Below are 115,343 nucleotides of genomic sequence, written 5' to 3'. Positions count from 1 at the left end.
GCGGACTCGTTAAGCCGACCGCTGGCCGGGTGCAGGTATTCGGCACCGACGTCCGCAAGCACGGCCGACGAGTCCGCCGACACATCGGCTATGTCCCGCAAGACAATACGGTCTACCTGGCCATGACGGTCTGGCAGAACCTGCGCTTCTCCGCGATCGTGCGCGGGATGCCGCGCGCCACCGCGCGGCGCAGGGCAGCCGAGGTGATGGAGCGACTCGGCCTCAGCCGGATCGCGGACCGGGGCGGAGCACACCTATCGGGCGGTGAACGCCGTCGACTGTCGATCGGCATGGGCATCGTGCATTCGCCACCCCTGATGGTCCTGGACGAACCGAGTACCGGCGTCGACATCGATTCCCGCCACGCCATCCACAACCTGCTCAGGGAAATGCGCGGCGAAGGTTCGACGATCCTCTACACCACGCACCACCTGGAGGAAGCCGAAATCCTTTGCGACAGAATCGGTGTGCTCGATGCGGGATCGATCATCGTCACGGCTGACGTGAAGAGCTTTGTGGCCGAATACGGTAGCCCGTATTGCGAGATCGTCAGCGACGAGGCGGCGGCCGTGACGACTCTGCTGCATGACGCGCTCCCCGACACCGGAATTACGTTGCACGGCAGGCAGATTCGGGTGGCGGCACAACAGGCGGAGATCCTTCCCACGGTTGTCCGGGTGCTCGACGAGAGCCACGTCCCCATCAAGGACGTGCGATTGGTCCCGATCTCCCTGGAAAACGCGTTCCTGCAAGCGATCGAGCAGGCGCGATGACGATCACCTGGGCATTCATCCGCAAAGAGTTGGCCACCTGGCGTCAGGACCCAACGCTTTTCGTCTTCCTCTTCGCCGCACCGCTGCTGATGCAAGCGCTGCTCAGCGACGCCTTCTCCGGAATCACCGGCAGCGCAGGCGCAAACCAGACCGTCCCGGGCTTCACGATCATGTTCGGCTTCTACACCATGATGTTCATGGGCACGTCGCACTATCGCGAACATGCCTCAGGCGCATGGAGTTTGGTGCGAACCAGCGGCCTGTCCAGGGGAATGATGGCGATCCAGCTCGCGATCCCGTACTTCCTTCTCTCGTCGCTGCAGATGGCACTGTTGATCGTCACCGGGCGGGTGCTGTTCGGCGGAACGATCAACGGATCGCTGATCGCGCTGACCGTCCTCATCCTGACCATCGCGTGGACCGCCATCGCCCTTGGGCTGGTGCTGATCTCACTCACTCGAAACGTCTCGGCCATGCAAAACCTGTGCCAGCTCGTGGTTCTCGGCATGGGCGCGGTCGGTGGCGCCGTCGTCCCGGTCCGGCTGCTGCCGAGCTGGAACCGCCCACTCGCCCCGCTGACCCCGCAGTACTGGGCGGTGGACGGCATGAAAAGCGTTCTCGCACAACGCGGGGGACTGGCAAGTATCGCGCCGAACCTCCTCGTGCTCGCCGGTTGGGCCTGCGTCCTGTCGATCATCGCGACCTTCGCCTTCGATCCAGGAACGCAGCGTCGCGTCGCCATTCGCTGAAGGCGGAATCGCCGCAAGGTAATCGGAGGTGTCTCAACAATGGGAGAGTCAAGGGGACGGGTCATCCAGTCATGGTCCAGACAAGGTGTGGAACCACCACCGAGAATCGTCGGCGGCGACGGTTGCCGATTCTTCGACGCCGCGGGACGGTCCTATCTCGACTTCGGCTCCCAGCTCGTCAACGCGAACCTGGGACACAGCCGCACCGAAGTCCAAGAGGCAGTGCAGAAGCAGGTGGCCACCATGGCAACACTGGGCCGCCCCTGGGACATCGAGATCGTCGAGGAGTTGGCGGATCGACTCGCCGAAGTCACGCCGGGTGACCTCAACTCATTCTTCTTCGCCTGCAGCGGAACCGAGGCGAACGAGGCCGCGATCCGCCTGGCCCGGGCATACACCGGCCGCAGCAAAGTGATCGCGCGCTACCGCTCGTACCACGGCAGCACGGCAGGCGCCCTCACACTGACCGGCGAGCCACGCCGTTGGGTCGGCGAACCGGGAATGCCAGGCGTGGTACGGATGCTCGACCCCTACACCTACCGATGCCCAGCCGGACATCCCACGCCGTGCCCGGTGTGCACGGGCGCACCGCATCTGAGGGAACTGCTCCAGTACGAGGGCGCCGAAAACGTGGCAGCGGTGATCATCGAACCCATCACCGGCATCAACGGCGTGATCGTCCCGCCCGACGGCTACCTACAGTCGATCCGCGATGTATGCACCGAACACGGGATCATGCTGATCTTCGACGAGGTGATGACCGGCTTCGGCCGCACCGGAAGCTGGTTCGCCTGCGACCGCTGGGGTGTGGTCCCCGACATCATCACTTGCGCAAAGGGTCTCACCGCCGGGTACGTGCCGCTGGCGGCCGTCGCCGTGAGCGACCGGCTCTCCGGCTGGCTCCAGGACTCGGTCTTCCCGTACGGATTGACCCACAGTGCCCATCCCGTCGGCTGTGCGGCGGCAGTAGCCGTATTGGGCGTCTATCAGAAGGAACGCCTCATCGAACGCGCGGAACGGCTCGGCTCGCTGATCGAGACAGAACTGCGCGAACTGGCAGAACGACATCCGTCGATCGGGGACATCCGAGGATGCGGATGCTTCTGGGGCATCGAACTGGTCACCAACCGCGAGACCAAGGAACCACTCGTCCCGTTCAACCCGAATGCCGCTGCCGCCGAGCCGATGACGAGGCTGACCGCCGAGGCCTTCCGCAAGGGCTTGTACCTGCTCACCCACTGGAACCTCATCCTGGTATGCCCGCCGCTGATCATCGAAGAGGCCGAGATACGCGAAGGAATGGCCATGCTGGACGAAACCTTGTCCATCGCTGACGAATACGTCGTCGGCAACGACTGATGACAGCCAAAGTCTCGATCTGTGAGCTCGTCGCGAAGACAGCGGCGGAGCGGCCGCTGGAATGCGCCGTCAAAGTTCGCGGTTTCACCGCGGCCACCAGCGATGAGATCAACTGGCGGGATCTCGTGGCCAAGTCGCACGAGCGGGCAGAAGCCCACCGAAAGAACGGTTTACATGCGGGCGATGTCGCCGCCGTCGCACTTTCGTCGGGAATCGGCCACGTCGTGGCAACCCTGGCGCTGTGGGAGGTCGGCGCCGCAGTCATCCCGGTGGACCACCGGTGGTCCGACGCAACGAAATCCGACATCGTCGACCGATATCCCCGTGGCTGGGTCGTCGAAGGAAGCGACCTGGAGCTGATTTCCTATCACCGTCGGGACGCGCCGATTCCGGAACTACCGGACGGACTCCCGAGATCGGTGTCGCTATCCGGCGGAACCACCGGCGTCCCCAAACTCATCATCAGAAACCGGCCCTGGGCGTACGCCGAGTCGGGACCACTCAGCAGCAAAGAACGCGAACGGGGACTGGCCTACGGCCAGACCCAAATCGTCGGACTTCCGCTGTACCACGCGGGTTTCGGAGCCCTCTACCACGGCCTCGCGCTAGGTCACCGCATTGTCATACCCGGGAACGCCTCGCCCAAGCTGTTCCTCGAACTGCTCAAATCCGAACGGGTGCAGGTACTTCGGACCGTGCCCGCGCAGATGGGCACGCTGATCGATGCGAGTGGCATGGACAGCCGCTGGTTCTCCTCGCTCCAACTGGTCGTCCACACCGCCGCGAGGTGCCCCGATTCGGTGAAACGCCGTTGGCTGGAACTGATCGACGCGACCAAGGTGTACGAGGAATACGGCAGCGTCGAACGAATCGGTGTCCTCAGCATCCGCGGCGACGAGTGGCTCCAGCATCCCGGCTCTGTCGGCCGTCCGGTCCACTGTTCGATTCGAATCCTGGACGAATTCCACCAGGAGGTCGCCGCCGGGACAACCGGCGAACTGTTCATGACCGACGAAAATGCCGGACAGCCAACCTATCTCGGCACCGGCGTGAAACTGGCAGAGGTAGCCGGACACTTCAGCGTCGGCGACCTCGCGTGGATGGACACCAACGGCTACGTGACGTTGGTGGGCCGCAAGGACGACGCCATCAACGTCGGCGGCGTGAAGGTCTTCCCGCGAGACATCGAGCGAATCCTGGAACGCCACAACGCCGTACGTGACGTCCGTGTCTGCGCAATGCCCGATCCCGCACTCGGGGAGGTCGTGCACGCCGAGGTCAGCTTGAATAGCGTTGACCCAGAACAGGTCTCAGCCGAGCTATGGCGCAGCTGCCGCGACGAGCTGACCAGGGCCCAGACGCCCCGAGCGATCGAAATCGTGGACAACGTGCACCGGACCGCGTCCGGCAAGCTGCGGCGAAAGGACTGACGACCGTGCAGAAACGGATATGGACCGTCGTCGGGCGGGTATGCGGCACCGGCTACACCGAACCAACCGCGAACTTCTACGAACTCGGCGGTGACTCACTACTCGCGGGCGAACTGATGTCCGCGTTACGAGCGGAATTCGCCGTCGACCTCCCGATGAACCTCCTGTTCGAGGCGAATGACATGGGAACATTCGTCGAAGACGCTGTGCTACTAGTCGATTCGTAGAGTTCAGCGCGGCGGATCGTAACGCCCATCGATGGCAGTCCATCCACCATCGACATACAACATCGTCCCGGTCACGAAACTGGATGCATCAGCCGCCAAAAAGGCCACCGCACCGGCGATTTCGCTCGGCTGCGCCCACCGACCGAGCGCACTCTTGGACGCATACGCCTGCTGCCACTCCGGCACCGCGAAGATCGGATCGGTCAACGGGGTCCGCACCACCCCCGGCGCGACCGCGTTCACCCGAACACCAGCCGGACCGAACTCCGCGGCAGCCCCGCGAATCAACTGGAGCAACGCCGCCTTCGTCGCCGCGTAAACGGCCTGCCCGGGCTCCACGGTGACCGCCCGGATCGACGACATCCCCACAATCGAACCACCCCCTCGAGCGACCATGCCCCTACCGAACGCCCGAAGAATATGGAAGGCACCCCGCAGGTTCAGATCGACGACGGAATCGAATTCATCCACCGCGTAGTCGAGAAGCCGCTTACGGACGTTCCGCCCGGTGGTGAAGATGAGAACGTCCAGCTCCGGCATGGTCGCCGCAGCCGCCTCGACGGCATCCGCATCCCGCACATCCAACTGGATGGCCGCGGCGAGACCGCCCAGCTTCGCGGTCTCCTCGGCCCGCTCGAGGTCGATATCGGCACACACCACCTCCGCGCCGAGCGCCCCGAGCGCGATCGCCGATTCGCGCCCGATACCGCTGCCCGCGCCGATCACGAGAGCCCGTTTCCCGTCGAGCCGAAACAGCGCCTGATAGTCGGGAGAAGCGGGATTCGCGGTCATCGATTCGTCCTAACCTTGATGTAGTGGGTAGGGGAGCGTGACGGTTTTGATGGTGCTCATCTCCCGAATCGAATAGGGGATGCCTTCGCGACCTATACCACTGGACTTTACGCCGCCGAAGGGGATGTGCGGTGAATCGAAATGCGGTCCCGCATTGAGGTTTACGGCACCGACCCGGAGCGCTGCGGCGATCTTGGAGAACTCGCCCACATTCGATGTGACGACGCCTGCCTGCAACCCGTATCGCGTCCCGTTGGCGACCCTGATCGCTTCCGCTGTGTCGGCCACCCGGATAACCGGCGCCACCGGGCCGAACGTCTCCTCGACCACCAGCTCGGCGTCGGCAGGCACATGATCGAGGACAGCGGGTGTGATGAGCGAACCTCGCCGGTCCCCGCCGTGCAGCAGTTTCGCGTTCGCGGCGACCGCGTCAGCGATCCGTCGCTCCACGACGACTGCCGCCTCCTCACTGATGAGCGGCCCGACATCGGTCGCCGGATCGAGCGGATCTCCGGCCTGTTTGCGCCGTGCCTGCTCGACCAGCCCGGCGACCAGATCGTCGGCCACCTCGCCCACGACGATCACCCGCTTGATCCCCCGACAGGACTGCCCGGCAGTCGCGAACGCCCCCTGGCCCGCCAACTGCACCGCAAGCCCGAGATCGGCATCCGGCAGGACGATAAGCGGATCGTTGCCACCCAACTCCAGCAAGACCTGCTTGCCCGCAGCCGCTCTGGACACCGCCACCCCAGTGCTCACCGAACCGGTGAAAGTGACCATGTCGATGTCCGGGTGACCGGCCAGCGCTGGACCGATCACGCCAGGCTCTCCCGTTGTCACGACCAGGTTTTCGGGCGGGAACCCCGCCGCCAACATGATCTCGGCGAAGGCCAGCGCCGTAAGAGGCGTCTTCTCAGAGGGTTTCAGCACGACGGCACAACCAGCGGCCACGGCGGGCGCCACCTTCACGACCACCTGGTTGAGTGGCCGGTTGAACGGCGTGATCGCCGCAACGACCCCGATCGGCTCGAATACGGTGAGCGCCAACCGATCATGACCCGGCACCGGGATACTTTCACCACGCAGCCGCTCGGCTTCGGTCGCCGCGACGACGAGGTTGGCCGCGGCTCGCTCGGTCTCCTTGCGGGTCTCGGCGATACACACGCCGGATTCCCGCGAGATCAATTCGGCCAGCTCCCCGGATCTTTCGCGAATCAGTTCGGCGGCCGCACCCAGGATCGCCGCCCGCTGTTCCGGTCGCAGCGGTCGCCAGGCGGCTCGAAGCCCCCGCACCGCCTCGTCCATCTGGGTAACGGTGTCGCGCGCAACCGAGCCGACGCTCTCGCCGGTCCAGGGATTACGCACATCGAGTTGATCGGATGCGGGTTGTAGTGCGCCGTCACGAAACATCAGGTCCTCCTTGGCTTTCCGGGCAGACAAAGGCCCTGAACCGCCGTGCCACTTCCGACGAAGTAACCGCAGGCCGCCCCAGCTCGGCGATCGAGCCCGGCCGGATCTTCAGGTAGATGAACGTCGGACCGGCCTCGACCTGCGCGACTTTGACGGCGTCGGTGAACTCGGCAAGGTCGGCACAGTTGATCAACGGGACGGGTATGCGACTGGGATAGGTGAGCGACGTCAGCGGGTTGACCATGTTGCCGAGCCCCGAGTTCTGCGCGACGACGCAGGCGGTGGCACCGGCAAGCCAGCAACCGGCGGCGATCGCGACGGCCTCACCCTCGTGTGTCACCGGCAGATACCCCGCGGCAGAGGCCGATGCCACTCGATTGATCAGTGGCGTCAGGTAGGAGCACGGCACGGCGACGAAGTCGACCACGCCGCGGTCGACGAGCCCACCGACCAGCTCGTCAGCCTCGATCACGACTCCACCCACTTCTTCGCCAACGCCATGTAGTGCGCCTCATCGACCTCCAGATCCTGATAACCCATGAGCGCGAACAACTCCGAGAGTGCGGCGATGCTCGGCTCCACCGCGGCCGCGCCGTCGACGAGCAGCGACCGGCAGACCTGCCGCATCGCCGCCATCGACGCCCGCATGGCCTGGTTGGCCCAGATCACCGCGGCGATGCCGAGTTCGGCGAACACTTCCTTGGGAACCGTGTGATAGGTCGTCGGCGCAATCACCAACGGCAGCCGAGCTTCCCATTCCTTGGTGAACTCGGCGATCTCATCGATGGTTCGTTGCCGCGAGTGAATGAAGATGGCGTCGGCACCGGCTTGCCGATACGCCTCGGCCCGGCGCAGCGCCTCGGCCAAACCGGCACCGGCGATCAGCGCTTCGGTCCGTGCCACGAGCACGAACTCGGCGCTGATCTTGTCGCGGCAGGCCGCGATCTTGGTGCACATCTCACCGATCGGCGCCAACGGGTGGCTGTCGCCGAAGAAGGAGTTCATCTTGGGGAAGACCTTGTCCTCCATGCAGATTCCCGCCGCCCCGATCTGCTGGGCCCGTGCGGCGACCCGGCGTGCGGTGTTGAAGTTGCCGTAGCCGGTGTCGGCATCGACGAGGACGGGGATGCCGCCGCCCTCGACCACCCGAGCGGCGAGGTCCAGCAGTTCGCCCCAGGACACCTCGTCGCTGTCCCGCGCGCCCAGCACGGTCGACATGCACAGGCCGGACGCCCATAGGCCGGTGAATCCGGCCTCCGCCGCGATGCGGGCGCTGAGCCCGTCGTGTGCCCCCATGAGGTAGGACGGCGCGGGGTCGGCGAGTAGCTTGCGCAACTGAAGACCGGCGCCGAATCGGGCCGGTGTTCCTGTGTGCACAGGGAGGTTCTCTATCACGCGCACTGCCTCTCGGATCAGGTCACTCTGCCTTCGGCGGGCGGTGGCCCACCGGCCAGAACGGTGGCGACTCCCTCGGCGATCCGGCGTCGGCAACTGCGCTCGGATTCCACCGAGAGAAACGCGCGGTGCGCCGAAACGACCACGTCGTCCCGGGTCAGCAGCTTTCGGGCGGTCGGATCGTCATTGGGGTCTTCGGGCGTGAAGACGTCCGAGGCGAAACCGCCGAGTCGGCCCGCGTCGAGCGCGTCGAGGACGGCGGCCGGGTCGACCAGCCGACCCCTGGCGGTGTTGACCAGCAGCGCGCCCGGCCGGACAGCGGCCAGTGCGGAGGCGTCGACGAGCCGGTCGGTCTCACCGGTCAGTGCCGCGTGGATCACGACCGCGTCTGCGGCACTGAACAATTCGGCCAGATCCGTCGCGGCGGTGACACCGTAACCGGCCATGAGGTCGGCCGATACATAGGGGTCGTAGGCGATGATGTTCTTGTAGAACGCCTGGAGTTTCCGAGCGGTCGCCCGGCCGATGCGGCCGAATCCGATGATGCCCGCGGTACACGTCCCCACACGCCGTGGCACTCCGCCTGCGTGGATGTTCCACTGACCGGCCTTGACGAGGCGGTCCTGGGTGCAGACCTTGCGTTCCAGCGCGAGCAGCAGGGCGAGTGTGTGGGTGCTGACCTCGTCGACGCAGTAGTCGGGGATGTTGAAGGAAACGATGCCGGTGCCGGCCAGCAACGGGGCGTTCAGGTTGTCGATGCCGACACCGCTGCGGGCGATCACCCGACAGGTCGGTCTGATCGCATCGAGGAGCTCAGGGGTGACCTGGCAGCGGTAGATCACCAGGGCGTCGGCACCGCGCACATGGTCGTGAAAATCGGGGCCTGCCAACATATATCGGTTGTCGAACAGTCCTAAGCGGAGCTCGATCTCGCTGCCGAATGCCGTGCGTTCGATATCGGCCCGAGCGAGATCCGGCTGTCCCAGTTCGTTCAGAGCCCAGGCGGGATCGGTGTAGACGATGCGCAACGTTTTCTCCCCTGACGCACGGTGGTTCTCAAGAGTCGTAACCCCAGCCCCGGTTATCTCGGCGGCCACGCCGCAAGGTGGACACCGCGGCATAGGTATTGGTCAGCTCGTACAGGTCGAGGTATCCGAGATGTCGTCCGGAACCCAGCTTGATCACCGCACCGTCACCGGACCATCGATGCGTCACGAACGGCGCCACCCAGGCCGAAGCATCGACTTCCAGCGCTGCGTGCTCGTCCTGCCCGTCGGCACCGGTCCAGTGCAGCGTGGGCGATCCGGCGGTCACGAGGTAGTGGGACTCGGCCGGTTCGCACAGGTCTGCGCCGGTATCGCCGGTTACGAGCATGAAGAGTCCGGTGAGATCTGGTAGGTGTGGCGCGGAGGCCATCGAGGTGACCTGGTAGCCCTGGAAATTCCTTGTCTCCCGGCGACATTCGTCGATGTCCTGGAATGTCTTGCCTACTTTGTCGTGCCTTGCCGCGGGTCGGATCAGCAGTCGGTAATCGAACCCGAGCGTCGTTCCCAGTTTACGCAGCAGTTCGACGGAGCCCTTGTCGATCGCCGCGATCAGATCGTCTTGGTGCACACCAAGACTCGCCGCCGCCGACTCGGTGGTGTGTCCGCGGCGGGCGAGCAGCAGGGTGGCGACCTTCTGTGGGGTCAGGCTTTCGTCGAGCCAGCCGAGCATTGCTTCCGCGGCAGGATCCGACCAGTCGTTGACGTCTTCCATGAGTCCGGCGAGTGCGGATTGTCCTGTGTAGGAAACGATTCGGGCCGGAACGTCGGTGGCCAGCGAGTAGCTGTGCGGACAGTAGGACGGCTCGACGTAGGAGTCGCCGACGATCCAGTCGTCCGCGTCGGCGTTCGACTTGATCACCTGCCAGGTTGCCTCGCCGAGTTCCTCGCCCCAGCGCCCGTGAATATCGCCGGGGCCGAGATTGATGGTGATAGCGGGTTCCAGATGCCCATTGTTCAAAGCGGGCACTCGATCGGCGGGGCACAGAATGTCGAGAATGACCGGCGCGACCGCGCCTTGCGGTGCCGCCATTGTGTAGTAGTTGTAGAAATGAATGCCGTCGCGCTGAATGGGACGTCGGGTGTCGCGCAGTTCCTGAGCGGCGCGGATCAGCACGGTCAGGTCGGATCGACCGCTGGCGACAAGCTGTTCGGCAGTGATCTGTAGCGCTCGGGCCAGCGCGTCGGCGATCTCGTCCGGCCATTCGTCCGACGACATCAACTTCTCGAGTTGCGCGAGGTCCATGTCGATAGCCGCTGCTATCTGTCCGGTCGTCATTTTCCTGGTGTTCAGCCAGTGCATGACCTTGTAGTTGTCAACGCGCATAATCCCTCTCCGCTGTCCCGGCCAATAGCCGCGTCAGGGCCGCCACATTCACCCGGCGGGGGTTGTTGCCCGCGCGATCGTAAGCGAGTGCGTCGGTGGCGATCCGAGTCGCGTCGGGCCGAATATCGGGGGCGGGCGGTAGCGCGGGTGACCACGCGAGCGCCTCGATCTTTCGGGCCAGCGCCTCGACGCTGTCCACGCCTGCGGCCTGCACCACCCGCGTGATGGCGCTGCGCACCCGGAGGGCCCCGCGCGGGTCGGTGCAGTCGTCGTCGACGAGCGCGTTGTACCGCAGCACCGAGGCCAGCGTGAGCCCGCAGGCATGGCCATGGCTGAGCCCGTGGCGCAGGGTCAGCGAGTACGACATCGCATGGCACACAGTGGTTCCCGCGATGGCGATGGCCCGTCCGGCGAGGTGTCCGGCGAGTAGCGCAGCATGGCGTTCCGCCGATCCCAAGCCGTCGTGCCGCTGATCCAGCAGCTCGGCCAGCAGGGCCCACGCGGTTGCGCCGAGCCATTCGGACTGCTCGTCGGCCCGGATCGACCAGGCGCCCTCCAAGCCCTGCGCGAGGGTGTCGAGCAGGCAACTGACGAGGTGGGCCTCCGGCAGCCCGATCAGTAGATCTGGGTCGAGAACCGCGGTCACCGGCAGCAGCGCGGACCCGCGAAGGGAGAGTTTGCGCCCCTGATCCCGATGCCAGATGGTGGCGAACGGCGTCGCTTCAGCACCCGTCCCCGGCGTCGTCGGCAGCGCGATGATCGGCGGAACACCTTCGGTGCCAGCGCTTTCTTCGCACGTGCGTACCACCGACTCAGGCGAGGGATCGGAGCTGATCGATAGCGCCGCAGCGGCTTTGCCCGCATCCATGACGCTGCCACCGCCGACCGTGACGACCACATCGGCCCGATGCGCCCGTACCTCGCGCGCCAGCAGCGCCACGGACTCCGGTGTCGGCAGGCCCGACTGGATCACGATGTGCAGCGGAAACGACCGCAGTGCCGCCAAAAGCGGCTCGGCCCAGCTACGGAGCGCGAAGCCACTGCCTGCGATCACGATCACCCGCGGGGCCACCGTGCCCGCGGCGGCGGCCACCACCTCGGCGGCGACTTCGGCGGCGCGCACTCCGACAATCGTGCGAGGCGAGTCCAGCAGCACGGAGCTGCGCCGAAAATCGGCGGCGTCCATCGACCACCTGCCTCCATCGAAAGACGAGATCTACCGCAGGGCACCTCGGTACGAACGCCGGCAACATGTCGGGCACTGTCCACGGGTCGACGAATCGACCACCAACCGGGCAGTGCCGATGATGTCCCCCCGGTGTACGGACGCGGCTTTTTGCGTGAATACACGGTACCGTAGGGCCGTTGCATATCGGCGAATATCAGAGTTCGTCGATCCCCTTGTTCCACGGGGTTGCACGCACACGCACGGCGCCGAGGTGTGACAGATGACCGATGGGTACCGCGAGCAGGTTTCGCGAAACCAGTTGAGGTTCGCGACGATTGCGCAGTCATACGCCGGGGGACAGGCGCGGCGTCTCGACGTGGACCTGTTGGCCGAAATCATCCGACCATTGGATTTCGACCGTGCCCTCGATGTAGCAACGGGGACCGCCGCCGCGGCAGCCGTCGCGGCGAAGGTAGGTGTGCGGTCGAAGATTGTCGGCGTCGACTCGTCGATCGAGATGCTCCGACAGGCGCGCGCCAACAGTGATTTGCGCGCTGTGCAGCTGATCGTCGCACTCGTCGAGGAATTGCCCTTCCCGGACGGCACATTCGACCTCGTCATGTGCACGCGAGCGCTGCACCATGTCAAGAGACCCGACATCGTCGTTGCCGAAATGGCACGCGTAGTCAGGCCTTTCGGTCATGTCATTGTCGCGGACAACGTCACCGGACTTTCGGGTGCGGCGCACGACCGGTTCGAGGAGATCCAGCGTCTCAGAGACCCCGGGCACAATTCGACTCTCTCGGAAAGCCAGATCATCGAGCTTTTGCGGTCCAACTCCTTGGACGTGGTCGAGTGCCACCGGACCACCAGTTTCCGGCCGCTTGACGAATGGCTCGGTGACGGCGGTACGGGTGCGCGGGAAGCCGCAGAGGTGCGGCGACAGCTGCTGCCACTGGGGCAGATCGACGACGGCGTCTTCGGGACCAGCGTCGTTACGCAGGGGGGCGAGGTCCGCGGAATACAGCAGGCGATGTCGTGGATCAGAGCGGACCGATCTAGCGCGGGGAAACAGACAGCGTCGTAGCATGGACAGACTTGACGCCTGGGGGTCACCGTGGACATCGCTTCGCTGGATGCCGGAATAGACGAGCAGGAACTCATCGAGTTCACGCAGCACCTCGTGCGGACCCACACCCTGCGGGAAGAGGGCCGAGGCGAGCGCGCCGTAGCGGCTTTCCTGCTCGACAAGATCAGGGATTGGGGCTGGACGGCCGAAGTTTTCGATGCCGATGGCCGCCCGAACATCGTGGTCACCCTGGTCGGCGGCGGTGGGGCCGGCCCGACGCTGGCGTTCGAAGGCCATATGGACGTGGTGGCCGAGGGCGATCTCGACCAGTGGACCGTCGATCCGTTCGGCGGTGAGATCCGCGACGGGAAGCTCTACGGACGTGGCTCCGCGGATATGAAGTCGGGCGTCGCGGCAATGCTTTATGGGACAAGGGCTTTGCAACTGTCCGGTCCCTTTCCCGGCCGGATCAGGCTGCTTCTGCTGGCCGATGAAGAGGGGATGATGACCGGCGCCAAGGCGGCGGTCGCCAATGGATTCGTCCGGGACGTCGACGGGGTGATCTGCTGCGAGCCGGAAGGCGACGAGGTGTGCCCGATATCGAAGGGCGCGATCCGGCTCAGGGCGGATTTCACGGGGGTGATGAGCCACGGCGCAATGCCGTGGCAAGGCCGGAACACGTTGCCCGCCATGGCGCGTGCGTTACTGAGCCTGGAAGCGCTCGAAATCACCTTGATACGGGAAGTGGGTAATCGGCCGCCGCTCGGTGCTCCGTCCATCACTCCCACGGTGGTGCGGGCAGGAACCGCGGATCAGATGAATACGATTCCCGGAACGAGCTCGCTCTACCTGGATGTTCGTACCGTTCCCGGAGTGGACCACGGGACGCTGCTGAAGCGGATCGGCGAATGCGTCGACACCGCGGCACTGGAGTGTGGGATCGGCTCGACCGTCACTGTGATCGACGATCGCCCCTGGGTCGAAACAGGCTCGGACACAACACTTGTCACCGCCTTGCTCAGAGCGCACGAGACCGTCAACGGGGTGCGACCCAACCTCGGCGGCGTCCCCGGCACCACCGACGGCACCATCCTGACGCACTACGGAGAAGTCCCGAGCGTGGTGTACGGACCGGGCGGCAAGTGGATCGCGCACATGGCCGACGAGTACGTGGCGGTGCGCGATCTCGAGCGGTACGCGTTGACGTATGCCGTTGCGGCACATGATTTTCTGCACCGAGGCTCGTGATGGTGAGCCGGCCGGGGGAGACCAGGCTGCCCTTGACTCCGGGGCAGCATCTGCTGGACTTCCTGGAATCGATTCGGCCCGGTGGTGCGGCGGAGGCGTTCAACATCTCCTTTCGACTAGCCGTCGACGGGCCGCTCGACCGGGGTCGGCTGTTCGACGCCATCGCGCAGAGCGTCGAACGGCATGAGGCGCTGCGCACCGCAATCGTCCGTGGTCGCGGCATGGCCGAGCAGGTCATCGGTTCCGACATCGAACCCGAAACGACGGTGCAGCGTGTGTCATCGGCGGCCTGGGGCGCGCCGGACATCGAAGAGCTGCTGGTCAAGTACAACAACGCGCCCTTCGATCTGACCCGGCCGCCGTTGGTGCGGGTGCTGCTGCTCGAGCGCGCCTCGGACGAGCGGCGGCTGCTCCAGGTGACGGTGCACCACAGTGCGGCCGACGCATGGTCGCTGGAGGTGCTGAAACGCGACATCGGGCGGCTCTATCGCGCGACCGCCGGGCTGGAACCGAAACCTGAACCACTCGCGGTGGGCTACCGGCAGATCGTCCTCGACGAACTGGCCGCACTGGAGTCGGCGGAGGCGGCTGCGGCGCGCGCATTCTGGCCGGAATACGTTGGCTCCCTGGAGGTATTGCAAATAGCCGGGAAGCAGGCGACGGCGGATCACCAGGCGATCACTTGCCGGGGTGATCGTGGATTCGCGCCCCGGGAAACCGCTGCGGTGCGCGCCTTGGCGGGCACGCTCCGTGCGACGCCGTTCACGGTGCTGGCCGCGGCCTATGGCCTCATCTTGGGGCACCTCAGTGGATCCGATGCCTACCTCATGCCGACCTTCAGCCATGGCCGCCGGGATCCGCGGTTCCATCAGTCGGTGGCGATGCTCTTCAATCCCTTTGTGCTGGAGTTCCGTTGGTCGCGGCGGCTGTCGTTCGCGGATCTCGTCGCCTCGTTCAAGACGAGCTGCCTGCGGGCCTACCGGTTCCAGTGGTATCCCTTCATCGAGGTGCTCGAGATCTGTCCGGAGCTGTCCGTCGCGCTGATCGACCCGAACAGCGCCCTGTTCCCGGTGCAGATGCTCAATGTTCCGAAGTCGCCGGACACCGCGGCGCTCTTCGGCCCTGATTGTGTCGCAACGGATTACGCCCTGCATCGGACGTCGGTGGGGAATGTGTTGCCGATCGACGGCCTGCTCACGATCAAGGGAACGCAGGAGGCGATGTCGATGACTTTCAATGCGGCACAACGGTTGTGGAACGACGAACTGGCCGCCGCCATGTGCGCGACGGTCGTCGACATCTGTCTCGAGGCCGCGCGGCATCCTGACGTCGCGCTGCGGCAACTGGTCGGCACCATCGATCGCCGCTTCCCCGGCAACATGTGGAGCATCTGATGGGGCACTCGAAAGTAGCGGTCGTCGACGGCGCGAACGGATACGTCGCCAGCAACGCGATCTCCGAGATGCTCAGACGTGGCATCCGGGTGAAAGCCCTTGCCAGAGGGGCACGGACCCGAGTCTTCGAAGCGCTCGAATCGGCCACCGTCAACTACGGGGAAACGCCACCCGACATCACCGACCTCGAGACCTACGACTGTGAATTGGCCCAGGAGTATCTGGGAATCGGTGACTTCGAAGCGGCCACCATCTTCTCGGAGCCGTGCGACTTCTGGCATTTCGCCGCCGCGGTAGATCTCTCGCCCAACCGGCCCGCCCTGCTTCAGGATGTGAATACCAAAGGCACCGAGCGGGCGCTGCGGCTCTTCACCAAACACAGCCGACCGGGTTCTCGTTTCTTTCTGATCAGCACGGCCTACGTCGGCGGTATATCGGACACACCTACCGAAGAGAACTGGCTGCCGCTTACCGACGACACCGAGTTCCGGACGGTTTACGAGGCCACTAAACGCGGCGGTGAACTGGTCTTCCGCGATTTCGTGCGGGAACACGGCATCGAAGGCGCGGTATTCCGGCTCGGACAGGTGGTCGGCTCGTCCAAAACCGCCCACACCACATCGGATTTCGGCATCTACAACTTCATGTCGAACATGCGGCGTATCGCGCGTCGCTTCCCCGGCGGGGCCGCGGCGGTTCAAATAGCCGACGACGCGACACTCAACCTCGTTCCGATCGATACGTGCGTGGAATGGCTGCTGGGGCTGTCCGAGGTCGATGATCTGCCGCGGATCGTCAACCTGACCGACCGTGTCGGTGTCTCGGCGCGGGAAACGATCGGACTGATCGGTGCGGGCCTAGGGATGGAGCTGCGGCCCATTCGCCCACAAGACTGGGACGACGGCACGCTCACGACACTCGACAGGGCAGTGGCGACCCGCATGGCGTACACCGGAAAGTACCTGCTGGAGCGCATCGAATTCGACCGGCGCAACCTGGAATCGGCGCTGCACGTCCCCGACACCGCCTGCGACCTGGGTCTCGTCGAACGACTGGTCACCTGGTACCTGAAGTAGGTCCTGTACGCGGTCTGCCCGGCTCGCACAGGTTGTCGGTCGATTCACCGCTCGTGCATACTGTGCCCATGACGACAAGTGGAAAGGGCGTCCTGCGCCCGGGCTGTTGAGCCTCACGCCGGTCCTCGAACCGGCTTCCGTCCTGTTGAATCGCGTGGAATCCCTGCCTTATTCGCAGCGCATGCGTGCGCTGGCGCAGCACGCCCGCGCACACGCCGAACATCACGGCTTCGCCGCATTCCTCACCGATATGGCCGGTCGAGGTCGCTACGGTCGTCGCATCGCGCTGCATCTGGCGATGGCCGCGCGCGACCTGACCTACATCACCCGGGTCCTCGCCGGACCTGATCCCGAACTGCGCCGGGCGGCGCTGCGTGCCGTTCGCACCCTGCCCGTCCTCGATGAAGCCATCCCGCCCGCACTGCACGAGGCGTCGACTGAATTGCGGATAGCGTTCTACCGCAGCATCATTCACGCCCGTCGGACCGAACTCGCCGACATGCTGCTGCCCGAGGTCAACGAGCGCTGGGGTGCGAAAGAGGCCGCCGCGCTGCTCCCGGCGTGCTCGCCATCGATCGTCGCCGAGTGGCTGCCGTCGCTCGCGCACGCCGTGACCGCGTGGAAGACATTGACTCGGCGGTACCCGAAACTCGTATTGCGCTGTGTCGACGATGAATTCACGACGACGCGGCGAGTTGCTCTGCGGCAGTGGCGGGCCGTCGCCCTGCGCGAAGCCGCGCGGGTGGAACCCGCGCTGGTCCTCGATCTGCTCGAACGGCACGACCTCGGGCGCTGGGCCGAATACCTGCCCGGCGGCGTACTCGGCCCGATGTTCCGCGCCGACCTGCACCGCACGGCGCGCCTGCTGCCCCGGCGCGGGTGGTCTTCGTTCGGGTCCAAGGCCGCATTGCTGAAGCGCTGCAACGAGTTCACCAACGACGAACTACTGACGTTGGTGTCGACCCGCAGCCTGGAGGAACTCCTCCAGGCACTGCCGATACCGCGACGCGCCGCCATCTACACCCGGCTGGCACACCGCGACGTCGACGCACTGCACCTGCTGCACCTGCTCCCGCGTGAACTGGCGGTCAGCGAGGCCCGGCGGCTGCGCGCGTGGCATTCCTCGGTCTGGCATTCGACGCGGGCGCACCTGGACGATCCGAAGATCACGCTCCGGATCACGGCTTTCCTCCCGTTCGAGGAGGCCGAATCCGACTTGCGTGCAGCGGCTTTTACCGGTGACCCACGCCGCCGCGACATCGCGCGCACGCTGCTGCTCGGTGCCGCTCAGCGCAGCGGCGACCGAGCCAGGGCCGCGGCCGTGTTCGGCGAAGTCGTCGACCGAATTCGCAACGAGCGCGACCCAGCTCGCGCCGCCCTCCTGGAAGGCATTGCCGGACTACGCCTCGACCCACGCTGGGCCGAACATCTCGACCGGCTCGCCGATGCCGCCATCCACGCCCGCGACACCTCGGAACGCACTCGCGAGGCCATACGCAAGCTCGCCGACCGCGCCTTGAATACCGAACCGGCGCTTGCTACTTGGGCGCTGACGAGCTACGTTCGGCTGATCGACCGCTTCGGCGCCGAAGCGCTGACTTGCCCCGAACCGGTCGGCCGCAGGTATCGCCGACCGACCGCCCGAGTGCAGAGCAGGCCCACGCTCGGCCGGGTGCTGCGCCGAGGCCAGGAACACGAACTGCTCGCCATGCTGACGCGTCGTCGCGATCACGAACTGACCGTCGCACTGGCCCGATCCCTCGGCTCCCGGCTGCACGGCTTGCCCGAACTGCTACAGGACCTGCGGCAGACGGTCTTGAACGGTCCCGACGATGTGGCGGCCGAGGCGGCGGAGTTGCTGCTGCGCCGCATTCGGGACAAGGACACCCAGGTCGCGGCGTTGCTGGCCGACGATCCCCGCACGATCCGTTTCGCGCCGGTCTGGCACAACGTCGCCACCCGTCGCACCGACCTGCTACCCGCCGATTCGCGGGAAGTGCTGGCCGAGCACAACATCGAGCCGAGCATGCCCGGACGCTGGACGGATCGTCAGCGCGACACCATCGGCGCGACCCTGGCGGCGATCGCCGACGACCGGGATGGGCCCGTCGAGGACCGAGTCCGGGCATTGCGTGGCCTCGGCCGGATTCCCTTGCCCACCAAGCTGATCGAGCACGCGCTCGGCGGCGAACCCGTAATCGCCGAGGCCGCGATCGAAGCGTGCGGCGGCTACCCACCAGCCCTGCCTCAGCTGCTCCTGCGGATTCCGGGCCCGGTCGCCCTCGCCACCGCGGCGAAACTGTGCCGGGTCGGCGCGCCCTCGCGGCTGCGCGACGACTTGGCGAAGGCGCTGCTCGAGGGCCGGGTCGGCGCCAGGAAGCTGGCCGCCCGCCACCTGGTCAGCCAGCGAGTGCCCGGTGCGGCCGACCTGTTACTGCGGGTATGGGCCGATCCGGAACTCCATCCGGATGTGCGGATCGCGGTGGCCGTGGCACTGCAGCGGCTGCCCGAGGACGAACGCGCGCACGCGGCGCTCGCCGAAGTACCGGGTCGATACGCGTCGGAGTTGATGATCCGGACCCTCCTGCAGGCGATACCGGAGGAGTACGCACCCGATCACCGTGCGGCCCTTGCCGATCTGGTGCGCGGCCTGATGACAGCGGCGCAGGGGCCGGGCGTCCAGTTCCGTGCCGCGAAGGCGTTCGCGATCTGGGTGCCCTGGTATCGGGGCGGCACCGACGAGATCATCGAGGCGGCGGTCACCGGCGACGACACCGATATGACGGTGTTCCTCTCGTTGGTGCGCAGTAGCGTGCTCCGCGCGGAGGCACTGACGGTGCTGCGCCGCCTGCTCGCTGTGGAAGACCATGCCAGAGTCCGGGAAGTGGTCAAGGCGCTCAACGCCACCGACCGCGATGAGGAATGGAAACAAGACCGGGCACGGGCGACCGCCGAGTTGCTGTTCGAGCATCCGCTGCATCTGCTCGACGCGGCAGGCATGGTGATTCACCTGCTACCGCTCTACCCATCGCCGACCGACGACCTCGCCCCACAGGCATGGGTGCGCGAGTTGAACTTCCTCGCCGACCGGCTCACCCCGCTGTCTGCCACCCGGATCATCTCGACCCACACCATGCATTTCGGGTGGAACAGGTCGATCGAACTGATGCTGCCCGCGGTCGAGGCGCTGATCGCATGCGGTGGCCTGACGGCAGGCGTGCTGGCCGTCGGCCTCCTCAACGGCAGCTCTCCGTCATCCGAGCGTCAGGAAGCGATCGAGCGACTACGGTCCTCGCCGCATCTCGATGTGCGCAGACTGGCCTGGGAGATTGCTCAGTGATCTGGATCACAATTCGGTGACGATGGGGCCGATTCCACCTGAAACCTTTCCATATGCTTTGCGAAGTCTTTACTATTAGCCAGACCTTCGCGTCACCCGGGTCGCCGCTCTCGAGCGGCTGAGTTACGCCCGCCGCTCGCTTTCGATGCCAGTACATGTTCCACCGATGAACCGGGACGGTCCACGTCCGCCCGGCGAAGGAGAAATATGTCCACCGACACCGATTCCGCACCACGGACGTCGTCGCGCAATCTGACCTTTCCGGAACGTCTGGCCAGTATCGGCCGTCACGATCTGCCCGCCTCGATCGTGGTTTTCCTTGTCGCACTGCCGCTTTCCCTCGGCGTCGCGGTCGCCTCCGGCGCGCCCGTCGCCGCGGGGCTGATCGCGGCGGTGGTCGGCGGGGTGGTCGCGGGGCTGGTCGGCGGATCGGGGGTGCAGGTGACCGGGCCGACCGCGAGCCTCACCGTGATAGTCGCCGCCAGCGTGCACCAATTCGGCTGGGCCGCCACGTGTTTCATCACCGTCGGGGCCGGGGCGTTGCAGATTCTGTTCGGGCTCAGCAGGATCGCGCGCGGTGCGCTGGCGATCGCGCCGGTGGTGGTGCACGCGATGCTGGCCGGCATCGGCGTGATCATCGCGCTGCAGCAGGTGCATGTGCTGCTCGGCGGCACATCGCTGAGCTCGTCGTTCGACAGCCTGGTCCAGTTGCCGCGTCAGCTGATGTCGGTACATCACGGCGACCTGCTGATCGGCGTTGTGGTGATCGTCATCCTGATCGCCTGGAAGTTCGTCCCGCGCCAGGTTCGGGTGGTGCCGGGACCGCTGGTCGCGGTGGTGCTCGCGACGCTGCTTTCGCTGGTGCTGCCGACCCACGTCGAGCGGCTGGTGCTGAACGGCTCGCTGCTCGATTCGATCGGACTCCCGGCCGTACCGTCGGGTAGCTGGACCGCGATCGCGCTGACCGTGGTGACCATCGCGCTCATCGGCAGCGTCGAGACCCTGCTCTCGGCGGTCGCGGTGGACAAGCTGCGCCCGGAGACGTCGACCGACCTCGATCGCGAGCTGATCGGGCAGGGCTCGGCCAACATGGTGTCCGGCCTGCTCGGCGGCCTGCCGGTCGCGGCGGTGATCGTGCGCAGCATTACCAACGCGCAGGCGGGCGCGCAGTCCAGGGCGGCGACCGTGCTGCACGGTGTCTGGGTGCTGCTGTTCGCGGTGGCGCTGGCCGGTCTGGTGCAGCAGATCCCGAAGGCGGCGCTGGCCGGGCTGCTCATTCTGATCGGTGTGCAACTGGTGAAGTTGGCGCACATCCGGCTCGCTCGGCGCACCGGCAATCTGTACGTGTATGTCGCGACGGTACTAAGTGTGGTGTTCCTGAACCTGTTGGTGGGCATGATGATCGGACTCGCGCTGTCGTTCGCGCTGCTGCTGTGGCGGGTGGTCCGGGTGACGATCATCGCGGAACCGGTGGCGAGCGCGCGGCGCTGGGTGGTCACCATCGACGGCACCTGTACCTTCCTCGCGCTGCCGAAGCTATCCGCGGAACTGGCCAAAGTGCCTGCGGGCGTTGAGGTGACGGTGGAGATGACGGTCGACTTCCTCGACCACGCCTCCTACGAGCGGATCACCGAGTGGGCCGCGCAACACGAATCCGACGGCGGCACAGTCGAATACGTGGAGATCGGCAGCGCGCGGATGGCGCGCGCGATGGCGGGCCCGCCCGAGCGCGGCAACTCCAGGCAGGTCATCGACCAGGCGATCAGCCCGTGGCGGCGCACCGGCATTCGCGAGGATCCGATCGTGGCGGGCATCGCGGCCTACCACCGCGGCCATGCGCACCTGATGCGCCCGCACCTGGACGGCCTGCGGCACCGCCCCGACGCCGATTCGTTCTTCCTCACCTGCGCCGACGCCCGCATCGTCCCGAACGTCATCACCAACAGCGGCCCCGGCGACCTGTTCACCGTCCGTAACGTGGGCAATCTGGTCCCCACCGCGGGCAGCGACGTTTCGGTCGAGGCCGCGCTGATCTACGCGCTGGAGAAGCTGGACGTGCGCGCGGTCGTCGTGTGCGGCCACTCCTGCTGCGGCGCGATGGAGGCGCTGTATCGCGAGGTGCAGACCGGTTCGGGACTCGGCGACTGGCTGGCCCACGCCCGCCCCAGCCTCGACCGCTTCCGCCTCGGGCACCCGGTCGCCGAGGCCGCCGCGCTGGCGGGATTCGGCGAGGTGGACCAGCTCGGCATGGTGAATGTGGCGCTGCAGTTGGAAACGCTGCACGCGCACCCGGCCGTGCGGCAGGGGATCGAGGAGCGTGGCGTCGCGGTGTCGGGATTGTTCTTCGATATCGCCACGGCCCGGGTAATCGAGGTGACCGTGGACGGAATAGCGGAATTCGACGATGAGGGGCGCCGTGTTGCCGCCGAGCCGGTTTAACCGCCGCGACGGCCCCGGTGCCGCCTCGGCGCCCATGTGAGGCAGCCATAACGCCGTGAGCGCGGAGTTTACGCGCTATTAGCACCATTCTCAGGCTTTGCTTAGCCTTTACTAATAGCCTTGCTTCGGTTTACCTCTCGACCCACTGGTGCGTCGAGAACTGCTTCACCGCGAGATGCCGGTTCGCGGTCGTGTGCCCTGCTGGACATGTTGATCGTCAACCGACCTCGGCCGTTGTGCCGGGTTCGGCGAAGGAGATAGTCATGGCTGTCGAGAACGATTTGGCCCCACCGATAACACAGAATGTCCCAGCGGACTCGGGTCGCGGTTCCGGACCCCTGTCCGATCGTCTTCAATCGATCCTCCGTCACGATGTGTCCGCTTCCATCGTGGTCTTCCTAGTCGCGTTGCCGCTGTCCATCGGCATCGCCGTCGCCTCCGGTGCGCCCGTCGCCGCCGGTCTCATCGCCGCCGTGATCGGCGGCATCGTCGCCGGTTTGTTAGGCGGCTCCATTCTTCAGGTGAGTGGCCCCGCCGCGGGCCTCACCGTCGTCGTTGCCGAGTCCATCAACCAATTCGGCTGGAAAACAACCTGTTTCATCGCCGCCGCGGCGGGTGTGCTGCAAATCCTGTTCGGGCTGAGCAGGATTGCGCGGGCCGCGCTCGCCGTCGCGCCGGTGGTCGTGCACGCGATGCTGGCCGGTATCGGTATCACCATTGCGCTGCAACAGATTCACGTGCTGCTCGGCGGTTCGTCGCACAGCTCGGCGTGGCGGAACATCACCCAGCTGCCCGAGCAGTTGATGTCGCTGCACGGCGGCGACGCGTTCATCGGCGCGGTGGTGATCGCCATCATGCTGGGCTGGAAGTACGTGCCCGCCAAGTTGCGCGCCGTGCCAGGTCCGTTGGTCGCCGTGGCCGCGGCCACCGGGCTCGCCATGGTGCTGCCGACCGGTGCCGAGCGAATTGTGTTGAACGGCTCGCTGTTCGACGCGATCGGCCTGCCCGAACTGCCGCGCGGTGACTGGTCGGCGATCGTCGTCATGATCATCACCATCGCGTTGATCGCCAGCGTGGAGAGCCTGCTGTCCGCGGTGGCGGTGGACAAGATGCACTCGGGTCAGCGCACCAATTTCGACCGCGAGCTGATCGGTCAGGGTTCGGCCAACGTGCTGTCCGGCCTGCTCGGTGGCCTGCCGGTGACCGGTGTGATCGTGCGCAGCGCCACCAACGTGCAGGCAGGCGCGCGCAGTCGGGCCTCGGCCGTGCTGCACGGCATCTGGATCCTGGTGTTCTCGGTGGCGTTGGCCGCTGTGGTGCAACAGATTCCGAAGGCGGCCCTGGCTGGTCTGTTGATCGTGATCGGCATCCAGCTGGTCAAGTTGGCGCACATCCGGATGGCTCGGCGCACCGGTGATCTGCTCGTCTACGCCGTCACTGTGGTGTCGGTGGTGTTCCTGAATCTGCTGGAGGGCGTGCTGATCGGCCTCGGGCTGGCCTTCGGCCTGCTGCTGTGGCGGGTGGTGCGAGTTGCCATCAGCGCCAGGCAGATTCCGGGTTCGCAGCGGTGGATGATCACCATCGACGGCTCCTGCACCTTCCTCGCGCTGCCGAAGCTGTCCGCGGAATTCGCGAAGGTGCCCAGCGACGCCGACGTCACCGTCGAGATGACCGTCGACTTCCTCGACCATGCCGCCTTCGAAGCCATCGAGGACTGGGTGCGGCAGCAGGAAAGCAACGGCGGCAGTGTCGATTTCGTGGAAATCGGCAGCGCGCGGATGGCGCACGCGACGGCAGGCCCGCCGTCGCGCAGCTTCGGGCGCGCGGTGTGGACCGACATCCTCGGTCCATGGCGACGCAACGAGCACGCCGACCCGATCGCGGCCGGTGTCGCCGCCTACCACCGCAGTCACGCACACGTCGTGCGTCCGCACCTGGACGAACTGCGGGACAGTCAGGATCCGGATTCGTTCTTCCTCACCTGCGCGGACTCCCGGATCGTGCCGAACATGATCACCAACAGCGGGCCGGGTGATCTGTTCACGGTGCGCAACGTGGGCAACCTGGTGCCCGCCGTCGGGGATCCGTCGGTGGACGCGGCGCTCGTCTTCGCGCTGGAGGAACTGAACGTCCGCTCCATCGTGGTCTGCGGGCACTCGTCCTGTGGCGCGATGAAGGCCCTGCACTCCGAGGCCAAGGCCGGTCCGGAGATCGACAAGTGGCTCGCGCACGCCCATCCGAGCCTGGACCGGGTCCGGCGCGGTCACCCGGTCGCGGTGGCCGCGGCCCGGGCCGGCTTCGGCGAGGTGGACCAGCTGAGCATGGTGAACGTGGCCGTGCAGCTGGAAAACCTGCAGCGCCACCCCGCGGTGCGCTCGGCTGTCGCCGAGCGTGGCGTGACGGTGTCGGGCCTGTTCTTCGATATCGCCAGCGCGCGCGTCATCGAGATCACCGAGAACGGGCTCGCTCACATCGAGGACGAGGCGGGTCATCGGGTCACTCCCGAACTCGTCTGATCAACCACCGTCGAGCCCGCCCGAACTGTCCGGTTCGGGCGGGCTCGACGCTACGACCTGGGCCGAACCGGTCGGTCTCGTACGCTGGGTAAGGTGACGGCTGAGCTGGAGACAAGATCGACGCAGACGGGCTGGCGCGCCTTCCGTGCCCGCATAGCCGCGCGACCTACGCTGAACCTCGCCTATCGGATCGGGGTCGCGTTGGTCGGCACCGCGGTGCTCGCCGTCGGAATCGTGACGATTCCCTACCCCGGACCCGGCTGGGCGATCGTATTCACCGGGCTGGGCATCCTGGCCACCGAATTCGCCTGGGCACAACGGGCGCTCGGCTGGCTGCGCGACAAGTACCGGCAGGGTATGGCGTGGTACACCGCTCGGAGCGCTTGCGAGGACGAATGTCCGAGGCCGCACGGGGTATCGCCATGCGCGTGTTCGCGGCGACCGCTACTTTTGCGTTGGTTGTCGCGACACTATGGATATTGGGCACGTTCGGGATGGTCGGCAGCTGGATCGGAGTCGAGTGGCAATGGTTACGCAGTCCCCTGAAGTGGTGAACACCGTTCCCGGGCGAACGTTGACGCAGCCGGACTGGCTGGCGGCGCGGATCGCCGAGATGGGTCACTCGTGGGGGACCACCTCACCGCGCATCGCGGGCACGCTGTGGTGGTGCATGGTGGCCTCCGCGCTGGTCGAGCAGATCGCGCGAGCGTACGCACACGACGAGCGGGCCGTCGAGCCGGTGCTCGACCACTTCGACTGCGAGGTCCGCCCGGACGGCGGCGTCGAGCGCATCCACGTGCTTGCCGAGCCGGATGAAGCCACCGAGCCGGGCGTGGCATTGCGGGAAACCCTTGCGGCCGTGATCGGTCCGGTCGCCGAGGTGTCCGGCGCCGGTGTGCCATCGCTGTGGGCGATCGTCGCCGACGCCGTCGGCAACCGCGCTCTCGACGCGGGTTCCCCAGACGCGGGCGCGCGACTGGCGACCCAGATCGGCGGCAAGCTCCCCATCCCGCGCTTCGTCGAGATCGGCGGCCGCACCTTCGTCAAACGCATCTCCTGCTGCCTGGTCTACGAGGTCCCCAGCTGCGAGATGTGCACCAGCTGCCCGAAACGCCCAGCTGCCGAACGCGAGGAAATGCTGGGGAAGCTGGCTGCGGACAGCTGATCGGCGGCCGTTTGTTCGTTACCCGACAACTGATTTCGCAAGGACATGGGTAACTCGCCGGGCACCGGCTGACTCATCCACCACGCCACCGTCAGTCGCCAACGTCACTCTGAACGCACCTGAATCTGGCCTGAATACGCGGAGAGGCGGGCTAGAGGCGGATGAGTGTGCGCGGTGGTGGGGGCATGCCGATAGCATGGTCGCGCCGGGGCAGATGCGTGCCTCGGCCATGATCCGCGGGGATATCCCCGCACCCGAGAACTTCCAAGGAGAGCACCGCCGTGACCACCTCAGCCCGCACCACCCCTGCCGCCCTCGTCCGGGTGCCGGCCGGGACGACGGCGGGTGCCGCGGTGCGCGAGGCCGGACTGCCGACCAAGGGACCGGACACCATCGTCGTCGTGCGTGACGCCGAGGGCCTCAAGGACCTGTCCTGGACCCCGGACACCGACGTCGAGGTGGAGGCGGTCGCTGCCGACACCGAGGACGGCCGCAGTGTCATCCGGCATTCCGCCGCGCACGTGCTGGCCCAGGCGGTGCAGCAGGAGTTCCCGGAGGCCAAGCTCGGCATCGGCCCGCCGATCAAGGACGGCTTCTACTACGACTTCCAGGTCGACAAGCCGTTCACCCCGGAGGATCTGGCCAAGCTGGAATCCAGGATGAAGAAGATCGTCAAAGGCGCGCAACGCTTTTCGCGCCGGGTGGTCGAGGTCGAGGAAGCCCGCGTCGAACTGGCCAAGGAGCCGTTCAAGCTGGAGCTGATCGGCGACAAGTCCGGCATCGACGATCCCGAGGTGATGGAGGTCGGCGGCAAAGAGCTGACCATCTACGACAACCTCGATCCCCGCACCGGCGAACGCCTCTGGGGTGATCTGTGTCGCGGCCCGCACATCCCGACCACCAAGTTCATCCCCGCGTTCAAGCTGACCCGCAGCTCGGCCGCCTACTGGCGCGGCGATCAGAACCGCGAGGACCTGCAGCGCATCTACGGCACCGCCTGGGAATCCACGGAGGCCCTGGAAGAGCACCTGCACCTGCTCGCCGAGGCCGAGCGCCGCGACCACCGCAAGCTCGGGCTGGAACTGGACCTGTTCAGTTTCCCCGACGAGCTCGGCTCCGGCCTGCCGGTGTTCCACCCCAAGGGCGGCATCATCCGCAAGGAGATGGAGGAGTACTCGCGGCGCAGGCATATCGCTGCGGGCTACGAGTTCGTCAACACCCCGCACATCACCAAGGGCCACCTGTTCGAGGTCTCCGGCCACCTGGACTGGTACCGCGACGGCATGTTCCCCGCGATGCACCTGGACGCCGAGCTGAACGAGGACGGCACCGTCCGCAAGCCCGGCCAGGACTACTACGTCAAGCCGATGAACTGCCCGATGCACAACCTGATCTTCCGGGCCCGCGGCCGGTCGTACCGGGAACTGCCGTTGCGGCTCTTCGAGTTCGGCTCGGTGTACCGCTACGAGAAGTCCGGCGTGATCCACGGCCTGACCCGGGTGCGCGGCATGACCCAGGACGACGCGCACATCTACTGCACCAAAGAGCAGATGCACGCCGAGCTCACCAGCACCCTGCAGTTCGTGCTCGCCCTGCTCAAGGACTACGGCCTCGACGACTTCTACCTCGAGCTGTCCACCAAGGACCCGGTCAAGTTCGTCGGCACCGACGACATGTGGGAAGAAGCCACCGAGACCCTGTCGAAGGTGGCCTCGGCCTCCGGGCTCGAGCTGGTCCCGGATCCGGGCGGCGCCGCGTTCTACGGTCCGAAGATCTCCGTGCAGGCCAAGGACGCGCTCGGTCGCACCTGGCAGATGTCGACCATCCAGCTGGACTTCAACCTGCCGGAACGGTTCAACCTGGAATACACCGCCAACGACGGCACCAAGCAGCGGCCGGTGATGATTCACCGCGCACTGTTCGGCTCTATCGAACGGTTCTTCGGCGTGCTCACCGAGCACTACGCCGGCGCCTTCCCGGCCTGGCTGTCGCCGGTGCAGGCGGTCGGCATCCCGGTCGCGGAAACCTTTGCGCCGCACCTGGATCGGGTGATCGAGCGGCTGCAGGACGCGGGCGTGCGCGCGCAGGTGGACCGCAGCGACGACCGGATGCAGAAGAAGATCTTCAACAACACCGCGCAGAAGGTGCCCTTCATGCTGCTGGCCGGCGAGCGGGACGTGGCCGCCGACGCGGTGAGCTTCCGGTTCCGCGACGGTACTCAGGTGAACGGCGTGCCGGTCGCCGATGCGGTGGCCACCATTGTGGAATGGATCGCGAATCGGGAGAACGCTTCGCCGACCGCGGAGGGCTTCGAGATCAAGGGTGCGGAATGACTGAACGCGCGGCGCCGGACGGGCTTACCGAGCTGAACGACGCCGAACAGGGCAGCATCGTGGACCGCGGCGCGGGCGAACCCGATCGGCTGCAACGACTGTGGACGCCGTACCGGATGTCCTACATCGCCGAGGCCGCGTCGACCGATCCCGCCTCGACCGGGCATCCGTTCACCGACATCCCGAAGATGTCCGACGAGGACGGCTTGGTCATCGCCCGCGGCGAGCTGGTGTACGCGGTGCTCAACCTGTATCCGTACAACCCCGGCCACATGATGGTGGTGCCGTACCGCAAGGTGGCCAACCTCGAAGATCTCACGGTCGCCGAGGGCGCCGAGCTGATGGCGTTCACCCAGCAGGCCATCCGGGTGATGAAGCAGGTGTCGCGGCCGCACGGGTTCAATGTCGGCCTGAATCTCGGTGGCGTGGCGGGTGGTTCGCTGGCGGACCACCTGCACCAGCACATCGTCCCGCGCTGGGGCGGCGACGCGAACTTCATCACCGTGGTGGGCGGCGCGAAGGTGATGCCGCAGTTGCTACGCGAGACGAGGGCGCTGCTGTCGGCAGCGTGGAAGGAGGCGTAGATGAGCCATACTTGCGCAGCCTTGCTTATCGAAGCCGACCGGGTGCTGTGAAGTGCTGAGCTTCTTCGGCCGCGATACGTTTGCCAAAGCGACTGCGCCGCTGGGCAAAGCGCTGGTGAGCACCGGGCTCACGCCGGATGCGGTGACGGTCATCGGCACCACCGCGTCGATCGCCGCCGCGGTCACCCTGTTCCCGACCGGACACCTGTTCTGGGGGACCATGGTGATCTGGTTGTTCGTCATGTTCGACATGCTCGACGGTGCGATGGCCAGGGCGCGCGGCGGCGGCACGAAATACGGTGCGGTGCTCGACGCCACCTGCGACCGGATGGCCGACGGCGCCATCTTCGCCGGTCTGGCGTGGTGGGCCGTCTATCACGAGCATCACAAGCCGCTGTTCGCGGCGACCCTGGTGGTACTGGTTACCTCGCAGGTGATTTCGTACGCCAAGGCGCGCGCCGAGGCCAGCGGGCTTTCCGCCGACGGCGGGATCATCGAGCGGCCGGATCGTCTCATCATCGTGCTGGTCGGTGCCGGGTTGACCGGGATCGGCGGGTACTGGGGCATCGACTGGCTCGCCTATGCTGTGCACGTCGCGATGTGGATCCTCGCGGTGCTCAGCATCGTCACGGTGCTCCAGCGAGTGCTCGCGGTGCGCAGTTCGCCGGGCGCGCGTGATGTGCTCACGCCCGCGCAGCCGAAGAACCCGGCGCAGCCCGAAAACCCCACGGCGGGAACGTCGAACGCGACGGAGCTGCCAACGTGAGACCGCCACATCGTGGCGGTGTGGTGCAGGAAACGGGGCAATGGTCATGAGTATCGGGGAGCGGTTGAGCGACGTCGGATACGCGGCGGGCTGGCGGCTGGTGCGGGCACTGCCCGAGCCGACGGCGCGGCGACTGTTCGACGCGGGCGCCGATCGCGTCGCGCGCAAAGCGAATCGTGCGTTCCGGGCCGGTGGCGAGCCGAATCAGTTGCGGCGCAACCTCGCCCGGGTGATCGGCGGGCCGCCCTCGGACGTGCCGGACGAGTTGATCCGGGCGAGCGTTCGCTCCTACGCGCGGTATTGGCGCGAGGCGTTCCGGCTGCCGTCGATGGATCACGCGGCGATCGGTAGTGAGCTTGTGCTGCAAGGGGAGTCGCACCTGGAAGCAGCACTGGCCGCCGGGCGCGGGGCGGTCCTGGTACTGCCGCATTCGGGGAACTGGGACATGGCCGGTGTGTGGCTGGTGCAGAACCACGGCACCTTCGCGACCGTCGCCGAACGCCTGAAGCCGGAGTCGCTGTTCAAGCGTTTCGTCGCCTTCCGGGAGAGTCTCGGGTTCGAGGTGTTCCCGCTGACCGGCGGCGAACAGCCCCCGTTCATCCAGCTCGCGAATCGGTTGCGGGAGAACAAGGCGATCTGTCTGATGGGGGAGCGCGACCTGACCGGTCGCGGTGTGCCCGTGACCTTCTTCGGTGAGCGCACCTGGCTGCCCGCCGGAGCCGCCAAGCTGGCCATCGAGACCGGGGCGCCGCTGCTGCCGGTACATACCTGGTTCACCGACGACGGTGCGGAGGGCTGGGGCATGAAGGTCTATCCGCCGGTGGATGTTTCGAGCGGTGTCGCGGCGGCGACCCAAGCCCTGGCGGATCGCTTCGCGGCCAACATCGCCGAGCACCCCGCGGATTGGCACATGCTGCAACCGATGTGGGAAAGCGATCTGTCCGAGGCGCGGCGGGGTCGCATCGCGGCGGCGCAGGTCGAGCACGGTGGTCCGGCGGCGAGCGCGGAAGGCGCCCCATGAAGATCGGCATGGTCTGTCCTTACTCGTTCGATGTTCCCGGCGGTGTGCAGGCCCACGTGGTCGAGCTGGCCCGGGTGTTCATCGAACGCGGGCATCGGGTGAGTGTGCTCGCGCCCGCCTCGGAGGAAACGCAGCTGCCCGATTTCGTGGTGTCGGCCGGGCGCGCGGTCGCGATTCCGTACAACGGCTCGGTGGCGCGGCTGTCCTTCGGGCCCATGGCCTACACCAGGATTCGCCGTTGGATCGACGGCAACGATTTCGACCTGCTGCACATCCACGAGCCGAACGCGCCGAGTCTGTCGATGCTCGCGTTGAAGATCGCCGAGGGGCCGATCGTCGCCACCTTCCACACCTCGACCACGAAGTCGTTGATACTCAGCACCTTTCAGGGCGTGCTGCGGCCGTACCACGAGAAGATCAGTGGCCGGATCGCCGTCTCGGAGCTGGCTCGGCGCTGGCAAGTGGAGGCGCTCGGGTCCGACGCGGTGGAGATTCCCAACGGTGTCGACGTGCCCGCGTTCGCGGGGGCGCCGATGCTGCCCGGCTATCCGCGCGCGGGCAAGACCGTGCTGTTCCTCGGCCGCTACGACGAACCGCGCAAGGGGATGGACGTACTACTCGGTGCGCTGCCCGAGCTGGCGCGCAAGCACAAGGACCTGGAGATCCTCATCGTCGGGCGCGGCGACGAGGAGCGGTTGCGCCGCGAGGCGGGGCCGCTCGCCGGGCATCTGCGCTTCCTCGGTCAGGTGTCGGATGCGGAGAAGGCCTCGGCGATGCGCAGCGCGGACGTGTACGTCGCGCCCAACCTCGGCGGTGAGAGTTTCGGCATCATCCTGATCGAGGCGATGGCCGCCGGAACCGCCGTGGTGGCAAGCGAATTGGATGCCTTCCGCCGGGTACTGCGCGACGGGGCCGCGGGTGCGCTTGTGCCGGTGGGTGATTCGGCGGCGCTCGCGAAAGCCATCGACAAGGTGCTCACCGATGACAAGCGCCGGGCGGCGTTGGTAGAAACCGCGACCCAAGTGGTCGGCGAATACGACTGGCCGGTGGTGGCCGAACAGATCCTGCGGGTGTACGAGACGGTCACCGTCGGCGACACCAGGGTGCGGGCCGCCGGATGATCACCTTCTCCGCGACAACGGTTCTCGTCCTCGCGCTGATCGCGGCGGTCATCGTCGCGATCGGCATCTGGGCCTACTCGACCGCCAACCGGCTCGACCGGCTGCACGTGCGCTCCGACCAGTCCTGGCAGGCCCTGGATGCGGCGCTGGCCCGGCGGGCGGTGGTGGCCAGATCGGTCGCGATGGCGATCGCCGACCCGGTGGCCGATCCGGCGCTGGCCGATCAGGGCAAAGTTCTTGCGCTGCTGGCCGATCGGGCCGAGCGCGTCTCGCGGGCCGACCGGGAGACCGTGGAAAACCAGCTCTCCGGGGCACTTTCGACGATCGACATCGAGAAGTTGCGTCCGCAGATGGTGGCCGAGCTGGCCGACGCGGAGGCGCGGGTGCTCATCGCGCGCCGCTTCCACAACGACGCCGTGCGCGACACCCTCGCGCTGCGCACCCGGCGGTCGGTGCGCATCCTGCACCTCGGCGGTACCGCGCCGCTGCCCACGTACTTCGAGATCACCGAGCGGGCGACCCCGGCCGCGTCCACCGGGCTCACGGTGGACACGAGCCGCACCACCGCGCGCATCGTGCTGTTCGATGAGCAGGACCGCACTCTCCTGATGCGTGGCAACGACCCGAAGACCCCCGACGTCTCGTTCTGGTTCACCGTCGGCGGCGGTGTCGACCCGGGGGAGACGCTGCGTGACGCCGCCGTCCGCGAGCTCTACGAGGAGACCGGACACAAGGCCGATCCCGACAGCCTGCGCGGACCGATCTGGCGCCGAGTCGCGGTGTTCCCCTTCGACGGCGACCTGATCCGGTCCGAAGAACTCTTCTTCGTCCTGCGCGTGCGCGGCTACGAACCACAAGCGACCAATCTGACCACCATCGAACGCCGCTCGATCTCCGGCAACAAGTGGTGCACCGTCGAAGACATTGTTCAATTGGATCGTTCCGGCGAAACGGTTTATCCGTACAACTTGGACCAACTGCTGCCCGAAGCCGCCGCTGCCGCCTCCGGCGTAGCCCACCCCGAGGTCCGCTCGATCCGCTGAAATCGGCTGCGGCCACTTATTTTCGGTAAACACATGCCCCGAATATCGATGGATTGCCGAGGTATCGGTTCCTCGATAGCTTCGATCTATGGGAACCGTGGGGGTTGAACCGGAGCAGCTTCGCGCTACTGCGGATTGGTTGGATCAGTCGGCGCACGAGTTCGCCGACGAGGTGGACCAGCACCTACGCAAGGTGCTCGGGTTCATCGGGGGTGACTGGCAGGGGACCGCGGCGAAATCCCACCAAGATCCGTGGGATGAGTGGGTAGACGGCGCGCGTCGTATCATCGGTTCGTTCGTCACCGACGCCGGTCTGCTCCGCGACGCGGCGGGCACGTACTGGCGCGGCTGATCGACAAGACCGCCGAGCTGGAGCAGAAGATCGAGGACCGGGTCGTGGCGATCGAGAAGCGCATCGCCGACCCGCACATCCAGTGGGCGCCTGCCGCAACTGATTTCGGCTGTGGCCGAATGACATTCGTATTGTAGAAGCATCCGGGCAGTCGGCTGAAAACCGAAAGCGACGGCTTGACATGAGGTGTCGCCAAGCGGCCCGAAGGTGCGCTCAGCGGCTGTGATGTGTTTCATATCGTGCTACGGTCGCGACTGGTTCGATGCGGGCTGGGTAGTGCTTTTCGCAAGGCACTCGAATCGGTGCCGCAGCCCCGCTGCCGGCGGGGGAAATGCACGGTATGCGGAGGTACGTAGTACATGTCCTACCTGTTGTTCGATTTCCTGCTGCCGCTCATCGGCCCGGGCGCGGCCGAGTACTGGGCGCAGTTGCTGGTTGTCGGCCCGCTCTGAGTCGCCGCCGGATGTTAGCGGGGGCGGGTGAAACCGCCCCGCTGCCCGGTGAATCCGTTTCCGTGGCCCTGCCGACCGGTCCAGTGTGCCCGGCCGACGGACAGAGCACCTGGTAGGTGACAAGGCCAGTCATCTCCGACTGGCTATCAAGTGGCCTGGGTGGCACGCCTAGAATTGGGTCGATTCAATCCCTTGCGACCCGATTGGCGCAGATGACCCAGGAGTTTGCCGTGACGACGCCCGACACCACCCAGACCATCGGCACCGCCCGCGTTAAGCGCGGTATGGCCGAGATGCTCAAGGGCGGGGTGATCATGGATGTCGTCACCCCCGACCAGGCCAAGATCGCCGAAGACGCCGGTGCCGTCGCGGTGATGGCGCTGGAGCGGGTGCCCGCCGACATCCGCGCGCAGGGCGGCGTGTCCCGGATGAGCGACCCGGACATGATCGACGGCATCATCGCCGCCGTCTCCATCCCGGTCATGGCGAAGGCCCGCATCGGCCACTTCGTGGAGGCGCAGATCCTGCAGAGCCTCGGCGTCGACTACATCGACGAGTCCGAGGTGCTCACCCCCGCCGACTACGCCAACCACATCGAGAAGTGGAACTTCACGGTGCCGTTCGTGTGTGGCGCGACCAACCTGGGTGAGGCACTGCGCCGAATCACCGAGGGCGCGGCCATGATTCGCTCGAAGGGCGAGGCGGGCACCGGCGACGTGTCCAACGCCACCACGCACATGCGCAAGATCCGCGGCGAGATCCGCAAGCTGACCTCGCTGCCCGCGGACGAGCTGTTCGTCGCCGCCAAGGAGCTGCAGGCCCCCTACGAGCTGGTCCGCGAGGTCGCCGAGACCGGCAAGCTGCCCGTCGTGCTGTTCACCGCGGGCGGCATCGCCACCCCCGCCGACGCCGCCATGATGATGCAGCTCGGCGCCGAAGGCGTCTTCGTCGGCTCCGGCATCTTCAAGTCCGGCAACCCGGCCGAGCGGGCCGCCGCCATCGTCAAGGCGACCACCTTCCACGACGACCCCGACGTGCTCGCCAAGATCTCCCGTGGCCTCGGCGAGGCCATGGTCGGCATCAACGTCGAGGAACTCCCCGTCGACCACCGGCTGGCCGAACGCGGCTGGTGATCCCGCGCCCTTAGTGGGCAGTGTGAGCTTTCGCAGGCAGGGACTCGGCCGAGTCCCTGCCTGTTTTGCGTCGAGGTGTGCCCTCCCGCGAGTGGAGTTTCATGATCATGGGGAACTGGTGCTGGCATCGTGCGAGGCCACCTGCATCAGTTCCCCATGATCTTGAACGTGGTCGCTTTCGGTGCGCTGTGTGCGACCCGAGTGGCTGTTGGGCCCAATTTCGAGTGGGGATCCCGCGGGAGGGACTTCAATGTGGTGGGGCGGTGTTGCCGCAGGTAGCGTCGGCGGAATGGCGGGAATTGGTCGGTTGATCGACGGTGGACGGGTGTAGGGGTCGTGGAGTTGCGGCAGTTGCGGTACTTCGTTGTGCTGGCGGAGGAGTTGCATTTTCGGCGGGCGGCGGAGCGGTTGTTCATTTCGACGCCGACGCTCAGTCAGCAGATCAAGGTGTTGGAGCGGGAGATGGGTGGGGCGCTGCTCAGTCGGGATCCGCGGGTCGAGTTGACCGCGGCGGGGGAGGTGTTGTTCCGGACCGGCAAGGAGGTGTTGCGGTCGGTGGATGCGGCGGTGCGGGAGACGCGGCGCGCGTCCGCCGCGGGTGCGCCGGTGCTGCGATTCGGGTTGCTCAACGGCGTACCTCCTTGGCTCCCTTCACGAATCGAGCAGCTGCTGTTGCCCGGCACCCGCATGGTGCTCACCGGCGGCACCACCGCCGACCAGGTTCGGTTGCTCGATGACGACGAGGTCGACCTCGCGCTCGTCCGCGCACCGGTCACCCTGCCCGACCGCTTCGCTCAGCAACCGGTCGCACGCGACGAACTCGGCGTTCTGATGTCCTCGGCGCATCCACTGGCGGATTCCGCGGAGATCGACCCCGCCGACCTCACCGACCAGGAACTCATCCTGTTCGCCAGAGAATCGGCCGCCGGACTCCACGACGAGCTGCTGCGCGCATTACGCGACCGCGGCGCCCACGTGCGACTCAGCGACAGCGCCATGGGCCACGCCCAGATGCTCGCGGTACTTCCCTTACGCCCGGACGTAGTCGGCCTCAGCTCGTCGCGAGTCGCCGACCGCCCCGGTCTCATCTGGCGCCCACTCCGCGGCGGTCCCTTGGTCGTCACCTACGCCGCCATCTGGCGCATGCCCATCCGCAATCCGGCCGTGCGCGCGCTGGTCGACGTGCTGGTCGCCGATACAGACTGGCGGGCGACCGCCGATCGGGCTTGACTGCCAACATGTTCAGGATCGAGATATCGCGGAAATTCGCTGCACGGCAGGGTCTTCCGTCTCCGGTGCGGCGAGCTCGCGACGTCCCGACCCGGTCTCCTGGCGAGCCGTTCGCGGTCGAGTTGCGGGTCGGTTTCGCCTTCGCGGACGATCAGCTCGGCGATCGCGGATGGTTCATCGACACCGATGAGCTCGACGGCGTGGTCGACGCACTCGTTGTCGAGCTGACGGCCGATTCATGGACCGAGAAGTTCCCGTTCCGTCCGACCTCCGAGCTGGTCAGTCGGTGGGCGTATGAGCAGCTGGTGAATTCGATACCGCAGCTGTCCTATGTGGAGCTGACGAACCTGTCCCTCGGCGTCTCGACCAGATACAGCCGCATTTGACCGACTCTTCTCCGTACCACACCATCGTCTTACTGTTCTCACAATTGTGCTGGGTAGCTTGACGTTTCGATGCCTGTCGACCATTGCGTCGGTAGTGGGCGCCGCATCACTGTCGATGTACCAGCCGAACGCAAAGGACGAGCAGTTGAAGCTTCGTAAGACCGGACGCATGGCGATTGCCGGCTTGGCCGTCGTGGCCGCATTGGGCCTGACGGCCTGCGGTAGCGATGACAAGACGGATCCGCCGAAGCCGTCCAGCGCCACGACCAGCACGACTGCCAATGCGAATCAGCCCGCTCCGCCGACCGTCGAGGAGCTGAACGCTCTGCTGCAGAAGGCGTTGGATCCGGCGGTGCCCAGTGCGGAGAAGTTGGACCTCGTGCAGGGGATCGAGGCCGACCCGGACCTGCCCAATCGCCTCGCCGGGGCGTACAAGCAGGCGAACGCCCAGGTCACGATCACCGGAGTCACCGTTTTCGGCGAATCCGTAAGCGCCCAAGGCAAATTCGTCATCAACGGCACTGAAAACACCGTCGACGTGCCCTTCGTCCTCGACGGCGGCAAGTGGAAGGTCCAGAAGTCCTGGGCCTGCGGTGCCCTCACCAACCTCAACATTCAGTCCCCAGCCTGCACCAGCTGACCGCCGAACAGGCATTCGGCCTAGCGGTTCGCCGCGCATCTTTTGGTGGGGCGCGCACTGATTTGCTAACGATTTCGTGCGCGCCAGCCCAGTCGGTGCGCGGCGTTCGGCGCAGCTCCGTCGAGGCGCTACAGAGCGCGCTGACCTGTGCTGTTAGTGGTGCGCTAACGCGAATTCGTTAGCGCGACATGGACACTCGACCGCAGCGATGGTCGGGTGGAGGCATGACAGTTAGTGCGACAACAGCAGAGCGGGTCGTCATCGTCGGCGGCAGCTCAGGTATGGGATTGGCCTTGGCGGCCGCGCTGGTGACGGGAGGTGCGGAGGTCATCATCGCCAGCCGCTCGGCCGGGCGGCTCGCCGCCGCGGAACGCACCTTGCCCGATGGGCCGGGCAAGGTGCGTTCGCTCGTCGTCGACATCACCCGTGAGACCGATATCGAGCGACTGTTCACCGAGGTGGGTCCGGTCGATCATGTGGTGACCACCGCGGTCGATGTCGAGGGCGTGTATCAGCCCATCGCATCGTTCGATGTCGAGATGGCACGAAAGACCTTGGATGCCAAGCTGATCGGGCCCGCTCTACTCGCGAAGCACGCCCGGATAACCCCCGGCGGCTCCCTCACCTTCACCTCCGGCATCGCCGCCTACCGCCCCGCCCCCGGCTCCTCGATCGTCGCCGCGGCCAACGGCGCCCTCGCGTCCCTCGCCTACGCCTTGGCCGTCGAACTCGGCCCCACCCGCGTCAACGTCGTCTCCCCGGGCTGGATCGACACCCCGATCTGGGACACCATCGCGGGCGACGCCAAAACCGAACGCCACCAACAACTTGCCGCCCGTCTCCCCGTCGGCCGCATCGGCCGGCCCGCCGAAATCGCCCAGGCCATGCTCGCCGTAATGCACAACCCCTTCATCACCGGCACCGTCCTACACGCCGACGGCGGCCACCGCCTGGTCTAGTCCCGCGAGTGGCACATGGTGGAGGCAAACGTCGAGAGCAGCCCTCCATGGTGTGCCACTCACGGAGGGGTGGGGGAGAAGTGGGTGGAGAGGCGGCGGGATAGGGCGATCAGCTCGGCGATGGTGATACGCGGGGATTCCGGCCAGGAGTCGACGTCGGTCCATGGAATCGTCGGCGGAGTGCCGAAGGGGCGGGCGAAGACTCGCTGGTGGAAGTGCGCGACCGTGCGTCCGGTGATCGAGGAGAACACGAATTCCGGTGCCAGCTCACGCTGTAATGCCCGCGCGGCTCGAGCGACCGCCCGCCCGACGGCCGATGCTTCGGCATCGGTGAGGGAGGACAGGTTCGGCGTGTGCCGCCGTGTCTCGACGAGTAGAAACCCTGGCACCGCAGCAGCTTTGGTGAGGGAGCGATGCGTCACCACGATCAACTCGTCCTCGAAGATCACCGGCCGTACCACAGGTCCGACACCTCGATGCTTAGCGCAGACGCCGCAGTCGCTCCCCATCTCATTGACCCTAGCGACGGACAACGAGGCATGGCGGCGGTAAATCGCTCTGTCATGTCCCTCTGATCGCGAAGACATCTGGTTACGTGGATATGCGCATCTAACGATTGGAAGCCTCGAATGGGTATCGAGCACTGCTTCAGGAACAGACAGCAAGGACAGGGCTAGTCGGTGAGGCGGAGGGCTGGGCGGTCGGGGTGATCCCAGCGTGCGAAGAATGTTGGGGTGGTGGGGGATTCATTGGCGAGTAGGGCGGGGATGGTCCAGTGATCTTCGGTCGGGGTTCTGCGACGCAGGGCTGGTTCCGACATGTCGAGGCGGACGGACAGGTCGAACTGGAGGGACCGGTCGAGCAGCATGGGGCCCGCGATGAGTAGGACGGTGTCGGCGGGGGCGGGTCGGATCGCGGCGCGGGCCGAGCGATCGGTGGCCTCGTCCCACAGGGCGGGGAGCCAGCGGCCTTCGGTGCGCAGGGCGTCGACGACTTCGCGTCGAAGCGCGTCGTAGTCGAACCAGGCGGTACGGTAGGAGATGTCGTCGCGGCCGAATTCCACGCGGAGGGAGGCCGGGCGGACGTAATCGTGCAGCGAGACCACGTCGGCAGGTCGGCCGGTGTCGCGCAATGCGGCGGCGACTCGGCGCGCGAGGTCGACGGGTCGGGCGGCATCGGCGCCATCGATCGCGATCACCCGACGGCCGGACAGAACACGGACGCGCTCGACGAGACGCTCGATGAGGGCGTCCTGGGTGATCGCAACGAACTGTGGCACCGGACCATCAGAGCAAACCGGGCGACCGCCCCTCGTCAGCGGCATGCGAGAACGTGCGTACGGACCGGAACCCCGTTGCCGGCCGATCACCGGACGGCCGAGGACGGGCCGGGCGGCGTGGCGCGTTAATCTCAGCCCATGGCGACAATCGAAGAGGCGCTGGAGATAGAGCGGCTCGAGCGCGACATCTTCCGTGGCGCGTCCACGAAGACTCAGCTTCCGCGCACGTTCGGCGGACAGGTTGCCGGCCAGGCGCTGGTTTCGGCGGTGCGTACGGTCGAAGAGCGGTATCAGGTGCATTCGCTGCACGGATACTTCCTGCGGCCGGGCAACCCGGATCAGCCGACGGTGTATCTCGTCGAGCGGATAAGGGACGGACGTTCGTTCTGCACCCGCCGGGTCACCGGTGTGCAGGACGGCCAGGCAATCTTCACGATGTCGGCCTCGTTCCACATCGGCGACGAGGGTCCGGAGCATCAGGATGAGATGCCCCCGGTGCAGGCGCCGGACGAACTCCCGGACGCCAGCACCTCGATGAGCCCGGAACGGCTGTGGGCGATGCGCGAGTGGGAGCACTGGGACATCCGGACGGTGCCGCAGGATCAGGTGACCCGCCGCGACGGCGTGGTCTCCCAGCAGCAGGTGTGGTTCCGCTACCGGCACCCGCTCCCCGACGACCCGCTGTTCCACGTCTGCACCCTGGCCTACATGAGCGACATGACGCTGCTCGGCTCGTCGAAGGTGACCCACCCCGGCGAGCAGACCCAGAACGCCTCCCTCGACCACACCATGTGGTTCCTGCGGCCGTTCCGCGCCGACGACTGGCTCCTCTACGACCAGGCATCCCCGTCCGCGGGCTTCGGCCGCGCCCTCACCGGCGGCAAGATCTTCAACCGCGAAGGCCAACTCGTCGCAGCGGTAGTCCAAGAAGGACTCATCCGCAACCTCCGCGACTGACGGTCACCCCGACGGCCGCCGCGCACATCGTGGTGCGTGGCGCACGAGTTCGTCAGCGAATTGGTGCGCGGGAAGGGGATTCGTGCGCGGGGCGGGAACGTTTGTCGACCGCAGTGGTGTGAGTGTGGCCGACTCACACCACCGCGGCCGCCTGAATTCGATCAGGCTTTATCCCACCTGGACGCGCAGGTGGCAGACCACTGTGTCGGTCATCCGGCGCAGGACGCGTTCGAGTTCGTCGCTGCGGTGGCTGGGCAGGACGCGGTTCCAGCCGACCGGCGGGTCGACCTCGGCGATGACGACGACCTTGCGGCGGCCCTCGAAGTTCTCCCGCACGTAACGCGCCACCGGGCCGCCGACGGTCGCGTCGCTGTCCTCGAGCAGCACCAGACGCACGTCAGGGTGCCAGGCTTCCCAGGCCTTGGTGAACGCCTTGACCGACTCGCCGGGCAGGCAAACATGCACCGCGACAACGTCTTTGCCGATCGACAGTGCCGCGGACAAAGCCTCGCAACTCAAGTCGGAAACCTCGGACACCGGCACCACGATGACCGCGTCACGCGCCTGCGGCGGCGGCGGTATCTCGTCGGACCGGCGGAACGCGCCGATCTTGCCGTAGGTGTCGCGAATTCGTTCCATGCCGACCACCAGCGCGGGCAGGATCAGCACGATCAACCAGGCGCCTTCGGTGAATTTCATTGCGGTAGTGACGATTGCGGCGACGAAGGTGAGCAGCGCACCGAATCCGTTGAGCGCCATCCGCCACCGCCAGCCCCCGGTCCTGGCCAGCAGCCAGTGCCGCACCATGCCGACCTGCGCGATGGTGAATCCGACGAACACCCCGATCGCGAACAGCGGGACCAGCGCGTTCATATTGCCGTTCGCGCCGATCAACAGTGCGCCGGCCGCGACGGCGAGGGTCAGCACACCGTATCGATAGACCTGCCGCGGCGAGCTGACCGCGAACCGGTGCGGCAGGCAGTTGTCGTCGGCGAGGATCTTGGTGAGCGTCGGCAGCCCGCCGTACGAGGTGTTGGCGGCCAGCGCCAGCAGCATCACTGTCGCGAATTGCACTACGTAGTAACCGATTCCGTGCCCCAGCGCCGCCTCGGTCAACTGCGAGAGCACCGTGGTGCCATCGATCGGGTGCACCTCGAACTTCTCGATCAGCAGCGCGAGCCCGATCAGCATGACGCCGAGCAGCGCACCCAGCGCGACCTCCGCCCGTTGCGCGCGAACCACTTTCGGCGCCTGGAAGCTCGGCACCGCGTTCGCGATCGCCTCCACACCGGTCAATGCGGCACACCCACTGGAGAAGGCCTTGAGCAGCAACAGAACTCCGACCGTGTGCATGTCGAGCACGGTCGCGGCGCCTTCGCTGACGCTCGCAGGCTCGGAACGCAGCAGCCCCGCGATGATCACCGTGAAGATGCCGACCACGAAGACCACGGTCGGCACCATGAACGCGCGGGCGCTCTCGGTGATGCCCAGCAGATTGAGTGCCGTGATGCCGATCAGGATCGCCACGCAGATCCACAGCGTGTACGGCAGCAACGCGGGAAACGCGGAGGTGAGTGCGGCGACACCGGCGGCGATCGACACCGCCACGTTCAACACGTAGTCGATGATCAGCGAGGCCGCCGCGGTCAGGCTCGTGCGATGCCCCAGATGCGCCTTGGCCACCGCGTACGCCCCACCACCGTTCGGGAACGCCGCGATCACCTGCCGGTAGGAGGCGACCAGCACGGCGAGCAGTGCCGCGATCGCCAGCGTCACCGGCAGCGTAAGGCCGAGTCCCGCGCCGCCCGCGCTGGCCAGCACCAGCACGATGGCTTCCGGACCGTAGGAGACCGACGCCATCGCATCGAGGGAAAGGCCGGCCAAACCGGTCGGGACGGTGAGTCCACGGCGGGGCCTGGCAGTATTCGCATCTCCGCCGGGTGCGGGCACCTTGCGCGACAACACAGCTATCACCTCGATAGTGTCGGCCCGCCGCGGCCGGATTACTCCGGCGTTGACGGAACCCTGACGCGGGCCGTGAGCAGGCCCACACCTGTACGCCTCGTAAACTTTCCGACGTGAACGCTTCCCCGGTCGCCGCACCCGCCGCCGACCTCGCCCCGACCGGCCCCACCATCGGCGTGCTGGCCCTGCAGGGCGACGTGCGGGAACACGTCGCGGCCCTCGCCCACTGCGGCGCCCAACCGGTCCTGGTGCGCCGCGAGTCCGAGCTGGCCGAGGTGGACGCGCTGATCCTGCCCGGCGGCGAATCGACCGCCATCAGCAAGCTGCTCGAGGTCTTCGAACTGCTCGAGCCGCTGCGCGCGCGACTGCGAGATGGCATGCCCGCCTTCGGTTCCTGCGCCGGGATGATCCTGCTCGCGAGCGAGGTGCTCGATACTCGGCCCGACGCACAGCACCTGTCCGGCATCGATATGACGGTGCGCCGCAACGCTTTCGGCCGTCAGGTCGACTCCTTCGAGGTCGACCTGGAATTCACCGGCCTCGACGACGGCCCGATGCGCGCAGTGTTCATCCGGGCGCCCTGGGTGGAGCGCGTCGGCGACGGTGTGGAGGTGCTCGCGACGGTGCCCGACGGACCGTTCGCCGGGCGCATTGTGGCAGTGCGGCAAGGGAACGTGCTCGCGACGTCGTTCCACCCGGAGGTCACCGGCGATCTGCGGGTGCACCGGATGTTCGTGGACCTGGTCCGGGACGCGTAGTTCACGCGCCGTTCCGGCCGCGATGACCGGCCGAGTAGGCTGGAGAAGTTGTCCGTCCGGCCGGGCCGGTACGGTACACAACACCAAACGTGCCATCGACCTGAAGGAAGTAGGGAATGAGCGGCCACTCCAAATGGGCCACCACCAAGCACAAGAAGGCGGGGATCGACGCGAAGCGCGGCAAGCTCTTCGCCAAGTTGATCAAGAACATCGAGGTGGCGGCCCGCACGGGTGGCAGTGACCCCGCAGGCAACCCGACGCTCTACGACGCCATCCAGAAGGCGAAGAAGTCGTCGGTGCCCAACGACAACATCGAACGTGCCCGCAAGCGCGGCGGCGGTGAAGAAGCCGGCGGCGCCGACTGGCAGACCATCATGTACGAGGGTTACGGCCCCAATGGTGTCGCGGTGCTGATCGAGTGCTTGACCGACAACCGCAACCGCGCCGCGGGCGAGGTGCGTGTCGCGATGACCCGCAACGGCGGCAACATGGCCGACCCGGGTTCGGTGTCCTACCTGTTCCACCGCAAGGGCGTCGTGACGCTGGAGAAGAACGGCCTGTCCGAGGACGACGTCCTGATGGCCGTGCTCGACGCGGGTGCCGAGGAGGTCAACGACCTCGGTGACTCCTTCGAGATCATCAGCGACCCGAGCGACCTGATCCCGGTGCGCAAGGCGCTGCAGGCCGCCGACATGGACTACGACTCCGCCGAATCCGGCTTCCAGCCGTCGGTCTCGGTCGAGGTCGATGCCGACGGTGCCCGCAAGGTGATCAAGTTGGTCGACGCACTCGAAGACAGCGACGACGTGCAGAACGTCTACACCAACGTCGACATCTCCGACGAGATCCTGGCCCAGCTGGACGACTAGTCCGGCAGGCTTTCGTAGTACTGCTTCATCGAGGGGTAGTAGTCCTCGAAATCGGGGTGGTCCGCACCAGTGCGGGCCGCCCCGAGTGCGTCCAGGTAGTACTCCCAGCCCGGGCCGACCTCGGCGATGGGTGCCTCGGGCTCCAGGTGGTGGGTGAAGACGAGTTCGGTGACGCCGTCGGTCTCGGTCAGCACCGCCTCCAGATGCCACGATCCGTAGCTGTCGTTGGTGGTGATCTCGAGCCGCCGCGGTGGTTCGCACGCGTCGATGTGCGCGTTGCACCACGGCTTGCCCTCTTCGTGCACCATCTGCACCTTGATGTTTCCGCCGGTGCCGGCCTCGCCCTCCCACGGCCCGAACCAGCGTGCGGTGCGGTCGGATTCGGTGACGCTGGCCCACACATCCTCGATCGGCGCGCGATAGGTCCTGGTCAGGATCAGGTCGCGGTTGCCGTCGGTGCGGTCGAGGCGGCCGATGGGTCGGAGGGTCATGCCGTGTTCTCCTTGGGGTTCCGGTCCGCCGATGTGGCGCGGTGTTCGCGACGCGTCCGGTAGACCTCGGTTTCGAGCGCGTCGAGCCGGTGCTCCCGACTGCGCCTCGCTGACGCTCGGCTCCGTCGTGCCCACGGGCGCTGTGTTGATGGGTCGCTCGCTCCCGGCGCTGTGGTGGTGTCGAAGCGGGCGATCCAGTCGGCGAGTTCGGTGAGCGGCGCCGGATCGAGCACGTAGTACCGCTGCCTGCCGATGAGTTCGTCACGGACCAGGCCGCTTTCGCGCAGCACCCGCAGGTGCCTGCTGATCGCGGGCCTGCTGATGTCGAACTGTCCCGCGATCTCGCCAGCGGTGAGCCGGGTCCCGCGCAGCAACGTCAGGATCTGCCGCCGTATCGGATCGGCGATCGCGCCCGCTACGTCATCCACCCGGAAAGCGTAACCAGCCGGTTACGCATCTGTCCATAGTTGCCCGGTGTTTCCCGGCCGAGCCATGGGAAGGCGGCCGGTCGATGATCCGACCGGCCGCACTGGACGGTTATGCGCGCGTCACTCCGGGACCTCGGTCCGGCTGGACCATTCGTAAACACGCAACCGCCCCTCCGGGGTGTCCTTCTCCTTGAGGGTCACCTTGAAGTGCTCGTAACCACCCTTGAACGGGACTTTCAACTCGATCCCCGGCGGGGTGATGGGAACGATTCGCGCGGGCATGTCTTTCGGCCCGCCCTCGAGGACAGCCTTCACAACAGTGCTCATCATCGGATGGTAGAAGCGTGACCGTCTCGATTTCGCGGATTCACCGAAGCGCCGCGCGGAAAAGTTTCGGTGTCAGGGCACAGTGACAACTAGTTTGCCGACGGTACGGCCGGTGTCGCCCAACGCATGCGCCTTCGCGGCGTCGGTCAGCGGGAAGGTTCCCGCGATCGTCGGACGCAACTTGCCGGAGTCGATGAGCCCGGCCAACGCGACCATGCCCGCGTGGTCGTCCTCCACCAGCATGCGCAGCGCGCGCACGCCCAGCTTGTTCGCCTCGGCCGCGAGATCGACCTCGCCGATCGGGCGGAGCGTGACCAGCAGACCACCCGGACGCAGCGTGCGCAGTGAGCGGATGCTGTTCTCGTCAGTGATCGAATCCAGCACCACGTCCACGTCCCGGACCGCCTCGGCGACATCGGTTGTGCGGTAGTCGATCACCTCGTCCGCGCCGATACTGCGCAGGAAATCGTGGTTGGGCGCGCTGGCCGTGCCGATGACGTACGCGCCGCGGGCCTTCGCGATCTGGACGGCGAAATGGCCGACTCCGCCTGCCGCCGCGTGGATCAGCACTCGCTGTCCGGCGTGCAGGTCGGCGGTATCGACCAGCGCCTGCCAGGCGGTGAGCGCCGCCAGCGGGATCGCAGCGGCCTGCACGTGATCCAGGTTCGCGGGTTTGCCGGCGAAGGCGCGGGCCGGGCCGACGACGTATTCGGCTAGTGCGCCATGGCCGTACGGGTAGGGCAGCATGCCGAAGACCTCGTCACCCGGTTGGAACAGGGTCACGCCGACGCCCGTCTCGGCGACCTCGCCGGACACGTCCCAGCCGAGGACGAACGGCGGCGTGCCGAGGAAGCCGCCGTTGGCCCGGTGCTTCCAGTCGGTCGGGTTGAGTCCGGCGGCACGCACCCGGACCAGGATCTCGCCTGGACCCGGGACCGGGCGGGGGAGTTGGACTTCGGTGAGGACCTCGGGGCCGCCGAGGATGTCCTGGCTGATCGCACGCATGTTTTCGCTCATTGCATCGAGTTTGCCGCCCGGGAAAGCGTCAGGAAATGGCACGATTGCCATTCTTCGATATGATCGTGCCATGAAGGCTCATCGCGTGGTGGTGCTGGCGTTGGACGGGGTCTACCCGTTCGAGCTCGGCATCCCGAATCGGGTGTTCGGCAGTGCGGGCGGACGCTACGAGATCCGCACCTGTTCGCTCGACGGCGAGCCGGTGCGCACCATCGCGGACTACTCGATCGCCGTCGCGCACGACAGCAGCATCATCGACACCGCCGATACCGTGATCCTGCCCGCCTGCGACATCTCGATGACCCTCGGCGGCGCCCTGCCCCAGCCGGTGCGCGACGCGCTCGCCCGGATCCGGCCCGATGCCCGGCTCGTCGCGATCTGCACCGGATCGTTCGTCGCGGCGGCCGCCGGTCTGCTCGATGGTCGCCCCGCGACGACTCATTGGCGCGAGGCCGACCTCTTCCGGCGCACGTTCCCGCGGGTTCGGCTCGATCCCGATGTGCTCTATGTAGACGACGATGACGTGCTCACCTCCGCGGGTGCGGCGGCGGGCATCGATGTGTGCCTGCACATCGTGCGCCGCGATCACGGCAGTGCGGTCGCCAACGCGGTCGCTCGGCGCTGTGTGATGCCGCCGTGGCGCGATGGTGGCCAAGCTCAGTACATCGAGCAGCCCGTCCCGCCTGCTACCTCGGCGGGCACGGCCGTCGCGCGGCAGTGGGCCCTCGAGAACCTCCACTTGCCGCTCACCGTCGACGAACTCGCACTTCAAGCCCGCATGAGCAAACGCACCTTCGCCCGCCGCTTCAGCGAGGAAGTCGGAATGAGCCCGGGCCGCTGGCTGATTCAGCAACGCCTGTTCCGTGCCCGCCACCTCCTCGAATCGACCGACATGACGGTCGACCGAATCGCAGGCGAAGTCGGCTTCGCCACGGGAACCTCGCTGCGCCAGCACCTGCACGAGGCGATCGGGGTATCGCCCCAGGCCTACCGCCGCACCTTCACCCGAACCCTCTCGCCCGCCTGAGCAGCCGATCATGAGGGGGTGTTGGGGATGGGGAGACCTAGGCGGGCGGATATCCAGGGGAGGGATGAGGTGAAGGCGGCGGCGGCGAATTGCCAGGTGTGGCCGCCCTGGGTGGTGTGGATGGTGCAGTCGATGCCGACTTCGTGGCCCTGGTTGCACAGCTTTTCTGCGGCGCCGACTTCGCCGGTGTCTTGGACGCCGTCGTGGCCGCCCATCCCGGCAGTGTCGTCGTCCGCCATCGCGGGGCGGTGTCCGCGTGGCGCGGCGTTGCCGGTGGGGTTGCGGTGCTGGGGTGGGGTGAGGTCGTCGAAAAGGCCTGCGGTGCCGGTGTATTGGCCGTGTTTCGCCATGACGGTGAGTGGGTCGAAGGCGGCCCACTGGTCGGCGTTGCCGCCGAAGAGGCGGGCGATGGTTTGGTCCTTGGTGCCGGAGACGGGGCCGATATCGCCCGCTATGTCGACGAAGGTGCGGATGAGTTCGGGGTGCATGACGGCCAGGTCGACGGCGCAGGTGCCGCCCATAGACCAGCCGACCACCGCCCATTGCGCGGGGTCGGCGGAGGCGGCGAAGCGGGATTCGAGGTAGCTCGGCACATCTCGGGTCAGGTGGTCGGCGGCGTCGCCGCGCGGGCCGTTCACGCATTCGGTGTCGTTGTTGAAACTGCCGCTGGAGTCGACGAAGACGAGGATCGGCGCGTGGCCACCGTTGGCCGCCGTGAACTGGTCGACGGCGGGCATGATCTGTCCGCTGCGGATCCAGTCGGCGGGCGTGTTGAATTCGCCGCCGATCATCATCACCACGGGCAGCGTGGGCGGAGTGGGCCCGGCGAACCAGGCGGGCGGCAGGTACACGTACTCGGTGCGATGCGGAAAGCTGCTGCCGGAGTCGGGGATTTGGACCGGCACGACCTTGCCCGCCGACACGTCGGTGTTGCGCAATCCGGCCAGCGCGTCGAGATCGGTCTGATGCGGCAGCGGGCCGGCGGTGAGCGCACCCCACGCCGATTGCACGGTGGGGTAGTAGCCGACCCACTGGTTCAGTACTAGCCCGGTACTGAGCAGCGCCAACGGAATGGCAAGCACCGCAACGCCACGTCGCCACCAACCCGCACCCCGCCAGCCGAGCACCGCGATGGCCAGCGCGCCCGCGGTTCCGCCGACACAGGCCCACAGCAGCAGAGGCGCGGGATCCGACGCCAACCCCTGATTCGACACATACCAGCGCGCGACCAGTGCACCGAGAACACCGATCAGCACGCACACCGGCACCTGAATCACCCACCACCGCCGCGTTCTTCGCGCGACCGCGACCAGTAGAAACACCACCGCGACGAGCTCCACGGTCAACGGCAGCCACCCGTGCAACAGGGAGATCCCGTGATGAAAGGTGTTCTGGTAGTTCGGATTCAGATTCGCCGACGGCAGCTGCGGGGCCGGTGGTGTCACCGGGGTCGCGGGCGCGGCGAACGGCACTCCAGGGGCAGACACCTACGGCATTGTCGACACCGTTCCTCGAGACACCCTGTGAATCTGCTCCAGCCAACCTGGGTGCTGTGCGCGGCCGAACTTGTCGGTGGGCGCTGGCATAGTCGGGGCCGTGCCGTTCAGTACTCGCTTAGAAGTCCGTGTGTCCGATCTGGATCCGCAGCTGCATGTCACCGGCGCTGCGTATCACCAGTACGCCGACCACTCGCGGTTCGCGTGCGTGCAGGCGGCGGGGATCTCCGTCGACGAGTTGATCGCCGACGGATTCGGGCCGGTCAATCTCGAGACGACGATCAAGTTCCATCGTGAGCTACGGGGCGGTGACACGGTCGACGTGTCCTGCGCGTGGTTGTGGGGGACCGGCAAGACGTACCGCGTCGAACAGATCCTGACCCGCGCGGACGGTGAGGTGGCCGCCACGGTGATCAATGTCAGCGGATTGCTCGACCTCAAAGCGCGTCGTCTCGTCACCGATCCGGCGCGTGAGTGGGCAGCTCGCGCTAGTAAACCGGAGCTACTAGGTTTCCCGGGTACCTCATAAGCGCTCGGCGCACCGACCATCGTGGGTGTGGCGCAGCGCTCGGTATGAGGGTCGCGCACCTCGTGTCGCTGGACCGGGAAAGCCCCACCCTCCGCTAAACTCTCGAACAGTTGTTCGTGTCTGCGAGAGGGGTTTTCGTGCGGGTGATGGGCGTCGACCCCGGGCTCACCCGGTGCGGCCTCAGCATCGTCGAGGGCGGGATCGGCCGCAAGGTCACCGCGATCGCGGTCGATGTGGTCCGTACGCCGCCCGACATGGATCTCGCGCACCGGCTACTCCAGGTCGCCGATGCCGCCGAGTTGTGGCTGGACACGCATAAACCCGGGGCCGTCGCGATCGAACGCGTCTTCGCCCAGCACAATGTGCGTACCGCGATGGGCACCGCGCAGGCGGGCGGCGTGATCGCACTCGTGGCCGCGCGCCGCGGCATACCGGTCGTGTTCCACACGCCCAGCGAGGTGAAGGCCGCGGTCACCGGCAACGGCACCGCGGACAAGGCACAGGTCACGGCCATGGTCACCCGGATACTCGGATTGCAGGTCGCGCCGAAACCGGCCGACGCGGCGGATGCGCTCGCGCTGGCCATCTGCCATTGTTGGCGGGCGCCGCTGATGGACCGAATGGCCAAGGCCGAAGCCCAAGCGGCCGCGGCGCAACGCAAGTACGCGGAACGGCTTGCCGAACAACGGAAGGCGGTACAGAGGTGATCGCGTCGGTACGCGGTGAGGTGCTGGAAATCGCCCTCGACCACACGGTGATCGAGGCGGCGGGCATCGGCTACCGGCTCAACGTCACCCCGGCCACGTTGTCCACGCTGACCCGCGGCGAGGAAACCCGGCTGTACACGGCGATGATCGTCCGCGAGGACTCGATGACGCTGTTCGGCTTCGCCGACACCGAGGCGCGCGACCTGTTCGGTCTGCTGCAAACGGTGTCCGGCGTCGGCCCCCGTCTCGCCATGGCGGTACTCGCGGTGCTCGAACCCGAGGCGCTGCGCAAGGCGCTCGCCGAAAGCAACGTCGCCGCACTCACCCGGGTCCCCGGCATCGGCAAGCGCGGCGCCGAACGCATGGTGGTCGAGCTGCGCGACAAGGTGAATCTCGTTCCGGTGCAAGCAGGTCCGCCCGGTGCCGCCACCCCGGTCATCACCCCGGTGCGCGACCAGGTGGTCGAGGCGCTCACCGGACTCGGCTTCCCGGCCAAACAGGCCGAACAGGCCATCGACTCCGTCCTCGCCGAACAGCCCGCCGCCGACACATCCATCGGGCTGCGCGCCGCGCTCAACCTGCTCGGCAAGAATCGGTAATACGGCATGGATTACGACGAAGAGCCGGACGAATCACAGGTCACGCCAAGCTATTTGAAGTCCGACGGCGAGATCGAGGCCAGTCTGCGCCCGAAGTCGCTCGATGACTTCATCGGCCAGCCTCGCGTACGCGAGCAGCTGGCGCTGGTGTTGCGCGGTGCTAAACAACGCGGCGGCACACCGGATCACGTGCTGCTGTCCGGCCCGCCCGGCCTCGGCAAGACCAGCATGGCGATGATCATCGCGACCGAACTCGGCACCGCACTGCGCATTACGTCCGGCCCGGCACTGGAACGCGCGGGCGATCTTGCGGCCATGCTGAGCAACCTGGTCGACGGCGACGTGTTGTTCATCGACGAGATCCATCGGATCGCCCGCCCCGCCGAGGAAATGCTCTACCTGGCGATGGAGGACTTCCGCGTCGACGTGGTCGTCGGCAAAGGCCCTGGCGCGACCTCGATTCCGCTCGATATCGCCCCGTTCACGCTGGTCGGCGCGACTACCCGATCCGGAGCACTGACCGGCCCGCTGCGCGACCGCTTCGGCTTCACCGGGCACATGGACTTCTACGACCCTGCCGAGCTGTTGCTGATCATTCTGCGTTCGGCACAGATCCTCGGCGTGCAGATCGATCGCGACGCCGCCGCGGAAATCGCCGGTCGATCTCGTGGCACGCCCCGCATCGCGAACCGCCTGCTCCGTCGAGTCCGCGACTACGCCGAGGTCCGTGCCGACGGCATGATCACCCTGCCCATCGCGCGCGCGGCACTGGAGGTGTACGACGTCGACGTGCTCGGCCTCGACCGCCTCGACCGCGCCGTACTCACCGCACTGGTCCGCAGTTTCGGCGGCGGCCCCGTCGGCGTCTCCACCCTCGCGGTAGCCGTAGGGGAGGAGGCCGCCACCGTCGAGGAGGTCTGCGAACCCTTCCTCGTCCGCGCAGGCATGATCGCCCGCACCCCCCGCGGCCGCGTCGCCACCGCCGCAGCCTGGGAACACCTCGGCCTCGTCCCACCCCCCGACCTGGTCTTCGGCTCCATCGAAGTCCGCGGCCGCGACCCCCAACCCACCCCCGACATCGTCGAGTGAGATAGCGCCACAGACCTTTCTCGCCACTCACCGGGATTACTGCGACACACACTGTGCACCGACACACGAGCAGCTCCCACTTCGCGCACCACCCACCTCGGCGGGCCCCGCTGCCGCGCACGTTTCGTGCTGCCGCGCACGAGACTGTTGGCAATCTCGTGCGCGGCGGGCGAATTCGTGCGCGGCGATGCCATCGGTGCGCAGCTGGACGGTGGCTCATCGAGTTGGTTTCCGAGGATCGCTTGCCGCGCACGTATTGTGCTGGCGCGCATGAAACTGCTAGCAATTTCGTGCGCGCCGGGCGAATCAGTGCGCGGCGACTAGCTCAGCTCGCCTGCCGCGCGCGAACGGTGCTGCTGCGCGCGAACGGTGCTGCTGCGCGCGAACGGTGCTGCCGCGCACGAACGGTGCTGACGCGCACGAAATTGCTAGCGATTTCGTGCGCGTGGGGCGAATTGGTGCGGGGCGACTGGCGCCGCGCGCTTACTCGCCGACGTCGCGGTGCAGGGTCCAGCGGTGGTGCTGGTGTTCGGCGTGTTGGAGGGCGGTGACCACCAGATCGAGGAATGCGTCGACCTCGTCGCGCTGGTATCCACGGGTTCCGAGTCGTGCTTCGGTGAATCGCACCGAACGCACATCTGCCACGGTCAGGCTGCCCGGCCCGCCGTGCGCGAGGGTCGCGGCGACCAGATCGAGGAATGCGTCGACCTCGTCTTCGTGGTACCCACGACGACCGACCGGCGACAGCGTGAATTGCATCCGCTGCACGTCATCCGGGCTGAGCATCGATTGCCCGTTGCCGGACGGTGCGGGCCGCACTCCGCGCTGGCGGATCTCGAGCTCGACGCGCACCTGATCCAGATACTCGTCGACCTGATCCGCGCGATATCCGCGCCCACCGGGCCGGGGTGCGTCGAAGGTGACGTGCCGCAGGTCATCCGCGGCGAGGGCGCCTCGTCCGGCCATGGTCGCCGCGACGAGGTCGAGGAAGGCGTCCACTTCGTCCGCGTGATAACCACGCTGCCCGAATGGTGGTGTCGCAAAACTGATCCGGCTCACATCCTCGGGGGTCACGGGCGACATTCTGTCAGGCCCGGTGCGCCGGTCCGTCGGAATGTGCGTTTTTCGTACTCCCTGGTCTCTTGCGACCACGAGCGCCCCCTGGCGGACACGTCGGAACTGTTCCCTCACCTTAACGCCGCCAGCGCCGTCAGGGGGCTTATCGATTTGCTCAGTCCTTGCGGACACCGTCGATCAGCAGCCGCCGGATGGCCTCGTTGAGCCCCTGGATGGCCCCCGCGTCGGTATCGCGCAGGCCGTGCACGATCCCGGCGAGCAGCATGCCGGTCACCGCCCGCGCGGTGTTGACGGTATCCAAATCCGCTCGCAGATAACCGAGTTCGACCCCGTGGTCGAGATATCCGGCGGTGAGCGCGTCGGCCATGTCGAGCAGGCCGTAGAGGCGCGCGGTCAGTTCCTCGTCGATGCCGGGCGCGTGCACGAGCAGCAGCTGGGCGACCCGGCGGTCATCCATCAGGATGTGCGTCAGCGCCTGGCCGATCCGGTCGGTCTGCGCGCGGTATTCGTCCAGCGTGGTGGCGGCGTCCGGGGCGTTCTCGGTGCCGAGGGTGTCGATGATCTTGGCCGACAGGTCATCGATGACGTGGTCGATGATGTCGCGCTTGTTGCTGAAGTACCGGTAGAAGGTGCCGTGCCCGATGCCCAGGTGACCGGCGATATCAGCGATCCCGGTGCCGTGATAGCCCTTCTCCGAGAAGCAGACGAAGGCGGTGTCGATGATTTCCTGGCGGAGCTCGGCTTTGCGCCGCTCGGCACGCGTCAATGGCTTCGTCACGCCACCGATGATACAGTCGTCACAAACGGAATGATGTGTCATTCTGTGATAAACGGTTCACATACCTGGAGGTTCGGAGTGGCGCCTCAGTACGACGCGGTCGTGGTCGGAGCGGGATTCGGTGGCATGGGGGCGGGCATCGAGCTCGATCGTCTCGGCCTGAGCAACTACGTCATCCTCGAACGCGAGGACGATCTCGGCGGCACCTGGCACGTCAACCATTACCCCGGCCTGGCGGTCGACATCGCCTCGGTCACCTACTCGTACTCCTTCGAGCCCAACCCGTATTGGACGCGGCTGTTCGCGCCGGGTGCGGAGCTGAAGAAGTACGCCGGGCACATCGCCGACAAGTACGGCCTGCGCCGCCGCATGCGCTTCGGCACCGTGGTCGACGGCGCCCGCTGGGACGAAGAGCACCAGCAGTGGGTGGTATCGGTCGCGGGCGGTGAAACCCTCACGGGCCGTTACCTGCTCACCGCGACGGGCTTCCTGTCCCAGCCCTACACCCCGCCGTTCCCCGGTATCGACTCGTTCGCGGGCAAGATCATCCACACCACCGCGTGGGAGGACGATTTCGACCTCACCGGTCGCAAGGCGGCGATCATCGGCACCGGCGCCACCGCCGTGCAGTTGGTGCCCGAGGTGGCCAAGAAGGCCGACGCGCTCACCGTCTTCCAGCGCACCCCGATCTGGGTGGTGCCGAAGATCGACACCGCCATCCCGAAGCCGGTGCAGAAGCTGTTCGACCGGGTGCCCGTCACCCAGAAGGCCGCGCGGCTGTTCAACACCAGCCTGCTCGAGGCGCTCATGGTGGTCGGCGTGCTGCACTACACGCAGGCCAAGCCGCTGAACAAGGCCGCGGGCATCCTCGCCAAGGCGCATCTGCGTACCTCGGTGAAGGACAAGGAAACTCGCAAGCAGCTCACGCCGCACTACGACTTCGGCTGCAAGCGACCCACCTTCTCCAACACCTACTTCCGCTCGTTCAACAAGCCGAACGTGCGCCTGGAGACCAACTCGATCGAGCGCATCGAGGCCGACGGCATCGTCACCGCCGACGGGCACAAGACCGAGATCGACACGCTGATCCTGGCCACCGGCTTCAACCTGTGGGACGTGAACTTCCCGGCCATCGAGATCATCGGCCGCGACGGGGTGAATCTCGGAAAGTTCTGGCGGGACAACCGTTTCCAGGCCTACGAGGGCATCACCGTGCCTAAGTTCCCGAACTTCCTCAGCCTCAACAGCCCGTACTCCTACAGCGGCCTGTCCTACTTCACCACCATCGAGGCGCAGATGAAGCACATGGGACGGCTCTTCGCCGAGCTGTTCCGCCGCGGTGAGCACACTTTCGAGGTGACCGGGCAGGCCAACGCGGGCTTCCTGGACCGCGTCACCGACAAGCTCAGCACCTCGGTCTTCTACGGCGGCAACTGCTCCACCGCGCGCAGCTACTACTTCAACCCGCACGGCGAGGCCGCCCTGCTGCGCCCGACCAGCACCCTCAATGCGCACCGCGAGGCGGTCAGCTTCCCGCTCGACGACTACGTCTACGGACAGTCCGCCTGAGCAAGGACGCCCCGTTGCGCAAGCCCCGCCGGATCCACTCCGGCGGGGCCAGCCGCGCTACTTGGCGATCTTGCGAAGCACCCACTCCGCGAGCGTCGGTGTCACCGCCGAATGCTCGGTATTGGTTGTGTTGCAACAGAATTCGGTGAGCGCCGTGTGCTCGGCGGTCACCTTGCGCAGGTCCTTGTCGAGCTCGACCTCCCAGGTCATCGGGTCGAAGTCCAACGCGATCGCGCTGACCGACGGGACGAAGCAACTCCAGCGCTTCGCCTCCTCCAGGTCGATCCCGAGCGTGGTGGCGACCTGGCCGAACGAATCCAGCATGCCGCCGGGTGCACCGTCGAACGGTGCGACCGCGCTGGTCGTCGAGCTGCGCGAGGTCAGACCGAGATGCATGCCGCCGACCGGCTGCTTGTCACCGAAAGCAGGCTGGTAGCGCGCGGTGGCGCTGCCGATCAGACCGCCGAGGAACTTCTTGTCGAAGACGATCTCCCCGGCGGGCAGGTCCGGTCCCTGCCCGTCGCCGCGCCCGTTCGCGACGCCCAGCCGGACCGGCCGCTGCGGGAAGCCACCCAAATCGGCCAGCTCCTGGACGAATTGGGCGCGCAGCGGCGACGCGGTGGCGACCGGACCCGAATACCGCGCGTCCTCCACCCAGGCCCACAGCAGCTGCTGCGCCGCAGGGCTGCGAATCAGACTGGCCTTGCTCGCTTTGCCCGGTGTGGCCGCCTCGAAGAACTCGAAGAAGTACGCCATCTGCTGCAGGATCAGCGGAATCCACGCGCCGTTGTGCGGGGTATCCCAGGACAGGTAGGTCCCGGTCTGGTGATCCTCGTCGGCGCTTTCCATCGCCGCGAGTGCGTGGCGGGTGATCATGCCGCCCATGCTCACGCCGCCGACGATCAGCGGCGCCTTGCCGTCCTGCTCGGCGATGACCCTCCCGATGCCTGCCCGCGCCACGCCCGAGTTGACCTGGATGTAGTCGTGCCGGGTGTCGAAGCCGAGTAACACGATGTCGATGCCCGCGGCGAGCAGCTGGTCGAACAGGCGCTCACCCGCGTCGGAGTACGGATGGTTGAACCACTGCCACAGTCCGTCGAGGTCGCTGGGGCCGTAGTTGAAGCCGTCGGCGAAGATCATCGGGTTGACCAGCCGCTCGTGCCCGTTCCCCAGATGCACCGCCGCCGTGCCCTTACCGTATTTCCCCAGGTAGGCATGCTCGGAAACGAGCGGCCACTCGTAGTCCGGGCGCCGCGCGGGCTCGCCGTTCCTGCGGTCCGGGCTGGCGAACCACGCTCCCGATTCGGCGGTGCGGGCCAGGTCGTAGAGCTCCGGCGCGGCCAGATCCCCTGCGGCTTTCTGCAGTAGCGTTTTTACGTCGATTCTGGCTTCGTTTGCCATCATCGTCCCCTTTGTGAAGGCACAGAAGGTCCCGAGACACGGCTCGAAGATCGATGAGTTCGTGCGTAGATCAGGCTCCCCGGCCACGCCGTCGGGACGTCCTGCGCTGATGAATTCCCTGCGATTTCTACTGTAGGCCAACGGAATTCGTTACGGATGTGTTTCGTGCCGGAGAATTTCCGGGCAAACCGACCGGGCCTTTCGGACTCCGGTGCCGAGCGCCGATTCGGCGTGCGATATGGCCACCGCGCGCATCGGCGCTCCCCAGCAGGTGTGCCGGTGTGGCGTCGGAGACACGAACTGGCAGACTGTCTGGGTACATACCCATCCCACCCACAAGACTAGGGACTGACTTCGACGATGGAACTTCTGTTTCCGCTGCTGCTGGTAGCCCTGCTCGTGCCGATGTTCCTCGGCGTCCGCCGCCAGAAGCGGGAAGCCGCCAAGGTCACGGAGATGCAGGACACCCTCAAGGCGGGCGACCAGGTCATCACCACGTCGGGGCTGTACGGCACGGTTGTCGATCTCGACGACACCACGGTTGATCTCGAGATCGCCGAGGAGGTCGTCACGACGTGGCTGCGCGCGGCCATCCGCGAGGTGCGCGTCGAGACCGAGCCGGTTGCCGACGAGACCGACGCCGACACGATCGAGGTCGGCCCGGCCGCCGCCGACAGCAACGGCGCGCACGTGGCCGACGCGGTCGAGGAATCGGCCGCGCAGACCGAGACCCGGCTGACCAAGGACTGATTGCCTTCGGCGTGCCCGCACGCCGGATGCTGCCGCGACGAAGCCGACTGGCCGAAGCCGCGACGGCGTCCGATCCGCGGGCCCCGTAGCTCACGCCACTACTGTCCGCACCCGGCGTCGCTGGTGTGTGCCTGCCTGTTCCATTCTCGACTTCCCGCCTAGGAGATGACGTACTGTGCCACCTTCCCAGGGATCGGCGCATCCGCTCCGGCTGCTCGGTGTCTACGCCGCGTTGCTGGCCGTGATCTATGCGCTGGTGTTCTTCACCGGTGACAAATCCTCGACCCCACGGCTCGGCATCGACCTCCAGGGTGGTACCCGGGTCACGCTGACCGCCCGAACGCCGGACGGCGGCAAGCCGAATCAGGACAGCCTGAAAAAGGCGCAGGACATCATCGAGAACCGGGTCAACGGTCTCGGTGTCGCCGGGTCCGAGGTCGTCATCGACGGCGACAACCTGGTGATCACGGTGCCCGGCGACGACGGGCAGCAGGCGCGCGCGCTGGCGACCACCGCCAAGCTGTACATCCGCCCCGTGCTGAATGCCGTGCCCGCCGCCCAGCGCGGCCAGGCCCAGCAACCGGCACCGGGTGCCACGCCACCGGGCGCGCCCGGCGAGCTGCCGCCACCCGCCTCGGGTGCGGTACCGCCCCCGCCCGCCGACACGCCTTCCGTCGGCTCGCCCGCTTCCGGCGGTGAGCCGGTAGACCCGGCACCGCAGCAGCGCGTGTTCCCGGCGCAGGGGCCGACCCAGCCGCCTGCCGATCCGAATCTCTCGCCGAAGGAACAGGCGGCCAAGGAGATTCAGGACGCCAAGGCCATCCGGCAGAGCGCCGACCCGACCATCCAGCAGGCCGCGATGGCCGCGCTGGATTGCAGTAAGCCGGACCCGTTGCAGGGCAACGACGATCCGAACCTGCCGCTGGTCGCCTGCTCCACCGACGGCCAGGAGATCCTGCTGCTCGACAAGAGCCGGATCGACGGCCAGGAGATCAAGAGCGCCAGCTCGGGCCTGAACACCCAGCAGGCACGGCACGAGGTGTACCTCGAGTTCAAGTCCGGCGGTAGCGACGCGTGGTCCACGCTCACCGGCGAGTACGTCTACAAGCGGGTCGCCTTCGTGCTCGACACCAAGGTGGTCAGCGCGCCGGTCGTGCAGCAGGGACCGCAGCAGGGTGGCCGCACCCAGATTTCCGGTAACTTCACCGCGGCGTCGGCGAAGGAACTGGCGAACACGCTGAAGTACGGTTCGCTGCCGCTGTCCTTCCAGACCTCCGAGGCCGAGACGGTGTCGGCGACACTGGGGCTCTCCTCGCTGAAGGCGGGCCTGCTCGCCGGTGCGATCGGTCTGGCCGTGGTGTTGCTCTACTGCCTGGCCTACTACCGGATGCTCGGGTTCGTCACCGGATTCTCTTTGGTGGCTTCGGGTCTCGCGGTCTACGGCATCATGGTGCTGCTCGGTAGATGGATCGGGTTCACCCTCGACCTCGCCGGTATCGCCGGTCTGATCATCGGTATCGGTATGACCGCCGACTCGTTCGTGGTGTTCTTCGAACGCATCAAGGACGAGATGCGCGAGGGCCGCAGCTTCCGTTCCGCCGCCCCGCGTGGCTGGCAGCGGGCCCGCCGGACCATTCTGTCCGGCAACGCGGTCAGCTTCATCGCCGCCGCGGTGCTCTACATCCTCGCGGTCGGACAGGTGAAGGGCTTCGCGTTCACCCTCGGTCTCACCACCATCCTCGACGTGGTCGTGGTGTTCCTGGTGACCTCGCCGCTGGTGTTGCTCGCCTCGCGCACGAACTACTGGGCCAAACCGTCCGTGAACGGGCTCGGTGCGATCCAGCAGGTCGCGCGCGAGCGGAAGGCGGCCGAGGCCGCACTCGGGAAGGCGTGAACGAGATGACCAATCACACGAGCACGTCACGCACCCCGAACCCGGCCGAGACCACGGACGTGTTCACCGCGGTGACCGATCAGCCCAAGCACGGCTTCTTCAACCGGCTCTACACCGGTACCGGCGCCATCGACGTCATCGGCAAGCGCCGGAACTGGTACCTGATCACCGCCGCCATCATCCTGATCTCGTTGGGCAGCATCATCTTCCGCGGCTTCAACTTCGGCATCGACTTCGAGGGCGGCTCGCGGGTCCAGTTCCCGGCCCAGGGTGCCAGCACCAGCCAGGTCGAGGAGGTCTACAAGACCGCGATCGGCACCGATCCGGTCTCGGTGCAGACCGTCGGCAGCGGCGGCAACGCCACCATCCTGATCCGCTCCGAGGCGCTGAACAAGGACCAGGTGGACGCGCTGAACGAGGCGCTGTTCACCAAGTTCCAGCCCAAGGGCAAGGACGGCCAACCGAGCCGCGGCGCGATCAGTGCCTCGGACGTCAGCGAGACCTGGGGTAGCCAGATCACCCGCAAGGCGCTCATCGCGCTTGCGGTGTTCCTGGTGTTGGTCGCCGCCTACATTGCCATCCGCTTCGAACCGCACATGGCGGTCGCGGCGCTGGCCGCCCTGGTCTTCGACGTCACCGTCACGGCGGGCGTGTACTCGCTCGTCGGCTTCGAGGTGAGCCCGGCGACCGTGATCGGCATCCTGACCATCCTCGGCTTCTCGCTGTACGACTCGGTGGTCGTCTTCGACAAGGTCGAGGAAAACACCAGGGGCATCCTGCATTTGAACCGCCGCACCTACGGCGAGCAGGCCAACCTCGCGGTGAACCAGACCCTGATGCGCTCCATCAACACCGCCCTGATCGGCATCCTGCCGATCGTCGGCCTGATGGTGATCGCGGTCTGGATGCTCGGCGTCGGCACGCTCAAGGACCTGGCGCTGGTGCAGCTGGTCGGCCTGCTGGTCGGCACCTACTCCTCGATCTTCTTCGCGACACCGCTGCTGGTGTCGATCAAGGAGCGGTGGGGCCCGGTGGCCAGGCACACCGAGAAGGTCATGTCCCGGCGCGCCGGGGTGGCCAGCGCGCGTGCGGGTGTCGAGGCGGAGCGGCGGGCGACCGCGGCGACCGGCCGCGGCTACGGTGACGACGAACCGCGTCGGTCGCGGGAACCGGGGCAGGCGCCCCGACCGGGCGCACGCCCGAGCGGCAAACGGCAGAAGCGGCGGCACTGACACAGGCAGGGGTTTCATGCGAAAGCCAGGTAGCCGAGCAGTACGCCTGATCGCGGTGTTGGCCGCGGGCACCCTGGCCGCCGGGTTGGCGGCCGGGTGCTCGAGCAAGAACCAGGTGCCGTCCATCGGCTATGCCGTCGACGCCACCGTCGCCAGCTACAACGGCGGCAGCACACTCGGCGCGAGCACCGGAGCGACCTCGGTGTTCGGCCGGGTGATCACCGGGTTCTTCTATACCGGACCGGACGGCCAGCAGGTCGCCGACACCGACTTCGGCACCGCCAAGGAGGTGCCGGGCGAGGTACAGACCATCCAGTACCGGCTCAACCCCGACGGCGTGTACTCCGACGGGGTGCCCACCTCCTGCGACGACCTGGTGCTCGCCTGGGCCTCGCGCAGCGGGCGATTCACCAAACCCGGTGACCGAGGGCCGATTCCGCTGTTCGACGCCGCGAGCACCGCAGGCTACGCCGACATCGAACGGGTGGACTGCCAGCCCGGTTCGCGCGACGCCACCGTGGTGTTCCGCCCGGACCGGCGCTACTCGGCTTGGCGCAACCTGTTCACCGCGGGCGAGTTGATGCCCGCACACGTCGCCGCGCAGGCGGCGAACGTGCCGAATGTGGTGTCCGCCTTGCAAACCGGCGATCCGAGCGGGCTCGGGCGGATCGCCGAATTCTGGAACACCGGCTGGAACTTCGGCTCCGGCAGCCTCGACCTGACCAGGTTCCCCTCGTCCGGGCCCTACCGGATCGAATCCTTCAGTGCGAAGGACGGTTTGGTGCTGGTCGCCAACGAGCGCTGGTGGGGCAACAAGCCGGCCACCGGCCGGATCCTGGTGTGGCCCAAGAACATCGATCTGAAGTCCAAGGTCGGCGACAGCGCCATGGGTGTCATCGACATCGGCAGTGGCTCGGTGAAAGACCTGAACCTGGACGGGTTCCGGGTGCAGAACGTGCCGGGCCGGGGCGTCGAGCAGCTGGTGCTGGCGACCGGGGGAGTGTTCGGCTCGGTCGACATGCGCAGGGCGCTCGCCCTCTGCGTGCCGCGGCAGGCGCTGTACGACAAGCTCGGCAAGATGCCGGACGCCCCCAAGGACGGGCTCGGCTCCGGTCCGTTGAACGCGCATATCGTGCAACAGGATTCACTGTTCTATCCGTCGGTGATCGGTGCGGCGGGCAAGTTCAACGGCGACGTGGGCGCCGCGACGCAGGCCGTCGGGGCGTCGCGGACCAATAACCCGACCATCCGGATCGGCTACCTGCGACCCGATGATCGTCGCGCGCAGACCGTGGCGATGATCACGGAGGCCTGCAAACCGGCGGGCATCACCATCGTCGACGCCGGCGCGCCCGACTTCACTCCGTCCCAGCTCAGCGAGGGCAAAGTCGACGCCATCCTGGGCAGCACCGCATCCGCGCCGGGTCCGGCCGGATCGCTGTCCGGTGTCGCGGCTACCAGTGCGTTGCGCACCGGTAGCGGGCTCAATTTCGGCCGATTCGGTAACGGCCGCTACGATGCGATCACCGATCAGCTTGCGGCCGACGACAACTCGACCACACAGCTGAATCTGTTCACCGAAGCCGAAAACCTGCTGTGGGCGGAGTTGCCGAGCATCCCCCTGTTCGCCACCCCGCGCACCATCGCGTTCGGCGGTGGTTTGCAGAACGGGATAGCTGCACCCAACCAAGCGGGGTCCGGTTGGAACATGGACCGGTGGGTGCTGAAACGGTGACAGGTGTTGTGGGTGCGGCCGCGGGCAACTGCCCGCGCAAGTGCCCCTTGGTGTGATGATGGAGAGGTGTCGATGAGCAAGCACGCGGCGATCGAATCCGATGAGTTAGCCGCCGATCGGACCGGCCGGGCCGCCGCAGCGGTCGAGCGTTTGACCCGCTGGCGCGACGACTTCCCCACCCCCGGAGTCCGTTTCGCCGACCTCACCCCCGTCTTCGCCGATGCCGAAGGCTTCCGCACCGTCATCGACAGCCTCGCCTCCTACGGGCCCGACGCCGACCTCGTCGCCGGTGTCGATGCCCGCGGCTTCCTGATCGGCGCGGCCGTCGCCGCCAGCCTCGGCACCGGCGTGCTCGCCGTCCGCAAGGCGGGCAAGCTGCCCCCGCCCGTCGTCAGCCGCGAGTACCACCTCGAGTACGGCACCGCCGCGCTCGAAATCCCCGCCGATGGAATAGATCTCGCAGGCAAGCGCATCCTGCTCCTCGACGACGTCCTCGCCACCGGTGGGACGCTCGCCGCCGCCGCCGACCTCTTCGCTCAGGTGGGTGCCGAAGTCATCGCGGCCGCGGTGGTTCTGGAGCTGACCTTCCTGAATGGTCGTGCGCGTCAGGGGAACTACCCCCTGACCTCGATCGTCAAGATCTGAGCCTGCCGCGCGGGCCGGATCCCGCCGGATAATCGGTTCCCTCTGCATCGAGTTGTTCGTACCGTGAGCGCATGGATTGTGTCGCGGTCAGGTTGATGTGCGCCGATGACCTGCCGGGTGCTGAACGCACTTCCGACGCGGTATTCCTCGACAGCGATCGTCGGGATCGGCGGGTCAGCGAGCCGGAGCCTGAACCTCGATCGGAAGCGGTCAGCAAGCGGTGGATCGACCGCATGCGCTACTTCCTCGAGGTCGACCCGCAAGGGTGCTGGGTGGCGGTCGACGGGGAGCGGATCGTGGGATTCGCGATCTCGCAGAATCGAGATCGGTTGTGGTACTTGGCAACCTACGGCGTGCTGCCGCGCGTGCAGGGGCAGGGCGTCGGGAAACGGCTGCTCGACGCGGTTCTGGCGCATGCCGATGGTCGGCAGGGAATGTTCTCCTCCTCCGTGCATCCCGGAGCCACCCGGCGGTACCGGTTGGCCGGGTTCTCGCTGCACCCGCAGATGCGCATGGTCGGCACCGTCGACCGCTCCACCCTTCCCGCGGTGCGCGGGCTGTCCGACGGGTCGGCCGACGACTTCGACTGGATGGACCGGCTGGACCAGCGGGTTCGCGGGGCAGGACACGGATCGGACCATCAGTATCTGCTGAACAGTCACCGCTTGGTCGTGTCCCGCGGCGATGACAAGCCGGGGTATGTGTACATCGATGATCGAGGACGTGCCGTTCTCCTGGCCGCCGCCGATCGCCGAACCGCGGCGGATCTGCTCTGGGAAGCACTGGCCGCCGCGCAGGCGGACACCCTCGTCAACTGCATCACCACCGCCAACGAGTGGGCCGTGGATGTCGGGTTGGCGGCGGGGCTCGATATCGGCCAAGAGGGGTATCTCGCCGTCCGCGGCATGCCTACTCCTGCGCCTTACCTGGCGAGCGGGCAGTTCCTCTGAAAGGTGCGCCGATCAGGCGCCGGGGCGTGCGGAGCCTGGGCCGCGCAGGCGTTCGCCGTCCGTGACGCTGGTTGTGGCTGGTACTCGGTGGCCGAGGGTCGGGTATACGACGACGAAGCCTTCGGCGTCGATGTGTAGGTCGCTGGTGAAAGAGCCTGCGGCGTAACGGACTTCGGCTCCGCCGTCGGCGGGGCCCAGGTGGGTGTAGGTCTGCTTGGACGGAACCACCCGCAGGCCGGGGACCTCGACGAAGGCCATCACGAACTCGGCGGTGCCAGGGTGTCGGTGCAGGCCGGTGCGGATGATGGGCATCGTGTTGGTCAGTGGTGAGCAGGCGAGATCGCAGTCGCGCGCGTCGGCGAGGTCCGGGCGGGGTGTGCCGTCGACCGACCAGGTGTCGCCCTCGCGGCGCAGGTCCAGGCTTCGACGTTCCGTCGCGGTGACACAGGTGACCTGCAGGCGCGTGGTGACGGCGTTCTCGTCGGTGTCGAGGGTGTAGGTCACCCAGTACGGCTCGGGCAGCTGACCGGCAGATCGGCCCTCGGCATGCAGCCGCAGGCCGTCCAAGTCTATCCAGGACGACTCGAATCCCGCGGTTTCCTCGACCTGCCATAGGAATTGGCGGCCCTTCAACACTTCCGACTCAATGGTCATGCGACAGCATCGTATTGCCTGCGCGGTGTGTTCGCTCAGCCATTCGCCCGCAGCCAATCCATCGCGTCCGCGCACGCGTGCAGGACGGAGACATGACCGTCCGCCGGCCGACTCCACAACTGCGCCTTGGGAAGTCGTCGATGCAACCAGTCGGCGTGCGACGGCGGGACCACTCGGTCCTGTCCGCCTTGCACGAGCAGAACCGGCGCGGTGATCGCACCCAGGTCGATGGCCCACGGGTCGACGAAGGCGACGTCGTCATCGACCAGTCCTTCGCTGCCCGCCTCGCCAGCTCGCTGAGCATCCGCGCCGAGACTCGACCACTGCCCCGCGAGGGCGTCCCAATCGGCGGAAATGAAACTGGCCGTGTCGAATTCGGCCGTCTCCGCGAATCGAGCCCTGGCCTCGGCCCCATCGATGGCGGCTTTCAGTCCACCCGGCGACACCATGCCCGCGAACCAGTCGTACTCGTCGGTGAAGGGCGCGATCCCGGCCAAGCAGACCGCCCCGGTGACCCGATCCGGGAGTTCGGCTGCGCAGGCGAGCGCGTGTGGCCCGCCTCCCGATGCCCCCATCACCGCGAATCGCTCAACACCGAACGCATCGGCCACCTGCTCGACGTCGTGCGCCGCCGACGCGACATTCCGCCCGGGCAGCCTGGTCGAACCCCCGTAGCCAGGTCGACCGTAGGACACCAGCCGGATCCCGCGCGCTGTCGTCGCTTCCAGTAGCGGGTCGAGCAACGCCCCGGTTTGTGGCGAACCATGTTGCCACACAAGAACTCCCGCGTGCCCCTCGTGCTCGCTGTCGTACGCGCGAACAACCCGCCCGTCACTCAACCGAATGTCCCGAGATGCGACCATTCCGCCACGCTAGCGCCACCCACCGACAACTGAATCGGCTTTGGATCGGTGGCTGCAAGATCATCGCTTGACATGGAGTGCGCTCCAACTCTTAGCGTTTGTGAGCGAAAGCAGTTCCGGTTTCAGGAGGCACAGCATGAACAACGTCGGTACCCGGCAGCTCGGCGAACTAGCGGTATCCGCGCAGGGTTTGGGGTGAATGGGGATGAGCCATGGGTATGGCGCCGCGGATGACGCGCAGTCGATCGCGACGCTGCGGTACGCGCTCGATCTCGGGGTGACGTTGCTGGATACCACCGATTTCTACGGCTTCGGGCACAACGAGGAGCTCATCGGCCGGGCCATCGCCGGGCGTCGCGACGAGGTGGTGCTGGCCACGAAGTTCGGCTTCGCCAACCGGCTGGGGGAGCCGACTCGGATCCGTGGCGATGCCGCCTATGTGCGGGAGGCGTGCGACGCGTCGCTCAGTCGGCTCGGGGTCGACCACATCGACCTCTACTACCAGCATCGGGTCGATCCGCAGGTGCCGATCGAGGAGACCGTCGGTGCGATGGCCGAGCTGGTGCAGGCAGGAAAGGTTCGGCACCTCGGGCTGTCGGAGGCCAGTGTGCAAACCATCCGTCGGGCACATGCGGTGCATCCGATCGCCGCGCTGCAGAGCGAGTGGTCGCTGTGGACTCGCGACCTGGAGGCGGAGATCGCGCCGGTCGCGCGCGAACTCGGGATCGGCCTGGTCCCGTTCTCCCCGCTCGGACGCGGTTTCCTGACCGGCCGCTACAACTCCGTCGAGGGCATGGCCGAGAACGACATGCGGCGCACCCAGCCGCGTTTCGCCGACGGCAACCTCGAACGGAACCTGGCGATCGTCGAGAAGCTGAACGAACTGGCCGCGGCGAAGGGCATTACCGCCGGTCAGCTGGCCCTGGCCGGGGTGCAGCACCGCGGCGACGACGTGGTGCCGATTCCCGGCACCCGCCGTCGGCAGTACCTGGCGGAGAACCTCGCGGCCTTGACCGTCGAGCTGTCCGCCGCCGACCTCGCCGCCATCGAGGCCGCCGCCCCGGCCGCGGACATCGCGGGCACCCGCTACGACGCGACCAGCCTCGCCTTCACCAACGGCTAGCCGACGGTTTTCCGGAGCTTCGTCCCGATAGCGCGAATCCCGGTCGACTTCGGGGATCGGACTGCAAGGATCTGCGCGTGAGTGTTGCGCCGCCGATGCGGCAGGTCAGAGCTGACTACGACACGGCGACCGTGGTTGTCTATCAGGCATATCCGGCGGACATCGCCGAGGCGGCCGTTGCCGCAGGGACATTCGTCGACCCCTTCAAGCGGGAGCGGATGACCTGGATCAAGCCTTCGTTTCTATGGATGATGTATCGCTGCGGGTGGGCGACCAAGCCGGGGCAGGAGCGGGTGCTCGCGGTGTCGATCACGCGCGGCGGGTTCGAGTGGGCACTGTGGCAGTCGTGCCTGAGTCACTATGTGCCGGAGATGTATTCGGATCGCCGGGTGTGGATGGAGCGGCTGCGGGTGAGTCCCGTTCGCATTCAATGGGATCCGGAGCGCGACCTGCATCACCGGCCGCTGGCCCATCGGTCGCTGCAAGTCGGGTTGGGCGGTCCGGCGGTGGGGCTGTATGTCGATCGGTGGATCACGGGTATTCGCGATGTCACCGCCCAGGCGCAGCAGATCGGGCGGCTGGTCGCCGACGGGAAACTCGACGCGGCCGCCCGCGCGCTACCGGTCGAGCGGCCCTATCCGCTGTCCCCCGAGATCGCCGCCGTGATCGGGGCGGGGTAGGTCTAGGGCATCGATGTGGCTGTGAGCGGGTGTGATTCAGATATCACTGGCACATCCGGCGGAAGTGTGGTTAATCTAGATGGGTCTTGTTCCCGTTGATCGGAGTCATGTCCGTTGATCTCATGAGGTAGCCACTCGGGCGGTCCGCAGTCGCGCGCCGCGTATCCGTAGCGACCTCTTGGAGTCACCATGACCCATCCGTCATTTTCCGATCTCACTTTCTCCTGGCCGGACGGCACACCTGTGTTCGACGGGCTCGATGGCGCCCTGGGTCCCGGGCATATCGGCCTGGTCGGCAGCAATGGTGCGGGCAAATCCACGCTGTTGCGGCTGATCGCCGGTGAGCTCACCCCCGCCCGCGGTTCGATCACGGTCACCGGTCATCTCGGCTACCTACGCCAGGACCTCGGTCTCGCCGCGGGGCAGCGGGTCGACGCCGTGCTCGGCATCGCCGAAATCCGGAAAGCCTTGCACCGCATCGAATCCGGTGGCGCCGAGGAGTCCGACTTCGACATCGTCGGCAACCACTGGGACGTCGAGGAACGCGCGATCGCCCTGCTCGGGCGGCTCGGCCTGCACTACGTCGCCGACTCGGCCGAACAGCTGGATCGCCGACTGGAGACCCTCTCCGGCGGCGAGACGACACTGCTCGGGCTGGTCGCCGAACTGCTGGCCGAGCCGGAGATCCTGCTGCTCGACGAGCCGACGAACAACCTGGATCAGCTTGCCCGCGAACGGCTTTACGAGGTGGTCAGCCAGTTCTCCGGCACCGTGCTCACGGTCAGTCACGACCGTGAGCTGTTGGAGCGAATGGACACCATCGCGGAGCTGCGTCAGGGCGAACTGCGCATGTTCGGCGGCAACTTCAGCGAGTACGAGCGGATCATCGAGGCCGAGCAGGAAGCGGCCAAGGCGGCGATCCGCGACGCGCGCAGCGATGTGCGCAAGCAGGCTCGCGAACTCGTCGAAACGCGGATCAAGCTGGACCGCAGGCAGCGGTACGGGCAGAAGATGTGGGACACCAAGCGAGAACCGAAAATCATTATGGCCGAACGCAAACGGCAGGCACAGGTGTCGGCGGGCAAGCTGCGAAATCAGCACATCGGCAAGCTGGAGACGGCCAAGGACCAACTTCAGCAGGCGCAGGAGCTGTTGCGTGACGATCGGGAGATCCGCGTCGACCTACCCGACACCCGGCTCTACCCCGGCCAGGACGTGATCGAACTGGACGAGGTCGAGTTGGCTTGCGGTCCAACGGTTTCGCTGCGGATCAGCGGACCGGAGCGGATCGCCTTGACCGGACGCAACGGCGTGGGCAAAACCACGCTGCTGCGCCGGATCGCGGCCGCGCACCCGAAGGTGCCCTGGCGGATGCTGCCGCAACGCCTCGACATCTTCGACGAGCAACGGTCGGTGTTCGAGAACGTGGCATCGACGGCGCCGCACGCGTCGCCGGAACAGATCCGAGCCCAGTTGGCTCGCTTCCTGTTTCGCGGCACCGACGCCGATGTCGCCGCCTCGGCGCTGTCCGGTGGGGAACGCCTCAGGGCCGCACTGGCAATGCTGCTCCTGGCCGATCCGGCGCCGAAGTTGTTGCTGCTGGACGAGCCGACCAACAACCTCGACCTGCCGAGCCTGGAGCATCTGACCCAGGCGCTGGCCAGCTTCGAGGGTGCGTTGATCGTGGTCAGCCACGATCCGCGTTTCCTCGACGACATCGGTTTGACCAGGCGGGTAGAACTCACCGCCGACGGTTTGACCGAAGACCTGGTCCGGTAGTTGCCGACGAAAAGCCGCACGCCCCTTGATCTTCGGTACAGGCAATCAGGGGGCATGCGGCTGTCGCTCAGTCGAGTTCTGCCACAAGCTTTTTCGGCGCCACCTTGCGGTAGGCGTCGTGGATGATCTCGGCGAACTCGGTCCAGTCGGGGTCGATGTCGAGGCGGACGCCGATCCAACCGCTGTGCCCGACGTAGGGCGGGATGAAGAAACGTTCGGGTTCGGCGTCGACCAATTCGGCTTGCACGCCCTCGGGCGCGGGGCACCAGATGGTCGGGCCCGGCTCGTCGTAACCACCGTCGATGTACTTGACGAACGAGGTCTTCGCGCGCACGAAGAAGGTGGGGCAGCCGTGGCTGAGCCGTTCGCTGCACTCCGGTAGGTCCAGGCAGATCGCGCGGATCCGCGTCAACGGGTCCATCCGCGCAGTCTACGGCGCGGGTGCGCCGCGCATCGCCCTTCTCATCACCCCGGGGTGCCTGAGCAGGCCGGGAGCAAGCCAGACCGCGAGCACGGTGAGGGTGAGCCACGGTCGCAGATGGGGATTCAGTTTGCGGATGCGGCCGTCTTCGGCGAGTTCGAGCACCAGCGCTTCGGTCAGGCGGAACGGGCCGATGGCAGCTTCGGCCAGCAGCACGCGGCGTGTGCCGTCGCCGATCTGCTCGGTCCACCGCAGGTCGGAGAGTCCGCCGTAGGCAGCGGTCAGCAGTATCCGAAGGTCGTCCTTGCCGCGGAACACCAATCGTCCGGACAGGGGTGAGGCCAGCGTGGCGTCGGGTGTGAGCGTGTCCATCAACGCGTCGAAATCGGCGGCTTTGGTTGCCGCGCAGAACCTTGCCGCCGCGTCGGTCGCCTCTTCGTTCTTCGCCTTCTGCATGGGATCGAACCTAGTTGTAGTTACTTGCAAAAAGCAATGGACTACGATTGGTGGGTGCCCAAGGTTGCTCTGTCCGACATGGTCTGCTCGATCGCGCGCACGCTCGACGCGATCGGTGAGCGGTGGACGTCGTTGATCCTGCGCGATCTCTTTGTTGGGTTGACGCGGTTCGAGGACATCCGGCGTGATCTCGGTATCGCGTCGAATGTGCTCGCTGCGCGGCTGGAGGCGTTGCAAGCCCATGGCATCGTGGAAACCCGTGTGTACCAGTCGAATCCGGTTCGGCATGAGTATCTGCTCACTGCCAAGGGGCGCGATCTTTATCCGGTGCTGACCATGCTCGTTGCCTGGGGTGATACGTGGCTTGCGGGGGAGGCGGGGCCACCTGCGTTGGTCGTGCACGACGACTGCGGGAAGGTCACCGCCGGTGTGGTTGTCTGCCGGGAGTGTGGGTCGGCGTTGACCGCGGACAATGTGCGGTTTCATCAAGGTCCAGGTGGGCAGCGTGGTCCGGGGACGATGCTCGTGGGGGACCACATGGTGCCGCCGAGTGGATCGCTGGAGCCGTCGGCCTGATCGCATGGTGCCGCCGAGTGGGCCGTTGGGCTCGTCGGCCTTGCTTACACGGCGCGCCGCCGAGCCGACAGGCGCGTCCGAGCCCGTTCGGCGCATCCGCTGATGCTCGTTCAGTTGACGGCGACGGGCTCGGCACCGGTGGCCGTGACCAACTCCGCGAAGGTGGTCGGGAAGACGGTGTGTGGGTGGCCCGCCGCGGCCCAGATCTCCGGCTGATCAGCCAGCGTTTCGTCGATCAATGTCCTGATCGGCGCCGGGTGACCGAGCGGGGCTACGCCGCCGATGGCCTGACCGGTGTGTGCGCGGACGAACTCCGCGCTGGCGCGCGACAGCTCGGCGATGCCGAGTTGGGCGGCGACCTTGCCGGTGTCCACCCGGTGCGCGCCGCTGGTGAGGACCAGTAGTGGCGCACCCTCGGCGTCGAAGATGAGGCTGTTGGCGATCGCGGCGACAGAGCAGCCGAGTTGTTCGGCCGCCGCGGCCGCGGTCGGGGCGGTCTCCGGGAGTACTCGGACTCGTGGTGTCACTCCAGCGGCGCGCAGGGCTGCCTCGACGGCGAGGACGGTCGGCTTCTGGGAGATTTCGTCCATGGTCGCGATCCTAAACCGGTGTCACCTTCGCGAGCCTGCGATTTTCGCCGAGGCGGGTCAGCTGCCGTTGATCTCGGCCTGCGGTGAGCAGTCCGGAGTATGTCCCGGAAGCGATGTGCGACAAGGCTTCTACCACGATCGGGGCGCGGACCGCGTAGATGCTGTCGCGAGGAGATCGCCCAGGCCGCCGTAGAACGCCACGGCGGGAGCGATGACTATGCCCGCGGCGGTGGTCTGATCCTGATATGTGGCAACGGTTTTCGTGACGACCTCGACGTCGGCGGAGACGTCCAGATAGTGGATGTCCGCGCGGAGTCCGCTTCGACGAGTGGCGGCACGGTGTCGCCGAACGGGCCCGCCGCATTGATCACCGCCACGCTGCCCGCGAGTGCGCGATCGAGGGTGTCTGGCTCACGACGGACGCGAGGCTAATCGTCAGGCTGGGGTAGCGCCCGGTGCCTCAACCTGCGGCGACGACCTCGACTTCGACGAGCCAGTCGTTGTCCAGGGTCTGCACCACGATCGCGGTGGTCGGCACGGCTCGTCCGCCCAGCGCGGCCACCCGGGCGGCGGCGTTCGCCTCGGCGTCGGACGCGTCCCGCAGGTAGCTGGTGAGGCGGACGATGTTGTCGACGGTCATATCGGCCGAGGCGAGGATCGCGCGCAGGTTCGACCAGATGAGCTCGAGTTGTTCGGTGAGGGTCGCGGCGGGCTTCCCGTCCGGATCGAGACCCATTGTGCCCGAAACGAATAGCAGCCGTTCGGCGCCGCGGACCTCCATCGCGTGCACATAGTCGTCGGTGGCGGCGTAGATACCTTCGGTCGGATTGCGCTGTAGGAGCTCCACGTGTCCGATCTTGCCAGGAAACAGGGTTTACCGAGGGGATTCCTTGACCATCGTAGTTTTAGTCGCTTACACTAAAACTAGATTCACGAGAGGAAGTGATCACATGGGATACGGAAACTGGGACGACACCGCCTACCGGGCGGCCAAGACCTTCCGTGCCAGCCGGGGCCTCGACGACTTCGGATATACCGCCGAACTGCAGGATGTGCCGTACGAGGATTGGCAGGCGCACCCGACGCTCGATCCGCTGGGGGTCGGCGCGCGGGAATGCCGTGACTCGGCCGACCACGGGAATTCGCTGCCCATCGCGGTGTTGTTCGACGTCACCGGGTCGATGGGGCGGGTGCCGCGGATCATGCAGCAGAAGCTCGGCAAGTTGCACGGGCTGTTGCAGCGCAAGGGATATGCCGACGATCCGCAGATCCTGTTCGGCGCCATCGGCGATGCCGACACCGACCGAGTTCCGTTGCAGGTGGGGCAGTTCGAGTCCGACAACCGGATGGACGAGCAGCTGCGCGCCATCCTGCTGGAAGGCGGCGGTGGCGGGCAGAAGTCCGAAAGTTATGAGCTGGCCGGGTATTTCATGGCCACTCATATCGTCACCGACGCGTGGGAGAAGCGGGGTAAGAAGGGCTACCTGTTCCTGATCGGCGACGAGTTGAACAAGCCGAAGCTGGCGTCGCGGCACATCCGCAGCGTCATCGGTGACGGTGTGCGGCGCGATGTTTCGGTGGAATCGATCTACCGCGAGCTCGCCGAGCGCTGGCACGTCTACTACATCCTGCCGAATCAGTCGAGCTACTACGACGATCCGGAGATCGCCGACCACTGGCGTGGGTTGCTCGGTCAGAGCTTCCTGAAGCTGGACGATCCGGCCGCTGTGTGCGAACTCATCGCGCTGACAATCGGTTTGGCGGAGGGGCGGGTCGACATGGACGCCGGGCTCGCGGATCTGCGCGATGTGGGTTCGGCGGCCGAGGCCGCGTCGGTTGGTAAGGCGCTGTCTGCCAAGGGTCCGCGGATGCGGGCGCTGCCCAGCGGTCGTAGCTGACGATTTCTAAGGAGCGCATCGTGTTTCGGTCACACATTGTGGTAGTCGACCTCGGCTTCGGCGATGCCGGGAAGGGTGCGACGGTCGATTGGTTGTGCTCCGCGGAGGCAGGGCTCGACGTCTCGGCCGTGGTGCGGTTCAACGGGGGTGCGCAGGCTGCGCACAACGTGATCGCCGAGGGGCGGCACCACACGTTCGCGCAGTTCGGGTCGGGGACCTTCTCGAATGTGCCGACGCTGCTGTCGCAACACGTGCTGGTCGAGCCGATCGCACTGGCGGGGGAGGCGCGCCAATTGGCGGCGCTCGGCGTACCGGATCCGTTGGCACTGCTGCACATCGACGGACGGGCGCTGCTCACCACGCCGATCCACATCGCCGCCAACCGTGCCCGCGAGGACGCGAGGGGTTCCTCGCGGCACGGTTCGTGCGGTCGGGGGATCGGCGAAACCGCTTGGTACGCACTGGAGCACGACGCACCGACCGTGTCGGATTGCCTGCGCCCCAGGGTTCTTCGCGACAAGCTCCAGGCGCTCGCCGCGCACTACGGTGCGCTGATCGCCCCGGGTGAACATCGCTACGAACCGATCGACACTCTGGTCGACATGTATCAGGAGTTCGCCGCCGCCGTTCGCATCGTCGGCGGCGAGCAGCTCGCCCGGTTCGCCCGGCGCGGCCGACTGGTCTTCGAAGGTGCCCAAGGCGTGCTACTCGATGAGTGGCGCGGGTTTCATCCGCACACCACCTGGTCCACCGTGGAGCCGCGTAACGCGCGTGCCATGCTGTCCGAAATCGGTGCCGCCGGTTACGTTCTCGGCGTCACCCGCACCTACATGACCCGTCACGGCGCAGGCCCGCTCCCCACCGAAGACCAGAATCTCGACTTCCCCGAGCCGCACAACGCCACCGGCCGCTACCAAGGCGAGTTCCGCCTCGGCCACCTCGACCCGATCCTGTTGCGCTACGCCATCGCGGCATCCGGTGGCATCGACGGCCTCGCCCTGACCCACCTGGACACTCCGGGAACTCGTTACGCGGCAACGGAATACGTCACTGACAACGGTGTGATCGATCACCTGACGCCGGGCACCTGGCAAGACCTCACCCACCAGCAACACCTCACCGACCTGCTGACCACCGCCCACCCGGTACTCACCGAAATGCCGGACGAGGTGGTGCCTTGGCTAGCGCAGACACTCGACGTACCAGTCGTACTGACCTCGAACGGCCCCGCCCGAGCCCACCGCACACCCACCACAACAACCGTCGCCGCCGCATGAGATCCGCACCCTCTCTCGGGATCCGCCTGTCACTAGGGCCCTAAAGTGCGTGCGGACCCCGAGACAGAGTGCGGATCTCTGGTGACCGCCGCTTGCTTACCCCGCAGGGCCGCTCGCGGACGGGACGTGGTGGTGTCGAATGTCGAGAAGGGGCGTCGTGATGTTCCGTTCGGTGCTCGGCTGTCGATTTCCCGGGCTTGGCTTGATGATGGCTCGTTCGGCGGGGCAGGTGCCGGTGGCCGAGAGCGACGGTCGGGTGCGGCAGGATTGGCAGCCGTGGAGCAGTCCGTTGTATCGGTGGATGTGGTGACGTTGCGCTTCTGGGGCGACGACGCCGAGGTGAGTGTGGGGATAGCGCCGCGGGCAATGGCACCGTTCACCGGGCAATTGGCGCTGCCCGGTGTGCTGCTCGGCCGCGGCGAGCGACTGGTCGGCGCGGCGCGACGGGCGGTGCACACGAAACTCGGCGTGCCCGAAGCCGCGATCGGTGCGGTGGGACAGCTGATCACCTTCGACGAACCGAATCGCGACCCCCGCGGCCCAACACTATCGATCGCAATGTGGGCAGTGGTCGGACCCCACGAGGGACCAGCACAGTGGGTCGCCTTCGATGCAGCACCCGAACTGGCCTTCGACCACAACCGCATCCTCGACGCCTCCCGCGGCCTGCTCGCCGGGCTCCTGTGGAAAGACCTGCCCTTCACCCAAGCCCTACTCGGCAACGAATTCCCCGCCACCCGAGCAGTAGCAGCCACAACCGCCCTCTCCGGCGCCCGCCCCGACCCCGCCAACCTGAACCGCACCCTCGCCGCAATCCCAGGTCTAGCCCGCACCACCGAACGCCGCCGCGTGAAGGCGACGGGCCGTCCTGCCGCAGTATGGGCATTCGGCACAGACGAGTAGCTGGAAAGCGTTGCGCCGCCATGGAAGTCCCGTGAGTGGCACATGGCTGTGGCGTTTCGCGAGAACGGGTCTCGATGGTGTGCCACTCACGGGGGGTGGGTTAGCGGACCAGGAGGGATTGGAGGGTGCCGAAATCGAGGGCGGTCTCCAGGGTTGTGTAGGTGCCGTGTTCGAGGAGTTCGGTGGTTGCTGTTTCGGCGAGTTTGTAGGCGGCCTGGGCTACTGCTGAGCCGACACTGACTCGGCGCACGCCTGTTGCGGCGAGTTCGGCGACGGAAGGGGCTCCGGCTCCGGCCATTACGTTGATCGGCAACGGGGACTTGGCGACCAGGTCGGTCAGGGTCGGCAGGTCGAGGAGGCCGGGGACGAAGAGGCTGTCCGCGCCGGCAGCGGCGTAGGCGGCGGCCCTGGTGAGGACCTCGTCGAAACGGGTTTCCGGGGCACCGATGCCGAACAGGAAAACGTCGGTCCTGGCGTTGATCACGAGTTCCGGCAAGCCCGCCTGCTGCGCGGCGTCGCGTGCCGCGCGCAGCCGGTCGGCTTGGGCGGCGGTGTCGAACAGCGGCCCGCCGGGTGCGGTCGAGTCCTCCAGGTTTACGCCGACCGCACCGGCGGCTACCGCGGCGATGACGGTGGCCGCGACGTCTTCTGGTGCGGGGCCGTATCCACCTTCGATGTCCGCCGTCACCGGCACGTCGACGACGGCGGCGATGCGGCGGATGACGCCGATCGATTCGTCCCTGGTGAGGTGCTGTCCGTCGCCGGTGCCGAGTGACCAGGCAACGGCAGCACTGGTAGTCGCGATCGCCGGTGCGCCCGCCGCCGCGATCACCGCGGCGCTGGCCGCGTCCCAAGCGTTCGGCAGCACGAATATGCCTTGCTCGTGCAGCGCCCGAAAGGCCGCCGCGCTATTGCGCTGGGTGTCGGTGATGGGCTGGATATCCTGTGCCACGTTGGCTCCCTCGCGAGATTGTTTCGATGACCGGTCGCGATGAAGGTAACGCCGGAAACCTCTTCGACCATCCCGATTACCCGCTCCGAAAGTCGATGCGGCAGAACGCCATCGTTGGGGCTGCCTGGCGACTCGATCGAAAGATGCAGCGCGAGTGCCGCAATCGTCGAGGACGATGCCGGAAGACCGGACGTGATCCGCCGATTCAGCGGCGCGGCGCGTACATGATGATGGCAACGCCGACGAGGCAGATGGCCGCGCCGAGGTAGTCCCACCGATCGGGGTGGAACTTGTCGACGAGCATGCCCCAGGCAAGCGAGCCCGCGACGAAAACGCCCCCGTAGGCGGCAAGGATGCGCCCGAAGTTGGGGTCTGGCTGGAACGTCGCAACAAATCCGTACGCCCCGAGCGCAACGACGCCCGCCGCGATCCAAAGGATGCCGCGATGCTCCCGCCAGCCCTGCCACACCAGCCACGCCCCGCCGATTTCGGCGACGGCGGCCAAGACGAACAGCAGTAGGGAGCGAACGACGGTCATGGGGTGAAGGTACCGACCCGCCCTGGGCGAACAGTTCTCGCCGCGCCGCCGATCATCGCGCCTCGCCGATGCCGCGCCCAGCCCTGCCTGCCATGTCGCGCCGCTACGCCGCCCGCCGTATCGCCGCGGTGCATCGCCGCCGATCGTCGCCCCGCTGTCCGACTCGCAGAGCTGCCGCCGACCGCTACGCCGCCGACGTGGACCCGGCGAGCGATGCCGCGCCACCCCGCCATGCCACGCTCGCCGCTACTCCGCGCCGCATCGCCGCCGCCGTGCTGCGCCGCTGATCGTCGCCCCGCTGGCCGACCTGCCAGGCGCCGCTGACCTGCTACGCCGCACCGCCCGTGCGCCCTGCTGCCGAGCGATGCCGCGCCGCTGCCGGGCGCTGCGACTGGAGCCGTTCAGTCTGACCGGGCGTGCGTCGGGGAAAGGGCGTCGATTCAGGCCGACTGGGCTTGTGTCGGAGCGAGTGTGTAGACGGCGTACGAGCGGCCGATCACCGGATACGAGACGTTGCGTACCGGGACTCCGCCTGCGGTACAACCGATTTCGGTGCCAGCATGCGCGTGGCCGTGTAGGGCGAGTGTTGCGCGCCCTGCGTCGACTGCCTCGCCGAGGGCGTGGCAACCGAGGCCGGGGTAGATCTTGGGGGGCTCGCCGATGAGGGTGTCGATGATGGGGGAGAAGTGCATCAGGGCGATGCGGAGTTCGGTGTCTAAGGTGTCGAGGGCCTGGCGCAGCAGGAGGGCGTCGAGCGGCCCGCGGCGCATGCGGGCCTGGTGTTCTTCGGTGCCTTCGTCGGGGGTGCCGGGGTAGTCGGGGAACCCTCCGCTGCCGCCCATCACGCCCGCGATGCCCAAGCGAATCCCGTTCAGCTCGAGGGTGATCGCGGTTCCTTCGAGCATGTGCACGCCGATGTCGGTGAGCTGGGCGGAGATTCGGAAGCCGAGCTTGTGGTCGTGGTCGTGGTTGCCGAGTACGGCGACGACCGGGACCGGGAGGTCGGCGATTTCGGCGCAGAGCAGGTCGGCGCCGGCGAGCGTGCCGCCCTCGGTGAGGTCGCCCGCCAGTAGCAGCACATCGGCGTGCTCGGCGAGGCGCAGGAAGTCGGGTCGAAATCGGCCGGCGACGGCGGGCCGCAGATGGGTATCGGCGACGGCCGCGATCCGGATACCCCGCTGCGCGGAATCGGCTGGCATGGCGTCAGCCAGCCACATCATCGGCGAGGTGTCAACCGCAATCTGACGTTCACTCGCCCGCCACCCGCCCGTGAGCTGCTGACATAGCCTTTGGCTATCGAGAGTTCAATCCGTGTTCAGCGAGGCAACGCGCGATGGCGAGACCGATGAAACGTCAATGAACAGTGCTGCGGCGGGCTATCCGCCGGGGCGGCTCGCCCCGCATGGTTCGGGCTATGAGCGAGCGCGGCAAGCGAGCGAATCATCGGCCCGGTGGGTGTAGGGGATGGCAGCGCGATGAGGGCGTTGCCAAGCGGTCGGATACGCGCATCAGTCGGCTCCGGATTCTGTCGAAAGTACTTGCGGTCTTGGCTGTTACCGTCCTTCCCATGACGATCGCGGCAGGTGGGGCCCAAGCCGACGCACGTGTCGACAAGGTCGTCCTGATCGGCCTCGACGGACTGATGTACGACAAGGTTCTGCAGGTGCGGGCGCCGAACCTGTTGCGGCTCAGCGCCGGAGGAATGCTCAGCCGCTCCTCGATCGCCCCGCACATCACCATCTCCGGCCCGTCCTGGGCCACCACGCTGACCGGCGTCTGGGATCGCAAGCACGGCATCAAGGACAACAACTTCACCGCAGCGCCTTTCGCGAAGTACCCGACGGTGTTCACCCAGCTCGAACGCGCCAACCCGGCACTCAAGACCCACTCCATCGCCACCTGGGACCAGATCGCCACCATGTCGGGCAGCGGCAACCCCCGCGCCGACGTGGTCGTCTCCACCCCGCCGGTCCCCGACGACCCGGATGAAGCCAAGACCGACGCGGCCACCACCACCGACGTCGTCAACGCGATCACCAGGTTCGCCCCGGACTTCCTCTTCACCCACCTCGACCAGGTCGATCACGCAGGTCACAGCGACGGCGCCGCTTCCAGCGAGTACCTCGACGCGGTCCGGCGGATCGACGAGCAGGTCGGCCGGATCGCCGCCGCCGTGGACGCCCGCGCCAAGGCCAACCCTGCCGAACGCTGGACCATCCTGGTCACCGCCGATCACGGCCACCGGCCCAAGGGCGGCCACGGCGGCCAATCCCCGGACGAGACAACCAATTTCGTCATCGCCCGCGGCCCCGACTTCACCCCGAGCGCCACCACCGCCGCCCGCTACACCCTCGTCGACATCACCCCGACGATCGTCGATCTCCTGCACGTCCCGGCGAGCCCCGACTTCGACGGCCGGTCCATGATCGACCGCGAGCCCGCGGATCCCTCCACCATCCGCTAGCTCCACGGCGGCGGTTTGGTCGCAACGCCACCACCGCGACGTCTGATATGTCAGGCTTTCCGGTACGCCTCACCCAGGCCAGCGAACCCAGCGCCATCCCGGCATGAGAACCCGCATCGCGCCCGCCGCAACCACGCGCCGGACGTCAGTGCGCGGCCGGGACTAAAGTTGGTGGTCTGGGCGGTTGCAGCGGTCGGATAGGGTGGTTCGATCGAGGCACGCGGCGCGAACGTCAGGCCCGGAGGCGGCAGCCGGCGTACCCACGGAGGGACCGTGAGCGCCGCAAGCGGGCACTGAGAGGTGGTGGCATGACTCAGCACGTGGGCGAGGCGAATGTCGAGCAATCGGCGGACGCCCCGCAGCCGAATGGTGCCACCAACGGGGGAGAGCAGCAGAACGCGCCGTCCAGCACGCCGACCGGTGGTGCCACGCCGCCGCGCCAGCCCGGCACCTCCGCCGCCGTACCGACCTCGGCGTCGCGCCGAGTGCGCGCCCGCCTCGCCCGCCGGATGACCGGTCAGCGCGGCATCGCCGCGGTCAAGCCGGTGCTCGAGCCGCTGGCCAGCGTGCACCGCGAGCTGTACCCGAAGGCGAACCTGACGCTGCTGCAGCGCGCGTTCGACGTCGCCGACGAACGGCACAAGCACCAGTTCCGCAAGTCCGGCGATCCGTACATCACCCACCCGCTCGCCGTCGCCAACATCCTGGCCGAGCTCGGCATGGACACCACCACGCTGGTCGCGGCCCTGCTGCACGACACCGTCGAGGACACCGGCTACTCGCTCGAGCAGCTCACCCTAGACTTCGGCGCCGAGGTAGCGCACCTGGTCGACGGCGTGACCAAGCTGGACAAGGTCAACCTCGGCGCGGCCGCCGAGGCGGAGACCATCCGCAAGATGATCATCGCGATGGCGCGGGACCCGCGCGTGCTGGTGATCAAGGTCGCCGACCGGCTGCACAACATGCGCACCATGCGTTTCCTGCCGCCGGAGAAGCAGGCGAAGAAGGCCAAGGAAACCCTCGAAGTCATTGCGCCCCTTGCCCATCGGCTCGGCATGGCGACGGTCAAGTGGGAGCTCGAGGACCTCGCGTTCGCGATCCTGCACCCGAAGAAGTACGACGAGATCGTGCGACTGGTCGCCGACCGGGCGCCGTCGCGCGATACGTACCTGGCGAAGGTGCGCGCGGAAATCGTGAATACCCTTGCGGCATCGCGGATCAACGCGATCGTCGAGGGTCGGCCGAAGCACTACTGGTCGATCTACCAGAAGATGATCGTCAAGGGTAAGGACTTCGACGACATCCACGACCTGGTCGGCATCCGCATCCTCTGCGACGAGGTGCGCGACTGCTACGCGGCCGTCGGCGTCGTGCACTCGCTGTGGCAGCCGATGGCGGGCCGGTTCAAGGACTACATCGCCCAGCCGCGCTACGGCGTCTACCAGTCGCTGCACACCACCGTTGTCGGCCCCGACGGCAAGCCACTGGAAGTGCAGATCCGCACCCAGGACATGCACCGCACCGCCGAGTTCGGCATCGCCGCGCACTGGCGCTACAAGGAGACTCGCGGCAAGCACTCGAACGACTCCACCGAGGTCGACGACATGGCGTGGATGCGCCAGCTGCTCGACTGGCAGCGGGAGGCGGCCGACCCGGCCGAGTTCCTGGAGTCGCTGCGCTTCGACCTGAAGTCGCCGGAGATCTTCGTGTTCACCCCGAAGGGTGACGTGATCACGCTGCCGCAGAAGTCGACCCCGGTCGACTTCGCCTACGCGGTGCACACCGAGGTCGGGCACAAGTGCATCGGCGCCCGGGTGAACGGTCGCCTGGTCGCGCTGGAACGTCAGCTGGAAAACGGTGAGGTCGTCGAGGTGTTCACCTCGAAGGCACAGAACGCCGGACCCAGCCGCGACTGGCAGAACTTCGTGGTCTCGCCGCGCGCCAAGGCCAAGATCCGGCAGTGGTTCGCCAAGGAGCGCCGCGAGGAAGCCCTCGAAAACGGCAAGGAGCAGATCTCCAAGGAGGTCCGCCGCGTCGGCCTGCCGTTGCAGCGCCTGATGAGCGTCGACGCGATGACCGCCGTCGCGCACGAACTGCACTACACCGACATCTCCACCCTCTACACCGCGGTCGGCGAGCACCAGGTCTCCGCGCACCACGTGGTGCAGCGACTGATGGCGCAGCTCGGCGGCATCGGTGACGTGGAGAACGAACTCGCCGAGCGGTCCACCCCGTCCACCACGCCGAACCGGCAGCGGACCACCGGCGACGCGGGCGTGCTGATCCCCGGCGCCTCGGGCACCGTCGCCAAGCTGGCCAAGTGCTGCACCCCGGTGCCCGGTGACGAGATCATGGGCTTCGTGACCCGCGGCGGCGCGGTCAGCGTGCACCGCACCGACTGCACCAACGCCGGATCGCTGCGTGATCAGGCCGAACGCATCATCGAGGTGTCCTGGGCGCCGTCACCGTCCTCGGTGTTCCTGGTCGCCATCCAGATCGAGGCACTCGATCGCACGCGTTTGCTCTCCGATGTGACGAAGGTGCTGGCCGACGAGAAGGTGAACATCCTGTCCGCGTCGGTCGCCACCCACGGCGACCGGGTCGCGATCAGCAAGTTCACCTTCGAGATGGGTGACCCGAAGCATCTGGGGCACCTGTTGAATGTGGTCCGGAATGTGGAAGGCGTCTACGACGTCTACCGCGTCACCTCCGCCGCATAGCGCAGATCCGCGAGCCCGCCGGAAATACCTCACCGCGGTCATCTCCCCTTGACGTGTCAATTGTTCTGTCGCTGGCAACCTCTCGGCGAACCATTCTCGACGGCGAGGTATCTGCATGAATGCCGAAGCTATCGGGCGAACGGAAGATGGAGTCCCGGTAGGGAATTGGCGTGACCGGTGGGTCGCCAGCGGGTTGCTCTCGTTTTCGGACCATCGGAAAGTTGCCGGGCAACCTTCCACGGCACGCGGGAATGTGTGAAACCCGTTTCGGCAGTTCATGGAAAGTTTTCGGCGATGCCCCAGCAATAGTCGGAATCTGTTACGGTCTATTGCGTTTCATGGCGTTGAGGGTAACTGCGGCAACACGGATTGATTGCGGATCGCTATGACCAATTGTGCGGCAAGAGTTGCGGGGGTGCTGACAGCACTCGCCGTGACCGTGGCTACGGCGGGTACCGCCGCGGCCGGTCCCGTGAATCCCGCAGGCCCCTCGACCAACATCTCGCTCAGCGCGTGTCCGGCATTGTACGCCTTGGGAATTCAGGGCACCGGCGAATCGTCACCGGATGCCGCACCCTCCACCGACACCGGCATGCTGTCCACCGTCTTCCGCCCGATGCTGGCCAAGGCCGCCCAAGCGGGACTGGTCGATCGGGCCTACGTGCCATACGAATCCGGATTCGGCGGCGCGACCGCGGGTGGCGCGGCGCCGTACTCCGAATCGGTGACCGGCGGACTGACCCGGCTGCGCACGATGGCCAAGGCCGTCGCCGATCGATGCGCCGACACCAGGTTCGCGGTGGTCGGCTATTCGCAGGGCGCGCACGTGGCCTCGATGTTCGCGCAGGAGGTCGGGCAGGGGCAGGGCGTGCTGCCCGCCGAGAAGGTCGCGGCGGTAGCGCTGTTCGCCGACCCGACCCGCAATCCGGGCGCCCCGCTGTTCCCCGGTTCGCCGGGCAAGGCATCACCGGATCCGGCACCCGGCACCCAGGGCGATGAGCTTGCCGCGATCGCCGCGCTGCCGCAGGCGCCGGCCACCGGCGGCGGCATCGGCCCGGATCGGGACCGGGCGGCCAACTTCGGCGCCCTCACCGGCCGCGTGGCCAGTTTCTGTGCGGCGGGCGACCTCGCCTGCGACGCACCGCAGGGCGCGCCGATCCTCAAGGCGGTCACCAACATCGTCGGCCAGTCCAAGCTGAGCGGCGGCGACCCGATCGCCTCGCTGGTCTCCATCGCCCAGGCCCTCGCGTACACCTCGATCAAGACCGCGACCAAGGTCGCCAACGAGGACATCCAAGGCAACTCGCTCGCGACGCTGGCCATCTCGCCCAAGAAGTCGATCTCCCAGCGCCTCGCCGACGCCGCCGACCCGCGCACCCCACTCGACCTCCCCGGTGCGCTACAGGCGCTGCTGAAGGTCGGCATGATCGGCCTGAACGCGGTCGTCACGGTCGTCAAGACGGTCATCAACCCGTCGACCATCGCCGAACTCGCCACCGCCGGGCTGTCGAATCCGCCCGCCGCACTGCTGTCGCTCGCCACCAAATTGGTCGGCGCGGTCACTCAGCTGGTCCCGCCGACCACCGGCGTCCGCCTGGTCACCCAGGCGTTCGACGCGGTCGTACAGAACATCACCGACAACAGCGAACTGCTCAATACCGCCACCTGGGTGCGGTATTGGGACACCGTCCAGCGGCACGGCGCGTACAGCACCGCGACGGTCGCCGCCAATGGCGATGCGCCGACAACTTTCGTGGCCGACTGGTTCGCTGCGATAGCGCACGATATCGCCGGTAAATTCGGTGCGAACGGCAGGCCGCAGGGCGGCCCGGACAAGCCGCCGACCGGATTCTTCGGCGAGCAATCCGGCGCGTCGACTACGCCGAATGTGTCCGGTACGGGACAATTTCCGTTCGGGACAGGAGCCGACGGCGCCTCATCCGGCGGCGCGACGTCGATTCCGCCCACCGATCGACCCGGCACACCCAACACCTACCCGTTCTCCACGAACTGATCGCCGAGAGGGTCCGACGATGAGCCATGTGCCTCGCGCAGCGGGAATGGGGGAATGTTGAAGTCGTACAAAGAACTGTCCCGGTGGTACGCCGCCCTGGAGCCGGAGACGGCCCCGGTGCCCCCCGCCGCCGCGGGTTCGGTGCACCTGGACGAGAACGGCCCGGCCCGGTATCCGCACTACATTCGCGACGAACCGCAGCCCGAGGTGCCCGCCGACCTACCGGCGCAGCGCAGCGAATTCACCGGCGGCTGGTCGGACTGGGTAGGCCGGGCGCCCGGCCCCGACGACGACTACGCCCCGCGCGACGCCGACCTGGTGCGTTTCCCCTGGCCCGACGACGATGACTACGACGAACCGCTGGACGAGCCGCGAACGCGCTCGTCCAGCGCCTTGCGTCTGGAGGCGCGCGCCCGGCGTTCGCGGCGCGGCCGGGTGTTCGTCGTGCTGGTCATCGCGGTGCTGCTGCTCGGCGCCGCGGCCGCGGGCGTGCTGTTCCTGCTGCACTCCTCGTCCAATCGCGCCGCGTCGCCACGCCTGCCCGCCTCCTCGGCCTCGGTGCAGTTCACCGCGGGCAGCGCCCAGGCGGGCGTGAGCACCGACAGCCTGCGCGGCAAGTCGCAGGCCGGGGTGACCACCCATCGCGTGTCCGGCGCCTGCCCGACCGAGCGCGCCGGGCAGATCGTGCGCGGCGCCGAAATGGGCAGCACCGCAACGGGTCCCGACGCTATCCTGGCGTTCCAGTACGCGTACTACGTCGAGCGCTCCGGCGAACAGGTCCGGCAGGTCGTCGCACCCGACGCCACCGTCTCGCCCGCGCCGACCATCCAGCGCGGCATCGATACCATCCCGGCAGGCACCACACACTGCGTGCGGATCGTCACCCTCTCGGACAACCGGTACTCGGTGGAGGTCACCGAGTACCGCCCAGGCGGCGTGCCCGCCACGTACAACAAGCAGACGGTCACCACCGCGGTGATCGACGGCCGCACCCTGATCACGGGTATCGCGGCCGGATAGAGGAGAGCAGGAAGAGATGGGAGAGGACTGGAGCCGCTGGCTCGACGAGGCACCCGACCAGGGTGAACCGTCGGGCAAGCCTGTGCGCTCCAAGGCTCCGGTGGTGCGGTTGCGGCGCGGCAAGGGCGGCGGTTCCGGCGCGGAACAACCCTTGCAGCGGCCCATCCTGGTGGTCGGCGGCTGCGGTGGTGCGGGCACCACCACGACGGCACTGGGCATCGCGGGCGAGCTCGGCATAGCAGGCACCCCGACGGTCGCGGTGGACGCGACGCAGGCGGGCAGCGATCTGGCGCTGCGCGGCGCGGACGAACACCTGCACCCGATCAGCCTGCAATCGTGGCTGTACGGGCGCGGCGACGACGAACCGGCGCCGCTGAAGGAATGCCTGTCGCGCGCTACCTCTGGAATCGGTTTACTGTGGCGCGATTCCGCGCCGCTGCGCAGACGCGCGACCTACCTCACGGTGGCGCGGGCGGTATACGACTCCGGCTTCACCGCGGTCTACGACGGCGGCAGCCCGATTGCCGGACGGCAGCTGCGCCCGCTGCTCGATGACGCGGATGTTGCTCTGGTGCTTGCCATTCCGGCGCGCGCCGACGCCGCGAACCGGCTGCGGGTCACCCTGGAATGGCTCGACGACCAGTTCGGCGACTCCACCGAGGGGCAGGGTGGCGGCATCGTCGGCGACACGACAATCGTTGTCTCACAACAGCATCCGGGCACCGAATCGGGCGTAGCCGAGCATTTGCGTGAGCATCTGTCCGGCTGGGTCCGCGATATCCGGGAGATTCCCTACGACCCGCACCTGGCCAGGGGTGAGCTGGTCCGGCACGCGTCGTTGGCCATCGATACGCGCCGGGCCTATGGGCGCCTGCTCGCCGGGGTGGCATCATGACCGCCGCCATGAAATTTCGACGTCAAACCGAATCCGCACCCGCAGGCGTGGTCGCTCCGCCGGAGTCGCGCCGCGCACCGATCTGGGACCGTCCGGTACCCGGCGTCGGCCGGGCCCCGCTGGTCTGGTTGCTGGGTGTGCACGGCGGTGCCGGAGCCAGTAGCCTCGCGCATGTGCTTGCGCCCGCGGCGGATTCGGGCCGCCGCTGGCCCGGCGTCTACGACCGCGAATCCCCATTCGTCGTGCTCGTGGCCAGGGAGACCATCGCGGGCCTCACCCGCGCGCATGACCTACTGCGCCAACATCATTCGGGTTTCGCCGGATCCTGCGAGGTGCTCGGCCTGATCACCGTCGCCGCCCGACCCGGTCGGCTGCCCGCCGAAATCCGGCGCTACCGCGACGTGGTCGGCTCGCTGGCCGGTCAGCTCTGGCAGGTCCCGTGGTACGAGGAATGGACCCTGGTAGAACCGGAGAAGCTGCCGGTATGGGCGCCCGGTGACACACTGCCCGCGAAGAAACGCAAGATCGACCCATTGGAGGAGGTACCGCTCGATGTCAGGGAGCTCGGCGCCGACATCGTCGCGGCAGCTCGAACGGCACTGGAGGAGGCAGCACTCGACGATCCGGCGCAGGACCGGGCCAGCAGAAAGCCACCCGATCAGTGAACGTCCGCATCGAATCGGCGACGACACAACTACTTTCGAGAAAGGCACCCGATGAGCATGATTCTCCTCGCCGTGCAGGACACGTACGGCACCGTACTCGCGCAGGTCGGTAACCCGACGCCCCAGGCGCCTCCTGGCTCGGAGAAGTTCCTGCTGCTGGTGCGCTACCTCACCTGGTTCGTCCTGTTGTCCGGTATCTGCGGGATTATCTACGCGGGCGGCAAGTTCGCGTGGGAGAAATGGACCGGTGGTGGGCTGGACTCGCCGAAGATGGTGGCCGGCGCCATGATCGGCGGCGTCGTCGCGACCAGCGCCGGCACCATCATGAACGCCGTTATTGGAACCTGATGTCCGATATATCTACCGTGCGCGCGTCGGCAGCCGAGCTGCTGGCCTACAAACAGATGCCCCCCGAGGTACTGGAACCGCTGATGCAGCTGCTCAACTGGCTGCTGTGGTTCGTCCTGCTGGTGTGTCTGGCGTGGATGATCGTCTCCGCGGGCAAGCTGTGGATCTCCTTCCGCAGCGACCTGGCGATGAACGACGCCTCGCACGGGGTGCTGATGAGCCTGCTCGGGGCGATAGTGGCGAGCGCAGCGTCGGGAATCGCGCTGGCTTTCTTGCCGACATGATCGAGCGCAGGGGGACCGCGGGGGCGGTCGGCGTCGCATTGCTGATCGCGGCCGTCGGCTGTGGCAGTGGCGACGACCGATCCGGACCCGACCTGTCGGCCGCGCCGACGGGCGTGCGGTGGCAGCCGTTCCAAGGCGTACCGCTGCCGCACACCGACCAGGGCCCGAAGTCGGTAGCCGACGGTGCCGCAACGGGTTTCGAGCATTCGCCGCGTGGTGCGGGCGTCGCCGCGATCACCCATGCGGTGCGCTTGGCGGTGGCCTCGGACAGTCAATGGGCGAAAGTTGCCGCGCAGGAGGTGGTTCCGGGAACCGCGAAGGACGAGTGGGCGGTGAATCGGATCCAGCTGTCCATCACCGGACCCGCCACCCCCGACTACGCGCCGCGCGTATTGGGTTACCAGGTCACCGGATACACCGACCAGCGCAGCACCATCGATGTGCACACCGAGTACTCCGACAGCTCGAAGGCGGTGAACCACACCACCGTCGAATGGTTCGGTCAGGACTGGCGGTTACGGCTGCCCGATCCGGGCGCGACCGCAAGACCGATCGATTCGATAGACGTATTACCTGATGACACCGTGAAATTGGAGGCGCCGAAGTGAGCGAGCGCAGCGAGCGAACCATGTCGCAGCGTGCTTCGCGCATGACGGAGCCGAGCGCTAGCGAGGCGGAGTCATGAGTGAGAAGGAGTCTTACGCGCGTGATCGCGTCTCCTTCGGTGCCGTCGCGTCCGCAGCCGTGCTGGCGCTCATCGTGATCGTGGGAATCGTCGTCTACATCAGCCGCGACGACAGCAGCCCCGCGGCGAACGCGCCCGCGGCCGCCGAGTCGTCCGGCGGCACCGGCTTCGCCGCCCCCGAGGTCGATATCCTCGGCAGGCGCGTCGACGTGCCGAACAACTCTGCCGGGCAACCACTTCCGCAGGATCCGACGCGGCAGCGCAAGGCGTCCGACGGAGACTGGCTGACCCAGGCACCCGAGGGCACCACCGGCCCGCACGGCTGGCAGCGGGTCTACGGCGCCTCGGTGCCGTTCTCCACCTCCGACGGGCCGACCCGCATCGAAGACGGTCTGGCCGTTGGCTATTCGCACACGCCGCAGGGCGCGGTGCTGGCCGCGGCGCAGATCACCTACCGGCTCAACGCCCGTCCCGCCGACCGCGATCTGTACGTGACGCAGGTGCGCGTCTCGGCGCAGCAGATCGCCGCGTACGACAAGGCGCTGGCCAGCGACAAGCTGCCCGAACAGCAGCCGGAGAAGATCACCAAATACTTCGTCGCCTCGGACGCGTTCAAGGTGGACGACTACGCCGACGACCTGGCCATCGTCCGGCTCGCCTCGCGCGGCCCGGTGGTCGACGGCAAACAGTTATGGGCGGCGATCCGCCTGGTCATGGTCTGGGATGCCGGAGATTGGCGACTCAAGCCCTCGACGTCCAATACCGCACAAACCGAGTACGTCGAATCGTTGGGCGGGTGGACGAAATGGTGAGCACGATCGGAAGGGCTCGAGAAAAAGTTGATGGCCGACCTGCGGAGCAGCGAGGGGTGCAGACAATGGTGAGGCGAATACTCACGATCTTCGCGGTCATCTTCACGGTGATGATGGCGACGCCGACCGTGGCCTACGGACAGCAGTACGGCTTCGACGAGACGTGCAACGAGATCCACGACACGCTCGACAATGTCGGCCTGCCCGGCATCTCCCTCGGCGACGCCGCCTCCGCCGCGTGCAAGGCGGGTAATGCCGCGTCGCATCCGGGTCAGGCGGCCACCGCGGTCAAGGACAAGGCGTGGGATTCGACCTTCGGCAAGGTGGTCGACTCGATGATGAACGGCCTCGGCGAGGCCATCATCCTGGCGCTGACCTTCTGGATGAAGGTGCCCAATGAGGCGGCCAGCGATGGGGGTTCGCTGTTCACGAAGATCAACGACTACACCTATCAGGCGCAGATATTGCTCTTGATAGCCTCGGTGATCCTCTCTGGCGCGCGCTTGGCCGAAGCCAGACGCGGCGCCACGATGAACGAGGCCGCCGAGTCGTTCCGCATGTTCGCCAGAGTGGTGTTCAGCTCCTGGATGCTCGGCGCGGTGATCGTCGCGGGCACCCAGGCATCGGATCGCTTCGCCGAGTGGATCATCAACGACTCGACCAACGGCAACGCCAAGGACCTGGCCGAGCTTATGGTGAAAACCAGTAAGCTGCAGGCATTTTCGCCTGGCCTGGTGTTGATCATCGCGATCGTCGGGCTGCTCGGCGCGCTGGCCCAGATCGTGCTCGCCATCGTCCGCCAAGGTCTGCTGATCATCGCCGCCGGTGTGCTGCCGCTGGCTGCGGCCGCCTCGGGGATGAACGTCGGAAAACAGTCCTACCAGAAGCTGATCGGCTGGATCATCGCCTTCATGCTGTACAAACCCGTGGCGGCAATCGTCTACATGATCGCGTTCACCACTGCGGGACATGTGGATTCGCTCACCGCGACCAACGGCCTGCCGGATGGTGAACAGGCACAACGCATGTTGGTCGCCATCGTGCTGCTGTGCAGTGTCGCGTTCGTGCTGCCCGCGCTGATGCGTCTGGTGACGCCCGCGGTCGCGATCGTCGGCAGCGGCGGTTCCGGTCTGACCGCGGCCGGCGGCACCCTGCTCGCCGTCGCGGGCCTCGGCGCCATGGGTACCAAGGCCGTTGGCGTCAAAGGCACTGCGGCGTCGGGCTCGCCGGGTTACGTCGGCGGCAGTGGCGCGGGTCCGCGTCCGCCGGGCGGCGCGGGTGGACGCGGTAGCGGCGCACCACGCCCGACCCCGCCGCGCGGTGGCGGTGGACCGGCTGGCGGTGCGGCACCGCGCGCCTCCGGGCCGGGCGGCGCGGCGGGAGTACCGTCCGGTGCGACACGGGCGGCGGGCCGGATCGGCGCGGCCCGCGCCGCGACGAGCAGCCTGAACCGTGCGGACCAGGCAATGGGTGATGTGGCCGGTGACCGTTGGGCGAATCGCTCGCCCGACCTCGGGAGGAGCACCATTCCGCGATGACGATGACGACGAACGATACCTACGAGCGTCGCTCGTACGGGCTGTGGCAGAAGCCCCGCAGCGCAGGCCTTTTCGGCCTGCGCTGGGAAGAGACCGTGATCGGCTTCGTAGTGGTGATCACGGCATTGATCACCGCCATGGTCGGCGGCTTCAAATGGGGTCTGATCGTCGGCGTCACGGGCGTCGTGGTGATGGTTCCACTGGTGTGGCGGACAGGCGGCCGCTCGGGCTACGAGACGGGATTGATGATGTTCAACTGGATGCGCTCGCGCAAGAACGGCGAGCACGTGTACCGGGGTGGCCGGTTCTCCCGAATCCCGGGCGGCGTCACCCGATTGCCGGGTCTGCTCGCGCCGTCGAAGCTCTACGAGGGCATCGACGCGGGCGGTTACAGCTTCGGCATGATCCACCTGCCGCAGTTCGCCCAGTACACGGTGGTGCTGCGGGCCTGGCCGCAAGGCCACGAGGCCGTGGATCAGCCGGTGATCGATCGCTGGGTGTCGGCGTGGGGTACCTTCCTCGCCTCGGTCGGCCAGACCAGTGACATCGTCGCGGTCGTCCCGGTGATCGACACCGTGCCGGAGACCGGAAACCGTTTGCTCACCGAGGTTTCCACGATCACCCGGCCGGAGGCGCCGGAGCTGGCGCAGCAGGTGATGTACGAGCTCGCCACCGAGCTGCCGCAGGAGCGGGTGCAGTTGCTGCCGCGAGTGGCGATCACCTTCAAGGCCACCACCGCCGAGCGACGCAAGAACCCCGCCGAGGAGGCCGTCGAGATCGGCCGCCGGCTGCCCGGCATCTGCGCGGCACTCGCCGAGGCGGGCGTGCGGGCCCAGCCGATGTCGGCGGACGAGGTCATCTCGTTCATCCGGCGCAGCTACGACCCGGCCTCGCAGGCCGACTTGGAAGTCGCGTCGAGCGAACCCGAGGGCCACGGCCTGGATTGGGCTGACGCGGGCCCGGTTTCGCACGACGAGAAGTGGGACCACTTCGTGCACGACGGTGGCCGCTCGGTCACCTGGGAGATGGACGCCGCCCCCGAGGGCGCGGTGGACGAGCGGGTGCTGCAACGGCTGCTCGCGCCCAATCCCGAAGTGCCGCGCAAGCGCATCGCCATCGTGTACCGGCCGCATTCGGCCGCCGACGCCGCCGAGATCGTCGACGACGACTTCAAGAACGCGCTGGTGGCGCAGCAGAGCGAGCGCGGTGTGGTTTCCGCGGCGGCGACCCTGCGGGTGGGTGCCACCCAGCAGGCTCGTGAGGAGCAAGCCCGGGGTCACGGTGTGACCCGCTTCGGGGCGTTGGTGACCATCACCGAGCCCCTGCGCGGCGACCTGCCGCGTATCGAAGCCATCACGCGCGACCTGTCCACGCAGGCGCGGTTGAAGATTCGGCGGTGTTACCGCTACCAGGCGGCGGCCTTCGCGGCCTCGCTCGGTTGCGGGGTGATCCTGCCGGAGCACGCGACTATTCCGAAGGCACTGGCGGGGTGATCAATTCATGGCACGTGACAACGAGCCACCCATGCGGCCTCGCGCATTCGCGGCTCGCAAGCGCTCTGAACGGGACGGCGGCGAGCCTGCGGCCCGGCGCGGCAAGCGGCGCGACGAGGTCGAACGGGACGAGTGGGGCGAGCGCCCACCGGCCGAGCGCGGCCGCCGCGGCGTGCGGGAACGATCCGGCATCGAGGAGATGCCGGACCGGCCGCGTCGATTCGGCAGGGGCGCGGCGCGGGTGAGCGGCGACGACCGGTCGGGGCTCGACGAGACGTCGGAGCGGGAGCGCGCACGGGAGGCGGCCGAGCGACGGGCGCGGTCCGAGAGCACTCGCGCCGACGGGTCGCGTGCCGATCGGTCCCGTGGTGCCTCGCGCAGCCGCGACTCGCAAGCGCTCCCAGCCGAAAACGGCCGTGGCGAGCGCAGTTCCGACCGGGCGCGCGGCGACGCGGCCAGGTCGGCGCGGGCGCGTGACGGTGAGCGTCCGGTGCGTGGTGACCGTCCGACGCGGTCGGGCCAGCCGGTGGATCCGCGCGCCGGGAAAGCGGCGCGCAACGGCAAGCCGGAGCGCGGCGTGCAGGACCGCAACGGTTCGCGCGCCGCTCGTAACCCGCAGCGCCCCACCAAGACCGACTACACCGCCGACCGTGCCATGGGCACGCCGGTGATGGACAAGGCGGCCCTGCGCGCGAAGGCCAAGGCCGACCGGCGCAAGACCTCCGGCCCGCCGCTGCTCGACGAGGTGACCCGGGCCAAGCTGGAGATGATCGTCCGCGAGCAGACCGGCCTGCGGGCGGCGTTCGCGCAGTTCCGGATTCGCACCGACGACATCCGCCGGCGCAACTACGCGGCGCGCGCCGAACAGGTCTTCGAGGACGGATTCGACCGCAGCACCGCCCAACTCACCGATCGCGGCTACGCGGGGGAGGGCGGTGGCCGGATGAACGTGGTCGGCCGCCCGGTCGAATACCGCGCCACCACCGCGCAGGTCGCGGGTCTGTGGCCGTGGTCGGTCGGCGCCGGTGCGCCACTGATCGGCACCCCGCTCGGCTCGCATCTGCACACCGGCGCCCCGGTCTGCTTCGATCCGATGAACTGGTTCATGCGCGGCAGCTTCATCACCGCGCCGAGCCTTTTCGTGTTGGGGCTCAACGGCTTCGGTAAGTCGTCGCTGGTGCGCCGGATCGTGCTGGGCGGCATCGCCCAAGGCATCACGCCGCTGATCCTGGCCGACGTCAAGCCGGACTATCGCAAGATGGTCGAGCTGGTCGGCGGCCAGGTGATCGACCTGGGTTACGGCCACGGCAAGCTCAACCCACTCGCCGCCGGTGTGCTCGGCGCGGTGGTGCCACGGCTGGATGATCACCCCGCCTTGCAGATTCAGGTGTTGCAGGACCTGCGGGCGCGTCAGGTGACGTTGATCGCGGGTCTGGTCGAACTCGTTCGCGGCGCGCGGGTGCGCGACTACGAAGAGACGCTCATCGCGACCGCGCTGCGCATCCTCTACCAGCCGGGCAGCGGCTACACCCCGGACCAGCCGCCGATCATGGAGAACCTGCTCGAGGTGATCGTCGCGGGCGGTGAGGAATTGATGCTCGACGCGGGCGCCGACGACCCCGAGGAGTACAACAACGCGATCAAGAACCTGCGTCGTTCGCTGCGCGCGCTGACCCAGGGTCCGTTCGGCGCGATCTTCAACGGGCAGACCTCGGTGCCGATCGACACCGGCGCCGTCGCGGTCTGCATCGACGTCTCGCACATCCCGACCGGCGACAAGAAGCTCAAAGCCGCTGTGATGCTTGCCTGTTGGGCGGACGGGTTCGCCTCGGTCGAGGCCGCGCACGTGCTGTCCGACGCCGATCTCGGCCCGCAGCGCTACTTCCAGGTGGTGATGGACGAGCTGTGGCAGGTGCTCGGCCTGGGTGACTTCATGGTCGACCGCGTCGACGAGCTCACCCGCCTGCAGCGCGGTATCGCCACCTCGCTGATCATGATCAGCCACACCATCAAGGATCTGCAGGCGCTCGGGTCGGAAGCCGCCATCGCCAAGGCGCTCGGCTTCCTGGAACGCGCGCGCGCCAAGATCTTCGGCGCGCTGCCCGGCGAGGAGGTCAAGCGGCTGGACAGCATCGTGCCGTTCACCTCGGCCGAGGAGCAGATGGTGACCGGTTGGTCCGCACCGCAGGCGCTGACCGGTGAGGCGCTCAAGCCGGGCCAGCAACGACCGTCGCCGCCGGGCACCGGCAAGTTCCTGTTGAAGATCGGTGAGGATCGCCGGCCGGGCATCCCGTTCCACATGGAGTTCACGCTCTCGGAGAAGGAGAGCGGCATTCACGACACCAACCAACGGTTCAGCGAGTTCACCGAATCGACTGCCCGAGGCACGGATTCGCCGAGCGGGAGCGCCGCATGAGAGATCAGCCGAGACGCGGGTTATCGATGCACCGCCGCGACGGGAGGTGGGTCGGATGATGCCGCACCGCTCCTACCGCCGGGTGTCGCCGGAGGTGCGCCAGGCTGCCGTGCAGCAGGTCGTCGCGCTCACCGCTCAGATGAGCAGTGAGTCGGAGGCCTGCCGGGTGGTCGCCGAACAGATCGGCGTGCACACGAACTCGGTGCGCAACTGGGTGCGCGCGGCCGAGGGCCCGAGCCTGGAGCGGATGGACGCGTCCGCGTTGCGTCGCAAAGTGGCGCTGCTGCAACAACAATTGGCGGCCGCCGCCGAGATGAACCGCACCCTGGCCGACACCCTCAACGAATCCCGGCGCGGCCAGTGAACCCTGTCCTGCCCGGGCGCGGAGGGCCGGGCCCGGCGAGGCAGCGGTGACCGGCAAGGCGCTGCTGTGGGGAGCGCTCGGCGCGGTGCTCGCGCTGATGACCCTCGTGGTGGTCATCGTGCTGCCCTCGGTCGACGACCCGTGTGAGGGTTCGCAGCTGCTCGGCACCCAGTCGAACTTGCCGCCGCTTGGCGGCTACCCGCCGGGTGATCCGCGGGCGAATCCGTCAGGGACACCGGCGAGTCCGCCGACCACTGCGTATCCGTTCGGCACACAGGCGAGTCCGGCCGCCGGTGCGAATCCGTCGGGGACGCAGGCGAATCCGACCAGCACCGGTGCGCCGTCGTTGGCCGCGGGCGCCGGACCGATCCGCCGCACCCTGCCGCTGGCCGTCGGCACCTTCACCGTGTCGGACGTGTTCGGTGCGCGCGGCGGCACGCACCTCGGCATCGACCTCGCTGCCACCGACGGCACCACCATCTACTCGGTGTCCGACGGTCGCGTCGTAGCCGCCGGTCCCGCATCGGGTTTCGGCAACTGGATCGTCGTCGACTCGGTGGACACCAACGGCCGCGCGTACTCCGCCGTCTACGGCCACATGTGGGACTCGGGGGTGCATGTGCGCGTCGGCGACGCGGTGACCGCGGGTCAGCCCATCGCCCAGGTCGGCTCCGCGGGCGAATCCAGCGGCCCGCACCTGCATTTCGAGATCGTCCCCGGTGGCCGCTTCACCGGCGGCCGCCAGATCGACCCGATGCCTTGGCTGGACGGCGCACCGACCCCGGATGTCGGTGGCGCGCAGGCCTTCTCCAACGATCCCCGGTGCAGTCGCGGCTTCGGCAGCGCGGGCGGCGCGCTCGCCGCGGGCAAGGTGCCGCCGGAGCTCGAAATCTGGTATCGCCGTGCGGGTTCCATCTGCCCGCAGATCACCCCCTCGCTGCTCGCCGCACAGGGCAAGCAGGAATCCGGCTTCCGCCGCGGCGCCACCTCGCCCGCGGGTGCGCAGGGTCTGGCGCAGTTCCTGCCGAGCACCGCGGTCAGCGTGAACCCGGATGACGGCCAGCCGTACGTGATCGACGCCGACGGCAACGGCACCGCCAGCCTGTGGGACGACGGCGACGCGATCATCGGGCAGGGCCGCTACATGTGCGCCATCGCGCACAAGATCGTGCAGTGGGAAGCCGAAGGCAAGGTGCAGGGCGACGTCACCGCGCTGACCCTGGCCGCCTACAACGCCGGTGAGGGCGCCGTGCTCGCGTCCGGCGGCATGCCGAATCGGGTGGCGGCGCACCTGTCCGAGACCCAGCCCTACGTGGCGAACATCCTCGCGATGGAGGCGCAGTATCGTGCGCCCGGCGCGCTCGGCCGGTTCGACCCGAAGGAGGGCGGCGGCGGTAATCAGATCGTCGAGGCCGCGCACGATTGGCTCGGGCAGCCGTACGTCTGGGGCGGCGGCGGACCGCAGGGGCCCAGTGGCGGCGGCATGGACGGCCCCGGGTTGACGTCCGCCGCGGTGTTCGCGGCCTCGTCCGGCTCGGTGACCTTGCCGCGCACCGCCGAACAGCAGTGGGAGGCGGGTGTCGAGGTGCCGATGGGCAAGATTCAGGAGGGCGATCTGGTGTTCAGCTCGTTCGGGCCGCGCGGACCCGCGCAGGTGGGTATCTACTCGGGCAACGGCCGGATGATTCAGGCGGTGCCGGGCACGCGTGGTGGCGGTGGTGTCGGTGAGGTGCAAGTGCCGGGGGATAGCCGGGCGAGGAGGGTGCTGTGAGCACCCGTTCCGAACACGCGAACTCGGGACTGCCTAAGTGTCGGTCTATGCGGCTAGCCTGGAAAGGTAAAGCACAGGTACGCGCGAAACTGGTGGTGATGCTGGTGGTGAGCGTCGCGATGCTGGGCGCGGCCTGCGGTCGCGGAGACCGCGAGGACGCGGGATCCGGTGGGGCGCACCCGGCCACGTCAACGACCCGGATGCTCGAGGGTGTGCCCGCACCCGATCCGGTCACGCCCGACGGCGTCGCGGTGGCCGCGCTCAAGGAGATCTACACCTGGCAGCCCGCCACCGAAGCCCAGGGCGCGTCGCTGGCGCGTGCTCGGAAATGGCTGGGCCCCAGCCTGGTTCGCGTGCTGGACGGCACGCCGACGGGACTCGAAACTCCCAAGGCGACACTGCAGTGGGCGGATTGGGCCACCGCCAAGGCGAACGTCGAGGCGTTCACCTTCGCCTCCGGCGAGAAGTCGCCCAGCGGCGGCGATCCGAACATGCAGCAGTTCAAGATCGGCATCGAGCAGACCGTCGTCTACCCGAACGGCCGCAAGGAACCGCTGCCGCCCGCGACGGTCATCGCCACCGTGGTGCGCACACCCGACGGCTGGAGGCTCGACGCGTTCCGCTGAACACCAAGACATTCCCCGTACGAACATAGGAGGCAGACATGGCGAAGAAGGTGGTGAAGGATCCGGCTGCGGTCGGGCCGGACGCGACCATGATCCTGCTGTACGCCGGGTTCGCGATCCTTGCGACGCTCTGGATCTCGCTGCATCTGGGCAACATGCTCGCGGTGACACCGCAGTCGATCCCGATCAACCCGATCGCCATCGTCGCGGATCTGGTCAGGGGCAAGCTGCATTGGCCGCGCGCGTCGACGGTGATCGTGCTGCTCGTGGTCGCGGTGCTGGTGGCCTGGGTGGTCATCCGCAAGCGGCTGAAGAAGCGCAAGACGATCGGCGTGCTCCCGGTGGACGAGAAGGCCGATGTGATGGGCCAGGGCGGCGCGATCGCCCACCTCACCGCGAAGGGTGTGCGGGAGAAGGCAGTGCAGCTCGGCGTGCGGCTCGGTACCGACGATGTGCCCGGCGTGCCGATCGGCATCGGCATCGCCGACAACCAAATGCTGTACGGCTCCTACGAGGATCTGCACCTGGATATCTGGGGCCCGCGTCAGGGTAAGTCGACCTCGCGGGTGATCCCGGCGATCCTCACCGCGATCGGGCCGGTGCTGGCCACCTCGAACAAGCGCGACGTGGTGGACGCGACGCGAGATGTGCGCGAAGCCAAGGGCAGTCCCACGTTCGTGTTCGACCCGCAGGGTGTCGCGGGCGAGGAGTCGACCTGGTTCTGGGATCCGCTGGCCTGGGTCAACGCGCGCCTTGAGGGCTGTGAGATGCGCGCCGCCCGCCTGGCCGGGCACTTCGCCGACGGCGACGACGGCTCCGATGCCAAGACCGACGCGTTCTTCGACCCGGAGGCGGAAGACCTACTGGCCGGGCTCTTCCTGGCCGCGGCCGTCGGCAGCAGGCCGATCGTGCAGGTGTGGGAATGGGTGACCAACCCGGGCGACACCGAACCCATCGAGCTGCTTCGTGCGGCCAGGCACCACTACACGGCGTCCGGCCTCGCCTCGCAGTACAACGCCGACTTGCGCACCCGCAGTGGCATTTTCGGCACCGCGAAGAAGATGATCCGCTGCCTCAAGCTGTCGAACGTGCACCCGTGGATCACCAGGGGCGGCGATCGGCGGGAGTTCGACGAGCTGGAGTTCATCGAGCGCAACGGCACCCTGTACAGCTTGTCGCTGGAAGGACGCGGGTCGGCCGCGCCGCTGGTGAGTGCGCTCACCGAGGCCGTGATCGACGTGGCCATGCGCGAGGCTTCACGATCTCGTGGTGGCCGGCTGCCCATCCCGCTGCTCGCGGTGCTGGACGAGGCCGCGAACGTGGTGCGCTGGAAGGATCTGCCCAAGCAGTACAGCCACTTCGGCTCGCGCGGCATCGTCGTGATGACCGTGCTGCAGTCGTGGGCGCAAGGCGTGCGCTGCTGGGGCGAGCCCGGCATGAACGCGCTGTGGGCCGCCGCGAACATCAAGGTGCTCGGTAGCGGGGTGGACGACACCAACTTCCTGCGCGAGCGTTCCGAGGCGATCGGCGACTACGAGGTCGTCTCGGCTTCGGTGTCGGAATCCTCTGGCGGCAAGAGCTATTCGCGTTCGCTCGGGTCGTCGAAGACGTTCAGCGTGCAGGCGCTGGCCCAGTTGCCACGCGGTCGCGTGATCGTCTTCCCGTCCGGCGCGCCGCCGGTATTGGTTCGCACAGTTCCGTGGTGGGAGGGCGAGTACGCTGCCGAGGTGACGAAGTCCATCTCGCACCATGATCCGCAGCGTAAGACGGAGATCACCGACCTGATGCCGGGCGCGCCTTCGTTGAGCAAGGGTACCCAGCCGCCGGAGTTCGGGAAGATCGAGGAGGTCAGGCCACTGTGAGTGGGTGCAGGGAGCGAGCCTGGGGCGCAGCGTTATCGGTCGTGCCGGAGCCTGGTGAGGCGCGGTCATGACCGAACAGCAGCAGCAACCGATGATCTACGCGAACGTGGTGGAGTTCGTCGAGAACTATCTGAGCCTGGTCTATCGGCGCCAGGTCACCGATCTCAGCGACACCGTGTGGTGCCCGGAGTGGTTTCAGCATGCCGAGGCGGTCGCCCGTTTGGACGCGATGTGGCGGGCTTGGGAGCACTTCCGGCTCGACGGGTCAACGGGATTGAGCGTGTGGTTCCTCGACCACGCGGATCCGCACATGGCCAAGCTGTTCGATCCCAAGGGTCCGTTCAAGTACTGCAGCGTGCGCAACGGGCACAAGGACATGCTCAGCCCGCTGCCGTTGAAGTCGCCACAGCACGGGATGTTCGGTGACCCGACCATCGGTGACTTCCGCATGTAGCTGGTTCGCGATGACCGGAGCGAGCCGTGCTCCGGAGCGAAAAGTAAACGCCCGCTTGATAAGCGGGCGTTTCTTGTGTTGTCTGCTAGCGGGTGCGTTCCAGACCGCGGGTTTCTTGTTCCCGTGCCCTGGTGACCGCTGGTGCCTCTTCGGGGCGGGTGCGAACCGCCTCGATCGGTGGCTGCGCCTGGCCTACTTCGATCAACATGCGTACCGCGGCGAGTTCGGGTGCGACACCCATCTTCGCCAGGTGCGCGGCGATCGCCATGCGACGTTCGGGGGAGTCGTATTGCAGCACCGGCGGCTTGGCGTGTGCCGCGGCGGCGATGCCTGCCATGCGGGTCGCCTCGGCTTGCGCGGTGAAGCGGTCCTTCTCCAGCGACACACCGCGTTCCGGGATCGGCTTCTCGATCATCCGGGCCAGTTCGGTGTTGCGCGGGTCCTTGGACTTCGAGTCGCGGGCCTCGCGGATTTGCATCTCGCGGGCCTCTTTCATGCGAGCCTCGGTGACCTTGACGCGCGCCTCGGCTTCCTTTTGACCACGCTCGCGGGTCCGCAGTGCGACCAGGGTCGCAAGCTGCAACATAGTCCTCATCATGGCCGCTGTCTCGCGGCCGATGTCGTCCAGTTCCTCGGACATGGCTGCTCCCCGATGCTGCAGTGATCACTATGGATGTTGTGGTGCTTCGTCTGGACACCGCCAGGGGACTGTAGTCCGTCCGACGATGCCCCGGCTGCAAACGTGGACACCGGGAGAACTCGTGTCGTCGCTTTCCCTTTGCTCGGGGGTCGCCCGATTGAGGGGTTGCCACGCTACGCGAACTCCGTGTTTCGAGGTTACCCGAGAAAGCACTGTCGCAACCGTACGGCCGTGCCGCTTATCAGCATATATCGCACAATTCCGACAGGCTCGGTAACTCGCCGGAGGATATCCGGTCTGAGCCAACCCTAACCGGAGGATTAGGGTGCCCTTCATCTTCGCGACACGTGTCGGGCCCCGCACCGACGAATCGATGCGGGGCCCGAACGGTTTTCGCGGTTCTCAGTCGATGCGCACCGACTGGATGTCGACCGGCTGCTTCGGCTTGCCGTCGCCGGGGCCGTTGGAGTCGTCCTGGCCCGCTTTCGCGATCTTGTCCAGGGTGCCCATGCTGTTCTCGTCGACGGTGCCGAAGATGGTGTAGTTCGGCGGCAGCTGTGAATCGCCGTAGACGATGAAGAACTGGCTGCCATTGGTGCCCGGTCCCGCGTTCGCCATGGCGAGCGTGCCGCGCTTGTACGCAATCGGCTGCTGGGCGGCCATCGGATCGTTGGCGTCCAGCTGATCGGTCGGGTACTCGTTGTCGAATTCGTAGCCGGGCCCGCCCATGCCGCTCGCGGTCGGGTCACCGCACTGCAGCACCTTCAGGCCTTCGCTCGCCGTCATCCGATGGCAGTTGGTGCCGTCGAAGAACTTCTGCGCGGCCAGGCTGACGAAACTGTTCACCGTGCATGGTGATTCGGCGTTGTTCAAGGTCAGGCCGATGGGACCCTGGTTGGTCTCCATGCTGACGCTGACCTTCGCGTCGTTGCCGGTGGTGGGGATGCCCTCGGCCTTGGCCGGTTTGGTCGCCGGCTTGTCGGCCGGCTTCTGGCCGTCCTTGTAGACGCAGTTGACCATCGCCGGCTTGGCCGCCGCTGCGGGCGGAGCCGCCGCGGACGGTGCGCTGCTGGACTGGGTCGCGTCCTTGGCGTCGGAGCTGCTGTCATCGCCCTTGGTCAGGAAGTACACCCCGGTTACCGCCGCGACCACGACGACAACACCGAGCACCGACCCGGCGATCGTGAGTTGCTTGCGCCTGCGTGCGCGCTCGGCCCGGTTGGCGAGCTGGCGCTCCAACTTACGTTTCGCCGCTGCTCGCCGCTGTTCGTTGCTCGGCACTACCACGTTCCTCCCGTGTCCGGTTGTTACGGCATGAGAGTCTGCCATTTATTCCTGAGACTGCCCTGCACTTCCTGAGAGCGGTGCGCCTCACACACCACTGGAAGTGCGCATAACGGGCACGAACGGGTCCGCTGGGGGAGGTAGGCGTAACCGGTTGGACTTGTCGGGGCGTGGTGGTGGAAACTGGACCATCGTGACCAAGACCAGCAGCTTTTCCGGCCCGAAGGGGATACCGGACTACGTCCCGCCCGGCTCGGCCGAATTCGTCGCGGTGCGCGACGGACTGATTCGCGCCGCTCGACTGGCCGGATATGGACATATCGAGCTGCCGGTCTTCGAGGACACCGGGTTGTTCGCCCGTGGCGTCGGCGAGTCGACCGACGTGGTCAGCAAGGAGATGTACACCTTCCCCGATCGTGGCGACCGCAGCGTGACGCTGCGCCCCGAGGGGACCGCCGGTGTGATGCGGGCCGTAATCGAGCACGGGCTCGATCGCGGGCAGCTTCCGGTGAAGTTGGTCTACAACGGGCCGTTCTTCCGTTACGAGCGGCCTCAGGCCGGTCGGTACCGGCAGCTGCAGCAGGTCGGCATCGAGGCGATCGGCGTCGACGATCCCGCGCTGGACGCCGAGGTGATCGCGATCGCCGACGCGGGTTTCCGTGGGCTCGGGTTGGCGGGGTTCCGGTTGGAGCTCACCTCGCTCGGCGACGAGACCTGCCGTCCGCAGTATCGGGAACTGTTGCAGGAGTTCTTGTTCGGGCTGCCGCTCGACGAGGAGACCAAGCGGCGGGCGGAGCTCAATCCGTTGCGGGTGCTGGACGACAAGCGGCCCGAGGTGCGTGAGATGACCGCGGACGCGCCGTTGATGATCGATCACCTCTCCGAATCCGCCAAGACGCACTTCGATCAGGTGCTCGGGTATCTGGATGCGCTGGGCGTGCCGTACGTGGTGAATCCGCGGATGGTGCGTGGGCTCGACTACTACACGAAGACGACGTTCGAGTTCGTGCACGACGGGCTCGGTGCGCAGTCCGGGATCGGTGGCGGTGGACGTTACGACGGGCTGATGGCGCAGCTCGGCGGACAACCGTTGTCCGGCATCGGATTCGGGCTCGGGGTCGATCGCACGGTGCTCGCGTTGCAGGCCGAAGGTAAGACGGCAGGTGATGCCGCGCGCTGCGAGGTGTTCGGGGTGCCGCTGGGCGATGCCGCCAAGCAGCGACTGGTGGTGCTTGCCGCGCAGTTGCGTGCGGCGGGGATCAGCGTCGATCTGGCTTACGGTGGGCGCGGCGTCAAGGGTGCGATGAAGGCGGCCGACCGGTCCGGTACGAAGTTCACCTTGGTGCTCGGCGATCGCGATCTCACCGAGGAGACAATCGGTTTGAAGGATATGGCAACCGGGGAACAGCGCCAGATCCCGATCGGCGAGGTCGTTGTCGCGATTCGCGAGGCGCTCGACGTTTCGTCCGGCAGTTAGGTCGTCGGGCCGGGTCTACGGATTTCGGGCGATGTCGATGCGCAGGTTCTCGCTGTCGCCCCGATGCGGAGCTGTTCTATTCGTCGTCGGCTTGCCATGCCGCCATCATGTCCCGTTGGCTATGACGACGACGGCAACGTCTCCGAAGGGGGCACCGGAGAGGGTTTGTGGAGGTAACGTGACTGCGCGCACGACGTGGCGCGGGAGTCGCGGAGAGGTGGGCCGGTGTCGTCGAATTCTGGTGAGCAGCACACGGATCCGCCCGTCGGACTCGACCTCGTCGCGCCCGAGATGTACGCGCCGATGCTCCGCAGGCTCGCGTTGGCCGCAGCCGGTATCGGGATCGGATCGGCGCTACTGGCCGCCACCGTGGTCAGCTGGCCGATCGCGGTGGCCATCGGACTGGTCGTCGGCGCACCGACCGTCGGCTACGCGGTCGCCCTGCGACGGCGGCGAATGTGGTTGGCAGGCACCATGATCCACGCCCGCCGCCTGTTCGGCGAGCGACAGGTCGAGGTCTCCGCGGCCACCGGCGTCGAGGTGCTGATCTTCCCCGCCCGCCTCAGCCGAATCGTCCTGCGCGTCACCGCCGGCGAGATCTCCCAGATCATCCCCCTGGCCATGTACACCGACGCAGGCAGCGGCCGCGAAATGCACCTCCTCGGCCTCCGCCGCCTGGCCGACGCCCTCGCCACCAGCCAACTAGCCGCCGCCGTAGCAGTCTCGTCCCTCCTGACCCACCAACTACGCGCCGAAGCCCGCGACGCCGGCCTCCCCGAACGCCCCCTCTACCGCGCCGTCCAAATGGCCCGCACCAAGGACGCCGTCTCCCCGGTCGTCCTCACCGACCGCGAGGTCGCCGCCCTCACCTGATCCGGCCCGCCCAACTGATCGCCACCGCGCGCGAGCGAGTGCGTGCGCGGTGGCTGATGCGGGCCGGTGGTCGCCGCGCCCACCCGAGTACTGCACACCCGGTGGAGCTCTTGCCACGCGTTGTCGCACGCCGCGCCCGTTTCCGCGTCCCGCGTACGAAATTGCTGTCGATTCTGTGCGCGCGGGGCGATTCGGTGCGCGACGGCTGATGCGAGCCGGGGTGCCGCGTTCGCCCGAGCGCGGCCCAGCCAATCGCGCGCGTGCCGCGCAGGTTTCCGTGTGTCGCGTACGAGATTGCTGGCGATTCCGTGCGCGCCAGGCCAGGTCGTGTGCGGCGGCTGGCGCGAGCAGTGGTTGCCGTGCTCGCCTGCGCACCGCGGGCCCGGTCGAGCGTTTGGCGCGTTGTTAGCTCGCCGCGTGCAGCATTGCCGGGGTTCAGTGTGCGCGAGGGCGGTGTGTGCGGCGGGTCTTCGGGGGTGACTGTCGTGTTGCTCACCGTGCGGTTTCGGGGGAGGGGGAAGTCGATAGGGTGAGATTTGAGAGTCCGCCTACCGCTAGGAGATTGTCGTGAGCACCGCAGCTCGGACCGCGCCCGTGACCGTTGCCGTGACCGGAGGGGCGGGGCAGATCGCTTATGGGTTGTTGTTCCGGATCGCGTCGGGGGCGATGCTGGGTACGGATACTCCGGTGCGGTTGCGGTTGTTGGAGATTCCGGCTGCGGTGGCTTCGTTGGAGGGGGTGGCGATGGAGTTGGAGGACGGGGCGTTTCCGCTGTTGGAGTCCATCGACATCAGTGATGATCCGTGGACGGGGTTTTCGGGGGCGAACGTTGCAGTTCTGGTGGGGGCGCGGCCTCGTACGGCGGGGATGGAGCGGTCGGATCTGTTGGCCGCCAACGGCACGATCTTCACCGAGCAGGGTGCGGCGATCAACGGGAGTGCCGCTGATGACGTGAAGGTGCTCGTTGTCGGCAATCCGGCCAACACGAACGCGTTCATCGCCATGAACAACGCGCCCGACGTTCCGGCCGAACGGTTCACCGCGATGACCCGCCTCGACCACAACCGCGCGATCGCGCAGCTGGCCAAGAAGACCGGCGCGCCCGCGGCCGATATCGCCCGAGTTGCCATCTGGGGCAACCACTCCGCGACCCAGTTCCCGGACATCGCGCACGCCACCATCGACGGCCGCCCCGCCCTCGACAGCATCGCCGACCAGACCTGGCTGACCGACGACTTCATCCCCACCGTTCAGCAGCGCGGCACCGCGATCATCCAGGCCCGCGGTGCCTCCTCGGCCGCCAGCGCGGCCAGCGCCGCCCTCGACCACATCCACGACTGGGTCCGCGGCACCGCCGACGGCGACTGGGTCTCCATGGCCGTCCCCTCCGACGGCTCCTACGGCGTTCCCGAGGGCCTGATCAGCTCATTCCCCGTCACCTGCACCAACGGCACCTACACCATCGTCCCCGACCTCCCCATCGACGACTTCGCCCGCACCCGCATCGACGCCAGCGTCGCCGAACTCACCCAGGAACGCGACGCCGTAATCGACCTCGGCTTCGCCAAGCGCGCCTAGTCCTCCGCCGAACGGGACATGACGGCGGCGCTATTCGGGTTTTGCCGCAACCATGTCCCGTTCGGCGACGCGCTGGGTGCCCCTCGCTGATTGTCCGGCCTCCTGGCCGCGGCCAGTGTCGCGGGCTCAACCAGGAACGCGTCGTGGTCGTCGACCGCGGCTTCGCCAGGCGTCGAACCTCCTCAGCAGTCCGCCGATCGGGACATCAGGGCGGCGCTACTCGGGATTCGCCGCCGTCATGTCCCACTCGGCACTCGCCTTCGCGCCGAGCGGGACATGGCGGCGGGCCTACTCGCACTTTGCCGACGCTATGTCCCGTTCGAGGAGCGGGTCTGACTGCTGGGCCGGTGGATTCGGCCGGGCCGGCGACTTAGTCGATGGTCCAGGTTTCCTGGCCGCTGAGCAGCGACTGGAGGGAGTCCTCGTCAACCGGCTTGCGTTCGCGCGCCAACGTCGACTGGGCACGTACGCCGTCGTCGTAGGTGGGGCGGGTGACGCTGCGGAAGATGCCGGTGACGACGTGGTCCAGGGCCTGGTCGGAGAGGCGGGAGAGGGCGTAGGCGTATTCGGGGTTGTCGGTGTAGGCGTCGTGGGTGACGATGTCGGCTTCGGCGACGGTGTCGGTGGGGACCACCTGGAGGCCGAAACCGCTTTGTACGACGGCGAATTCGTTGTCGGCGCCGAAGCGGATGGGTGCACCGTGGTGCAGCGGGACGAGGTGGGCGGCGGCGTTGTCGCGGCGCAGGGCGTCGAAGGAGCCGTCGTTGAAAATCGGGCAGTCCTGCAGGATTTCGACGAACGAGGTGCCGCGGTGCTCGGCGGCGGCGCGCAGTACCTCGGTCAGGCCAGCGCGGTCGGAGTCCAAAGCCCGTGCGGCGAAGGTGGCTTCGGCGCCGAGTGCGATGGACAGCGTGTTGAACGGGTGGTCCACCGAACCCATCGGGGTCGACTTGGTGACCTTGCCCTCTTCCGAGGTCGGCGAGTACTGCCCCTTGGTGAGGCCGTAGATCCGGTTGTTGAACAACAGGATCGTCATGTTCACGTTGCGGCGCAGCGCGTGGATGAGGTGATTGCCGCCGATGGACAGCGCGTCGCCGTCACCGGTCACCACCCATACCGACAGGTCGGGACGGGTCACCGCGAGCCCGGTGGCGATGGCGGGCGCGCGGCCGTGGATGGAGTGGATGCCGTACGCCTCGAGGTAATACGGGAAGCGGCTGGAGCAGCCGATCCCGGAGACGAACATCAGGTTCTCCCTGCGCAATCCGAGCTCGGCCAGGAAGCCGCGCACGGTCGCCAGGATCACGTAGTCACCGCAACCCGGGCACCAGCGCACCTCCTGGTCGGTGGTGAAGTCCTTCGCCTTCTGCGGACCTGCTGCGGCGGGTACCCCGGACAGTCCGGTCAGGCCCAGATCGGTGCCGACGAGCGAGGTTTCCACGATGGTCATTCGTTACCCCCAGTGGTGACGTATGTGGCCCGCGCTCGGGCGGCGAAGGCCTTGTCCTGTTCCATCTCCTCGATCGAGCCGTCCAACGCGGCGTCGATGACCCCGACGAGTTCCTGCGCGGAGAACGCGGTGCCCGCGATCTTCGTCCACGGCCGCACATCGACCAGATACTTCCCGCGCAGCAGGAGTGCGAGCTGGCCACCGTTCATCTCCGGCGCGACCACCGTGCGATAACCCCGCAAAACCGCACCGAGGTTGGCGGGCAACGGATTCAGATGCCGCAGGTGCGCCTGCGCGACCGGCACCCCACGGCGGCGCGCACGGCGACAGGCCTCGCCGATCGGTCCGTACGAGCTACCCCATCCGATGATCAGCAGCTCGGCCCCCCCGTCCGGATCGTCGACCTCGAGATCGGGCACGGTGATCCCGTCGATCTTGGCCTGCCGCAACCGAACCATCAGTTCGTGATTGGCCGGTTCGTAGGAGATGTTGCCGCTGCCGTCGGCCTTCTCCAGCCCGCCGATCCGGTGCGCGCGCCCCTTGGTTCCCGGCACGGCGAGCGGCCTGGCCAGGGTCTCCGGGTCGCGGGCGTAGGGCTGGAACGGGTCCGCGTCGTCGCCTTCCGGCTCGAACGCGGGGTTGATCGGCGGGAGGTCGGTCACGCGCGGAATCGACCATGGCTCCGAACCATTCGCGATCGAACCGTCGGACAGCAGCAGCACCGGCGTGCGATAGGTGAGCGCGATCCGGGCCGCCTCGACCGCGGTGGCGAAGCAGTCGGCGGGGGAGCGCGGCGCGAGCACGGCGACCGGCGATTCGCCGTTGCGCCCGTACAGCGCCTGCAGCAGATCGGCCTGCTCGGTCTTGGTCGGTAGGCCGGTGGACGGCCCGCCGCGTTGTACGTCGATCACCAGCAGCGGCAGCTCGGTCATCACCGCGAGGCCGATGGTTTCGCTCTTGAGCGCGAGTCCGGGTCCCGAGGTGCTGGTGACGCCGAGCGCGCCGCCGAGCGAAGCCCCCAGTGCCGCACCGATTCCCGCGATCTCGTCCTCGGCCTGGAAGGTGGTGACGCCGAAGTTCTTGTGCTTGCTCAGCTCGTGCAGGATGTCCGAGGCGGGCGTGATCGGGTAGGTGCCGAGGAAAACCTGCAGGCCGGCGAGCTGACCCGCGGCGACCAGGCCGTACGCGAGCGCGGTATTGCCGGTGATCTGCCGGTAGGTGCCCGGCGGGAGCTTCGCGGGCGCGATTGTGTAGGTGGTGGCGAAACTTTCGGTGGTCTCGCCGTAGTTCCAGCCCGCCCGGAACGCCAGCACGTTGGCCTCGGCGATGTCCGGCTTAGCGGCGAACTTCTCCCGCATGAACTTCTCGGTGCCGCCGATCGGCCGCCCGTACATCCAGGACAGCAGGCCGAGCGCGAACATGTTCTTCGCGCGCTGACCGTCCTTCTTGCCGACGCCGGTGGACTCGGTGGCGCCCATGGTGAGCGAGGTCATCGCGACGCGGTGCAGCACGAAGTCCGAGAGCGTGCCGTCGTCGAGCGGGTCGGCGGCGTACCCGACCTTGGTGAGATTGCGCTTGGTGAACTCGTCGGTGTTCACGATCACGGTGGCGCCGCGCGGCAGATCCTCCAGGTTCGCCTTCAACGCGGCCGGATTCATCGCGACGAGCACGTCCGGCTGGTCGCCCGCGGTGAGGATGTCGTAGTCGGCGATCTGGATCTGGAACGACGAAACCCCAGGCAGCGTGCCCTGTGGCGCCCGGATCTCGGCGGGGAAGTTCGGCTGGGTGGCCAGATCGTTGCCGAACGCGGCCGCTTCGTGCGTGAAACGATCACCGGTCAGCTGCATGCCGTCGCCGGAGTCACCGGCGAACCGAATGACTACCTTTTCCAATTTCGCTGCGTCGGCGCTGTTTTGGGCTGTGCCGACCTCGTTGTGGTGCGAAACCATCTGCCTGCTTCACTTCCTCGTCGATGAGAGGGGTGCCATCGCCAAACTACTCCGCACCGCGCGGTGCGTCCGCCCGAAATGTGAGGTTCCCTGGTAATGCGTGAAGTTCACCGGCAACCGGTGCCCGAGGCGTCAGCCGAACAATGCCAGCTGCGGGTCGGTGGCGTACGGACTTTCCGGCGGTGTCTCCGGTTCGGCCGGTTTTTCCGGCTTCAGGGCGTGTCGCTCGAGTAGCGGGTCGAGTCGTCCGCGTAGCCAGGCCGCGTACTCGGGCGTCACATAAGCGCCACGGCCGTATAGCTGACGGTAGCGGCGGACCAGCGCCGGATGTTGTTCGGCGAGCCAGCCGAGGAACCAGCCGCGGGTGCTGCTGCGCAGGTGCATCGGGAAGGCGACGGCCGATTGCGCCCCGGCGGCGGCGATCGCGCCGAACAGCTCGTCCAGGTGCGCCTTGCTGTCGGTGAGATACGGAATCACCGGCGCCACCATGACATTCACGTCGAAACCGGCGTCGGTGAGTGCGCGCACCATCTCCAGGCGGGCCTTCGGCGACGGGGTGCCGGTTTCCAGGCTGCGATGCAGGTCTAGATCGAAAACTGCGATGGACACCGCCACATTCACCCGCACCTCACGCGCGGCCAGCGTGAGCAGTGGCAGGTCCCGGCGCAGCAGGGTGCCCTTGGTGAGGATGGAGAACGGCGTACCCGAATCGGTGAGCGCGCGAATGATGCCGGGCATCAACCGGTATCGCCCCTCGGCCCGCTGGTAGGGGTCGGTGTTGGTGCCCAGCGCGACCGGTTCCCGATGCCAGGAACGCCGCCCCAGTTCCTTGCGCAACACCGCGGCGATGTTCGTCTTCACCACGATCTGCGAATCGAAATCCTTGCCCGCGTCCAGATCCAGGTACTCGTGGGTCGGGCGGGCGAAGCAGTAGCGGCAGGCGTGTGAGCAGCCGCGCATCGGATTGATCGTCCAGTGGAACGGCAGCGTCGAGCTTTCCGGCATCTTGTTCAGCGCGCTCTTGCACAGCACCTCGTGGAAGGTGATGCCGTCGAACTCAGGGGTTTGCACGGTGCGCGTCAACCCCGCCCGGGTGAGCCCGGGCAGCGCGCCGTCGTCGGCGTTCAGGGTTTGGCTTTGCCACCGCATCAACCCAGTCGAACATATGTTCGCATGATGCGCAAACCTTTCTGGCGGACTGCGCTCGCCGGACCGGTGTGACGACAGCTCATATCTGTCACTTGATCACGCAATCTGTCACCGAGCGTTTGCTGGTGGATCACTGCTGGCTCAGGTCGACCCGCTCGGCGGCAATATCGGACGTAGTCAGCATTCGCTGCCGCAGTGGGCCAACCATCGCTCAGTCGATCAGTGCGAATCCCTACGCTCGATGATCGACATGCCTGCGCCAGTCCCGAGATACCACCAGCCATGCGGTGGATCAGCAGCCAACCTTCCATCCAGCAACCCGATGAACCCGTCGGCCACCTCGAGGATTCGGTCTACGCCAACACCATCGGGTGTGCGCGAGAAACCATCCGAGACTGTCGAATCGGCAAGAATCACCCACTGGCGCAATCGCTCGACGGGCACATTCCCTCCCGCCAGCGCGGCACGGCGAGCGCGCTCAGCGATCCCGCGCACCCGCTCGCGATGCGCCGCCACCGGCAACCGCATCGTCACCCCTATATCGGCGAGTGCTGAGCCACGGCGCCAATCCTCAACGAGGTCGCTCAGCCAAGGTTCCGCCGGGCCGGCATCTCCGGCCGCCTCGACCAGATATGCCAGCCACACATCCAGCGCATCGTCGACCGCCCAGAATCCGCGGTCATCGATTTCGACGAACTTGGTTCGGCTCATCCGGCAATCATCCCTGCAGAGACATCATCCGCCGACCGAGCGCTCAGCGGCTACTTAGCATTGGCGCTCACTCCCGCTGACTGATGCCAGACCGATTAAGCCCGGGCACCCGACGTGAACGCTTTGATGGTGATGAAAACCCCACGCGCCGCGCCCACGTGAGCACTGCGGCCGGCCGCGCGCCGCAGTGCTCGCTTCTAGCAAACAGTCAGCAGGTACGTCGGCGCTGACCATAGGTTTCACCCTGCGCTCCGGTACCAATGCGGCGCAGGTGCGCGGACCCGCACGCGATACGTGACATCGCCACCGTCGAGCGAGAGGAGCCCGGAAGGGGTGCTGCTGTGTCCGGGCTTACCGCCGAAAGAGGTTGTCAGTAGGCGGCGTTGACTCCGTACTCGGCCTGGGCGCGCGTGAAGCCCTCGTACACCAACTGATCGATCAGTCCGGACCGAGAGAACGAGGTGTACTCGAGATACTGCTTGGCGCTCTTTGCTGCCTGCTCGTTCCAGTCCACATTCAGGCTGTCTACCGCGAACGTAGCGTCTGGGGTAGAGAAGCCTTCGTACTCGAGCTGGTGGATCAGACCGCTGCGGGAGAAGGCAGAGTAGTCGAGGTACTGCTGGGCAGACCGGATGGCGTTGCGCTGGCTGGAGGTGATGTCCTGCTTGGCCGGGGAGAATTTGACCGCAAGTGTCGATACGGGCGCCGCGATAGTCAGCTGAGCGACGTCGGCCGCTGCCGGAGCGCTGTTCCATGCAGGCGCCGCCAGGACGAGAGCCAGAACCGGGGCGCCGACCAGCCACACCCACTTCTTCGGCGAGCCCACGGCCGACAGGTAGCTGGGCTGTGGGGCGGGGAAAGGCTCGGTCATCTGGTACTCCTGCTCTGCTCATTACGCCGGGATCGCCGTCCGCAAATGATTCGAGGCAACCCCAGCAGAACGGACTGGGGACCACCACAAGACGACAACAACAAGCCTATGGACGAAGCGCCCCCGCCACAGTCATTCGAACGACCTACTCCGGTACAACCCCAACCAGCAGTGACACCAAAACCACCACACAGCACGCAAATCGGCAACCCCGGAGGTTTTGCCCGATCGGGCAGGCCCGGACGGCGAGCCAGCCGAACGCACTCAACTCGGCATGGGCGGATGTTTGCTAAGCATGCGCTAGTCCGGTCAGCTCGTGAGAAACGAGCAAGATCGGTGATGCATACGATGGAAAACGGTGACAGACACCGTGATCAGAACTTCGACTCGTTCCCGCTCACCGGCGCCACTGGTGACGGCTGTGGTGGTCGATCGCAATCGGATCCGCTGCTGCCACAAGTCGGCACCCGGGCGCGGACGAACGGTGTGCTCGAGCCTTGTGGCGCGGAGTGTCGTTCAGTGGAGTTCCTGGACCAGTCCGATGAGGATGCCGTCGGGGCCGCGGACGTAGGCGTACCGGCAGTAGTCCTCGTACTGGGCTACCGTTCCGACGAGTTCGGCGCCGTGGACGCGCAGGCGGTCGAGGACGTCGTCGAGTTTGTCGACGACGAACGTCAGGCGAAGGATGCCCGGGGTGTTCACCGGTGCTTTCGGTGCGGCGTTGGTGGTCGTCGGCGAGTGGAATGTCGAGAGCTCGACCCGGCAATGGCCGTCCGGGGTCCGGACGACGACGATGTCTGCTTGGACGCCGTCCAGTCCGAGGAGGTCGTCGGCCCATGGGCCACCGACTGTTGCCTCGCCCTCCAGTTCCATGCCGAGTTCGGCGAAGAACGCGGTCGCGGCCGCGAGATCCTCGACCACGATGCCGACGTGATCCATCCGGCGGATCGTCATGATGTTCTCCTCAGGTTCATTGCGGCCCGTTCGGCTGCTCGTACCTCTGGGACGGAGCCGCTCGGGCGATCTCGACATCCATGGCGCATGAGTTTCCAGATTCGCAGTGCCTCGATCCCGAATCAGATTCGGAATGGGGAAACTAGGGCGACGGCCGGTTCGCCACGATCACTGTTTGCAGGGCGGTTTTCAGCTGTTCGGCGGCTGGTTCGCCGAGGGCGGCCAGGAATCGCCGCTCGCATTCGTCGATGACGTTCGCGCCGGTTCGCAGCATCTGGTGCCCGTCTTTGGTGAGGGTGACGGTGTTCTTGCGGCGATCGCTGTGGTGCGGGCGGCGCTCGACCCAGCCCTGCGTTTGCAACTGGTCGATCAACGCGACCATGGTCGTGCGGTCGATGCCGAGTAGTTCTGCCACCTCTTTCTGGGAGAGCCCGTGCTGCTCGTCCAGGCAGTTCAACGCCGCCCACTCCTGTGGCGTGATGCCGACCGGCTCCAGTTCGGTCGAGGTCAGTTCCAGGTATCCGAGGCTCGCGTGTTTGAGCAGATATCCGAGCCGGGGAGCCGGGTCTGTGCCGGATGGGCGCAGTGGTGGGTCTTGAGTTGGCACCAGGTAACCATATACATTTCTGATCGTCAGTGATTCTGATGATCGGCTAGTATGACGATTGCTGGGCGATGATCCTGGCGGCCTCGTTCTCGACTTTCGTTGTTAGTGAAGGTGTTTCATGTCCAAATCGATCGCAGTATTCGGCGCTGGTCCGGGCCTCGGTCAAGCCGTCGCGCACCGCTACGCGCAGGAGGGGTACGACGTGGTGCTCGTCGCCAGGCGCCGGGAACCACTCGAACTGTTTGCCGAGGAACTGAAAGGCGTGACGGCACAAGTCATTACCGCGGATCTGGCCGACACCGATGCTGTTCCCGCGCTGGCCGTACGGATTCGAGAGATGGTCGGCGACCTCGACGCGTTGTACTACGGGGCCGCGGCCGACGGGTTCATCCCGGTACTCGACCTGACACCCCGGCGCGTGCGAGACCTCATGTCGCTCGGCGTCTACACGCTGCTCGAACTAGTGCGAGAGTTCTTGCCCGCCATGATCTCCCGAGGGGACGGCGCGATTCTGAGCGCGCAGGGAGCCAGCGCCTTACGAGGTAATCCGCACGTCGCGGGCGGGCTTACCCTGGCCGCTCAGCGCAACTACCTCCAGGCGTTGCATGCGGAGGTGGCCGAGAAAGGCGTCTACGTCGGCGGCCTCTATATCGGTGCGGCCATCGAGAACAGTGCCTGGCATGTCGAGCAGGAGCGAGCCAAAGCCGCGGGCGAGCCGACCTGGGAGGTGCCTACGGTCGACCCCGCGCTGCTCGCCGATCTGCTCTGGAATATGCACGCCGCCAAGGACGAAGCGGAAGCCGAGTACCTCGGTTAGGCGGTCTCGTTGCTTGCCGCGAAATGCTCGACGAGTAGTTGGCTCACCAGCTCGGGTGCTTCCTCGGGGATCCAATGCGAGACCTCGGGCAGTACCTCGAGTCGGAAGGGTCCGTCGGCGTAGCGGCGGGTGAGTTTGTGTGCGGTGGCGAGCACCGCGGTGTCGCCGTCGCTCCACACCTGCAGTACCGGGGCGGTGACTCGACCGCGCAAGAACCTGGGCGAGGAGAAGAGCATCCCGCGATACCAGTGCAGGCCACCGCGAGCGATCACTCGGTCGCGCACGCGAGCGCTGTCGCGGCGCGCGACCTCGGCGGACTGGCCGGTGTGCCGCAGCAGTCGGGGAAACAGTCCGGTACGCAGCACCAGCTCAGGAATGACTGGCACCTGGAAGAGGTACATGTACCAAGACGCGAAGCCCTGCCTGCTCGTGACCATCGACCGGGCGAACGCGCCGGGATGCGGCACCGACAGCGCCGACAACGACCGGACCTGGTCGCGTCCGGCGATCGCCGCGGTCCATGCGGCGACTGCGCCCCAGTCGTGGCCGACCAGATGTGTCGGCCGTCCGATCTGGTCGATCATCGACAGCACGTCGGTGGCCAGTTCGTCGAGTCGGTATGCCCATCGCCAGCGAGGTGCCGCGGTCGCACTCGCGCCGCGCAGATCTGGTGCGAAGGTCCGGTACCCGGCCTGATTCAGCAGTTCCGCAACCTGGGTCCAGCTGCGCGAGTCCTGTGGCCAGCCGTGTAGCAGCACCACCGGTTCGCCGGTGATCGGTCCGGAATCGCGGACCGGGAAGACCAATCCGGCACGGTGGAACGTGGTGATTCGGCCTGATTCGCTATCGCGGTCACCGGCCTGGTGAACAGAGATATCGGTCGTCATTGACCATGCACCTCCCGTGGGTTGCGGCATTGCTAATGCAGCGTGTCACATCGAAGCATTTAATGCTACTGAAGGTAACGGGTAATTTCGCCGGGTCTCGTTCAGAGGGTCTTGTCGTCGGCCACTGCTTTCCGGGTGCCGGTGGGTCAGGCGATCTGGCGGGTGTGCGGCGTCAACGGGGTCGGGTCGGCGAAGAAGGCGACGAGGTCGCGGACGGTCTCGTCGGTGGAACGCGGGCGGTAGTCGAGTTCGCGTTCGGCCTTGCCGTGGTCTACGACGGGTGCCGAAATCAGTGCGCCCAGTGCGGCTTTCGAGACGATATCGGATTTGAAGAGCTTGCCGATCGGCGCGAGGACGGGGATCGCGCCCGCGACGAGCTTGGGGGAGATGGCGAACCGGGGGCCGCGCTTGCCGCCGTGGCCCGCGGCCAGTCGGCAGAGCTCGAGCATCGAGATCATCTCGCCGCCGAGCAGGTAGTTCTCACCGGTGCGGCCGCGTTCGGAGGCCAGGATCAAGCCCTGTGCGACGTCGCGCACGTCGACCAGGTCGAAGCCGCCGCCGATCATCGCCGGAATGCGGCCCTGCGCGGCGTCTTTCAGAGTGCGGTTGATGCGGGACAGCGGCTTGCTGTAGTCGAGGGGGCCGAACACGCCGGTGGGGTTGCAGAGCACGGCATCCAGGCCCTGGTCGATCACTTTGCGTAGCGCGATCTCGCCCGCCCACTTGGAGCGGTCATAGACGGGAAGGGCGGAATCGGTGGAGCGCGGGGCGCCCTCGTCGATGCTGCCGCCGCAGCTGTACTGGTTGAACGCGTGGATCGAGCTGGCGTGCACCATGCGCCGGACGCCGACCTCGAGCGCGGCTTCGGCGACCACCCGGACGCCCTCGGTGTTCACCTTCCAGGCCAGGTCGTTCTTCTCGGCGAGGGTGATCACCGCGACCAGGTGATAGACGATCTCGGCGCCCTGCAGCGTCTCCCGCATCGACGCCGGGTCCAGCACGTTTCCGCTGACCCAGGTGACGTTCGGCTCCTCTGGTGTTGGTGGCACCACTCGATCTATGGCCGTGACTTCATGGCCGCGCGCGACGAGCAGGCGGAGCAGATTCGTGCCAAGGTAGCCGGCTGCGCCGGTCACTGCGACCTTCATGGCTTCGAGAATATAGAACTTGTTCTAATTTGCAACACGTTCCAGTTCCTTCCGTATTCCCTCTGTGAACGTCTCGATGGGCTCGAAAGTTGCCGGTACCGTCCGCTATATTGGGCCCAACCGTAGCGGTCATGCCGTTCGGCAATGGGCAGACGGTGACGACGAAGAAGTTCACGACACTGATGTGCACGACGATTTGGGGGGCAACTCGATGAGTGATCTCTCGGTAGAGACCGACGCGGTCCGGGCGTTCGCCGCCACGAACGCGGGCATCGCCGGTGATCTTGCGGGGGCAGGT

At 67.0% G+C, this 115,343-nt stretch carries 109 protein-coding genes and 1 pseudogene (2 of these 110 cut by a window edge); 72 read left to right on the top strand and 38 right to left on the bottom strand.

From position 1 onward, the window contains the following. The 5 genes in view from ACQPW1_RS34210 to ACQPW1_RS34190 are tightly spaced (at most 39 nt apart) and all read left to right on the top strand, a layout consistent with a single transcriptional unit that may run on beyond the window. Positions 1-773, top strand: the 3' portion of a protein-coding gene (locus ACQPW1_RS34210) for an ABC transporter ATP-binding protein (protein WP_433656216.1). The gene continues 166 nt to the left of window position 1, outside the view; only the last 773 of its 939 coding nucleotides appear in the window; the start codon falls outside the window, past its left edge; the stop codon is at positions 771-773. Next, on the top strand, positions 770-1,522 hold the full coding sequence (locus ACQPW1_RS34205; protein ID WP_433656215.1) for an ABC transporter permease: 753 nt from the start codon (positions 770-772) through the stop codon (positions 1,520-1,522). Before ACQPW1_RS34210 ends, ACQPW1_RS34205 begins: the two co-directional genes overlap by 4 nt. A gap of 39 nt (positions 1,523-1,561) precedes the next feature. Continuing rightward, positions 1,562-2,881 (top strand): aminotransferase class III-fold pyridoxal phosphate-dependent enzyme, encoded by a 1,320-nt coding sequence (locus ACQPW1_RS34200; RefSeq protein ID WP_433656213.1) that lies wholly within the window; start codon positions 1,562-1,564, stop codon positions 2,879-2,881. Continuing rightward, a complete protein-coding gene (locus tag ACQPW1_RS34195) occupies positions 2,881-4,311 on the top strand; it encodes a class I adenylate-forming enzyme family protein (protein ID WP_433656211.1) in 1,431 nt (476 codons plus the stop codon). The genes ACQPW1_RS34200 and ACQPW1_RS34195 overlap by 1 nt, the downstream gene beginning before the upstream one ends. Positions 4,312-4,316: 5 nt before the next feature. Further along, a complete protein-coding gene (locus tag ACQPW1_RS34190; protein ID WP_433656209.1) occupies positions 4,317-4,538 on the top strand; it encodes a phosphopantetheine-binding protein in 222 nt (73 codons plus the stop codon). Positions 4,539-4,541: 3 nt separating this feature from the next. Here ACQPW1_RS34190 and ACQPW1_RS34185 read toward each other — a convergent pair whose 3' ends face one another. The 7 genes from ACQPW1_RS34185 to ACQPW1_RS34155 are packed head-to-tail and all read right to left on the bottom strand — an operon-like array spanning position 4,542 to position 11,691. Then, positions 4,542-5,330 carry an SDR family NAD(P)-dependent oxidoreductase gene (locus ACQPW1_RS34185; RefSeq protein WP_433656207.1) on the bottom strand — a complete coding sequence of 263 codons (789 nt, stop codon included), beginning with the start codon at positions 5,328-5,330 and terminating at the stop codon, positions 4,542-4,544. A 9-nt stretch (positions 5,331-5,339) separates the two neighbouring features. Next, complete coding sequence (locus tag ACQPW1_RS34180) at positions 5,340-6,740, bottom strand: aldehyde dehydrogenase family protein (RefSeq protein ID WP_433656205.1); 1,401 nt, start codon at positions 6,738-6,740, stop codon at positions 5,340-5,342. Beyond that, entirely contained in the window at positions 6,730-7,212 is a 483-nt protein-coding gene (locus tag ACQPW1_RS34175) for a thiamine pyrophosphate-binding protein (RefSeq protein ID WP_433656203.1), read from the bottom strand. The genes ACQPW1_RS34180 and ACQPW1_RS34175 overlap by 11 nt, the downstream gene beginning before the upstream one ends. Further along, complete coding sequence (locus tag ACQPW1_RS34170; RefSeq protein ID WP_433656201.1) at positions 7,209-8,117, bottom strand: isocitrate lyase/phosphoenolpyruvate mutase family protein; 909 nt, start codon at positions 8,115-8,117, stop codon at positions 7,209-7,211. The genes ACQPW1_RS34175 and ACQPW1_RS34170 overlap by 4 nt, the downstream gene beginning before the upstream one ends. A gap of 35 nt (positions 8,118-8,152) precedes the next feature. Then, positions 8,153-9,163 carry a C-terminal binding protein gene (locus ACQPW1_RS34165; protein ID WP_433656199.1) on the bottom strand — a complete coding sequence of 337 codons (1,011 nt, stop codon included), beginning with the start codon at positions 9,161-9,163 and terminating at the stop codon, positions 8,153-8,155. 28 nt (positions 9,164-9,191) lie between these two features. Next, positions 9,192-10,505: a histidine kinase gene (locus ACQPW1_RS34160; RefSeq protein ID WP_433656198.1), complete on the bottom strand. Its 1,314-nt coding sequence runs from the start codon at positions 10,503-10,505 to the stop codon at positions 9,192-9,194. Beyond that, the gene (locus tag ACQPW1_RS34155) at positions 10,495-11,691 is read right to left on the bottom strand and encodes an iron-containing alcohol dehydrogenase (protein ID WP_433656196.1); all 1,197 of its coding nucleotides are present in this window, start codon (positions 11,689-11,691) and stop codon (positions 10,495-10,497) included. The genes ACQPW1_RS34160 and ACQPW1_RS34155 overlap by 11 nt, the downstream gene beginning before the upstream one ends. A 262-nt stretch (positions 11,692-11,953) precedes the next feature. Here ACQPW1_RS34155 and ACQPW1_RS34150 point away from each other — a divergent pair, with 262 nt between their 5' ends. The 21 genes and pseudogenes from ACQPW1_RS34150 (at position 11,954) to ACQPW1_RS34050 (ending at position 37,940) form a co-directional block, all read left to right on the top strand. Beyond that, positions 11,954-12,760, top strand: a complete 807-nt coding sequence (locus tag ACQPW1_RS34150; protein WP_433656194.1) for a class I SAM-dependent methyltransferase — start codon at positions 11,954-11,956, stop codon at positions 12,758-12,760. 30 nt (positions 12,761-12,790) lie between these two features. Next, positions 12,791-13,990: a M20 family metallopeptidase gene (locus ACQPW1_RS34145; RefSeq protein WP_433656192.1), complete on the top strand. Its 1,200-nt coding sequence runs from the start codon at positions 12,791-12,793 to the stop codon at positions 13,988-13,990. Between the two features lie 2 nt (positions 13,991-13,992). After that, entirely contained in the window at positions 13,993-15,384 is a 1,392-nt protein-coding gene (locus tag ACQPW1_RS34140) for a condensation domain-containing protein (protein WP_433656191.1), read from the top strand. After that, positions 15,384-16,460, top strand: coding sequence for an SDR family oxidoreductase (locus ACQPW1_RS34135; protein ID WP_433656189.1), 1,077 nt, complete (start codon positions 15,384-15,386; stop codon positions 16,458-16,460). The genes ACQPW1_RS34140 and ACQPW1_RS34135 overlap by 1 nt, the downstream gene beginning before the upstream one ends. Before the next feature lie 181 nt (positions 16,461-16,641). Further along, a complete protein-coding gene (locus ACQPW1_RS34130) occupies positions 16,642-19,800 on the top strand; it encodes a hypothetical protein (protein ID WP_433656187.1) in 3,159 nt (1,052 codons plus the stop codon). Positions 19,801-20,007: 207 nt separating this feature from the next. Then, positions 20,008-22,239 carry a SulP family inorganic anion transporter gene (locus ACQPW1_RS34125; RefSeq protein WP_433656185.1) on the top strand — a complete coding sequence of 744 codons (2,232 nt, stop codon included), beginning with the start codon at positions 20,008-20,010 and terminating at the stop codon, positions 22,237-22,239. A 263-nt stretch (positions 22,240-22,502) separates the two neighbouring features. Further along, positions 22,503-24,755: a SulP family inorganic anion transporter gene (locus ACQPW1_RS34120; protein ID WP_433656183.1), complete on the top strand. Its 2,253-nt coding sequence runs from the start codon at positions 22,503-22,505 to the stop codon at positions 24,753-24,755. A 93-nt stretch (positions 24,756-24,848) separates the two neighbouring features. After that, positions 24,849-25,309, top strand: a pseudogene (locus ACQPW1_RS34115) (TIGR02611 family protein). Next, the gene (locus tag ACQPW1_RS34110) at positions 25,306-25,920 is read left to right on the top strand and encodes a (2Fe-2S)-binding protein (RefSeq protein ID WP_433656181.1); all 615 of its coding nucleotides are present in this window, start codon (positions 25,306-25,308) and stop codon (positions 25,918-25,920) included. Before ACQPW1_RS34115 ends, ACQPW1_RS34110 begins: the two are co-directional and overlap by 4 nt. A gap of 281 nt (positions 25,921-26,201) precedes the next feature. Continuing rightward, positions 26,202-28,253 carry a threonine--tRNA ligase gene (thrS, locus tag ACQPW1_RS34105; RefSeq protein ID WP_433656180.1) on the top strand — a complete coding sequence of 684 codons (2,052 nt, stop codon included), beginning with the start codon at positions 26,202-26,204 and terminating at the stop codon, positions 28,251-28,253. Beyond that, complete coding sequence (locus ACQPW1_RS34100) at positions 28,250-28,837, top strand: HIT family protein (RefSeq protein WP_433656178.1); 588 nt, start codon at positions 28,250-28,252, stop codon at positions 28,835-28,837. The genes thrS and ACQPW1_RS34100 overlap by 4 nt, the downstream gene beginning before the upstream one ends. Positions 28,838-28,889: 52 nt before the next feature. Continuing rightward, the gene (gene pgsA, locus ACQPW1_RS34095; RefSeq protein ID WP_433656176.1) at positions 28,890-29,603 is read left to right on the top strand and encodes a phosphatidylinositol phosphate synthase; all 714 of its coding nucleotides are present in this window, start codon (positions 28,890-28,892) and stop codon (positions 29,601-29,603) included. A gap of 46 nt (positions 29,604-29,649) precedes the next feature. Continuing rightward, complete coding sequence (locus ACQPW1_RS34090; protein WP_433656175.1) at positions 29,650-30,624, top strand: phosphatidylinositol mannoside acyltransferase; 975 nt, start codon at positions 29,650-29,652, stop codon at positions 30,622-30,624. Further along, positions 30,621-31,745 carry a glycosyltransferase family 4 protein gene (locus tag ACQPW1_RS34085; protein WP_433656174.1) on the top strand — a complete coding sequence of 375 codons (1,125 nt, stop codon included), beginning with the start codon at positions 30,621-30,623 and terminating at the stop codon, positions 31,743-31,745. Before ACQPW1_RS34090 ends, ACQPW1_RS34085 begins: the two co-directional genes overlap by 4 nt. Continuing rightward, complete coding sequence (locus ACQPW1_RS34080; protein WP_433665408.1) at positions 31,745-32,788, top strand: NUDIX hydrolase; 1,044 nt, start codon at positions 31,745-31,747, stop codon at positions 32,786-32,788. Before ACQPW1_RS34085 ends, ACQPW1_RS34080 begins: the two co-directional genes overlap by 1 nt. 88 nt (positions 32,789-32,876) lie before the next feature. Further along, positions 32,877-33,140, top strand: a complete 264-nt coding sequence (locus ACQPW1_RS34075) for a WXG100 family type VII secretion target (protein ID WP_433656172.1) — start codon at positions 32,877-32,879, stop codon at positions 33,138-33,140. A gap of 682 nt (positions 33,141-33,822) precedes the next feature. Beyond that, positions 33,823-34,725 carry a pyridoxal 5'-phosphate synthase lyase subunit PdxS gene (gene pdxS, locus ACQPW1_RS34070; RefSeq protein ID WP_433656170.1) on the top strand — a complete coding sequence of 301 codons (903 nt, stop codon included), beginning with the start codon at positions 33,823-33,825 and terminating at the stop codon, positions 34,723-34,725. 336 nt (positions 34,726-35,061) lie between these two features. Then, positions 35,062-35,955: a LysR family transcriptional regulator gene (locus ACQPW1_RS34065; RefSeq protein ID WP_433656169.1), complete on the top strand. Its 894-nt coding sequence runs from the start codon at positions 35,062-35,064 to the stop codon at positions 35,953-35,955. Between the two features lie 65 nt (positions 35,956-36,020). After that, entirely contained in the window at positions 36,021-36,341 is a 321-nt protein-coding gene (locus tag ACQPW1_RS34060) for a 6-carboxytetrahydropterin synthase (protein WP_433656167.1), read from the top strand. 145 nt (positions 36,342-36,486) lie between these two features. Continuing rightward, positions 36,487-36,981, top strand: coding sequence for a hypothetical protein (locus ACQPW1_RS34055; protein ID WP_433656165.1), 495 nt, complete (start codon positions 36,487-36,489; stop codon positions 36,979-36,981). Positions 36,982-37,205: 224 nt separating this feature from the next. Next, entirely contained in the window at positions 37,206-37,940 is a 735-nt protein-coding gene (locus ACQPW1_RS34050) for an SDR family oxidoreductase (RefSeq protein ID WP_433656163.1), read from the top strand. Positions 37,941-37,999: 59 nt separating this feature from the next. Here ACQPW1_RS34050 and ACQPW1_RS34045 read toward each other — a convergent pair whose 3' ends face one another. Together ACQPW1_RS34045 and ACQPW1_RS34040 are read right to left on the bottom strand one after the other, a co-directional pair. Further along, on the bottom strand, positions 38,000-38,401 hold the full coding sequence (locus tag ACQPW1_RS34045; protein WP_433656161.1) for an HIT family protein: 402 nt from the start codon (positions 38,399-38,401) through the stop codon (positions 38,000-38,002). 212 nt (positions 38,402-38,613) lie between these two features. After that, positions 38,614-39,219, bottom strand: coding sequence for a hypothetical protein (locus ACQPW1_RS34040; protein ID WP_433656159.1), 606 nt, complete (start codon positions 39,217-39,219; stop codon positions 38,614-38,616). Between the two features lie 138 nt (positions 39,220-39,357). Between ACQPW1_RS34040 and ACQPW1_RS34035 the strand changes: the two genes are divergently transcribed. After that, entirely contained in the window at positions 39,358-40,176 is an 819-nt protein-coding gene (locus ACQPW1_RS34035; RefSeq protein WP_433656157.1) for an acyl-CoA thioesterase, read from the top strand. A 168-nt stretch (positions 40,177-40,344) separates the two neighbouring features. Here ACQPW1_RS34035 and ACQPW1_RS34030 read toward each other — a convergent pair whose 3' ends face one another. After that, positions 40,345-42,141 carry an APC family permease gene (locus tag ACQPW1_RS34030; RefSeq protein ID WP_433656155.1) on the bottom strand — a complete coding sequence of 599 codons (1,797 nt, stop codon included), beginning with the start codon at positions 42,139-42,141 and terminating at the stop codon, positions 40,345-40,347. Between the two features lie 113 nt (positions 42,142-42,254). Between ACQPW1_RS34030 and pdxT the strand changes: the two genes are divergently transcribed. Then, entirely contained in the window at positions 42,255-42,899 is a 645-nt protein-coding gene (pdxT, locus tag ACQPW1_RS34025; RefSeq protein WP_433656153.1) for a pyridoxal 5'-phosphate synthase glutaminase subunit PdxT, read from the top strand. A 116-nt stretch (positions 42,900-43,015) separates the two neighbouring features. Beyond that, the gene (locus tag ACQPW1_RS34020) at positions 43,016-43,768 is read left to right on the top strand and encodes a YebC/PmpR family DNA-binding transcriptional regulator (RefSeq protein ID WP_433656151.1); all 753 of its coding nucleotides are present in this window, start codon (positions 43,016-43,018) and stop codon (positions 43,766-43,768) included. Here ACQPW1_RS34020 and ACQPW1_RS34015 read toward each other — a convergent pair. The 4 genes from ACQPW1_RS34015 to ACQPW1_RS34000 all read right to left on the bottom strand — a co-directional run bounded on the left by ACQPW1_RS34015 (position 43,765) and on the right by ACQPW1_RS34000 (position 46,031). Next, complete coding sequence (locus ACQPW1_RS34015) at positions 43,765-44,259, bottom strand: SRPBCC family protein (protein WP_433656149.1); 495 nt, start codon at positions 44,257-44,259, stop codon at positions 43,765-43,767. The two genes, ACQPW1_RS34020 and ACQPW1_RS34015, sit on opposite strands and share 4 nt — an antisense overlap. Beyond that, positions 44,256-44,687 carry a metalloregulator ArsR/SmtB family transcription factor gene (locus tag ACQPW1_RS34010; RefSeq protein ID WP_433656148.1) on the bottom strand — a complete coding sequence of 144 codons (432 nt, stop codon included), beginning with the start codon at positions 44,685-44,687 and terminating at the stop codon, positions 44,256-44,258. Before ACQPW1_RS34010 ends, ACQPW1_RS34015 begins: the two co-directional genes overlap by 4 nt. Positions 44,688-44,807: 120 nt before the next feature. Further along, positions 44,808-45,014: a DUF5988 family protein gene (locus tag ACQPW1_RS34005; protein ID WP_433656146.1), complete on the bottom strand. Its 207-nt coding sequence runs from the start codon at positions 45,012-45,014 to the stop codon at positions 44,808-44,810. Positions 45,015-45,086: 72 nt separating this feature from the next. Continuing rightward, on the bottom strand, positions 45,087-46,031 hold the full coding sequence (locus ACQPW1_RS34000) for an NADP-dependent oxidoreductase (RefSeq protein ID WP_433656144.1): 945 nt from the start codon (positions 46,029-46,031) through the stop codon (positions 45,087-45,089). Positions 46,032-46,101: 70 nt separating this feature from the next. Between ACQPW1_RS34000 and ACQPW1_RS33995 the strand changes: the two genes are divergently transcribed. Continuing rightward, a complete protein-coding gene (locus ACQPW1_RS33995; protein ID WP_433656142.1) occupies positions 46,102-47,058 on the top strand; it encodes a GlxA family transcriptional regulator in 957 nt (318 codons plus the stop codon). An 8-nt stretch (positions 47,059-47,066) separates the two neighbouring features. Here the strand turns inward: ACQPW1_RS33995 and ACQPW1_RS33990 are convergent, their stop codons facing one another. After that, positions 47,067-48,545 (bottom strand): alpha/beta hydrolase, encoded by a 1,479-nt coding sequence (locus tag ACQPW1_RS33990; RefSeq protein ID WP_433656140.1) that lies wholly within the window; start codon positions 48,543-48,545, stop codon positions 47,067-47,069. Between the two features lie 139 nt (positions 48,546-48,684). Here ACQPW1_RS33990 and ACQPW1_RS33985 point away from each other — a divergent pair, with 139 nt between their 5' ends. From ACQPW1_RS33985 to ruvB, 4 genes are all read left to right on the top strand, one after another. Further along, on the top strand, positions 48,685-49,083 hold the full coding sequence (locus tag ACQPW1_RS33985; protein ID WP_433656138.1) for an acyl-CoA thioesterase: 399 nt from the start codon (positions 48,685-48,687) through the stop codon (positions 49,081-49,083). Between the two features lie 137 nt (positions 49,084-49,220). Beyond that, entirely contained in the window at positions 49,221-49,790 is a 570-nt protein-coding gene (gene ruvC / locus ACQPW1_RS33980) for a crossover junction endodeoxyribonuclease RuvC (protein ID WP_433665407.1), read from the top strand. Next, complete coding sequence (gene ruvA, locus ACQPW1_RS33975; protein ID WP_433656136.1) at positions 49,787-50,389, top strand: Holliday junction branch migration protein RuvA; 603 nt, start codon at positions 49,787-49,789, stop codon at positions 50,387-50,389. The genes ruvC and ruvA overlap by 4 nt, the downstream gene beginning before the upstream one ends. A gap of 6 nt (positions 50,390-50,395) precedes the next feature. Then, a complete protein-coding gene (gene ruvB, locus ACQPW1_RS33970) occupies positions 50,396-51,478 on the top strand; it encodes a Holliday junction branch migration DNA helicase RuvB (protein ID WP_433656134.1) in 1,083 nt (360 codons plus the stop codon). A 483-nt stretch (positions 51,479-51,961) separates the two neighbouring features. On the opposite strand, the gene ACQPW1_RS33965 is transcribed toward ruvB, so the two are convergent. Together ACQPW1_RS33965 and ACQPW1_RS33960 are read right to left on the bottom strand one after the other, a co-directional pair. Continuing rightward, positions 51,962-52,561, bottom strand: coding sequence for a DivIVA domain-containing protein (locus ACQPW1_RS33965; protein ID WP_433656132.1), 600 nt, complete (start codon positions 52,559-52,561; stop codon positions 51,962-51,964). Between the two features lie 148 nt (positions 52,562-52,709). After that, positions 52,710-53,375, bottom strand: a complete 666-nt coding sequence (locus ACQPW1_RS33960; RefSeq protein WP_433656130.1) for a TetR/AcrR family transcriptional regulator — start codon at positions 53,373-53,375, stop codon at positions 52,710-52,712. 36 nt (positions 53,376-53,411) lie between these two features. On the opposite strand from ACQPW1_RS33960, the gene ACQPW1_RS33955 reads away from it, so the two are divergent. Then, entirely contained in the window at positions 53,412-54,902 is a 1,491-nt protein-coding gene (locus ACQPW1_RS33955; protein WP_433656128.1) for a flavin-containing monooxygenase, read from the top strand. Between the two features lie 57 nt (positions 54,903-54,959). Here ACQPW1_RS33955 and ACQPW1_RS33950 read toward each other — a convergent pair whose 3' ends face one another. Next, a complete protein-coding gene (locus ACQPW1_RS33950) occupies positions 54,960-56,303 on the bottom strand; it encodes a hypothetical protein (protein ID WP_433656126.1) in 1,344 nt (447 codons plus the stop codon). A gap of 360 nt (positions 56,304-56,663) precedes the next feature. Between ACQPW1_RS33950 and yajC the strand changes: the two genes are divergently transcribed. The 6 genes from yajC (at position 56,664) to ACQPW1_RS33920 (ending at position 63,509) form a co-directional block, all read left to right on the top strand. After that, positions 56,664-57,053: a preprotein translocase subunit YajC gene (gene yajC, locus ACQPW1_RS33945; protein WP_433656124.1), complete on the top strand. Its 390-nt coding sequence runs from the start codon at positions 56,664-56,666 to the stop codon at positions 57,051-57,053. Between the two features lie 175 nt (positions 57,054-57,228). Then, entirely contained in the window at positions 57,229-58,947 is a 1,719-nt protein-coding gene (gene secD, locus ACQPW1_RS33940) for a protein translocase subunit SecD (RefSeq protein ID WP_433656123.1), read from the top strand. 5 nt (positions 58,948-58,952) lie between these two features. Beyond that, the gene (gene secF, locus ACQPW1_RS33935) at positions 58,953-60,179 is read left to right on the top strand and encodes a protein translocase subunit SecF (protein WP_433656121.1); all 1,227 of its coding nucleotides are present in this window, start codon (positions 58,953-58,955) and stop codon (positions 60,177-60,179) included. A gap of 16 nt (positions 60,180-60,195) precedes the next feature. After that, positions 60,196-61,914 (top strand): ABC transporter substrate-binding protein, encoded by a 1,719-nt coding sequence (locus tag ACQPW1_RS33930; RefSeq protein WP_433656119.1) that lies wholly within the window; start codon positions 60,196-60,198, stop codon positions 61,912-61,914. Between the two features lie 72 nt (positions 61,915-61,986). After that, positions 61,987-62,559 (top strand): adenine phosphoribosyltransferase, encoded by a 573-nt coding sequence (locus tag ACQPW1_RS33925; RefSeq protein WP_433656117.1) that lies wholly within the window; start codon positions 61,987-61,989, stop codon positions 62,557-62,559. A 71-nt stretch (positions 62,560-62,630) separates the two neighbouring features. Further along, complete coding sequence (locus ACQPW1_RS33920) at positions 62,631-63,509, top strand: GNAT family N-acetyltransferase (protein ID WP_433656115.1); 879 nt, start codon at positions 62,631-62,633, stop codon at positions 63,507-63,509. Positions 63,510-63,521: 12 nt separating this feature from the next. On the opposite strand, the gene ACQPW1_RS33915 is transcribed toward ACQPW1_RS33920, so the two are convergent. Both ACQPW1_RS33915 and ACQPW1_RS33910 read right to left on the bottom strand, forming a co-directional pair. Beyond that, positions 63,522-64,163, bottom strand: a complete 642-nt coding sequence (locus ACQPW1_RS33915) for a putative glycolipid-binding domain-containing protein (RefSeq protein ID WP_433656113.1) — start codon at positions 64,161-64,163, stop codon at positions 63,522-63,524. A gap of 35 nt (positions 64,164-64,198) precedes the next feature. Then, positions 64,199-65,026: an alpha/beta fold hydrolase gene (locus tag ACQPW1_RS33910; protein ID WP_433656111.1), complete on the bottom strand. Its 828-nt coding sequence runs from the start codon at positions 65,024-65,026 to the stop codon at positions 64,199-64,201. Positions 65,027-65,225: 199 nt separating this feature from the next. On the opposite strand from ACQPW1_RS33910, the gene ACQPW1_RS33905 reads away from it, so the two are divergent. From ACQPW1_RS33905 to ACQPW1_RS33895, 3 genes are all read left to right on the top strand, one after another. Then, complete coding sequence (locus ACQPW1_RS33905; RefSeq protein ID WP_433656109.1) at positions 65,226-66,149, top strand: aldo/keto reductase; 924 nt, start codon at positions 65,226-65,228, stop codon at positions 66,147-66,149. A 77-nt stretch (positions 66,150-66,226) separates the two neighbouring features. Next, the gene (locus ACQPW1_RS33900; RefSeq protein WP_433656107.1) at positions 66,227-66,829 is read left to right on the top strand and encodes a DUF4291 domain-containing protein; all 603 of its coding nucleotides are present in this window, start codon (positions 66,227-66,229) and stop codon (positions 66,827-66,829) included. Positions 66,830-67,018: 189 nt separating this feature from the next. Continuing rightward, the gene (locus ACQPW1_RS33895) at positions 67,019-68,608 is read left to right on the top strand and encodes an ABC-F family ATP-binding cassette domain-containing protein (protein WP_433656105.1); all 1,590 of its coding nucleotides are present in this window, start codon (positions 67,019-67,021) and stop codon (positions 68,606-68,608) included. Between the two features lie 67 nt (positions 68,609-68,675). On the opposite strand, the gene ACQPW1_RS33890 is transcribed toward ACQPW1_RS33895, so the two are convergent. Both ACQPW1_RS33890 and ACQPW1_RS33885 read right to left on the bottom strand, forming a co-directional pair. Continuing rightward, positions 68,676-69,029 (bottom strand): MmcQ/YjbR family DNA-binding protein, encoded by a 354-nt coding sequence (locus tag ACQPW1_RS33890; protein ID WP_433656103.1) that lies wholly within the window; start codon positions 69,027-69,029, stop codon positions 68,676-68,678. A gap of 9 nt (positions 69,030-69,038) precedes the next feature. After that, entirely contained in the window at positions 69,039-69,485 is a 447-nt protein-coding gene (locus tag ACQPW1_RS33885) for a nuclear transport factor 2 family protein (protein ID WP_433656101.1), read from the bottom strand. Positions 69,486-69,539: 54 nt separating this feature from the next. Here ACQPW1_RS33885 and ACQPW1_RS33880 point away from each other — a divergent pair, with 54 nt between their 5' ends. Beyond that, on the top strand, positions 69,540-70,061 hold the full coding sequence (locus tag ACQPW1_RS33880; protein WP_433656099.1) for a winged helix-turn-helix transcriptional regulator: 522 nt from the start codon (positions 69,540-69,542) through the stop codon (positions 70,059-70,061). 110 nt (positions 70,062-70,171) lie between these two features. Here the strand turns inward: ACQPW1_RS33880 and ACQPW1_RS33875 are convergent, their stop codons facing one another. Together ACQPW1_RS33875 and ACQPW1_RS33870 are read right to left on the bottom strand one after the other, a co-directional pair. Next, positions 70,172-70,651, bottom strand: coding sequence for a YbaK/EbsC family protein (locus tag ACQPW1_RS33875; protein WP_433656097.1), 480 nt, complete (start codon positions 70,649-70,651; stop codon positions 70,172-70,174). 460 nt (positions 70,652-71,111) lie between these two features. Then, a complete protein-coding gene (locus ACQPW1_RS33870) occupies positions 71,112-71,498 on the bottom strand; it encodes a RidA family protein (protein ID WP_433656096.1) in 387 nt (128 codons plus the stop codon). Positions 71,499-71,601: 103 nt separating this feature from the next. Between ACQPW1_RS33870 and ACQPW1_RS33865 the strand changes: the two genes are divergently transcribed. The 3 genes from ACQPW1_RS33865 to ACQPW1_RS33855 all read left to right on the top strand — a co-directional run bounded on the left by ACQPW1_RS33865 (position 71,602) and on the right by ACQPW1_RS33855 (position 74,729). Further along, entirely contained in the window at positions 71,602-72,549 is a 948-nt protein-coding gene (locus ACQPW1_RS33865) for a hypothetical protein (RefSeq protein ID WP_433656094.1), read from the top strand. 20 nt (positions 72,550-72,569) lie between these two features. Continuing rightward, complete coding sequence (locus ACQPW1_RS33860) at positions 72,570-73,826, top strand: adenylosuccinate synthetase (protein ID WP_433656092.1); 1,257 nt, start codon at positions 72,570-72,572, stop codon at positions 73,824-73,826. 276 nt (positions 73,827-74,102) lie between these two features. Then, positions 74,103-74,729, top strand: a complete 627-nt coding sequence (locus ACQPW1_RS33855) for an NUDIX hydrolase (protein ID WP_433656091.1) — start codon at positions 74,103-74,105, stop codon at positions 74,727-74,729. Between the two features lie 100 nt (positions 74,730-74,829). Here the strand turns inward: ACQPW1_RS33855 and ACQPW1_RS33850 are convergent, their stop codons facing one another. Continuing rightward, a complete protein-coding gene (locus tag ACQPW1_RS33850; RefSeq protein ID WP_433656090.1) occupies positions 74,830-75,681 on the bottom strand; it encodes an isocitrate lyase/PEP mutase family protein in 852 nt (283 codons plus the stop codon). Between the two features lie 205 nt (positions 75,682-75,886). Then, a complete protein-coding gene (locus tag ACQPW1_RS33845; protein WP_433656088.1) occupies positions 75,887-76,219 on the bottom strand; it encodes a YnfA family protein in 333 nt (110 codons plus the stop codon). 68 nt (positions 76,220-76,287) lie between these two features. Between ACQPW1_RS33845 and ACQPW1_RS33840 the strand changes: the two genes are divergently transcribed. Next, entirely contained in the window at positions 76,288-76,506 is a 219-nt protein-coding gene (locus ACQPW1_RS33840) for a hypothetical protein (RefSeq protein WP_433656086.1), read from the top strand. A 153-nt stretch (positions 76,507-76,659) separates the two neighbouring features. Here the strand turns inward: ACQPW1_RS33840 and ACQPW1_RS33835 are convergent, their stop codons facing one another. Then, positions 76,660-77,439 carry a metallophosphoesterase family protein gene (locus tag ACQPW1_RS33835; RefSeq protein WP_433656084.1) on the bottom strand — a complete coding sequence of 260 codons (780 nt, stop codon included), beginning with the start codon at positions 77,437-77,439 and terminating at the stop codon, positions 76,660-76,662. A 347-nt stretch (positions 77,440-77,786) separates the two neighbouring features. On the opposite strand from ACQPW1_RS33835, the gene ACQPW1_RS33830 reads away from it, so the two are divergent. The 18 genes from ACQPW1_RS33830 to ACQPW1_RS33745 all read left to right on the top strand — a co-directional run bounded on the left by ACQPW1_RS33830 (position 77,787) and on the right by ACQPW1_RS33745 (position 98,650). Next, positions 77,787-78,683 (top strand): alkaline phosphatase family protein, encoded by an 897-nt coding sequence (locus ACQPW1_RS33830; protein WP_433656082.1) that lies wholly within the window; start codon positions 77,787-77,789, stop codon positions 78,681-78,683. Positions 78,684-78,991: 308 nt separating this feature from the next. Continuing rightward, entirely contained in the window at positions 78,992-81,403 is a 2,412-nt protein-coding gene (locus tag ACQPW1_RS33825; protein ID WP_433656080.1) for a RelA/SpoT family protein, read from the top strand. Between the two features lie 385 nt (positions 81,404-81,788). After that, positions 81,789-83,417, top strand: coding sequence for a cutinase family protein (locus ACQPW1_RS33820; protein WP_433656078.1), 1,629 nt, complete (start codon positions 81,789-81,791; stop codon positions 83,415-83,417). A 54-nt stretch (positions 83,418-83,471) separates the two neighbouring features. Next, a complete protein-coding gene (locus ACQPW1_RS33815) occupies positions 83,472-84,437 on the top strand; it encodes a hypothetical protein (protein WP_433656076.1) in 966 nt (321 codons plus the stop codon). Positions 84,438-84,453: 16 nt separating this feature from the next. Continuing rightward, on the top strand, positions 84,454-85,332 hold the full coding sequence (locus ACQPW1_RS33810) for a MinD/ParA family ATP-binding protein (RefSeq protein ID WP_433656074.1): 879 nt from the start codon (positions 84,454-84,456) through the stop codon (positions 85,330-85,332). Continuing rightward, positions 85,329-85,997 carry a DUF6668 family protein gene (locus tag ACQPW1_RS33805; protein WP_433656072.1) on the top strand — a complete coding sequence of 223 codons (669 nt, stop codon included), beginning with the start codon at positions 85,329-85,331 and terminating at the stop codon, positions 85,995-85,997. Before ACQPW1_RS33810 ends, ACQPW1_RS33805 begins: the two co-directional genes overlap by 4 nt. A 51-nt stretch (positions 85,998-86,048) precedes the next feature. After that, on the top strand, positions 86,049-86,345 hold the full coding sequence (locus ACQPW1_RS33800; RefSeq protein WP_433656070.1) for a hypothetical protein: 297 nt from the start codon (positions 86,049-86,051) through the stop codon (positions 86,343-86,345). Continuing rightward, positions 86,345-86,629: a hypothetical protein gene (locus ACQPW1_RS33795; RefSeq protein WP_433656068.1), complete on the top strand. Its 285-nt coding sequence runs from the start codon at positions 86,345-86,347 to the stop codon at positions 86,627-86,629. Before ACQPW1_RS33800 ends, ACQPW1_RS33795 begins: the two co-directional genes overlap by 1 nt. After that, the gene (locus ACQPW1_RS33790) at positions 86,626-87,237 is read left to right on the top strand and encodes a hypothetical protein (protein ID WP_433656066.1); all 612 of its coding nucleotides are present in this window, start codon (positions 86,626-86,628) and stop codon (positions 87,235-87,237) included. Before ACQPW1_RS33795 ends, ACQPW1_RS33790 begins: the two co-directional genes overlap by 4 nt. 73 nt (positions 87,238-87,310) lie before the next feature. Further along, positions 87,311-88,126 (top strand): hypothetical protein, encoded by an 816-nt coding sequence (locus ACQPW1_RS33785; protein ID WP_433656064.1) that lies wholly within the window; start codon positions 87,311-87,313, stop codon positions 88,124-88,126. A 65-nt stretch (positions 88,127-88,191) separates the two neighbouring features. Then, a complete protein-coding gene (locus tag ACQPW1_RS33780; protein ID WP_433656062.1) occupies positions 88,192-89,664 on the top strand; it encodes a hypothetical protein in 1,473 nt (490 codons plus the stop codon). Between the two features lie 2 nt (positions 89,665-89,666). Then, positions 89,667-91,157: an SCO6880 family protein gene (locus ACQPW1_RS33775; protein ID WP_433665406.1), complete on the top strand. Its 1,491-nt coding sequence runs from the start codon at positions 89,667-89,669 to the stop codon at positions 91,155-91,157. A 7-nt stretch (positions 91,158-91,164) separates the two neighbouring features. After that, positions 91,165-93,573: a hypothetical protein gene (locus ACQPW1_RS33770; protein ID WP_433656061.1), complete on the top strand. Its 2,409-nt coding sequence runs from the start codon at positions 91,165-91,167 to the stop codon at positions 93,571-93,573. Between the two features lie 55 nt (positions 93,574-93,628). Beyond that, positions 93,629-93,937, top strand: a complete 309-nt coding sequence (locus ACQPW1_RS33765) for a transposase (protein ID WP_150406119.1) — start codon at positions 93,629-93,631, stop codon at positions 93,935-93,937. Between the two features lie 46 nt (positions 93,938-93,983). Then, positions 93,984-95,708 carry a peptidoglycan DD-metalloendopeptidase family protein gene (locus ACQPW1_RS33760; protein WP_433656059.1) on the top strand — a complete coding sequence of 575 codons (1,725 nt, stop codon included), beginning with the start codon at positions 93,984-93,986 and terminating at the stop codon, positions 95,706-95,708. A gap of 47 nt (positions 95,709-95,755) precedes the next feature. Next, the gene (locus ACQPW1_RS33755; RefSeq protein WP_433656057.1) at positions 95,756-96,334 is read left to right on the top strand and encodes a hypothetical protein; all 579 of its coding nucleotides are present in this window, start codon (positions 95,756-95,758) and stop codon (positions 96,332-96,334) included. Positions 96,335-96,372: 38 nt separating this feature from the next. Continuing rightward, positions 96,373-98,196, top strand: a complete 1,824-nt coding sequence (locus tag ACQPW1_RS33750; RefSeq protein WP_433656055.1) for a type IV secretory system conjugative DNA transfer family protein — start codon at positions 96,373-96,375, stop codon at positions 98,194-98,196. A 67-nt stretch (positions 98,197-98,263) separates the two neighbouring features. Next, positions 98,264-98,650, top strand: coding sequence for a DUF4913 domain-containing protein (locus ACQPW1_RS33745; RefSeq protein ID WP_433656053.1), 387 nt, complete (start codon positions 98,264-98,266; stop codon positions 98,648-98,650). A gap of 85 nt (positions 98,651-98,735) precedes the next feature. Here ACQPW1_RS33745 and ACQPW1_RS33740 read toward each other — a convergent pair whose 3' ends face one another. Together ACQPW1_RS33740 and ACQPW1_RS33735 are read right to left on the bottom strand one after the other, a co-directional pair. After that, a complete protein-coding gene (locus ACQPW1_RS33740; protein ID WP_433656051.1) occupies positions 98,736-99,290 on the bottom strand; it encodes a hypothetical protein in 555 nt (184 codons plus the stop codon). Positions 99,291-99,692: 402 nt separating this feature from the next. Next, on the bottom strand, positions 99,693-100,571 hold the full coding sequence (locus ACQPW1_RS33735; protein WP_433656049.1) for a peptidylprolyl isomerase: 879 nt from the start codon (positions 100,569-100,571) through the stop codon (positions 99,693-99,695). 196 nt (positions 100,572-100,767) lie between these two features. On the opposite strand from ACQPW1_RS33735, the gene hisS reads away from it, so the two are divergent. From hisS to ACQPW1_RS33720, 3 genes are all read left to right on the top strand, one after another. Continuing rightward, on the top strand, positions 100,768-102,051 hold the full coding sequence (gene hisS / locus ACQPW1_RS33730) for a histidine--tRNA ligase (RefSeq protein ID WP_433656047.1): 1,284 nt from the start codon (positions 100,768-100,770) through the stop codon (positions 102,049-102,051). A 225-nt stretch (positions 102,052-102,276) separates the two neighbouring features. Beyond that, complete coding sequence (locus ACQPW1_RS33725; protein ID WP_433656045.1) at positions 102,277-102,924, top strand: hypothetical protein; 648 nt, start codon at positions 102,277-102,279, stop codon at positions 102,922-102,924. Between the two features lie 567 nt (positions 102,925-103,491). After that, positions 103,492-104,502 (top strand): malate dehydrogenase, encoded by a 1,011-nt coding sequence (locus ACQPW1_RS33720; RefSeq protein WP_433656043.1) that lies wholly within the window; start codon positions 103,492-103,494, stop codon positions 104,500-104,502. 370 nt (positions 104,503-104,872) lie between these two features. Here ACQPW1_RS33720 and ACQPW1_RS33715 read toward each other — a convergent pair whose 3' ends face one another. The 7 genes from ACQPW1_RS33715 to ACQPW1_RS33685 form a co-directional block, all read right to left on the bottom strand. Further along, the gene (locus ACQPW1_RS33715) at positions 104,873-105,952 is read right to left on the bottom strand and encodes a 2-oxoacid:ferredoxin oxidoreductase subunit beta (protein WP_433656041.1); all 1,080 of its coding nucleotides are present in this window, start codon (positions 105,950-105,952) and stop codon (positions 104,873-104,875) included. Further along, the gene (locus ACQPW1_RS33710; protein ID WP_433656039.1) at positions 105,949-107,901 is read right to left on the bottom strand and encodes a 2-oxoacid:acceptor oxidoreductase subunit alpha; all 1,953 of its coding nucleotides are present in this window, start codon (positions 107,899-107,901) and stop codon (positions 105,949-105,951) included. Before ACQPW1_RS33710 ends, ACQPW1_RS33715 begins: the two co-directional genes overlap by 4 nt. 132 nt (positions 107,902-108,033) lie before the next feature. Continuing rightward, positions 108,034-109,050, bottom strand: a complete 1,017-nt coding sequence (locus ACQPW1_RS33705) for an Rv2578c family radical SAM protein (protein ID WP_433656037.1) — start codon at positions 109,048-109,050, stop codon at positions 108,034-108,036. A 219-nt stretch (positions 109,051-109,269) separates the two neighbouring features. After that, positions 109,270-109,761 carry a hypothetical protein gene (locus ACQPW1_RS33700; RefSeq protein ID WP_433656035.1) on the bottom strand — a complete coding sequence of 164 codons (492 nt, stop codon included), beginning with the start codon at positions 109,759-109,761 and terminating at the stop codon, positions 109,270-109,272. A 370-nt stretch (positions 109,762-110,131) separates the two neighbouring features. Next, positions 110,132-110,632, bottom strand: coding sequence for an Ltp family lipoprotein (locus tag ACQPW1_RS33695; RefSeq protein ID WP_433656033.1), 501 nt, complete (start codon positions 110,630-110,632; stop codon positions 110,132-110,134). A gap of 516 nt (positions 110,633-111,148) precedes the next feature. Then, positions 111,149-111,586 carry a VOC family protein gene (locus ACQPW1_RS33690; protein ID WP_433656032.1) on the bottom strand — a complete coding sequence of 146 codons (438 nt, stop codon included), beginning with the start codon at positions 111,584-111,586 and terminating at the stop codon, positions 111,149-111,151. 142 nt (positions 111,587-111,728) lie between these two features. Next, the gene (locus ACQPW1_RS33685; RefSeq protein WP_433656030.1) at positions 111,729-112,193 is read right to left on the bottom strand and encodes a MarR family winged helix-turn-helix transcriptional regulator; all 465 of its coding nucleotides are present in this window, start codon (positions 112,191-112,193) and stop codon (positions 111,729-111,731) included. Positions 112,194-112,311: 118 nt separating this feature from the next. Here ACQPW1_RS33685 and ACQPW1_RS33680 point away from each other — a divergent pair, with 118 nt between their 5' ends. Beyond that, on the top strand, positions 112,312-113,010 hold the full coding sequence (locus ACQPW1_RS33680; protein ID WP_433656028.1) for an SDR family NAD(P)-dependent oxidoreductase: 699 nt from the start codon (positions 112,312-112,314) through the stop codon (positions 113,008-113,010). On the opposite strand, the gene ACQPW1_RS33675 is transcribed toward ACQPW1_RS33680, so the two are convergent. Then, the gene (locus ACQPW1_RS33675) at positions 113,007-113,897 is read right to left on the bottom strand and encodes an alpha/beta fold hydrolase (protein WP_433656026.1); all 891 of its coding nucleotides are present in this window, start codon (positions 113,895-113,897) and stop codon (positions 113,007-113,009) included. The two genes, ACQPW1_RS33680 and ACQPW1_RS33675, sit on opposite strands and share 4 nt — an antisense overlap. A gap of 146 nt (positions 113,898-114,043) precedes the next feature. After that, complete coding sequence (locus tag ACQPW1_RS33670; RefSeq protein WP_433656025.1) at positions 114,044-115,045, bottom strand: NAD-dependent epimerase/dehydratase family protein; 1,002 nt, start codon at positions 115,043-115,045, stop codon at positions 114,044-114,046. 64 nt (positions 115,046-115,109) lie between these two features. Here ACQPW1_RS33670 and ACQPW1_RS33665 point away from each other — a divergent pair, with 64 nt between their 5' ends. Next, positions 115,110-115,343, top strand: the start of a protein-coding gene (locus ACQPW1_RS33665; protein ID WP_433656023.1) for a type VII secretion target. 243 nt of this gene lie beyond the right edge of the window; only the first 234 of its 477 coding nucleotides appear in the window; it begins with the start codon at positions 115,110-115,112; its stop codon lies beyond the right edge, outside the window.

It is taken from the genome of Nocardia sp. CA-128927 (assembly GCF_050955855.1).
Taxonomy (GTDB): Bacteria; Actinomycetota; Actinomycetes; order Mycobacteriales; family Mycobacteriaceae; genus Nocardia.
The sequence above is the reverse complement of the archived record's forward strand: the minus strand, read 5'-3'. Positions and strand labels throughout refer to the sequence as shown.

Coding starts and splice junctions, on each gene's coding strand:
- ACQPW1_RS33865 (WP_433656094.1), top strand. CDS start 71,602: ATGGGATACGGAAACTGGGACGACACCGCCTACCGGGCGGCCAAGACC.
- secF (WP_433656121.1), top strand. CDS start 58,953: ATGACCAATCACACGAGCACGTCACGCACCCCGAACCCGGCCGAGACC.
- ACQPW1_RS34155 (WP_433656196.1), bottom strand. CDS start 11,691: ATGGACGCCGCCGATTTTCGGCGCAGCTCCGTGCTGCTGGACTCGCCT.
- ACQPW1_RS33825 (WP_433656080.1), top strand. CDS start 78,992: ATGACTCAGCACGTGGGCGAGGCGAATGTCGAGCAATCGGCGGACGCC.
- ACQPW1_RS34020 (WP_433656151.1), top strand. CDS start 43,016: ATGAGCGGCCACTCCAAATGGGCCACCACCAAGCACAAGAAGGCGGGG.
- ACQPW1_RS34075 (WP_433656172.1), top strand. CDS start 32,877: ATGGGAACCGTGGGGGTTGAACCGGAGCAGCTTCGCGCTACTGCGGAT.
- ACQPW1_RS33715 (WP_433656041.1), bottom strand. CDS start 105,952: ATGACCATCGTGGAAACCTCGCTCGTCGGCACCGATCTGGGCCTGACC.
- ACQPW1_RS33710 (WP_433656039.1), bottom strand. CDS start 107,901: ATGGTTTCGCACCACAACGAGGTCGGCACAGCCCAAAACAGCGCCGAC.
- ACQPW1_RS33695 (WP_433656033.1), bottom strand. CDS start 110,632: ATGACCGAGCCTTTCCCCGCCCCACAGCCCAGCTACCTGTCGGCCGTG.
- ACQPW1_RS34005 (WP_433656146.1), bottom strand. CDS start 45,014: ATGAGCACTGTTGTGAAGGCTGTCCTCGAGGGCGGGCCGAAAGACATG.
- ACQPW1_RS33875 (WP_433656097.1), bottom strand. CDS start 70,651: ATGGACGAAATCTCCCAGAAGCCGACCGTCCTCGCCGTCGAGGCAGCC.
- ACQPW1_RS34120 (WP_433656183.1), top strand. CDS start 22,503: ATGGCTGTCGAGAACGATTTGGCCCCACCGATAACACAGAATGTCCCA.
- ACQPW1_RS33895 (WP_433656105.1), top strand. CDS start 67,019: ATGACCCATCCGTCATTTTCCGATCTCACTTTCTCCTGGCCGGACGGC.
- ACQPW1_RS33845 (WP_433656088.1), bottom strand. CDS start 76,219: ATGACCGTCGTTCGCTCCCTACTGCTGTTCGTCTTGGCCGCCGTCGCC.
- ACQPW1_RS34195 (WP_433656211.1), top strand. CDS start 2,881: ATGACAGCCAAAGTCTCGATCTGTGAGCTCGTCGCGAAGACAGCGGCG.
- ACQPW1_RS33995 (WP_433656142.1), top strand. CDS start 46,102: ATGAAGGCTCATCGCGTGGTGGTGCTGGCGTTGGACGGGGTCTACCCG.
- ACQPW1_RS34100 (WP_433656178.1), top strand. CDS start 28,250: ATGACTGAACGCGCGGCGCCGGACGGGCTTACCGAGCTGAACGACGCC.
- ACQPW1_RS33815 (WP_433656076.1), top strand. CDS start 83,472: ATGTTGAAGTCGTACAAAGAACTGTCCCGGTGGTACGCCGCCCTGGAG.
- ACQPW1_RS34185 (WP_433656207.1), bottom strand. CDS start 5,330: ATGACCGCGAATCCCGCTTCTCCCGACTATCAGGCGCTGTTTCGGCTC.
- ACQPW1_RS33915 (WP_433656113.1), bottom strand. CDS start 64,163: ATGACCATTGAGTCGGAAGTGTTGAAGGGCCGCCAATTCCTATGGCAG.
- ACQPW1_RS33690 (WP_433656032.1), bottom strand. CDS start 111,586: ATGACGATCCGCCGGATGGATCACGTCGGCATCGTGGTCGAGGATCTC.
- ACQPW1_RS33835 (WP_433656084.1), bottom strand. CDS start 77,439: ATGATGTGGCTGGCTGACGCCATGCCAGCCGATTCCGCGCAGCGGGGT.
- ACQPW1_RS33820 (WP_433656078.1), top strand. CDS start 81,789: ATGACCAATTGTGCGGCAAGAGTTGCGGGGGTGCTGACAGCACTCGCC.
- ACQPW1_RS34000 (WP_433656144.1), bottom strand. CDS start 46,031: ATGAGCGAAAACATGCGTGCGATCAGCCAGGACATCCTCGGCGGCCCC.
- ACQPW1_RS33680 (WP_433656028.1), top strand. CDS start 112,312: ATGTCCAAATCGATCGCAGTATTCGGCGCTGGTCCGGGCCTCGGTCAA.
- ACQPW1_RS33775 (WP_433665406.1), top strand. CDS start 89,667: ATGACGACGAACGATACCTACGAGCGTCGCTCGTACGGGCTGTGGCAG.
- ACQPW1_RS34090 (WP_433656175.1), top strand. CDS start 29,650: ATGAGTATCGGGGAGCGGTTGAGCGACGTCGGATACGCGGCGGGCTGG.
- ACQPW1_RS33800 (WP_433656070.1), top strand. CDS start 86,049: ATGAGCATGATTCTCCTCGCCGTGCAGGACACGTACGGCACCGTACTC.
- ACQPW1_RS34035 (WP_433656157.1), top strand. CDS start 39,358: ATGGCGACAATCGAAGAGGCGCTGGAGATAGAGCGGCTCGAGCGCGAC.
- ACQPW1_RS34130 (WP_433656187.1), top strand. CDS start 16,642: ATGCGTGCGCTGGCGCAGCACGCCCGCGCACACGCCGAACATCACGGC.
- ACQPW1_RS34125 (WP_433656185.1), top strand. CDS start 20,008: ATGTCCACCGACACCGATTCCGCACCACGGACGTCGTCGCGCAATCTG.
- ACQPW1_RS33950 (WP_433656126.1), bottom strand. CDS start 56,303: ATGGCAAACGAAGCCAGAATCGACGTAAAAACGCTACTGCAGAAAGCC.
- ACQPW1_RS33920 (WP_433656115.1), top strand. CDS start 62,631: ATGGATTGTGTCGCGGTCAGGTTGATGTGCGCCGATGACCTGCCGGGT.
- ACQPW1_RS33755 (WP_433656057.1), top strand. CDS start 95,756: ATGCGGCTAGCCTGGAAAGGTAAAGCACAGGTACGCGCGAAACTGGTG.
- ruvB (WP_433656134.1), top strand. CDS start 50,396: ATGGATTACGACGAAGAGCCGGACGAATCACAGGTCACGCCAAGCTAT.
- ACQPW1_RS33965 (WP_433656132.1), bottom strand. CDS start 52,561: ATGTCGCCCGTGACCCCCGAGGATGTGAGCCGGATCAGTTTTGCGACA.
- ACQPW1_RS33705 (WP_433656037.1), bottom strand. CDS start 109,050: ATGCGGTGGCAAAGCCAAACCCTGAACGCCGACGACGGCGCGCTGCCC.
- ACQPW1_RS33750 (WP_433656055.1), top strand. CDS start 96,373: ATGGCGAAGAAGGTGGTGAAGGATCCGGCTGCGGTCGGGCCGGACGCG.
- ACQPW1_RS33930 (WP_433656119.1), top strand. CDS start 60,196: ATGCGAAAGCCAGGTAGCCGAGCAGTACGCCTGATCGCGGTGTTGGCC.
- ACQPW1_RS33675 (WP_433656026.1), bottom strand. CDS start 113,897: ATGACGACCGATATCTCTGTTCACCAGGCCGGTGACCGCGATAGCGAA.
- ACQPW1_RS34015 (WP_433656149.1), bottom strand. CDS start 44,259: ATGACCCTCCGACCCATCGGCCGCCTCGACCGCACCGACGGCAACCGC.
- ACQPW1_RS33960 (WP_433656130.1), bottom strand. CDS start 53,375: ATGACACATCATTCCGTTTGTGACGACTGTATCATCGGTGGCGTGACG.
- ACQPW1_RS34150 (WP_433656194.1), top strand. CDS start 11,954: ATGACCGATGGGTACCGCGAGCAGGTTTCGCGAAACCAGTTGAGGTTC.
- ACQPW1_RS33890 (WP_433656103.1), bottom strand. CDS start 69,029: ATGGACCCGTTGACGCGGATCCGCGCGATCTGCCTGGACCTACCGGAG.
- ACQPW1_RS33795 (WP_433656068.1), top strand. CDS start 86,345: ATGTCCGATATATCTACCGTGCGCGCGTCGGCAGCCGAGCTGCTGGCC.
- ACQPW1_RS34180 (WP_433656205.1), bottom strand. CDS start 6,740: ATGTTTCGTGACGGCGCACTACAACCCGCATCCGATCAACTCGATGTG.
- ACQPW1_RS33790 (WP_433656066.1), top strand. CDS start 86,626: ATGATCGAGCGCAGGGGGACCGCGGGGGCGGTCGGCGTCGCATTGCTG.
- ACQPW1_RS34200 (WP_433656213.1), top strand. CDS start 1,562: ATGGGAGAGTCAAGGGGACGGGTCATCCAGTCATGGTCCAGACAAGGT.
- ACQPW1_RS33765 (WP_150406119.1), top strand. CDS start 93,629: ATGATGCCGCACCGCTCCTACCGCCGGGTGTCGCCGGAGGTGCGCCAG.
- ACQPW1_RS33830 (WP_433656082.1), top strand. CDS start 77,787: ATGACGATCGCGGCAGGTGGGGCCCAAGCCGACGCACGTGTCGACAAG.
- ACQPW1_RS33910 (WP_433656111.1), bottom strand. CDS start 65,026: ATGGTCGCATCTCGGGACATTCGGTTGAGTGACGGGCGGGTTGTTCGC.
- ACQPW1_RS33670 (WP_433656025.1), bottom strand. CDS start 115,045: ATGAAGGTCGCAGTGACCGGCGCAGCCGGCTACCTTGGCACGAATCTG.
- ACQPW1_RS33885 (WP_433656101.1), bottom strand. CDS start 69,485: ATGCAGAAGGCGAAGAACGAAGAGGCGACCGACGCGGCGGCAAGGTTC.
- ACQPW1_RS33810 (WP_433656074.1), top strand. CDS start 84,454: ATGGGAGAGGACTGGAGCCGCTGGCTCGACGAGGCACCCGACCAGGGT.
- ACQPW1_RS34160 (WP_433656198.1), bottom strand. CDS start 10,505: ATGCGCGTTGACAACTACAAGGTCATGCACTGGCTGAACACCAGGAAA.
- ACQPW1_RS34085 (WP_433656174.1), top strand. CDS start 30,621: ATGAAGATCGGCATGGTCTGTCCTTACTCGTTCGATGTTCCCGGCGGT.
- ACQPW1_RS33770 (WP_433656061.1), top strand. CDS start 91,165: ATGGCACGTGACAACGAGCCACCCATGCGGCCTCGCGCATTCGCGGCT.
- ACQPW1_RS34135 (WP_433656189.1), top strand. CDS start 15,384: ATGGGGCACTCGAAAGTAGCGGTCGTCGACGGCGCGAACGGATACGTC.
- ACQPW1_RS34205 (WP_433656215.1), top strand. CDS start 770: ATGACGATCACCTGGGCATTCATCCGCAAAGAGTTGGCCACCTGGCGT.
- ACQPW1_RS33925 (WP_433656117.1), top strand. CDS start 61,987: ATGAGCAAGCACGCGGCGATCGAATCCGATGAGTTAGCCGCCGATCGG.
- yajC (WP_433656124.1), top strand. CDS start 56,664: ATGGAACTTCTGTTTCCGCTGCTGCTGGTAGCCCTGCTCGTGCCGATG.
- ACQPW1_RS33740 (WP_433656051.1), bottom strand. CDS start 99,290: ATGTCCGAGGAACTGGACGACATCGGCCGCGAGACAGCGGCCATGATG.
- ACQPW1_RS33780 (WP_433656062.1), top strand. CDS start 88,192: ATGGTGAGGCGAATACTCACGATCTTCGCGGTCATCTTCACGGTGATG.
- ACQPW1_RS34050 (WP_433656163.1), top strand. CDS start 37,206: ATGACAGTTAGTGCGACAACAGCAGAGCGGGTCGTCATCGTCGGCGGC.
- ACQPW1_RS33840 (WP_433656086.1), top strand. CDS start 76,288: ATGCCGCGCCCAGCCCTGCCTGCCATGTCGCGCCGCTACGCCGCCCGC.
- ACQPW1_RS33805 (WP_433656072.1), top strand. CDS start 85,329: ATGACCGCCGCCATGAAATTTCGACGTCAAACCGAATCCGCACCCGCA.
- ACQPW1_RS33745 (WP_433656053.1), top strand. CDS start 98,264: ATGACCGAACAGCAGCAGCAACCGATGATCTACGCGAACGTGGTGGAG.
- ACQPW1_RS33905 (WP_433656109.1), top strand. CDS start 65,226: ATGGGGATGAGCCATGGGTATGGCGCCGCGGATGACGCGCAGTCGATC.
- ACQPW1_RS33785 (WP_433656064.1), top strand. CDS start 87,311: ATGAGTGAGAAGGAGTCTTACGCGCGTGATCGCGTCTCCTTCGGTGCC.
- ACQPW1_RS33700 (WP_433656035.1), bottom strand. CDS start 109,761: ATGAGCCGAACCAAGTTCGTCGAAATCGATGACCGCGGATTCTGGGCG.